Raw genomic sequence first — 81,601 nt, 5'->3', positions numbered from 1 at the left:
AGCCGCAAACCATAAAAAGAAGCCAGCCGAACCCCACGACTGCCGGGCAACAAGCAAAAGCACAAGAAAAGGCGCCACGGAAACCACTCCGTAGCGCTTACTCGGCGTGCCGAAAAGCTAATCCGGTCGGTTGATGAGCATCGCGGCGACGCGCTGCATGTGATCCCAGATCATCGCGCGGTACGCCGGCGGGATGGTCTCCTCATCGATGTCGTCCAGGGAGGCGCCCATCAGGTCCAGCCAACGCTGGGCGGCGGCGGAATCGATGGGGAAGTGCACATGCCGCATCCGGAGGCGCGGGGCGCCGCGGTTGGCGTTGAACTCGGCGGGCCCGCCCCAATACTGCGCGAGGAACCACTGCAGCCGTTGCGCGGCGCCGTCGAAGTCCTCGGCCGGGTACATGGGCGCCAGGATGTCGTCGTTGCGCACGCGGGCGTAGAAACCTGCGACCAGGCGGCGGAAGGTCTCCTCGCCCCCGATGGCATCGTAAACGCTGCTGGTCTGCACTTAGTCCGCCTTCCGCATGATGCCCATGCCGTAGGGATACGGGGTGGAAATGCCGGCCTCCTGCATGGCGTCCAGGATGTGCGCCTGGGCGTGGCGCTGGACGTGCCACTGCTGGCCGGGCATCGTCTTGATGGAAATACGGTAGGAGATGTAGTCCGGCTCCCAGTCGGAGATACCGTTGATGACGGGCTCGTCGATGACCTCGTTGACAATCTCCGGATCCTTGACCGCGTGGTTGACGGCGTCCTCGATGACGCGCCACGCTTCCTTCGCGTTGTTGGACAGGCCCACCGGGATCTGCAGGCGACAGATGGCGTAGTGGTCGGAGAAATTACCAATGCGCAGGATCTCGCCGTTGCGGACTGTCCACAGGGTGCCGTCGATGTCGCGCAGCTTGGTCACGCGCAGGGTGATGTCCTCGACGTCGCCGATGATCTCCTCACCCACGTCGATGGTGTCGCCGATGCCGTACTGGTCCTCCAGCAGCATGAAAATGCCGGACAGGAAGTCCTTGACCAGCGACTGGGCGCCGAAACCAAGGGCAACACCAACCACACCGGCGGAAGCGATAAGCGGGGCGATGTTCACGCCCAGCTGGTCCAGGATGAGCAGGGCGGCCAAGCTCCAGATGATGATGCCCACGGCCGACTTGCTGACCCCGGCCAACGTCTTGATGCGGGACTTGCGCCGGTTTTCCTGGCTGCGGTTCATCGCGGCCTGCTGCCGGCTTTCCTCCTCCCGCTGCGCCTTGGTGGCCTTCGGCCCCAGCGTCAGGCGCGGGATGGTCGCCCCGCTGGGGGTCTTGGAGGCCTTGGCTGCCAACTGGTTGATGATCCGCCGCAGCACCCACTGGGCGATGACGGCGATCAGCAGAATGATGACGATCTTGACGGGCCGTTCCACGACCCACGAGCGGATCTGCTCGTCCTCCCACCAGTTGCTGACCGTGTTGACGGCAGTGGTGCTGGCGGAACTAGCTAACACTGTGAGACTCATGCACTCTCTTTCCTTGTTGACTCGGCTTCGATTGTAGTAACCGCGGCCGAGCGTGGGCGCAGCGATGGCTACGGCGGCACAGGGCAGGTGGTGAATAAAAGGGTGGCGGCGGCGCACCAAAAGTGGACAGCTTGGTCTAGGGTTGGGTGGCATGACGCAGCAGACGAAGCAAGAACTCGCCCAGGGATTTACCTCCCGCGCCATCCACGCCGGCTACCACCCGGACGGACACATGGGGTCCATCAACGTGCCCATCTACGCCTCCACGACGTTTGCGCAGGACGGCCTCGCGCAACTGCGCGGCGGCTTCGAGTACGGCCGCGTGGCCAACCCGACGGTCCGCTCCCTGGAGCAGACCCTGGCGGCCCTGGAAGACGCCAGCTTTGCCCGCGTGTTTTCCTCGGGCATGGCGGCCATCGACACGCTCATCCGCATCCTGGCCCGCCCCGGCGATCACGTCATCCTGGGCAACGACGCCTACGGCGGCACCTATCGTCTGCTGCACCACGACTTTGGGGAGTGGGGCATTCAGTTGAGCGTCGTGGACACGACCAACCCAGACGAGGTCGCGGCCGCCGTGCGCGACAACACCCGGATCATCTGGCTGGAAACGCCCAGCAACCCGGCGCTGTCGGTCACGGATATCGCCGCCGTCGCGGAAGTGAAAAAGCACGCCGCGCTGGTGGTGGACAACACCTTCGCCACGCCCTATTTGCAAAACCCGCTGGCCCTAGGCGCGGACCACGTGGTGCACTCGACCACCAAGTACCTGGGCGGCCACTCCGACGTCCTCGGCGGTGCCGTCATCACTAACGATGCCCACGTCGACGAGCGCCTCCTGTACTTCCAGGGCTGCGTCGGCGCGGTCTCCTCGCCTTTCGATGCCTACCTCACCGCCCGCGGCATCAAGACCCTGGGCGTGCGCATGGAGCGCCACTGCTCCAACGCACAGGCGGTGGCGGAATACCTGGCCTCCCGCCCCGAGGTCAGCCAAGTCTACTACCCGGGGCTGGAAGACCACTCGGGCCACGCGACGGCCGCGGGTCAGATGCGCGGCTTCGGCGGCATGCTCTCAGTGCGTTTCCATAACCCCGAGCACGCGGAGCAGTTCTGCCTGAACACGCGCCTGATTTGTCTGGCGGAGTCGCTGGGCGGGGTCGAGTCCTTGGTCGAGCACCCGCAGAAGATGACGCACGCCTCGGCGGAAGGCTCCGAGCTGGTCCCGCCGGCGGACATGGTGCGCCTGTCGATTGGTATTGAGGACGAGGCCGACCTCATGGCCGACCTCGCCCAGGCGCTGGGCGCCCTAAGCTAGCAGGTCGCCGGCCGTGCGGTCGGTCTCCTGCAGCATCAGGGGATCGGTGCCCGGCATGGGGGAGATGGTGGTGTCCGGCCACTGGGCATAGGTGGGGATGCCGATGATGTGCAGCCGCTCATCCACCGCGCCGTCGGGGTGGATGGTGCGACGCTGCCACGTGGTCTCCGGCGAGCCTGTCGGGTGCCCGTGGTCGTGGAACGGCCGCGTGCGCGCCTGGAGCGACACCGACATCGGGTCGACGGCGTGGCGCACGTCGGGCTGGTGCATCCAGGCGTCGACGAGCCAGTCGGAGCTGGCCGCGCCGAAGCGGGTGCGCAGGGTGAACGCGTCGCCGATTTCCAGCTGCGGGTGATCGCCCAGGAAGGTGATCAGGCCGGCATCGATGAGCGCGAGCAGCTGCTGGGTGCGAAACAGCGGCGGGCCGGAGCCTACCATCTGGCCAAACGCCATGAACTCGCGGTAGGCCCCGGTGCGCGAGGCCCAGCTCATGCGGCCTTCCGAGCCGGCGATGGAGGCGGGTTTGCGCGCCGCCGAAATCGCCCACAGGGCGGCCTTGAGGCGGGAGTCGCGCCCGGCCTGGGACTCGGCGATGTCGCGCTCGAGCCCGGCGGCGATGAAGCCGGTCGGGTCATCGCCGTCGTAGGCGGCCAGCGGGTTCATCCAGTAGTCGAGACGGAACTCGCAGTTCAGCGCCGCGGAGAGCTCGGCCGCCAGGGCGGGCAGGGTGTCGGCGTGCAGCTTGGCGGCATCGATCTCGGCGGCGCGCTCGGGGTAGTAGGCGGCGTAGGCGTCGCGGACCAGGGCGGGCAGGACCTCTGCGCCGAAGTCGAAATCGTCGCCCAAGTCCGCCAGCGCCGCCTTAAAGCGGGACAGGTCGGCCTTCGGCGGCAGGGAGTGGTACTGGGACTTCGGCAGGTAGGGGTAGCCGCGCCCGGAGGTAACGACCAGCTGGGGCTCGCGGCCGGACGGCTGGTAGCGCAGGCCGCCGCGGGCGGAGTCGTCGGCGACGAACTCGCCGCCGCGGTTGATGGTCACCAGTGCCATGACGTCGAAGAAGCCCATACCGAGCCCGCGCACGAGCACCTTCTGGCCGGCCGGGATTTCCTCGACGGGCTGCTCGACGGGGTTGTCGGGGCGCACCCAGTTGAGATCCGCGGCGGCCAGGCGCTGCTCTTCCTCGTTGGCGGCCGGCACCTGCCAGCCGTAGGCCAGCACGGTCTTGTCGGCGGCCACCTGGGAGCCGTCGGCCAAGGTGAGCACGTCGTGATCGCCGGCGTCGGCGATGTCGGTAGCGCGGCTAAAGTGGTGGACCACCTCGACCCCATCGGGGAGCTGCGCCAGCGCGACGGTGAGCACCCAGCGCAGGTAGGCGCCGTAGAGGGCGCGGGAAGGGTGGGACTCGGGCCGGGACTCGTCGAGCTCGGTGGCAAAGGCGCGGTCGACGGTGGGCGGGAACTGGCGGAACAGCTCGACCTTGGCGTCGCTGATGCCGGCGGCGGTCGGGTCGTCGCCGCGCAGGAGCTGGATCCACTCGTAGAGGATGGGGCCTTCCAGCGCCGGGGCGGTGAGGGTGGACTCCGGCTCGGTGAACAGGGTGACCGCGCCGGCCAGGGTGTTCATGCACAGGGTGCGGGTCTGGCTGGTTTCCCAGATGCGGCCGGCGCCGTGCTCGGCGTCGTCGATGAGGTGCAGGGTGATAGGTGGGGTGGAGGGGTGTTCGTGGAGGTGGGCGGCGAGGCGCTCAATGACGGAGATGCCCCGCGGGCCCATCCCCACGATGGCCACGGCTAACGGTGCTGACAATGTCTTCATCCTTCATAAACGAGAGAATAAATTAGACTAGTTGGTCTACAGTAATGATACTAAACGGTCTAAACTGTGTTAAATTCGCAAGCAGTTAATAGTTGAACTAACCCCGAAGAAGTATCATCACCGTGAAACTACTCAGAACCCTCACCAGTCTAGTCGTCGTGGCAGCGCTGGCCGCTGGGTGCGCCACCGCGCCGGAAGGGGAGGAAGGCGGCTCCGACAACGTCCTGACGTACCTGGAGCCGCAGTTCTTCCGCACTCTCTACCCGCCGGCCGCCGGCTTCTACCCGAACGGCGGCGTGGTCAACCAGCTCACCGACCGGCTGCTCTACCAGGACCCGGAGACCCTGGAGCTTTCTCCCTGGATTGCCACGGAGCTGCCCGAAGTCAACGAGGACGCCACCGAATACACCTTTAATATCCGCACGGACGTGACCTACTCCGACGGATCCCCGCTGACGGCGGAGAACGTGGTGGCGAACTTCGATCTCTACGGGCTGGGCGACAGCGACCGCACGCTGACTGCCTCCGAGCAGATCTCCAACTACGAGCGCGGCGAGGTTATCGACGAAGACACCGTGCGTTTCCACTTCTCCGCCCCGTCGCCGGGCTTTTTGCAGGCCACCGCCTCCTACAACGCGGGCCTACTCTCGGACGAGTCGCTCAAGCTGGACAACGAGGGCTTCGGCCCCGGCAACGCGCGCAACGTCATCGGCTCGGGGCCCTTCGTGGTCGAACACGAGGAGATCGGCACCGACCTGGTGTTAAAGACCCGCGAGGACTACGACTGGGCGCCGCCTCAGGCGCGCCACCAGGGCCGGGCCGCCATCGACGGCGTGCACTACATCCTGGCCGCCGAGGAATCCGTGCGCACCGGCGCGGTGCTGTCCGGCCAGGCGGACATCGCCCGCCAGATTTCGGCGCCGCAGGAAGACCTGCTGCAATCCCGCGGGGTCAACATCGTCACCCGCGGCACCAACTCGATGAACAACCAGCTGGCCTTCCGCTTCGACCACCCGCTGCTGCAAGACCAGCGGGTGCGCGAGGCGATTATCCGCGGCATCGACAGGCAGGAAATCCTGCGTGTGCTCTTCTCCGATTCCTACCCGCTGGCCACCTCCACCGTGGCCGAAACCGGGCGGGGCTACAAAGACCAGGGTGATGCTTACGCCTACGACCCGGACGCGGCGCGCGAGCTGCTGGCAGAAGCCGGCTGGGAACCGGGCCCGGACGGGATCCTCACCAAGGACGGCAAGCGCCTGGTGCTGCGCTCGAACACGGCGCTGCCGCAGCCGCGATCCAAGGAGGTCATGACGATGGTTCAGGACCAGCTGGGCGAGCTCGGCATCGGCGTGGAGATTAACGCCGGCGACCAAGCCACGCAGAACGCGGACGCCAAGGACATCGACAAGGTGCAGCTGTACCACTCCATGGTCGCGCGCGCCGACTACGACGCGATTACGTCCTTCTACAGCATCAACAACCGCGACGCCTTCCTCAACCAGGATTCCGCCGGCGAGCCCATCGACGCCCACTTGGAGCAGCTGCTCGACCGCGTCGTCTCCGTCACCGGCACTCAGGAGCGCGAGCAGGCGGTCCAGGAGGCCCAGGATTACATCACGGAGAAGGCCTACGCGCTGCCGCTGTTCGAGGAGCCGCAGGTCTACGCGGTCGCCGAGGGCGTGGAAGGCTTCCGGCCGGAGGCCGTCGCCCGCCCCTGGTTCTACGAGGTGGAGGAGATTAACTAATGACCGGAAAGCAGATTTTGGCCCGTTTCGGGCAGGCACTGCTGGTGCTGCTGATTACCTACACGGTCGCGTTCTTCCTGCTGTCGGCGCTGCCGTCGGATGCCGTGCAGTCCCGCTTCGGCGACCCGGCGCTGGGTCTGTCGCAGGCCGAGATTGACGAGATCCGGGACTCGATGGGCATCGATAAGCCCCTGTGGGTCCAGTTCTTTACCTCGCTGGGCGGGTTTCTGGTCGGCGAGTTCGGCAATTCCACCGAGTCCGGCGCCCCGGTGGCCACGCTGATTGCGGACGCGCTGCCGCACACGCTGGCGCTGGCGACCTCAGCCATCGTGGTCTCTGTCATCGTCGCCCTGCTGGTCGCCTTCGCCGCGACGCTGCCGGGCCTGGGCTGGATCGGCTCCTTCTTCCGCGGGCTTCCCTCCCTGCTGGTCTCCCTGCCAGGCTTCTGGATCGGCATCCTGCTCATCCAGGTATTCTCCTTCCAGCTGGGCTGGGTGCGCGTGATTGAGCCGGGCAGCATCGAGGGGCTCATCCTGCCCACGCTGACGCTGGCGGTGCCTATCTCCGCGCCGCTGACGCAGGTGCTCATCCGCTCCATCGAGCAGACGCAGGGCCAGCCTTTTGTCAACGCGGTGCGCGCCCGCGGCGCCTCGGAGGCCTGGATTTTCTGGCGCAACGTCCTGCGCAACTCCCTGCTCCCGGCGCTGACGATGGCCGGCCTGCTCTTCGGCGAGCTGGTCGGCGGCGCCGTGGTCACCGAGACCGTCTTCGGCCGCACCGGCCTGGGGCAGATGACCGCCCAGGCCGTGGCCAACCGGGACACCCCGGTGCTGATGGCGGTGGTGGTTATCGCCGCGGCCGCCTACGTGATTATCAACCTGGTCGTGGACCTTTTGTACCCGGTCCTGGACGTCCGCCTGCGGGGCCAGAAGGCCCCGTCCCGGGTGGCAGGAAGGAAGACCCATGTCTAAGCCCCGCAATCCCTGGGCACGCCCGACCTCGCTCGTGGCGATCGTCGTGCTGGTCATCGCCGCCCTCGCGGCGCTGTGGCCCGGCCTGCTGGCAAGCGCGGACCCGTACGCGGGCACCGACGTCGCCTTGCTGCCGCCAAGTAGCGAGCACTGGTTCGGCACCGACGCCGTCGGCCGCGACCTGTACGCCCGCGTCGTCTACGCAGCCCGCCAGTCCCTGGTCGGCGCCTTCATCGCCGTGGCTGTGGGCCTGGTGATCGGCACCATTATCGGCATGCTGGCCGGCAGCCTGCGCGGCTGGGTGGACACGGCCCTGATGCGCGTGGTCGACGTGCTGCTGTCCATCCCCGGCATCTTGCTGTCGCTGTCCATCATCATCGTGCTGGGGTTCGGCTCCGTCCAGGCGGCGGTGGCCGTCGGTGTCACCAGCATCGCCGCGTTCGCGCGCCTGGCGCGATCCCAGGTCATCAGCGTGGCCGGGGCGGACTACGTGGAGGCCGCCTACGGCTCGGGCGCGCGCCCACTGCAGGTGATGGTGCGCCACATCCTGCCCAACTCGCTGACCCCGGTGGTGGCCCTGGCGACCCTGCAGTTCGGCTCCGCCATCCTGCAGCTGTCCATCCTGGGCTTTTTGGGCTACGGCGCCCCGCCGCCCACGCCGGAGTGGGGTCTTATCATCGCCGAGGGCCGCGACTTTATGGCCACGGCCTGGTGGCTGATTGTCATCCCGGGCCTGGCGATTGTCGCCGTCGTCATGGCCGCCAACCATCTCTCCCGCAACATCCGGGCGCAGGCCTAAACCACAAGGAGCAGAACTCGTGTCACTGTTAACTGTTACTGACTTGAACGTCTCCTACGACGGCTCCCCGGCGGTCCAGGGCGTGAACCTTGGGGTGGAGCCGGGCCAGATGACCGCCATCGTCGGCGAGTCCGGCTCGGGCAAGTCCACCTCGGCGCTGGCCATCCTGGGCCTGTTGCCGGACAACGCCGCCGTCGATGCCGGCTCCGTGACCTTCCAGGGCCGCGACCTGACCGGGCTTAGTCGCAAGCAATGGCGCGGCATCCGCGGCGCCCACATCGGGCTGGTGCCGCAGGATCCGAACAACTCTCTGAACCCGCTGAAGACCATCGGCGCCGCGGTGGAAGAGGGCATGGAAATCCACGGGCGTGGGGATCGGCGCGCCCGGGCGCTGGAGCTGCTGGAGCGGGTCGGCATCGATGACCCGGAGCGCCGCTACCATCAGTACCCGCACGAGCTGTCCGGCGGCATGAAGCAGCGCGTACTCATCGCCGCGGCGGTGGCGCTGGAGCCAGAGCTTATCATCGCCGACGAGCCCACCAGTGCCCTCGATGTGACGGTGCAGAAGACCATCCTGGACCTGCTGGACGACATGCGCGAAGAGCTCGGCCTGGGCCTGCTGTTTATCACGCACGACCTGGCCGTGGCGGGCGACCGCGCGGACCAGATCGTGGTCATGGAGGCCGGCCAGGTCCGCGAGTCCGGCCTGGCGGCCACGGTGCTCACCGACCCGCAGCACCCGTATTCCAAGCGACTGCTCGCCGATGCCCCCTCCCTGACCGCCGCCGATTTCACCCGGCAGCAGGCCACCCCGGTCGCCGCCGGCACGCAGCCGCTGCTCCGGGTGGACGGCCTGATGCAGCGCTTCGGCGGCTTCACCGCCCTGGACGGGGTGAGCTTCGAGGTTGCTAAGGGCACCACGCACGCGCTGGTGGGCGAGTCCGGCTCCGGCAAGACCACCATCGGCCGGTCCGTGGCGATGTTCAACCAACCGACCGCGGGCAGCATCCGGCTGGGCGGCACGGAGCTGACCGAGCTGGATGCGGCCGGCCGGCGCGAGGCTCGCCGCCAGGTCCAGCTGGTCTACCAGAACCCGTATAGCTCGCTGGACCCGCGCCGCACCATCGCGGATACCATCGCCGAGCCCCTGGTGAATTTCCGCGGGATGAAGCGGGCCCGGGCGCGGGAGGCCGCACGCGAGTTTATGGAGCTGGTCGCCCTGGACCCGGACATGGGCCAGCGCCTGCCGGCGCGCCTGTCCGGCGGGCAGCGCCAGCGCGTGGCGATCGCCCGCGCCATGATCATCGAACCGGAGCTGGTCGTGCTGGATGAGGCGGTCTCCGCCCTGGACGTGACCGTCCAGTCGCAGATCCTGCGCCTGCTCGACGACTTGCAGCAGGAGCTGGGGCTGACCTATATCTTCATCTCCCACGACCTGGCCGTGGTCAACCAGGTCAGCGACACCGTCAGCGTGCTGGGATCCGGCCAGCAGGTCGAATACGGCTCGACCGCCGAAGTTTTTACCAACCCGCAGGCGGATCTCACCCGCCGGCTCATCGAGGCCATCCCCGGCTCCCGCTACCGCGGCGGCGACCTAAACTTGGGCCTGTAAGAGCGAAAAAGAAGCGAAGAAGCAGCAAGCAGAAACAAAGAACCGAGGAGAAATAATGACCGATATCATCGACGAGCTGGCGCAGACCAGCGCCGCAGTTAGCCAGCTGCGCAGCGCCCGCCCGGCGGCCCGCGAGAACGCCCAGCTGAGCTTCGCAGCGCTGCTCGAGCCGGCGGAGGCCGGGGAGTTTAGCCAGGCGGAGCGCTACGCCGTGGCCGCCTTTGTGGCGGGTATTACGCAGGCCGGCCGCCCGGCGGAGTTCTACCTGGACCTTTTAGGCGACGAGGACGAGGAGCTTCTCGCCCCAGTCAAGGAGGCCATCGTGGCTGGACAGCACCGCGGGCCCTACGCGGGCGGGGGACACAGCACCTTCGAAGCTCTGGGCGAGCACCTGGGCGCGGCCTTCGACTTCGCGCATCTTCTGGTCTTCCACCCGAAGGACGCGGAGCCGGCGGCCATCGGCCACCTGGACGCCAGCGGGTGGGGTCCGACCGGCATGGTTAGCCTGGCGCAGCTGATTAGCTTTTTGGCCTTCCAGTTGCGCGTGGTGCGCGGTATCGCGGTGCTGGGCGGCGAGGCCCCGGCTGCGCCGGGGGCCGTGGCGGAGACCCCGCAGGAGCGACCCGGCTGGGAGGTCACGGGCGGGGTGGAGACCCCCGAGGTGGTCCACCCGGGCCGCTTTGTCAACCACGCGCTGGGCTGGAAGCCCTGGGTGCCGGGGCTGAGCAAGGAAGACTTCACCGAGGAGCAGCGCGAGGCGCTGATTAAGCCGGAGCGCATCGAGCAGCCCTACTTCCGCCTGCTGGCCCGCGACCCCGCCGCGCTGAAGGCCCGCACCCTGACGGACCTGGACATCTTCTACAACACCGACGGCGGGCTGGGCCGCGCGGAGCGCGAGCTGGCCGCAACGGTGGTCTCGCGCCTCAACGGCTGCGAGTACTGCGCCTCCGTGCACCAGCAGCGCTACGTTGACGAGGGCGGCGACCGGGAGACCATCGACCGCCTCCTCGACGACGGCGTCGACATCGATTTGGGGCGGGCGGACTGGGCCGCCATCCGGGATGCCGCGGTGGCCATTAGCCGGACCCCGCTGGAACTCGGCGCCGAGCACGTCGACGCGCTGCGGGCGGCGGGCCTCGACAATCAGGCGGTCCTGGACGTTATCTATTCTTCGTCCTTTTTCAACTGGGCAAACCGCCTGATGCTCACCCTGGGCACCCCGGACGTGCCCCGGCGCTTCCGCTAAAGCGCCTAGACTGGCCGACATGTCTAACCAAGAACAGACCAAAACCGCCGTCGTCACCGGCGCCACAGGCGGGATGGGCCGCGAGATCGTCGCGGATTTGTCCCGCGACCACCGCGTCGTGGCCATCGGCCGCAACGCCGAGCGCCTCGCCGAGCTGGAGGGGCCCGGCGTGACCTGCGTGCGCGCGGACCTGACCGAGGACTTCGACCTGCCGGAGCTAGACCACGTCGACGTGCTGGTCCACGCGGCGGCGATTGCGCAGCGGCGCTCGGTGGCATCGGCCAGCCGGGACGACTGGGAAGGCCACCTATCCATCAACGTGGTGGCCCCGGCCATGTTGACCCAGCGCCTCCTGCCAGCGCTCAACCGCGCCGGCGGAACCGTGGTATTCATCAACTCCGGCGCTGGCCGCGGCGGCTTCGGCGACAACGTGGTCTACGCGGCCACCAAGCACGCGCTCTACGCCCTGGCCGACGGGCTGCGCAAGTCCGAGCACGGCATCCGGGTGAGCACCGTGGCGCCCGGGCCCACGGATACCGCGATGTTGCAGGGGCTGACCGACTACAACCGCGACGAGGTTATCGCCCCGGCCGAAATCGCGCGGGCGGTGCGCGCGGTCGTGGACGCCGGCCCGACCACGCAGCTGACCGAGATCCAGGTGCGCCCGCGCGTGGAATAAGTCGCGTGGGTCGAACACCTCGCGCAGATTCATGCGCTAAACTTAATCTGTGACTAAGCAGCCCAGTTCTAAGCCGGCCTACCTGACCATCGCGGACGCCCTGCGGGGGCGCATCCAACGCGCCGAGTTGCGACCGGGCGACCGGTTTCCCACCGAGCGCGCGCTCGTCCACGAGTTCAACGTCGCCCGCATGACGGTGCGGCACGCGCTGGATATCCTCCAGCTGGAGGGGCTTATTGATCGACGCCGCGGCCGCACCGGGGGCACGTTCGTGCGTACAACGGCGCCGGTGGTGGACTTGGGCCGCGTCGAGGACTTGGGGGCGCAGCTGCGCAACGACGAAAACGAGCTCGTCATTGACGAGCTCGAGGAATCTCACGTGCAGGTGCCGCCGACGGTGGCGGAGCAGCTAGCGATTGCGGAGACCTACCGGGTCTGGTCCGTCAAGAGGCTGCACACCGTCGACGGGACCCGGGCGCTGTATTCGCACCACTTCGTGCCGGCGGCGGATTTGCAGGGCCACTGGGAGCAGCGGCGTCCGGCCAAGTACCGGCAGTCTTTGGAGCCGGCGCTGCCGAACGCGATGGAGCAGAAGGCGCTGGGGCTTTCGCGCACCACGCCTATCCTGCGGGTGCAGCGCTGCGCGCTCGACGCCGCCGGCCGCCCTCTGGATTTCACCGAGATGGCGTTGCGCGGCGACGTCGCGAAGCTGCACCTAGATATCTAAGGAGCGGGCGCGGGCCCGCGGGGCTAGAGGAGCACCTGCGCGAGCAGGGAACCGACCACACAGGAGGTCAGCACCGAGATGGTGCCCGGGATGATGAAGGAGTGATTGATGACGAACTTGCCGATGCGGGTCGTGCCCGTGCGGTCGAAACCGATGCAGGCCAGGTCCGACGGGTAGGTCGGCAGGATGAAGTAGCCGTAGGCCGCGCCGTAGAAGCCGACGATGACGGCCGGATCGATACCCAGCTGCAGGCCGATGGGGGCGATGGCCACTAGGGCCGCGCCCTGGGAGTTGACCAGCTTCGAGACGATGATCAGCACGACGGCGTAGGCCCACGGGGCTTGGGCGACGACGTCGCCGAGGCCGGCCTCCAGGGCATCGATGTGCGCCTGGAAGAAGGTGTCCGCCATCCAGGCCACGCCGAAGACGGAGAAGACCGCGGTCATGCCGGCCTTGAAGACCGGGGTGCTGGCGATCTTTTTGTGGTCGACCTTGCAGCTCATCAGGATGACGGCGCCGGCGACCAGCATGACCATCTGGATGACCAGGTTCATCGACACCGGCGAGAGCTCGCCGTCCTCGCCTGGGACGAGCGGGCGCAGGAAGTCGAAGGCGCCGAGGAAGACCACGCAGACGATGGCGACCAGGAAGATGACCACGGAGCGCTTGGCTTCCTTGGGGAATTCCACGCCGATGAGCGAGTGGCTGGGGTTTTTAATGGACTCTGCGAACTCGGGGTCCTGCATGCGCTCCTGGAAGGCTGGGTCCTTGTCCAGGTCCTTGCCGCGGCGCAGGGACCACAGGGCGGCCAGGATGACACCGGACAGGGAGGCCGGGATGGCGACCATGAGGATCTGCGGGATGGAGTAGGCCTGGTCGATGGCGCCGGCGTGCTCGGCCAGGATGGAGGCCAGCGAGACGGTGGCAACCGAGACCGGCGAGGCGGTGATACCCATCTGGGCCGAGGTGGAGGCCACGGCCATGGGGCGCTCGGGGCGGATGCCCTTCTTCAGGGCGATGTCCTCGATGATGGGGAACATCGTGTAGACGACGTGGCCGGTGCCGCAGAGCACGGTCAAAAACCATGTGGTCAGGGGAGCGAGAATGGTGATGCGCTCCGGGTGGGCGCGCAGGATCTTCTCGGCGAATTGCATCATGACTTCGAGGCCGCGCGCCTGTTGGAGGGTCGCGGCGCAGCCGATGACTGCGATGATGGTCAGCATCACCGATACTGGCGGCTCGCCCGGGGCCAGTCCGAAGGCGAAGACCATGAGCAGCAGGCCGATACCGGAAATCAGGCCTAGGCCGAGCCCGCCGTAGCGGGTACCCAGCACCAGGGCAACAAGAATAATGACCACTTGCAGTACGATCGCCAGGACGGAGTCCGGGGCGAGGACAGTGGCTAACATCTAAGTGCCTTTCCACTAGTAACAAACAAGGGGGACAGGAAAAATATTATCGAACCGGGCATAACCGGGCATAACGAAAGCGGCGAGCTAATAATCACAGCTCGCCGCTTAGTAGTTTTGGGTGCAAATCTGCTAAAATTCCAGCGTAACACCCATACTGTTAGCTGGCGTCCACCGCCCGGTTGCGCACCGCGCGGGCGGTGCGGTCACGCTGCTCGGTCACCACGCGGTGCAACCCGGTGGGCAGATCGCGGCGCAGGAATTCCTCGGCGCGATCCACGGTTGCCTGGCTGACGTCCCAGGAGGGGAAGAGGCCGGAGACCGTCGCCAGGGCGATCTCGTGGGACTGGCCGTCCCAGATCTTTTCTGCCACCTCGAAGTAGCCCTCGCTGGGCAGATTGTCTTCCGCGCCGGGGAAGACCAGGCCGGCCAGCTTCGAGCCGGTATCGCGGTTGCCCAGCTGGCCGTCGACGAGCTCGAGCCAGACCGCCTTCTTGTTTTCGGCGGTGTTGATAGCCGCGCGCGCCTTGAGGGAAGCCTGGTAGCCGGTGGCGGAGTTGTCGCGCTCGAGCTCGGCATCGATGAGCTTGTCCGCGTCCTCCACGGCCCCGCCGGCGACCAGGGCGGCCACGGCGCGCCAGCGCATGCCGTTGTCCTCGGAGTCCTCCAGCACCTCGCGAAAGTAGTCGCGGGAGGACTCAGTCAGCGGCAGGGCTCCTAGGGCCTTGGCGAAGACCAGGCGGCGCTGCTCGTCGTCGCTGCGGGCGCCTGCCAACAGGGCATCGGCCAGCAGGGTAGTGTCCTTGGCCCAGGTGGGATCGGCGTAGCGCAGCTGGGCCTGCACGGCCTGGGTGAGGATGCGCTCGAGGACCGACAGTTCGGTCTCTGCGGCCGCGCCGCGGGCGACCAGGGCGATGAAGTCCCGGGCGCGCATGCTGCCCGCGCGGGTCATCTCCCAGGCGGCGGACCAGCACAGGGTGCGCGCCATCGGATCGGCGATCTTGTCGATGTTGTCCACCACGAAATCGCGGGAGGCCGGGTCCAGATCCTGCAGGGCGTAGGTCAGATCGTCGTCGTTGACCAGGACCAGATCCGCGGCCGGGGCGCCGACCAGCTCGGCGACGTCGGTGCGGGCGCCGTCGATGTCCAGCTCGACGCGCTGATAGCGGGTGACCTTCCCGCCGTCCAGGCGGTAGAGCCCCACGGCCACGCGGTGGGTGCGCAGGGTATCCCCGGACTGCTCGACGGCGAAGTCCGTGTAGGCGCCGTTGTCCACGTTAAAGCTGGCCTTGAGCGAGTTCACGCCGGTGGTCTTGAGCCACTGCTTAGCCCAGAAGGACAGGTCGCGGCCGGAGGCCTCGGTCAGGTGGCGCAGCAGGTCGTCGAAGGTGGCATTGCCCCAGGCATGGGCGGCAAAGTGGCGGCGCACCCCGGCGAAGAAGTTCTCCCGGCCGACGTAGGCCTGCAGCTGCTTAAGCACGCTGGCGCCCTTGGCGTAGGTAATCCCGTCGAAGTTCTGCTCGACGGTCTCGATGTCCGAGGCGTCCGTGGAGATGGGGTGAGTGGTGGGCAGCTGGTCCTGCTGGTAAGCCCAGGCCTTCTCCACGTTGGCGAAGGTTACCCAGGCCGTGTCGTACTGGGTCTGCTCCGCCTGGGAGATGGCAGCGGACCAGGTGGCGAAGGACTCGTTGAGCCACAGGTCGTTCCACCACTGCATGGTCACCAGGTCCCCGAACCACATGTGGGCCAGCTCGTGGAGGATGGTGTCCGCGCGGCGCTCGTACATGTAGTGGGTGGCCTGGGAGGCGAAGACGTACTCGTCGCGGATGGTCACGCAGCCGGCGTTTTCCATGGCGCCGGCGTTGAACTCCGGCACGAAGATCTGGTCGTACTTGCCGTAGGGGTAGGCGAAGCCGAAGTTGCGGTGGTAGAAGTCAAAGCCCTGCTTGGTCTCGGTGAACAGGCGCTCGTGGTCTAGGTGCTCGGCCAGGGACTGGCGGCAGTACAGACCCAGCGGGACCTCTAGGTCCTGGGCGGGCTGGCCCTCCGGGTGGGCGGAAAGCTGTCCGCGCCAGGTGTCGGTGAACTCGACGTAAGGGCCGGCGCACACGGCGATCAGGTAGGTCGACAGCGGGTAGTCCAGGTGGCAGCTAAAGGTATTGCCGCGCTGGGTCACCGGCCCGTTGGTGATAACCCGCCAGCCCGCCGGCACGGCGAAGGACAAGTCGTAGGTCGCCTTGAGATCGGGCTGGTCGAAGCAGGCGAAGACCCGCTTGGCGTCGGCGGTCTCGAACTGGGTGTACAGGTAGGGCTGGTCATCGGCCGGGTCGACGAAGCGGTGCAGCCCCTCGCCCGTGCGGGAGTAGGGGATGCGGGCGGTGACCTCGATGGTGTAGTTCGCGACCTGCAGGCCGGACAGCGGGATGCCGAACTCCGGCTCGTAGGCGGCGGTCGGCAGGGGAGCCCCGCTCAGGCGCACGTCCAGGATCTCCTCGGCGCGCAGATCCAGGAAGGTGCTGCCCGGGCGCAGGCACGAAAAGTCCACGCGGGTGGTGGAGATGAAGTGCGTGTCCGACTGCGTTAAGTCCAAGGCGACGTCGTAATGGTTGACCCGCAGCATCTGCGAGCGATGCTGGGCCTCGTCACGAGTCAGGTTTGTCGAGGTCATAGCTGTCTTACCTCCTAGGTGGTGAATTTTAGGCTACGGTCCAGCCTAGCCGTCGCCTAGGCTGGGGTGCGCGGAAATCCTTAAGCAACCAAAGAATTTAGGAGAAAACGTTCATGACTCAGCAGGTGAAGTTCTGGTTCGACGTCTCGTGCCCGTTCGCTTGGGCCACCTCGCGGTGGATCAAGGAGGCCGAGAAGGTCCGCGACATCGAGGTCACCTTCGTGCCGATGTCCCTGTCCGTGCTCAACGAGGGCCGCGATCTGGACCCGGCCTACCTAGAGGCCATGGAGGCAAACTGGGGCCCGGCCCGCGTCTTCGCCCGCGTGGCCACCCAGGAGCCGGCCAAGGTCGACGAGCTCTACACGGCGATGGGCACCCTTGTCCACGTGGACGGCAACGCCGGCAAGAAGGGCTACGGCGCTTACGACGAGGTAATCACCCAGGCCCTCGACCAGGCCGGCCTGGACGCGGCCTACGCCGAGGTAGCAAATACCACCGACGCCGACGAGGAGCTGAAGCGCTTCCACCAGGAGGGCATCGACTCGGTCGGCGAGGACGTCGGCACCCCGGTGGTCAAGCTGGGCGAGACCGCCTTCTTCGGCCCGGTCATCACCCGCATCCCGCGCGGCGAGGAGGCCGGCGAGCTTTTCGATGCCGCCATCAAGCTCGCGGAGTTCCCCTATTTCTTCGAGCTCAAGCGCACCCGCACCGAGATGCCGGCGGCCGAGTAGGCCCGGCGGTAGGATAAGGATTATGCGCGTATACCTAGGAGCAGATCACGCAGGTTTTGAGACCAAAAACCTGATTGCACAGCACTTGTCCGACGCCGGTCACGAGGTCATCGATTGCGGCGCCCACACCCTCGACCCGGAGGATGACTACCCGGCGTTTTGCATCGAGGCGGCCCAGCGCACGGTCAACGACCCGGGTTCTTTGGGGATCGTGCTGGGCGGCTCCGGCAACGGTGAGCAGATCGCGGCCAACAAGGTCGAGGGTGCGCGCTGCGCCCTGGCGTGGTCGGAAGAGACCGCGCGCCTGGCCCGCGAGCACAACAACGCCCAGCTCATCGGCATCGGTGGCCGCATGCACACCCCGGAGCAGGCCCTGGCCATCGCGGACGCCTTCCTGGAACAGGAATGGTCGGGCGCGGAGCGCCACCAGCGCCGGATCGACATCCTGGCCGACTACGAGCGCACCGGGATCGCCCCGGAGGTACCGGAGGCTTAAGCCAGCTAGCCAGCCTGCTAGCTAGGCCCCTCTAGTCAGACGAAAGGCGCCGGGGAGAGCACCACTACAAGTGCTTCTCCCCGGCGCCTTTGTGCGGACGCTTCGGCTTAGAAATCGAAGTCGAAGCCGTCGCCGCCGAGCAGGCCGCCGTCAAAGATGCCGCCGTCGAAGAGGCCGCCGCCGTCGCCCATGTCCCCGGCGTCCCCCATGTCGCCGCCGTCGCCCATATCACCAGCGTCGCCAGCATCCCCCATGTCGCCGCCGTCGCTGAAGTCGCCGGCGGCCGCCTCCTCGCCGGAGTAGCCGACTCCGGCCATGCCGGCGAACATGGCGTTAAACATCATGGAATAGCCCATCATCCACACGCCGGTAGCCATGGCGTCCGCCCACCACGGGCGGGAGTACCAGCCGGCCGGGACCGGGCGGCCGGCCACCGTGCCGCCGGGGTAGTAGTTCGGGGTCTCGTCGGACGCGTACGGGGAGGCGGTGATCTCCTGGCCGCCGGCGTCGACTGTGCGGCGCTCGGTGACCTTGCCGGCCTTGCGCTGGCCCTCCAGCGGGGGCAGCTCCGGGCCCGGATCCATGCCCATGATTTCGCGCGCCGCGTTGACGTAATGCAGGCCCTCGAGCGCGGACTCGCGGGCCAGGTGCGCCTGCTTGGTGGTGTTCGCCCGCGAGATAGCGGAATTCGCCGCGGTGAAACGTTCCGAGGCATCCGCCATTGCCTGTTGGGAGGCTTTGTCGGTGCCGGACAGGCTCATCACCTGACCACCCAGGCGCTCGATCCAGCGCCGCGCCTCAGCCTGCGCGTCTTCCAACTGCTGCTGCCGGCGCTGCGCGGTCTTTTTCTTGTTGTTGTTGCTGGTCCACCAGGCCACGCCGCCGCCGACCACGATAAGAGGGATGAGCAATTCCATGCCTAAAAAGTTCACTTCCCGATAATCGAGTGTTGTCTCCCGCGCCCGGCGGGGCAGGTGGGCCCCGGCGCGGGGTACTTCTCTGGGTACCTATAAGGTTAAACGCCAGCCTATCCCGAAAAGTTCCCTCCCGTTGAGCTTATGGGGCACGTCTGGTGAGGGGGCGCGGCCCCGCCCGGGCGGTTTTGGGCGCGGCCCAAACCATGCGCTATCATTGTTCCCACGCCTTTAAAAGGGGCAGTGGGAATGTCGTATAGTGGCTAATACCTCAGCCTTCCAAGCTGAAGACGCGGGTTCGATTCCCGTCATTCCCTCCAAGCAACGCCGAAGATGCAGCGCACTGGAAAAGTCCAGTAGCCTGGTCTCCGGCGTTTTTTCGCCCGGGCCCGAAAAATTGAGCCCGGGGTGCTGGGAAAGGGGAGTGTGGTGGGAACTATCCTGACCGCGGTCGTGGTGTTTATATCGACTTCGATCGACTACCTTGTCGTGCTGACCATCCTGTTCGCCACCCAGGGCGCGCGCCACGCCCGCGCCATCTACGGCGGCCAATACTTGGGCACCGGGATCCTGGTGGCGGCCAGCCTGGCCGCGGCGTTTTTGCTAAACCTCATCCCGCACGACTGGGTCATCGGCCTGCTGGGGCTTATCCCCATCGCGCTCGGCATCCGGGTGCTGTTGGTGGACGAGGACGTCGACGAGGGCGAGATCGCGGACAAGGTCCGCGGCCGCGGTTCCAAGCTGGCCGCGTTTACCGCGCTGACCCTGGCGCTGGGCGGGGACAACCTGGGCGTCTACGTGCCCTATTTCAGCCGGACCACCGGGCTGCAGATCCTTGTCATCCTCGCCGTCTTCGCGCTGGGGATCTTCCTGCTGTGCCAGCTGTCCCAACGGCTAGCGAAGGTCCCGGCCATCGGGGAGACGGTGGAGAAATACGAGAAAGCCATCGTGCCCGTGGTCTTCATCGGGCTGGGCGTGTACCTGCTGGTAGAAAACGGTACCGTCGGCTTCCTCTGGGGCGCGCTCACGCCTTAAAAAGCGCGGTTTCAGCACAGTTCAGTACAGTGGGGCGCATGAACGTACCAATGATTGAGCTCAACGACGGCAACCGCGTCCCGCAGCTGGGCTACGGCGTCTTCCAGGTGGACCCGGACAAGACCGAAAAGCTGGTCGCCGAAGCCCTGCGCCAGGGAATCCGGCATATCGACACCGCCGCCATCTACGGCAACGAAGAGGGCGTGGGCCGGGCGATTGCCGCCTCCGGCATCCCGCGCCACGAGCTGTTTATCACCACCAAGCTGTGGAACGACAGCCAGCTCAACGCCGCGGAAGCGCTGGATACCTCCCTGGGCAAGCTGGGGCTCGATTACGTCGATCTCTACCTCATCCACTGGCCCGTGCCTGCCGACGGCAACTACGTGGAGGCCTGGAAGCAGCTGATTGAGTTGCGCGAGGCCGGCAAGGCGAAGTCCATCGGCGTGTCCAACTTCCTGCCCGAGCACCTCGACCAGCTGGAGATGAACACGGACGTCACCCCGGCCGTCAACCAGATCGAGCTGCACCCGTACTTCCAGCAGTGGAAGGACATCGACGCCGCCCGGGCCCACGGCATCAAGGTCGAGGCCTGGGGGCCGTTGGGCCAGGGCAAGACCGATATTTTCGAGCAGCCGGAAATCACCGACCCGGCCGAGGCCCACGGCGTCAGCCCGGCGCAGGTGATTATCCGCTGGCACCTGCAGAACGGGACCATCGTATTCCCGAAGACTGCCACCCCGGAGCGCATCCGCGAAAACTTCGACGTCTTCGGCTTCGAGCTGAGCGAGGACGAGATGGCCGGCATCACCTCGCTGGACCGCGGCGAGGAAGGTCGGGGCGGTGCGCACCCGGCGGAGATGGACGCGAAATAGCGGCTAACTGGTCGCGCCGTGCGCCCCGAGCCTGCGGAAACCGGGCCAACCGGGACCCAGAGTTGGGCATAGTGCGGCGGCATCGGTAAGCTTAGGCGAGCAACGCCGGCGCGGGGCCTCCGTGCTGGCCGGGCAAGCTATACGGGGCGTGGCGCAGCTTGGTAGCGCACCTGCTTTGGGAGCAGGGGGTCGCAGGTTCAAATCCTGTCGCCCCGACGTATAGGGGCCTGTCAGCCACCCTCATGCGAGGTGCTGCCGGGCCCCTTGTTTATACTCTGTACCAGAAATCCTTCTACCAATTGAGAGCCAGGAGAGTTACTCGTGAAGACTACCGTCGACAAGCTGAGCGACACCCGCGTTAAGCTCACCGTCAACGTCCCGTTCGCAGAGCTGGATAAAGAGATTGATCAGGCCTACGCCGCAATCGCACAGCAGGTTGCCATCCCGGGCTTCCGCAAGGGCAAGGCGCCGCGCCAGCTTATCGATGCCCGCTTCGGCCGCGGCCCGATCCTCGAGCAGGTCGTCAACGACATGCTGCCGTCCCGCTACGAGCAGGCCGTTACCGAAAACGACCTGAAGGTCATCGGCCAGCCGGACGTGGATATCTCCAAGATCGAAGACAAGGACTTCGTGGAGTTTACCGCCGAGGTCGACGTCCGCCCGGAGATCGAGGTACCGGACTTTGCCGACCTGTCCGTCACCGTCCCGGCCATCACCGTCGAGGACGCCGACGTGGACAAGGAGCTGGAGAACCTGCAGGAGCGCTTCGGTGAGCTCAAGGACACCAAGCGCAAGATGAAGACCGGCGACATCGCCGTCATCGATCTCACCGCTGAGGTCGACGGCAAGAAGATCGACGAGGCTTCCACCGAGGGCCTGAACTACCGCATCGGCGACGACGACCTCATCAAGGGGCTGGACACCGCCCTGCGCGGCCTGAAGACCGACGAGGACGCCGAGTTCACCGCCAAGCTGGAGTCCGGCGAGCACAAGGGCGAAGAGGCCACCATCAAGGTTCACGTCCAGCAGACCAAGGAGCGCAAGCTGCCGGACCTGGACGACGAGTTCGCCCAGCTGGCCAGCGAGTTCGACACCATCGACGAGCTGCGCGATGCCACCAAGACCCAGGTCGAGGAGCAGAAGAAGGCCCAGCAGGCCGGCAATATCCGCGACGAGGTCCTGAAGGCCGCCCTGGACAAGGTCTCCTTCGAGCTGCCGGAGTCCATCGTGGAAGAGCAGACACACGCCCAGCTGCACCAGGTCCTGGGCCAGCTGGCCCAGGACGAGAAGGCGCTGGCGCAGCTGCTCGAGGCGCAGGGCACCACCCGCGAGGAGTTCGACGCCGACGCCCGCAAGTCCGCCGAGGAATCCGTGCGTACCCAGCTGTTCCTGGACACCGTCGCCGAGCAGGAGCAGCCGGAGGTCTCCCAGCAGGAGCTGACCGACCACATCCTGTTCACCGCGCAGTCCTACGGCATGGACCCGAACCAGTTCGTCCAGCAGCTGCAGTCCAACGGCCAGATCGGCAACCTCTTCGCCGACGTCCGCCGCGGCAAGGCCCTGGCCGCCGCTATCTGCCGCGTTGACGTCAAGGACGAGGACGGCAAAAAGATCGACGTCGACCAGTACTTCGGCGAGATCGACGAGGACGAGGACGAGGCAACCGACTCCGAGTAAGGTCGCCTCCCGCCGCGCCTTTATCGGCCGCGGCGGGACCGCCTAGCCCAGCTTCGGCTGGGCTTTTCGTCTGTCTGCGGCGGCTGCACCGCGGCTGCAACGCTGACAGCGAACACGTCCCACGGGAGGCGGGAAAGGCAGTATCGTGGGTCGTATTAAGACAAAGATCCGTCACCAAGGAGATTATGAATTCTATGTCTGACAGTATTCAGATGACCTCGCCGGCACCGGGCATGAACCTAGGCGACAGCGTCTACGAGCGCCTGCTGCGCGAGCGCATCATCTTCCTGGGCACCCAGGTTGATGACGAGATTGCCAATAAGCTCTGCGCCCAGATCCTGCTGTTGTCCGCCGAGGACCCGACGCGTGATATTTCCCTCTACATCAATTCCCCGGGTGGCTCGGTGACCGCCGGCATGGCCATTTACGACACCATGAAGTACTCGCCGTGCGACGTCGCCACCTACGGCATGGGCCTGGCTGCCTCCATGGGCCAGTTCCTGCTCTCCGGCGGCACCAAGGGCAAGCGCTTCGCTCTGCCGCACGCCCGCATCATGATGCACCAGCCCTCCGCCGGCGTGGGCGGCACCGCCGCGGATATCGCCATCCAGGCCGAACAGTTTGCCGCCACCAAGCGCGAGATGGCCGAACTCATCGCTGAGCACACCGGCCAGACCTTCGAGCAGATTACGAAGGACTCGGACCGTGACCGCTGGTTCACCGCCGCGCAGGCGAAGGACTACGGCATCGTCGACCACGTCATCGAGACCGTCAACGGCCCCATCAGCAACTAGAACTAGGTAGCACCTCACCACCTAAAGCTCAGAAGCAAGGAGAATTTTTAATATGACGCAATCGCAGATGCCTTCTTCCCGCTACGTGCTGCCGTCGTTCATCGAGCAGTCCGCGCAGGGGACCAAGGAGACCAACCCGTACTCGAAGCTCTTCGAAGAGCGCATCATCTTCCTGGGCACCCAGGTCGATGACACTTCCGCTAACGATGTCATGGCGCAGCTGCTAGTCCTGGAGGCCCAAGATCCGGACCGCGACATCACCATGTACATCAACTCCCCGGGCGGTTCCTTCACCGCGCTGATGGCTATTTACGACACCATGCGTTACGTGCGCCCCGACGTGCAGACCGTCTGCCTGGGCCAGGCGGCCTCCGCCGCGGCGGTCCTGCTGGCTGCCGGCGCTCCGGGCAAGCGCGCCGCGCTGCCGAACGCCCGCGTGCTCATCCACCAGCCCGCCACCCAGGGTACCCAGGGCCAGGTCTCCGACCTAGAGATCCAGGCCGCCGAGATCGAGCGCATGCGCAAGCTGATGGAGAACACCCTGGCCGAGCACACCGGCCGCACGGCCGAGCAGGTGCGCATCGACACCGACCGCGACAAGATCCTAACCGCCGAAGAGGCCAAGGAATACGGCATCATCGACCAGGTCTTTGAATACCGCAAGCTAAACTCCTAACTCCAGGGGTAATCTTTGTGGGAATTAAGGCCCGCCGCCGGCACAGCGCCCGGCCGCGGGCCTTTCGTATGGGGTGGCACGGGGCCTCCGCCGCGCGCGGGGCGGGGGACTGCACAAGCGAAAACTATCAGTCGCCGGGAACTGCCCTGCTCAGACGGGGTATCGCCGGCCGGCCTGACCTGTCCCACCGGGCGGGAAGGGCGAGGTAGCACACCAGAAAACGGGGGTGGCAGATCCCACATTAATTGCGTTGTGGCGTGGGGGGTGGCTATATATTTCTATGTCACGAATCACAAACGCTCACTCAGTGTCAGACGCGTCGGGCGACGCGCACGGTGCCGGCGGCGCGTCAGCCGTCGGTAAACCACAAGAAACTAAACGCCAGTTCTTCGGCCACCCGTGGGGGCTGGCCAACCTCTTCGGCGTGGAGATGTGGGAGCGTTTCAGCTTCTACGGCATGCAGGCGCTGGTCCTGCTGTACATGTACTACTCCGTGTCCGAGGGCGGCCTGGAGATCCCCAAGGCGGCGGCGACCTCCATCGTCGGCGCCTACGGCGGCCTGGTCTACATGGCCTGCCTGCTGGCCTCCCTGGTGGCCGACCGCGTGCTCGGCGCGGAGCGCACCCTGTACTACTCGGCCATCATGGTCATGCTGGGGCACCTGGCGCTGGCCTTCATCCCCGCGGTCACCGGCCTGGCCATCGGCCTAGTGCTCATCGCCGTGGGTTCTGGCGGCGTGAAGACCACGGCGCAGGTGGTTCTGGGCGCGTTGTACTCGCGCGATGATCCCCGTCGCGATGGCGGGTTCTCCATCTTCTATATGGGCGTTAATATCGGCGCCCTCTTTGGCCCGCTGATTACCACGCTCCTGTGGGGCTGGCAGGGCTTCCACTGGGGCTTCGGCATTGCCGCCGTGGGCATGTTCTTCGGCCTGGTCCAGTACACCCTCATGCGCGGCAGCACCATCAAGGAAGCCGGGCATGAGGTCCCGAACCCGGTCTCGCGCCAGCAGCTGCTGGCGGCCCTGGGCGTCCTCGCCGTGATGATCGTCGTGTGCGTGTGGCTCATCGCCTCCGGCGTGGTCAAGCTGGAGTGGCTGTCCAACATCGTCACCGTCGTGGCTTTCCTCGCCGCGGTGACGCTGTGGCTGCAGATGTACCGCTCCCGCCTGACCACCCCGCAGGAGCGCGGCCGCCTGCTCGGTTTTATCCCGATGTTCGTCTCCGGCGTGCTCTTCTTCGGCATCTTCCAGCAGCAGTTCACCGTGCTGACCATCTACTCTGATATGCGCCTGGACCGCCACATCTTCGGCACCGAGATCCCGCCGTCGATGGTCCAGCTCATTAACCCGATCTTCATCGTCATCTTTTCTAGCGTTTTCGCCTTCATCTGGACCAAGCTGGGCGACCGCCAGTGGTCGACGCCGGCCAAGTTCGGCATTGCCAACGTCATTATCGGCGTCTCGCTGTTCTTCTTCCTGCCGTTCAGTGGCGGCGGACCGAACTCCACCCCGATGTTCGCCATCATCTGGATCCTCTTCCTGTTCACCATGGGCGAGCTGCTGCTGTCGCCGGTGGGCAACTCTCTGGCGACCAAGGTCGCCCCGGAGGCCTTCCCGTCGCGCATGATGGCGGTGTGGATGATGGCCGTGGCCATGGGCACCTCCCTGGCGGGCACGCTGGCCGGCTTCTACAACCCGGATGACGCCGGCGCGGAAAACACATTCTTCATCATTCTGGGCATCGTTTCCATCGCTCTGGGCGTGATCTTGTTGGCGCTCGCCAAGTGGGTAGTTAGCAAGTTCGCTACCTTCCGCTAAGGCGCGCCGGCTGCGTCGGGTGGGCGTGGTACGGTTGCTGGGATAAAGGAAATTGTGCCCTATGTGTTGAGAGGGTTTAATGGCACGTATGCAAGAAAGCGCGGATCTGCTCAAGTGTTCCTTCTGCGGCAAGAGCCAGAAGCAGGTTAAGAAACTCATCGCCGGCGGCGGTGTGTACATCTGCGATGAGTGCATTGAGCTGTGCAACGAAATTATCGAGGAAGAACTGGGCGCGGCCCAGGCCGAGAAGGCCGAAAAGGAAGAAATTCGGCTGCCTCGGCCCTCGGAAATCTCGGCCTTCTTGGATAACTATGTCATCGGCCAGGATCAGGCCAAGCGGGTGCTGTCCGTGGCGGTCTACAACCACTACAAGCGCATCAAGGTGGAGGAAGCTGCCGCCGCCCGCGGCGGCAGGCGCTCCAAGAAGGAACCGGAAGACACGGTCGAAATCGCCAAGTCCAATATCCTGATGCTGGGCCCGACCGGCTCCGGCAAGACCTACCTGGCCCAGACCCTGGCGCGCATGTTGGACGTGCCGTTTGCCATCGCGGACGCGACCTCCCTGACGGAGGCCGGCTACGTGGGTGAAGACGTGGAAAACATCCTGCTGAAGCTGCTCCAGGCCGCGGATTTCGACGTGGAAAAGGCCCAGCGTGGCATCATCTACGTTGACGAGATCGACAAGATTTCCCGCAAGTCGGACAACCCGTCCATCACCCGTGACGTCTCGGGTGAGGGCGTGCAGCAAGCCCTGTTGAAGATCCTGGAGGGCACCGTCGCGGCCATCCCGCCGCAGGGCGGGCGCAAGCACCCCAACCAGGAATTCATCCAGCTGGATACCTCCAATATCCTATTCATCGTGGCTGGCGCCTTCGCCGGGCTGGAGAAGGTCATCTCCGATCGCGTGGGCAAGAAGGGGCTGGGCTTCGGCGCCAAGCTGGAGACCCAGTCGGAGCAGGAGCGCGTCGACCTCTTCGAGGAGGTCCGCCCGGAGGATCTGGTCAAGTTCGGCCTCATCCCGGAGTTCATCGGCCGCCTGCCCGTCGTAGCGACGGTGGACAACCTGGACCAGGAGTCCCTCATCCGGGTGCTCACCGAGCCGCGCAACTCCCTGGTCAAGCAGTACCAGGCCCTGTTCGTCATGGATGGCGCGGAGCTGGAGTTCGACACCGGCGCGCTGGAGGAGATTGCCAACCTCGCGCTGGAGCGCAAGACCGGCGCCCGCGGCCTGCGCGCCATCATGGAGGAGCTGCTGGTGCCCATCATGTACGACATCCCGGACCGCGAGGACATCACTGGGGTGCGCATTACCGCAGAAGTAGTCCGCGGCGAGGGCGGCCCGGAGTTCATCTACGCCGACGCCGAGGAGCAGTCGGCCTAGGCGGATGTCGTAACAGCTAAAGGCATATTTAAAGCCGGCCCGCGTTTTCGAGGAGGAAGCGCGGGCCGGCTTTTTCGCCTCTGGGCGCCGGGGAAGGGGAGGGTCTCCGGCGGGCGGGGCTAGCCGTAGATGTCGCTGTTGTTGTCCGCGGTATCGACGGCCTCGCGGGCGGTGAGGTAGGACGCCTCGCCGCTGTCCGGGATGTTGGCGGTCAGGAACGCGAGCACTGCGTCCACCACCATGCGGTGCAGCCCCGCGGTGTTGGCCTCGGACTGCATGTCTATCCCCAACAGGTTGTCGAACATGTTGTGGTTGGTCACCCGGTACATGGTCAGCGAGGTGATCAGGGTGAAGATGTCGTCGGCCGAGATCCCCGGCCGGAAGGCCCCGGAGTCCTGCCCGTGGAGGAGCAGCTTGTCCAGGTGCAGGGCCACCCCGCTGACGTCGTTGACCGGCTGCCGGCCGACCACGCCGAAGACCTGCTGGGTGGTCTCCATCGCCAGCATGCGCACGGCCTCCGGGTGGGCGATGTGGCAGGCAAAGAGGGCATCGACAAGTTTGCGCACGCCCTCGACCGGGACCTCGGAGTCGACCTCGAGGTCCTCGAGCGGGGGATTGAGGCGTTCTACCGCGGCCTCGAGGGCGCGCTGGTACAGCCCGCGCTTGTCGCCGAAGTGGTAGTGCAGCATGCGCTTGGACAGGCCCGAGAGGTTGGCGATGGTCTCCATTTTGGTTTCGGTGAAACCGAACTGGGAAAACTGCTCGAGCGCGACTTCGACGGCGCGCTGGGCAGACTCGGCTCCCGTGACGGCGGTGGGAGAATCGGAGTTACCCATAGCAACATGCCCCTCTTTTTTAAGAATCGCTTAGACGGATTGGTTCATCCCCTATCGTGCCGCAAATTCGCGACCCCGTCCGGTAATTGCCCCCGGGGGCGGTAAAATGCCAGTACAGCCGAGTTAGAGATGTACTTCTGCTACCTCAATTCGAGGGCAATTGGGCAGAACCTATCGCTCTACCGTTTTTGCGTCTAGACTAGGAATTTCACCAAAAACTCGAGGTGTTCTTCTGGGAAGGATGATGCACACAATGTCTAAGCCAACAGCACAGGGTGCACCGAAGCACAACGTTTCAGAACCCATCAACGTCACGGTCACCGGCGCCGCCGGGGCCATCGCCTACTCGCTGCTGTGGAGGATCGCCGCCGGCGAGGTCTTCGGCGCCGACCAGCCGGTCCGCCTGCGCCTGCTGGAGCTCGAGTCCGCCGTGCGCGCCGCCGAGGGCGTGGCCATGGAGCTGCAGGACTCCGCCTTCCCGCTGCTGGCCGGCGTGGACATCACCGCCGACGAGGACACCGCCTTCGCCGACGCGAAGGCTGCCTTCCTGGTCGGCGCGCAGCCGCGCACCAAGGGCATGCAGCGCGCCGACCTGATTTCTGCCAACGCGGAGATCTTCTCCCGGCAGGGGGAGTCCCTGAACCGCGTGGCCGCCCGCGACGTGCGCGTGCTGGTGGTGGGCAACCCCGCCAACACCAACGCGCTCATCGCCGCCCACCACGCGCCCGACCTGGATGATTCCCAGTTCACTGCGCTCATGCGACTCGACCACAACCGCGCGGTCGGCTTGCTAGCCCAGCAGATAGGCGTGCGCCCGGATGAGATTGAGAAGCTGGCCGTCTGGGGCAACCACTCGGACACCCAGTTCCCGGACATCACCTTCGCCTCGGCGGGCTCCCGCCCGCTGGCGGAGGCGGTCGACCAAGGCTGGTACGAAGACACGTTCATCCCGACCGTGGCCGGGCGCGGCTCCGAAATCATCGAGGTCCGCGGGTCCTCGTCGGCGGCCTCGGCGGCATCGGCTGCCGTGGACCACATGCACGACTGGATTTTCGGCACCCCGCAGGGCGACTGGCGCACCGCGGCTATTGTCTCCGACGGCTCCTACGGCATCGACGCCGGCCTGGTGGCGGGATTCCCGACGGTCAGCCGGGACGGCCGCTGGAAAATCCTGCAGGGCCTGGAGTTAAACGACGCCCAGCGGGCCCGCATCGACGCCTCGGTGGCGCAGCTGCGCGAGGAAAAAGAAGCCGTCGCCCACCTGCTGTGCTAGCCCCGGGAGAAAAACCCGCGGTCTTGCCTGGGTGGGGCCTAAAGGGGTTTGACCGACAGGGTAGAATTGGTCGGCGTGACTGAGCGTAAAAATGAGGAACTAGTAGGTACCAACCGCGCGGACGCGCTGCCCAAGTCCTGGGAGCCGCAAGAACAGGAGACCGCCCTGTACGAGGGCTGGGTCGACGCGGGGTATTTCACCCCGGACGCCCACTCCGACAAGCCCGCCTATTCCATCGTGCTGCCGCCGCCGAACGTGACCGGCCAGCTGCACATGGGCCACGCGCTGGACCACACGCTCATCGACTCCATCATCCGCCGCAAGCGCATGCAGGGCTATGCCACGCTGTGGCTGCCGGGCGCGGACCACGCCGGTATCGCCACGCAGACCAAGGTCGAGGCCGCCCTCAAGGAATCCGAGGGCAAGACCCGCTGGGATTACGACCGCGACGAGTTCATCGGCAAAGTCTGGGAGTGGAAGGAAAAATACGGCGGCACCATCCAGTCCCAGATGCGCGCCATTGGCGACTCCGTGGACTGGTCCCGTGAGCGCTTTACCTTGGACGACGGCCTGTCCAAGGCCGTGCAGACCATCTTCAAGATGCTCTACGACGCCGGCCTGATCTACCAGGACTACCGCCTGGTCAACTGGTCGCCGGTGCTGGAGACCGCCGTGTCCGACATGGAGGTCGTCTACGACGACGTCGAGGGCGAGCTGGTCTCCATCCGCTACGGCTCGCTGGATGACAACGAGCCGCACCTGGTCGTGGCCACAACCCGTGTCGAGACCATGCTGGGCGACGTCGCCATCGCCGTCCACCCGGACGACGAGCGCTACGCCGACCTGGTGGGCAAGGAGTTCCCGCACCCGTTCCGCGAGGATCTGAGCCTGAAGATTATCGCCGACGACTACGTCGACATGGAATTCGGCACCGGCGCCGTCAAGATCACCCCGGCGCACGACCCGAACGACTACGCCATGGGCCAGCGCCACGGCCTGGACATGCCCATCATCATGGACACCACCGGCCACATCGCTGATACTGGCACCCAGTTCGACGGCATGACCCGCGAGGACGCCCGCGTCGCCATCCGCGAGGCGCTGGCCGAGCAGGGGCGAATTGTTAAGGAAATCCGCCCCTACGTCCACTCGGTCGGCCACTCGGAGCGCTCCGGCGAGGCCATCGAACCGCGCCTGTCCAAGCAGTGGTTCGTCAACGTCAAGGAGATGGCCAAGTACTCCAGCGAAGCGGTCCGTAAGGGCGATACCACCATCCACCCGGCCTCGCTCGAGCCGCGCTACTTCGACTGGGTCGATGACATGCACGACTGGTGCATCTCGCGCCAGCTGTGGTGGGGCCACCGGATCCCGATCTGGTACGGGCCGGAGAATGCCGACGGCAACCGCGACGTGGTCTGCGTGGGCCCGGACGAGCAGGCCCCGGCCGGCTACGAGCAGGACCCGGACGTCCTGGACACCTGGTTTAGCTCCGCGCTGTGGCCGTTTTCCACGCTGGGCTGGCCCGAAAAGACCCCGGACCTGGAGAAGTTCTACCCGACCAACGTGCTGGTCACCGCCTACGACATCCTGTTCTTCTGGGTCGCCCGCATGATGATGTTCGGCACCTTCGCCGCCACAAAGACCCCGGAGCTTCTGGGTAAGGGCATCGACGGGCGCCCGCAGGTGCCGTTTGCGGATCTCTACCTGCACGGCCTAGTGCGCGACGAGCAGGGCCGCAAGATGTCCAAGTCCCTGGGCAACGGCATTGACCCGATGGACTGGGTCCGCGACTACGGCGCGGACGCGCTGCGCTTCGCCCTGGGCCGCGGCGCCAACCCGGGCGTCGACCTGCCGCTGGGCCCAGACGCGGCCGCCTCGGCGCGTAACTTCGCCACCAAGCTCTTCAACGCCAACAAGTTTGCCCTGCTCAACGGCGCCGGCGTGGCGGAGCTGCCGGAGCGCGACGCGCTGACCGATGCCGACCGCTGGATCCTGGACCGCGCCGAGCAGGTCCGCGCCCGCGTCGACGCCTACCTGGACGATTTCCAGTTCGCCAAGGCTAACGAGCTGCTCTACCACTTTGCCTGGGACGAGCTGTGCGACTGGTACGTCGAGATCGCCAAGACCCAGATAGCGCGCGAGCCGGCCGACGAGGCCGAAAAGCAGCGCGCCCGCACCACCCAGATCGTGCTCGGCCGCGTCCTCGACGTCGTGCTGCGCCTGCTGCACCCGACCATGCCGTTTGTCACCGAGGTCCTCTGGAAGGCCCTGACCGGCGGCGAGTCCCTGGTCGTGGCCGACTGGCCGACCGCCGAGGACACCAACGGCGGCGCCGAGACCGACGAGGTCGCCGCCCGCCGCATCCAGGACGCCGAGAAGCTCATCACCGAGCTGCGCCGCTTCCGCTCCGACCAGGGGGTTAAGCCCTCCCAGAAGGTGCCGGGCCGTCTGGACTTCACCGCCGCGGACCTGTCCGGCCAGGAGGCCCTGGTACGCAACCTGGCCAAGACCACCGAGCCGGGCGAGGACTTTACCGAGTCCGCCTCCATCGAGGTCCGCCTGTCGCAGGCCACCGTCGAAGTCACCCTGGACACCTCTGGGGCCGTTGACGTCGCGGCCGAGCGCAAGCGCCTGGAAAAGGACCTGGCCAAGGCCAACAAGGAGCTGGAACAGACCACCAAGAAACTCGGCAACGACAACTTTCTGTCCAAGGCCCCGGAAGAGGTCGTGGAAAAGATCCGCACCCGCCAGACCGTGGCGCAGGAGGAAGTCGACCGCATCAGCGCGCGTTTGGAGGCGCTCAAGTAGTGACTGACCGTACCGGAAACGGCGGCAACGGCCGCGAGCAGGACCGCGATAAAGGCAGCGATAAGGGCCAAGAGACCGAATACGAGATCGTCGACGCCCTCAAGGAGGGCACCGAGGGCTCGCCGGTCGAAATCACTGAGTCGGGGCTCACGCTCAACCTGGGCGGGGCGGAGGACTATTCCGCGCCCGCGCCGGAGACCGTCAGCGCCGAGGAGCTGCGCGAGCTTGCCGAGGTCGAAGAGGAACTCAACACCCGGTGGCCGGAGACGAAGATCGAGCCCTCGCTGGAGCGCATCGAGAAGCTCATGGACCTGCTCGGCCACCCGGAGCGGGCCTTCCAGACCATCCACGTGGCCGGCACCAACGGCAAGTCCTCAACGTCGCGCATGATCGACTCGCTGCTGCGGGCCTTCCACCGCCGGGTCGGCCTGTTCACCAGCCCGCACCTGCAGCGGGTGACCGAGCGCATCGGCATCGACGGCAAGCCCATCCACCCGCGCGACTACGTGCGCATCTGGCGCGAAATCCGGCCCTACGTGGAGATGGTGGACGCCGAGTCTTTGGCGGCCGGCGGCCCGGCCATGTCCAAGTTCGAGGCCCTGGTGGCCATCGCTTATGCCGCCTTTGCCGATGCCCCGGTCGACGTCGCCGTCGTCGAGGTCGGCATGGGCGGGCGCTGGGACGCGACCAACGTGGTCAACTCCGAGGTCGCGGTCGTCTGCCCGGTGGGTATGGACCACACCGATTACCTGGGCGATACCCTCGCCGAAATCGCGGGGGAGAAGGCGGGCATCATCAAAGCCCGCCCGGACGCCGACGACCCCATCTCCCCGGCCGAGAACATCGCCATCCTGGCGGAGCAGGAGCCGGAGGCCATGGAGGTCCTGCTGCGGCAGGCCGTGGCCGTGGACGCGGGCGTGGCGCGCGCCGGCAGCGAGTTCGCCGCGCTGGAATCCACCATCGCTGTGGGCGGCCAGCAGCTGCGCATCCAGGGGCTGGGCGGCCTGTACGAGGACGTCTTCTTGCCCCTAGCCGGGGAGCACCAGGCCCGCAACGCCGCGGTCGCCTTGGCCGCCGTGGAGGCTTTCTTCGGGGCCTCGGCCGGGCACCCGCTGGACGCGGCGAGGGTGCGCAACGGCTTCGCCCAGGCCATTTCCCCGGGCCGTCTGGAGCGCATGCGGCAGTCTCCGACCACGTTCATCGACGCCGCGCACAACCCGCACGGCGCCCGCGCCCTAGCTCAGGCCCTGGGCCGGGACTTCGACTTCGCCCGCCTGGTCGGTGTGGTCGCCATCCTGGGCGATAAGGACGCTACCGGGATCCTTACCGCGCTGGAGGACGTGCTGACCGAGATCGTCATCAGCCAGAACAGCTCGCCGCGAGCGCTGGACGCCTACGAGCTGGCCGAGCTAGCCCGCGACATCTTCGGCGAGGAACGCGTCTACGTTGAGCCCGACCTGCAGTCGGCCTACGCCCAGGCTGTCGAGCTGGCGGAGGATGCGGAAATCCAGTCCGGTTCCGGTATTGTCATCACCGGATCGGTGGTCACCGCCGGTGAGGCACGCGCGATGTTTGGAAAGGAGCCGGCATGACGGACAAACCGAAGGACGTCGGGCCCCTGGGCATGGGGCACAAGCCCGTCAAGGACCCGATCAAGGGCTTTAACGGGATGGTCATCTCCAGCACCCTGATCCTGGAGGCTCTCACCCTGGTGCTGGCGCTGCCGATGCTGCGCATGCTCTACAGCGGCGAGCTGTGGACCGGGGTCAACATCGCCATCGTCGTGGCACTGATGGTCTTCCACCTAGTCATGCTGGCCTTCGCCAGCCGCCGGTGGTCGCTGAATGTCATCCTGGCCGTGCAGGTGCTGGGTATTGTCGCTGGCCTGTTCATCCACTGGTCGATCGTGGCCATCATGGTGGTCTTCGGACTGGTCTGGCTGCTGGCGGCCTATCTGCGCTCCAACCTCATCGCGCGCATGGAGCGCGGCCTGCTGACCACCCAACACCTGGATGAGAAGGGCTAGGGAGGCCGCCGTGCGCTACGTGTATTCGCTGCTGGCCGCGCTGGCCTGCGTGGTGGTCATCCTCGCGCGCGCTTTCCACTGGCCAGGCGTGGTCATCGTGGTGGGGCTTATCGTGGCGGCAGCCTTCTTGGCGCTGGCCTTGTTCCATGGGGGCCAGGATCGTCCGGGCAAGCATCGCCCACTGCGCCAGGCGGATTTCTCCTCGGAGCGCGAGGAAGAAATCCGCGAGCTCGTTTCCGCCGGCAAGTACGGCACCGCGGTCAAGCAGGTCCGGCTGTGGTACCGCCACGTCGGCCACGACGAGGCCGAAGCCATGGTCAGCCAGCTGACCACCGGCTGCTAGCTCCACCGCCTACCGCGGTCGCGGCCCCCACTTTGCCGGCTCCAGTGCGAAGGATCGCTCGGTATTCGGTACGATGGCCGGTATGACTGAACGTACTCTAATTCTCATCAAGCCGGACGGCGTCAAGAATGGCCACGTAGGCGAAATCATCTCCCGTATTGAGCGCAAGGGCCTCAAGCTGGTGGAGATGGATCTGCGCACCGCAGACCGCGAAACCGCAGAAAAGCACTACGCTGAGCACAAGGACAAGCCGTTCTTCGGCGAGCTCGTGGACTTCATCACCTCCGCTCCGCTGGTCGCAGGCATCGTCGAGGGCGAAAGCGCCATCGCTGCCTGGCGTCAGCTGGCCGGCGGCACCCACCCGGTTGAGAAGGCCACCCCGGGCACCATCCGCGGTGATTTCGCCCTGACCGTCGGTGAGAACGTCGTTCACGGCTCCGACTCCCCGGAGTCTGCTGAGCGCGAGATCTCCATCTGGTTCCCGAACCTCTAAGACGCACCCTCTTTACTACCCCCGCCCGCGGCGCCTGGGTATTCCGGCCCCGCGCGGGGGTTTCGTGCATTCACAGCACCACTAGGCGACCGCGGCTCCGAGCCTGTTTCTAGCGCCGCTGTGACTCGGCCAGCGCGTGCACGCCTAGGGGAGTAATGCTCATATCCCAGCGGGCGGATTCTCCCTGCCAGATGGGCACGCGGAGCTTAACCAGCTTGGCGCTGTCTAGATCCTGCAGGCGCTCGCGCAGCGCCTTTTCGTCCGCGGCCAGCGCGGGGTCCAGAATCCTTTGGAGGCCCTTCGAGCTCACCTCGTTGCCGTCGACGGCGCCGATGGCGATAAGCGCGGCGAGGATATCGGTATTCTCCTCGGCCAGGCGTTGCGTGGTGGCGGTCAGCTCGGTCAGCTCGAAGTCCATCCGCTGGATGCGCCGGCGGCCAATGCTGTAGGAGCGCCGGAAGTGCACGGTGCCGGAAAGAAACAGTCCCACGCTGTAAAACGCCGCCGTGGACAGCGTGGCCACCGCCGGCGGGACCGAAAAATCCCAGCCGAGCGCCTGTGCCGGCAGGGCCAGCAGGGGCGCGACGATGGGAATGAGCGGGGCGAAGTAGGCGGCGGCGGGGTAGTCGCCGTCCCGGAATTCCGTTTGCGAGACGGCCACGGCCTTCTGGTAGTGGCGGGCGATCTTGACCCCGCTGGCCACCGCCGCCACCAGGCACAGCGCGCTAAGGACGTAGAAGGCCGTATGGTCTAGGAAGAAAAAGCCCACGCCGAAGCTCGCCGTGGTGGTGAAGGCAAGCAGCTCGCGCGGGTTGAACTCGTTGCGCCGCCGGTAGTGCCGGATTGCTGCTGCCGGTGAGGTGGGCACGAGTTCGCCGTCGGACATGGTCTTAAGCTAACATAGCGCGAATTTCCGCGCGCTCGGGCAGGTGTGGGAAGAAGCGGGTGCCCAAGTGTGCCACAATAGGAGCTAGAGCCTGTGTGCCGGGCTTGCAGTTGTGCATAACTAAATACTCAATCTTTAACACTTAAACTTTCGGCGCTTTCAGGGTAGAAAGCCCTGCGGTGTGCTTGCCTGCAGCTTGGATGACTTGCGCGGCCCCGCGGCGAGCTTGCCCTCGCGCCACTAGACGTCAGGAGTAGCCCGTGGCTGCAAAGACTAAAAACGAACAAAATACGGATTTATCAGCGGCCGCCGCGTTGGCCGAGCGGATCGATAGGAGCCAGCTGAAGGACAAGACGCGGCTCTACGCCCTCGCCAAGATGCTGGGGATTTCCTCCAAGGCCCTGGTGGAACAGTTCGCCCAGCAGGGCATCAAGAAGGCCCCGCAGTCCGGCCTGAGTAAGGCGGAGGCCGAACAGATGCTCGACCGCATCCAAGCCGCCGGCTCCCAGGCCCCGGCTGGCGATGCCCCCTCCGAGGCCGCAACCGATCCGGAGTCCGAGGCCCAGGAGGCACCCCAGGCCAAGAAGAAGACCACCAAGTCCACTAAGTCCACCAAGAACAAGCGGAAGGCCGCGCCCAAGGGCAAGCGGGCCGTCACTAAGCTCGCGAAGGCTAAGGCCGAGAAGGTCAAGCCCGAGGAAGCCAAGTCCGAAAAGGATGCCCCGGCTGAGGAGCAGGCCGAGGATAGCGCCGCGGACAAGAGCGCGGACAAGCCCAAAAAGACCCGCAAGCGCGCGACCCGCAAGTCCACCAAGAAGCGGGCCGTGCGCGCCGCCGCCCCGGCCAAGCCGCAGCAGCAGGACGAGGAGCCGCGCGAGCAGGCCCCGGATGCCGAGGCCCCGGCAGGTGACGAGCCCAAGCACGAGGACTCGGCCGACGCCGTGGCCACGGCCGCCGAGGAAAAGCTGCGCGACCGCGTGCGCAAGAACGTGGAAAACGAGTTCAACCAGATCGCGGACAAGGTCGAATCTGAGCTGCAGAACCTCGCCACGACCGAGGCGCCCGACGACGCCGACGCAGCAGCCGGCCACGGTGGCCAGGACGGCATCGGCAGCACGCAGGCTGACCAGGCTGACACTGCACAGGCCGAGGACGAGCACGCGGACCTCGAGCGCGACGAGGACCTAGAGGAGCTGGTCGCGGCCCTGACGCCGCCGTACCAGGCAGCGGCCAAGGATAATGCTGCGGACTACGCGCCGGTCTTCATCGCCCCGCAGGCGAATGCTACCAAGCCGGCCCGCCAGGCCGAACCGGATGATCAGGCCGAACCGGATGATGTAGACGGCGATGACGACGAGCCGGAGCGGATCGAGGCTCCGCGCGGCATCAAGGGCTCGACCCGTATCGAGGCGCAGAAGCGCCGCCGGGCGGAGATGCGCGAGAAGGGCCGCGAGCGCAAGCACATCGTCTCCCAGGCGGAGTTCCTGGCGCGCCGGGAATCCGTTGAGCGCACGATGGTGGTGCGCGAGCGCCAGCGCGTCGACCACGCCGGTTCCGTCACCCAAGTGGGCGTCTTGGAAGACGACCTGCTGGTCGAGCACTTCGTGACCTCGGACTCGCAGGCCTCGCTCATCGGCAATATCTACCTGGGTCGCGTCCAGAACGTGCTGCCGTCGATGGAAGCCGCCTTCGTCGACTTCGGCGAGGGCCGCAACGGCGTGCTCTACGCCGGCGAGCTGAACTGGCGCGCCATGGGGCTCAAAGGCCGCTCCCGCAAGATCGAGCAGGCCTTAAAGTCCGGCGACCAGATCCTGGTCCAGGTATCCAAGGACCCGATAGGGCACAAGGGCGCGCGCCTGACTACGCAGATCTCCCTTGCTGGCCGCTTCCTGGTCTACGTGCCGAACGGCCGCAGCGCCGGTATCTCCCGCAAGCTGCCCGCCCCGGAGCGCAAGCGCCTCAAGGAGATCCTGCAGCGCGTCGTGCCGGGCGAGGGCGGCACCATCATCCGCACCGCCGCGGAGAACGTCTCCGAGGCGGCCATCGCCACGGACGTTGGCCGCCTGCATGGGGTCTGGGAGGACATCCAGGAGCGCGCGGAGAAGGAAAAGAAGTCCAAGGGCGCGAAGCCGGTGACCCTCTACGAGGAGCCCGACATGTTGGTCAAGGTCGTCCGTGACCTGTTCAACGGCGACTTCAAGCACCTGGTCGTGGACGGCAAGAAGGCCTTCAACACGGTCAACGCCTATATCCAGTCGGTCGCCCCGGACCTGGCGGACCGGGTGGAGCGCTTCGACCGGAAAAAACACGGCGGCCAGGACGCCTTCGAGGTCTACCGGATCGACGAGCAGCTGCAGAAGGCCCTGGCCCGCAAGGTGTGGCTGCCTTCGGGCGGCACGCTGGTCATCGACCGCACGGAGGCCATGACCGTCATCGACGTCAACACCGGCAAGTTCACCGGCTCCGGCGGTGACCTAGAGGAGACCGTGACCCGCAACAATCTCGAGGCCGCAGAAGAGATCGTGCGGCAGATGCGCCTGCGCGATCTGGGCGGCATGATCGTCGTCGACTTCATCGACATGGTGCTGCCCGAAAACCAGGAACTGGTCCTGCGCCGGCTCAAGGAGGCCTTGGGCCGCGACCGCACCCGCCACCAGGTCTCCGAGGTCACCTCGTTGGGCCTGGTGCAGATGACCCGCAAGCGCCTGGGAGCAGGTCTCCTGGAGACTTTCTCCACCGAGTGCGAGCACTGCCAGGGCCGCGGCATCATCATCCACGACGACCCGGTCGAGCACACCGACGATCACTCCGGCCACGGGCACCACGACCGCCGCAACAACAAGCACGCGGATACGGGCCACGGCCGCAACCAGCGCTCCGACGAGGAGCAGGGCTCCAAGTCGGAGTCCCGCGGTGGTACCAAGCAGCTCGACGAGCTGGTAGCCAGCGTGGTCAAGGACGAGATCGCCACCAACGACGGCGAAAACCGCGACGAGCGCCACGACAGCGATTCCGAGGACCGCAAGGGCTCTTCCTCGCGTCGCCGCCGTCGCCGCGGCAGCCGGGGCGGTCGCTCGAACCGCTCCCGTGCCGAGCACTCGCGCGACGACCAGTCCCGTGACGATCAGTCCCAGGACTCGGTCAGCGATATTGAGAAGATCGCCTTCGCCGCAGCCGATAATGCCGCCGATAGCGACGATGTCGCCGAGTTCAAGGACTACGTGCCGGACGAGGACGCGCAGCAGGAGCAGGGAAGTGGCGCCATCTCCTACGACGAAGCAGTCGAGGAATTCGAGGCTTCCCCGCGCCGCAAGCGTAAGACCCGCGGGAACTCGCGTTCCGACCACCGCCCGCGCCGGGAGGATTTCCCGAGCCAGGGCAGTGGTTCCGCGCAGCCTGGGGCCGGCCCGCAGGCCCAGGCGGAGGACGCTGCTGACGATGCCGGCGATTCCTCTGCGGACCAGCCGGCGCGCGCCAAGCGAGGTCGCCGTCGGGCTACTCGCCGCAGCGGCGGACAGCGCGGTGGGCGCGGCAACCGTCGCGGTGGGCAGTCCGCCTCGGCGCAGGAGCAGGCCCCGGCCCAGGCCTCGCGGGCTGATGCCCCGGCGCAGACCGAGGACAACACCAAGACCGTGGTCCGCGGACGCCGCCGGCGGGCAGTGCGACGCTCGACGAAGGCCGCCCAGCCGGAGCAGGCGGAGTCCGGTCGCGCCCGTGCGAACCAGCCGCGACGTGGCACCGATGAACACAAGGCCGACGGTGGTGCAGAAACCCGGAAGCAGCCCAGCCGGGGCCGCCGCCGGGCGACGCGCCGAAGCAGGAAATAGGCAGAAATTGGTGTGACCGGCGGGTGCAGGAAAGACGCGGTTTGTCTTTTCTGGTTCCGTCGGGGTAGGATTTCCAAGTCGCCGTTTAAGTCCAGTTGAGCCGCGCCAGAAGTCTCATGACTTACGTGTCGCGCCGGCACTGGGCTCAAGCGCAAAATGTAATTGTCCATTCAGGGGTGGGCCTCGCCTGCCCCTGAGCCGAGTTTAGATAAGGGGTAACCCTCTATGTACGCGATCGTCAAGACCGGCGGAAAGCAGTACAAGGTTGCCGAAGGTGACCTCGTCAAGGTCGAGAAGATCGAGGGTGAGCCAGGCTCTGCCGTGGCTCTCACCCCGGTTCTGCTCGTCGATGGCGCAAACGTTAAGTCGAAGGCCGATGACCTGGCTAAAGTCAAGGTCGATGCTGAGATCGTTGATCAGGCCAAGGGTCCGAAGGTCAACATCATGAAGTACAAGAACAAGACTGGTTACAAGAAGCGCATGGGCCACCGCCAGCCGCTTACTGTTCTGAAGATTACCGGTATCAAGTAAGCTGCGAGGCTTGCACTAAAGACCCCTTGAAGGAGGGAAACCACAATGGCACACAAGAAGGGTGCATCCAGCACTTCTAACGGTCGTGACTCCAACCCGAAGTACCTCGGCGTTAAGCGCTTCGGCGGTCAGCAGGTCAAGGCCGGCGAGATCATCGTTCGCCAGCGCGGCACCAAGTTCCACCCGGGTGAGAACGTTGGCCGTGGCGGCGACGACACCCTGTTCGCTCTCGAGGCCGGCTCCGTCGAGTTCGGTGTCAAGCGCGGGCGTCGCATCGTCAGCATTGCTCCGGCCGAGGTAGCTGCCTCGACTGTAGAAGCTTCCGCCTAGTACCTACTAGGTTTCACACCCGTCATTCCACGCGGCTAGCGTGGGTGGCGGGTTTTTCTATACCCAGAGTGTGTACCAGCTTCAGTCAGGCGAAGGGGCTGTGTTGAGGCAAGGAGGCATGAATATAAAACGTGCTGTGTGGGGCTGGCTGTATCGAAAAGCTGAAGGAATGCTCGGAGTTTCTATAGCGTAGCGTGAAGATTGCGACATTTGTGTGACCATGTCGCATGAGTCGAGTGGCTCCGCAACCGCTATTGTGTATATTTGAGGTGCGGTGGATTATATTGACTGATAATTCTATCTGTGCAGCGTATGGAAATTTGTGGAATCGAGATTACTCGACCGATTAAGTGAAATTAAGGGGACTTCTGGGGCCGTAGGACTTGTGTTTAATTGGTATGTGGCTTAAAATCACCTGTGTTGTGCATACTCCCCAGGCCTGCCGCTAACCACTCGTGGCGAAGGGTCTAAGGGGACATATTTTTTAGCTGAGAGGCCTGTAAAACATGACCGCTTCCAAGAAGATTGCCGCCGCACTGGCTGCGACTACCCTGACCCTGACCACTGGTTTTATTGGTGCAGGCGCGAACTTCGCCCTGGCTCAGGAGACTGGCGCTGAAGCCACTCTGGCCCCGAACGACGCTGCAAACGCCGCCGCCCGCGTCATTGACGCTAACCAGGACGTGGCGCTGAACATTGAGAAGTTCCTGGGCGATCCGGGCGACACCTCCACCCCGCTCCCGGGGGCAAAGTTCCGCGTTGAGCGCGTTAACGGCATCGATCTGACGGACCCGGCCGGCTGGGCACAGGTTGGCAACCTCAACCCTGACGATGAGAGCCTGGACGTGACCGCGGTTACCGGCGGCGAAGACGGCGTCTTCACCACCAACGATCAGGGTGTTATTAACCTGACCACGGCCGCCAACGGCCTGTCCGTGGGCGTTTACCGGGTCACCGAGGTCCAGTTCGAGAACTACACCGTGGCGGCCCCGTTCTTCGTCACCCTTCCTTATGACAACAACGGCAACTGGGAATACTCTCGCACCGTTCAGCCGAAGAACCAGGACGTGACCCCGAACAAGCAGGTCAAGGATGACGGCGTCACCGTCGGCAAGGCCCTGGAATACACCATCAACGCTCCGGTTCCGGCAGGGAATCTAAACCGCTTCAACATCGTGGATAACCTGGTTGAGAGCCTGGCCGCACCGACGGTCGGTGACGTGACGGTCAGTACCAACGGCGATGTCGATCTGGCCGACGGCACCGACTACGAAATCTTGGTGAACGGACAGGAAGTCCGCGTCAACTTCACCGCCGAGGGCCGCGCAAAGCTGCAGGAGGCCCGCCAGTCCAACTCGGGTTTGCAGGTCAGTGTCAACTTCCCAGCGGTTGTTAACTCCATTCCAGAAAACGGGGTCATCAACAACTCCGCGACCGTGGAGCTTCCGAACGGCCAGGACAGCACCACCGACGGTGATACCCCGGCCAACACCGTCTTCGGCAACCTGACCATCACGAAGACCTCGCCGGCTTCGGAAGGTTCGCTGAACGGCGCAACCTTCGAGCTCTACCAGTGCTCTGTGCAGGATGACGGAAGCTACCAGCTGCTCGGAGACGCCGTCGAGGTCTCTTCCGCGGAAACCGGTGGTAATGCCGTTGCCGAGCTGACTACCGCCGGCGGTGGGGCCGATGACGCCTCTGACGCAACGGCGAACGGCTACGCGATCCCGCTGCAGTCCACCTCCACCGGTGCGACCGGCACTGTGAGCAACACCTACTGCGTGCTGGAGACCCAGGCCCCAGAGGGCTTCGTCCGTAACCCGCAGCCGCAGCCGGTCAACGTGGATATCGAAAACCGTGCGCTGTCCGTCTCCGTGGAGAACCAGCGTGACTCCATCATCGGCCAGCTGCCGGCAACTGGTGCCTGGGGTATCTTGATCGCCTTCCTGGTTGGCGTGGCCTTCCTGGCCCGCGGCCTGTACACCAGCTACAAGGATTCCCGTGCAACGGCATAAGGCGAAGGGATCAATCTGACAGGCGAGGTCTTATCTGTCAAGGGTGCCTTCGCGAATGTGAGGAGTCGAAATGCGAGCAGGCGATGACCGTGTGCAGCCTGTGATGGCTGCGCGGGCGCCTCGTCGTGGGTGGTGGAAACGCTACCGCTCCGTCGTCTACCTCGTCATCGCCGCCCTCATCTTTCTCACTCCGGTCGTACTGACGCACTACAAAAACGTCGAGCAAAACCGGATTGCGGAAGAATATTCGCGCAACGTGGCGCAGCTCGACCCTGCTGAGCGGGATGCTGCGCTGGCTGCAGCTCGGGACTATAACTCCCGGCTGCCGGAGTTCGGAGCCCCGGACCCGTGGACTACGGGACCGGACAAGAACTCGGAGAGGTACCGCGAGTACCTTGGGCACCTCGACGCCTTCGGCAACATGGCGCGCCTGCGGGCGCCGTCGGTCGGGATCGATTTGCCCGTCTACCACGGCACTGACTCGAGCGTCCTATCTCACGGCGTCGGGCACCTGTACGGCACGGCGCTACCCGTCGGTGGCGCCGGTACGCACTCGGTTCTGACAGGACACACCGGCTTGGCGACGCTGACCATGTTCGACAACCTCACCCACATTCGCGAAGGCGAAGTCTTCACCGTTGAGGTGATGGGGGAGACATTGGCGTACAAGGTGACCTCAATTGAGACCGTCCTACCGGAAGACATCGAAACTATCCGGCCAGTCGTCGACAAGGACCTTTTGACCCTGGTGACCTGTACTCCCTACGGGATCAATTCGCACCGCCTCCTCGTCCATGGGGAACGCACCGAACTGTCCGGCAACATCGAGCAGGAATATCATAGCCCCTGGCAGCCGTGGATGATTGCGGCAGTCATCATCGGGTTGTTCGTGCTTCTTTATTTGTTGTGGTGGATTCGTTCACAACGTCGCAAGCGCCACGCCGCCGAGGACGTTGACGCTACGAGCGGACAGTAAGACAGTAAAAACAGACAATAGCTAGGAGTAGGGATGTCGATTGCATCGGTGCGAGGGCATATGGCCCTCCCTGGTTGTGTTCTGTTGGTATTTCTGTGTGCGGTGTTCGGTCTCGTAGGGACCCAGACTGATGCGCGGGCACAGGAGCTCCCGAGCCTGGTAGTGGCTAAGACTGATGGGGTGGGAAAGGAGGGGGAACCTCCCGTTCCTGGCGCAACCTTTCAATTGACAAGCCTGCCTGATATCACCGCAAACGATGAAGACGAGTTGAGTACCTTGGCGCGAAGCAATCCTCGGTTGTTGACTGAGCCACCCGGTACGTCGCGCGGTGCTGTCTACACAGCGACGACTGGTAACGATGGCCTCGCCGTATTCTTGGGCATCCAACCGGGTGTTTATCAACTGGTTGAACTACCGTCCTTTGTTGGGGAAGACCGGCCTTCTACCACGAGCCCCGCGCTGGTCCTTGTCAGGTCCGGTGAACGGAAGCTGGTCCGCGGCAAGACCCAACCCCTCTTTGTTAACAAGGAATCTCAGGTGGCGGCTGCCCGTCCCGGTCAAAGAGTGACATACCGAGTGGAATCGAACGTCCCGGACGTGGACGCCCACGGAAAGCTGTACCGCTATGAGTTCTCTGACCAGCTGGACGACGCTTTCGCTTCGGGTGAGGTGGATGCAGTCACTGTCCGTTCGTTGGGTAAGGCAATGAGATTAGAGCCCGGAAGGCACTACGTGGATTCCAGCTCCGGGCGGGTCTTAAGCTTTGAACTCACCGATGCTGGTTTAGACACAGTAGCGCAGGCGCGTGCAGGGCACCCCGAGACGCGTATGGAAGTGCAGCTCCACGGCATCCTGCGCTCCGATCTTGACGACGGCGCACGAGTCCTGAACCGCGCGGTGGTGGCGTTCGACGGAAAGACCGCACATGATCGCGTCCTGTCTCCATTGGTGACAGTAGTCATTGATTCCGCATCCACTACTGAGCCGGTGCCACCGCGTGAGGAGGACGACTTCAACACCACGTCCACCGCAGGGCAAAAGCCAGGTGAGGAACCGAGCCCGAGCGATCGTGACCAGGCCGACAACAACGTGGATGGCGCGGAACCTGGTCAACAGAGGAGCACGCCCCGCGGTATCTTAGCCTCGACCGGTGCTAGCATCCTTGGGCTAGTTCTAGCGGGGTTATGCCTTACCTTAGCCGGGATAATTCTCCTGCGTCGCCGGAGAGCTGATGAGGATTCTCGGAAAGATTTTCTCCAATCTAGTAGCAACAGTAGTGAGCAATAATGAAGAAATCGCCTAGTTACTTGCAACGTATTTCCGCGGCAGTCATGTCTGTCGTGGTCTTGGCAGCGCTCATGGCCGTTCCTGGAACGCCATGGGAAGAACAGACGGTACCTTCTGCCCAAGCGCAAACTGACCGAAACTGGACAACAGATGGCACCCAATTTGGTCAGTGCGGCCTTAGGCAGCCGGGCTTAGCTGCGGCTAAACCCTACGCGGGACAATTGTGCTGGATTGATCTGCAGGGTTTTGAAAATCTCACCAGCACTCCAAAGGCTTTTACCCGCGACCTCGGCCGCTATACGTTGACGTTTAATGCGTCCCTCGTCAACGGGCGTGAAGGGCAGGCTGCCATTTTCCGCGACGGGCTAGCCGAGAGCGTCTTCGGCAACTATGCCTTCACTCCTTATGCGAATGATTCGACCAAACCAATTTTGCGGCACACAATGGGCGGTGGTGCGCCAAGAAACCAGTTTAGGTACCGTCTCACCGACATTACAGTGCGAGACAAAGCTACAGGTGCGGTTGTTCCTAATTACCGCATTGTGTATGCGGAGGGTGAGTCGACAACACCCCAGATTTACGCTGAGTCCCTGTGGGTGGATGCGCCCCTAAAGGGTAAAACCGTGGAACCCTACACTCGGCTTACGCCGAGTAACTCCTCGTCAGATGGGATAAACTTCATCCCAGCCTGTGCTAAGGACACGGAGCGGAGTAACATTTTCGGGCCGGGAGCCACGGAATACTACTGGGCGCAAGGCGATCGGAAAGAAAAAGATTTTGCTTGCATTGAAAATGGAGGCATCACGACGCCTGGCCGTGGCGGAGGCTATCTGGCAGGTAGCGACAGCCCAGGAACGCTGGAGATCTCCAGTTTTTCTGAGCGCCGCTACCAAGGCTTTGCCCTTGCCCTGAGCTTTGCACAGATGGGGGGTGGTGTCTCCTCTAACACCACCGATGAAAAACAGATCACCGGTGAGTCTACGAAATTCGACTTTTCGATGGCCACCCGTTACAACGGGCAAGACACTACAGTACCGTGGCAGGGCGCTGGTGTGCGCACGCAGGTTATCCGGAATATGGCCCCGGCTGATCCCCAACCAACGGATCGCAATGGTTCGCGGGCGGCTGACCGGATGGTCTTTAAATCGACCGCCAGCGGCGCGGGTGCCCAACGTGCGCTAGCTCGCTACATACCAACGTGGACGTGTCAGACCACTAGCAATCGGTTCACCATTACCGAAGGAAAGGTACCTAGCGGTTTTACTTTGAACAATGACTCGGCGGGCGGATACAGCGAGCTGCTGATGGACAACCCGTATTCTGAGCCAGTCAGCTGTGCGGTGGACTGGCAGCCCCGCTTCGCAACGACTCCGCTGACCATCGACAAGAAAGTGGAGGGGACCGCAGCGGAGTTCTCCGAGCAGTTGAATGCGCGTTTTACCTTATCCCACAACTGCACCGCACCGGCTGGCTACGCTGACGCATACCCGAGTGTTCAATTAGCTGGAAAGAACACTGTTGCGAACGGTCAGTCCTACACCGTGGAAGGACTGCCGCAGGGAGCCACCTGCACGGTAAAGGAAGAATTCCCCGACGGTACCAGTCCAACTGCCCCCGGCACGGAACTCACCTTGTCATGGAACAATGGTAAATCCACTGGTGGCGCTCTGCCAGAAACAGTCGTGACGTTGGGTGCAGGCGGTAATTCTGTGACTGCCACCAACAATTTCACGTACCGCGAGGGAACGCTGAAAATCAATAAACACATAGCGGGCGAGCCCGTGGATTTATTTGGAGGAAACCGTAACTACCGGTTCCAGCTACGTTGCGAGGGCACGCCCTATTCACAAATCGTTGACCTTCCTGCCACCGGAACCGGAGACGGACTCGATGGAAGCGCCACGTTCGCAGGGGTGCCTGTCGAGCGCGAGTGCTTGCTGACTCCCTTGAGCGGACTGAGCTCTGAAGAAAGCAAACAAATCAAGTTCGACGGGCGCACGGTTGACGTGGATGGCACCGAGGTCGAAGCCCGTGGCGACGGAAGCTATCCGATTAAGCTGCCGGATTATTCTGACGGAGAAACACCCACGACGGCTACTGCGCAGATCGAAGCCCGGTATTCCTTCCAGACCCGCGATGTCGCCGTTATTAAGCAGGTCACGGGACCAGCAGCTGGTTTGGTAACCAACGAGAGCTTCCCGGTGGAATACCGGTGCACGTGGCGCGATGATCCGACCGCGACCAACACGGGCTCGTTGAACATCCGCACTAGTGATCAAGAAACTGCCAAGATTTCTGGGGTGCGAGTAGGATCGGAGTGCCGAGTCTGGGAGGCAAATACCCCAAGCGACGCTAAAGTCGACCTGGATAAGACTGTGGTTCGGTCTGGAGATCCCAACGACGAGGTGACCGAGTTATCTAACGAAGCCGCTAAAACAACACCGGTACTGACAGTCTCCTCGTCGAAGGACGATCGGCAAAACCGTGTGGTTGTGGTGAACCATTACGTCAACAAATTGGGGCAGGTAAACCTCACGAAACTGGTGGAGGACAACGGAATTCGCTCTGGGCTACCGGATACCTATGAGCTGGCTTTTAAGTGCGGTTCGCGCTCAGTGGAGATGCCGGATGGCACTATTCGTGACGTGCAGCTCACTGGCTCCGCAAACCTAGGAGCAGGGCAATCCTCCCTGCTTAAGGCCAGCACCGGCGATGATACCTTGGATTCCTTGGTCAATGATCAGGATGGTTACCTCGGTGTGCCCTATGGGAACACCTGTACCTTTAGCGAACACCAGCCGGAGTTGTCCGCCTCGGGAGTTTTGTGGAGCACGGATGCTGCCACCATCTCCCACGACATCGACGCAGATCAAGAGGACATTGAAGTTACTAACACCTTCGACGCTGCCGGAGAGGGCGTTACCGTGTCGCAGACCACGGTAGGGATCGCGGAGCTTTCTCAACCGGTTGATTATGAGCTTCAGTGCACAAATGATGGCCTAGAGTTGCCGCTATCCGCTGAGGAATCCCGGTTCACGCTCAGCGAGGAGAGCCCTACTCACATAATCCCAGCGTCGTCGGTACCTGAGGGAAGTACATGCGTGCTGCGAGAGACCAGCCGAGACGACTTGACCCGGCAGAATCAGGATTCTGAAGACTATAGGATCGATCGTGACAGCCGAGTGCGGTCTATTGATCCTGGCACCGGGCTAGCAACGCTGGATTCATTCGACGACGGAGCCCAGATCGATGACTCTTCTTTCACAGTGGGGGCTAACTCCGTGGTGACCGTCGAGCATGGCTACAGTTTTGTGAATACGGAGATGAACGTTACCAAGACAGTGGCCTTTGACCCTGCCACCGCGCACCTCATCTCGGAGGCACGCAAGGACGTCAAGCGCAACCGTCAATTCGACGTGCAGGTGCTGTGTACCTTGCCGACTGGTACGGCGGGGCAGACCTTCTCAGGCAAGGTAAGTTCCGTAGGTGAGCCATGGGTCTTTGGTGGGGTTCCCCTCGGGTCGAAATGTACGGCGACAGAGGGGGAGACAACGACAGCCGAAGGCATCGACGTGGACCAAGAAGCATCTGCCGGTGGAATCACGAAAGAACGGGCTGTCGCTTTCACGGTGAACGAGGAGAGGACACCTGTCGAATTCACCAATACCTATACCCGTCGGGTAGCAGACGTCCAGTTGAACAAGATCGCCAACGCACCTTTCGATATCATCGGCGCGGCAGGTGGCCGAGACGCTTTCCATACTCACGAATTCGTCATGGAATGCCGTGATCCGGAAACGGGTGATGACGCGGACGGCGAATTGCTGGACACGTTTATCTCGGAGATCCAAGGCCCAGGAACGACGACGTTCCGTGGCGTGCCAGTGGGGGCGGACTGCCAGATCACCGGCGACCGGTTCGGGAAGCTGTATTTGACGGGGACCGATGAGACCGACGCCCCGTTGGAGACCCATCTGCAGCCCCACAAGGTGGATTGGTTGGTGGATCGCAACGACGGCAGCACCTTCACGGATACCGATTTGGAGGACGGCGAGACTACCTCGCAATACTTCGACGTGGAGGATAATTCTGGTGAGACCCCGGGAACCATCATCAACCTGACCAACTACTATTCCTTCGTTGATTCGCCGCTTAAGATGACCAAGAAAATTACGGCAACGAAGGCAGGCTTCGACCTGTTGGAGCAGAACCAGCCCACTTTTGGTTTCCAGTACCAGTGCAAGGGTGTGGGCTACGCGTACTCCAGCATTGGGCAGGGTGATGATCGCCTGAAGGATACGCTTTCGCTGGCCGACTTCTCTGACAGTCAGGACAACGGCGACGGCACGCACACCCGCACCTATGAGTCGGAAGTGACGAACGTGCCGGCGGGTGCGTGGTGTACCTTCCGCGAGGCACGCGTTGAGGGCACTCCGGCGGAGCTCGAGCACACCGCGGAGCCCGAGGTCGTCCGACAGCGTGTTGAAGGCAACGCCGATAACCCGGTTGAGTTCTCCTTCGTGAATAAATACGAGCGGCGTATGGTTCCGGTAGACGTCGTGGCCATTCACACGGGCTACCTCGAGGGGCTGGGGGATAAAGAATATACTTACCAGCTAACCTGTGATGATCCGGCGCAAACCACCCGGACAGTAGATTTCAGTAAGCAGGAAACGAACGCGGTGGACTCGGTTTCGGCAAGCGCGGTCCCGAACTCAGGGCGCAAACGCATCGATCTGCCGGCGGGTAGCACGTGTGAGATTAGTGCTGCCAATTCGGCAGCCTTGCAGGCGCGGCCTGAGCTGGAGGTCACGCAGGGGCAGCGTACTCCGTTCATGCAGTTTGGCCGTTGGATCGGTGCGCGCGCCGATGAGAGTAACCCCTCCAGCAGGCTCAGCGGTTTGTCCCCTGATGAGGTCACTGCGGAGATGAAGAACTATGCGTATGAGTTCTCGGTGGCCGAAGATGCCAGATCGGCCAGCGGCGAAGCTGTCATGACGGTGGCTGGTGAAGCAATGCACCCGCGCGCCCGCGTTGACGTCGAGTTTACGAAGGAAGCTAACGGCGCGGCCGGAGAGGACGCAGTGTTTAGTTTCCGAGATACCTGTAATTCCCAAGAGTTCAGTCTGCGGGCAGGAGAGTCGTACACGATCCAGGATCTGGAAATCGACCGCACCTGCGCAATTTCGGAGACTGACAACGGAGTGGATGGCGTGAACTCGGTTATTCGCCTCGGGGACACGGGAGATCGGATTGCCAACGCGGTCACCGTCAGCACTGACAACGAACTCCCTGACGGGCAAGGAATGAGCTATGTCCGGGAGTGGGAGTTCGATATTTTGCCGGTTGCCCAGGCTAGTGACTTACGCAGCGCGGGTCAGTCGTGGAGCCTGACCGGTATTAATGATGTCCCAGGTGTGGCGGTGACTAAGCGTATCGATGGAACTCCACTCAGCACGGTGACGGGCGCGGTAGCTGATTTGGCGCTCTTGCGGCATGAAGCTGATGTAATGCGCTTTAATTACGACATCGCTAACACAGGTGTTTTGCCGCTGGATTCGTTCAGTATCAAGGAGCCTGGTTTGGCAGGTAAGACCGTGAGGGCTGACGATGGGACACAGTTCACCCTCGATGAGGACGGCACTGTCCCGCCCGAATTGTGTGCGGTTGACGTACTTCAGGCTGAGGAAGAAACGACCTGCGCCTTTGATGTAGTCATTGATAGCCCGCGGGATGAGAACTATTCTTACCCGAAGGATCCTGATGGAACGGTACTGGTCACCGCGAAGGCGGGTGGTTCTCAGGTGTCGGATTCTGACTCTTACGGAGCGTTGCGCTTGAAGGAGTCCGTGGCGTGGCTCCTTCCCGAGACAGGTCGTCAGACCTTGGTCTTGTTCCTTCTGCTGGGCTTGCTCATCTTGGCAACCGGTTTGATTCGCTATCTGCGCAACCGGGAAGATGACGATATTGAGGTTGATGCTAACCGAGGAGTGGAGGAGACATCGCGGACCTAACGAATCCTGACACGGGTGCCGGCGCCACCGCGGCAAGCCCGGACCGGTCCGCGCGGCACGGCCGTTGTGGTCGCAGTGGTTACGGCGGCCGCGCCGGCCGGCCTAGCCGCGTCCGCCGTTGGCGCTCCCTGGCCTGGATCCTCGTTGGTATCCTCATCTTGTCCTATCCGGTGGTAGCGACCCTTTATAACGACTACCGGATCCAGAAGCAGGCCCAGGACTACAGCGGCTCAGTGGAAAAGATCGATCCGCCGAACAAGGCGCAGCAGTACCTGGCGGAAGCGCGTGACTACAATGCCCGGCTGGCGCAGCAGGGCCACCACGCGCTGCCGTCGGGGGACGAATCCCCCGGTTGGCAGGAGTACCTGTCGACGCTGAATGCCCCGGAGACCAACGGTATGATGGGGCGCATCACCATCGCGGCCATCGACGTGGACCTGCCGGTCTACCACGGCACCCAGTCGGACGTGCTTTACGAGGGTGCGGGCCACATGTTCGGCAGCGACCTGCCCGTGGGCGGGGCCGGCACCAACGCGGTCATCACCGCCCACACCGGCATGGTGGACGCCTCCATGTTCGACCGACTGCCCACGCTCAAGGACGGCGAGATCGCCACCGTCGAGGTGATGGGGGAGAAGCTTCATTACCGGGTGACCGGCCGCAAGGTGGTCAAGCCGGACTACTGGCAGGCGGTGACCTACGAGGAGGGCAAGGACAAGCTCACCCTGGTCACCTGCACCCCGTACGGGATTAACTCGGACCGCCTGCTGGTCGAGGCCGAGCGCGTGGATCTCGGAACCGACGGGGACTATTCGTGGAAGCCGTCGTTTAGCTGGTGGATGCTCGCCGCTCTGGCCATCATCGCGATCGTCTTAATCATCGTGGCCGTCAAGGAGTGGCGCCGCCGGCGTCGCCGTCGGCAGCAGGCCGACCAAACGGAGACGAGGACCGGCGATGGTGCCTACGGCGTAGCAGGTGAGCATTCCGGGCCCTAGGCACCGGGCTGGTAGACTCCCTGTTTAAGTGAAAATCTGTTCTTAACGTGGGGAATTGTAGGTGAGGCACCATGGCCCGATTTGTTGACCGCGTCGTTTTGCACTTGCAGGCAGGCGACGGCGGGCACGGCTGCGTGTCCGTCCACCGCGAAAAATTCAAGCCCCTCGGCGGCCCGGACGGCGGCAACGGCGGACACGGCGGGGACATCGTCCTGGAGGTTTCCAACCAGATCCACACGCTGATGGACTTCCACTATCGCCCGCACATCAAGGCCGAGCGCGGCGGCAACGGAGCGGGCGACAACCGCAACGGTGCCCGCGGCAAGGACCTGGTGCTGGAGGTGCCCGCCGGCACGGTCGTCCAGGACACCAAGGGCCGCGTGCTGGCCGACCTGACGGTCCCGGGTACGCGTTTCATCGCGGCCGAAGGCGGCTACGGCGGCCTGGGCAACGCAGCGCTGGCTACGGCCCAGCGCAAGGCCCCGGGCTTTGCCCTGCAGGGCGAGCCGGGGCAGGCGCACGACCTGGTTCTGGAGCTTAAGTCGATGGCCGATGTCGGGCTGGTCGGCTTCCCCTCGGCCGGGAAGTCCTCGCTGATTTCGGTGCTTTCGGCGGCCAAGCCGAAGATCGGTGACTACCCGTTTACTACCCTGCAGCCCAACCTCGGCGTGGTGGACATGGGGGATTCCTCCTTCACCATCGCGGACGTGCCGGGGCTCATCCCGGGGGCGTCTCAGGGCAAGGGCTTGGGCCTGGACTTTTTGCGTCACATCGAGCGCACCGCAGTGCTGGTCCACATCGTGGATACCGCCAGTATCGAGCCGGGCCGCGATCCGGTCTCTGACATCGAGGCGCTGGAAAACGAGCTGTCCCAATACAAATCCGTGCTGGACGAGGACACCGGCCTGGGCGATTTGCGCGACCGCCCTCGGCTTATCGTCCTCAACAAGGCCGACGTCCCGGAGGCAGCCGAGCTGGCGGAATTCGTCAAGGAGGATCTGGAAAAGCAGTTCGGCTGGCCGGTCTTTATTATCTCCGCGGTGGCCCGCAAGGGCCTGGAGCCGCTGAAATACGCCCTGATGGAAGCGGTGGATAAGGCCCGCCGCGAGCGGCCGAAGCAGAAGGCGGATCCGAATCACACGGTCATCCGCCCGAAGGCGGTCGGCCCCCGCACCGGCGGTTCCTTCGCCCAGTTCACGGTCGAAAAAGACCCGGAGGTCGAGGGTGGCTTCATCGTCGAGGGCGACAAGATCGAGCGCTGGATCACCCAGACCGACTTCGAGAACGAGGAGGCCGTGGGCTACCTGGCCGACCGCCTGGCCAAGGCCGGCGTGGAAGACCAGCTGCGCAAGGCCGGCGCCGTGGAGGGCGCGCCGGTGACCATCGGCGGCATCACCTTCGAATGGGAGCCGATGACCGCCGGGGATCCGACCCTGGCTGGCCGCGGCCACGACGCCCGCCTGCAGGGCACCTCGCGCGTTTCTGCCGCCGAGCGCAAGCGCGCCTCCCAGGCCCGCCGCGGGCTCATCGACGAATACGACTACGGCCAGGACGAAGAAGTCACCCGCGAGGGCGCCAACCGCGACCGCTGGCAGGGCTAGACAACCCCCTTGCCGGCGCCGGCCGCGCGGGGAGAGGTGGGCCAAAAGTAGGTAAGGCCTGCACACCGGCGCGGTAGGTTTGTATGATCGGTGGGCATGACTGCGCAATCGGACAATCACAGTACTTCTTCCGACCAGCCTTCCCGGCCCCTGCCGCTGGAGCCGTATGCGGATCAAGCTCCGGAGACCCCCTTCCCGGACCCGGCCCCGCAAGCCGACGAGTCCCTGGCGATGGGGCACGAGTCCCAGCTGCGCGAGGAGATCACCAAAGCCAAGCGCGTGGTGGTGAAAATCGGTTCCTCCTCGCTGACGGGCGATGATTTCTCCGTCGCCCCGGAAAAGATCGACCGGATCGTGGACGCCATCCAGGCCCGCATGGAGTTCTCCGACGTCATCGTGGTCTCCTCCGGCGCCGTAGCCGCGGGTATGAAGCCGCTGGGGCTGACCCAGCGGCCCACGGACCTGGCCACCAAGCAGGCCGCCGCCGCGGTAGGCCAGGTGCACCTGGCCTACGAGTGGTCGCGGTCTTTTGCCCGCTACGGCCGCACCGTCGGCCAGGTCCTACTGACGGCTTCCGATGCCGGCAAGCGCGACCGCGCCCGTAACGCCCAGCGCACCATCGAGCGCCTGCGCCACCTGCGTGCCGTACCGATCGTCAACGAAAACGACACCGTGGCCACCTCCGAGATGCGGTTCGGCGACAACGACCGGCTCTCCGCCCTGGTTGCGCACCTGACCTCGGCGGACGCGCTCTTCTTGCTCTCTGACGTGGACGGGCTCTACGACCGCAACCCGGCGGAGCCGGGCGCCCAGTTCGTCGACGAAGTCCGCACCGGCAAGGATCTAAAGGGCGTGGCCGCCGGCGACGGCGGCAAAGTGGGCACCGGCGGCATGGCCTCCAAGGTTTCGGCCGCGCGCCTGGCCGCCCGCGGCGGGGTACCGGTGCTGCTGACCTCGGCGGATAACATCGGCCCGGCCCTGGAGGATTCTCGCGTCGGTACGGTCTTCCACACCCGCGAGGAGCGCCGCCTGTCCGCCTGGAAGTTCTGGGCGCTGTACTCGGCGGACTCCGGCGGAACCCTGCGCCTGGACGCCGGCGCGGAGGAGGCCGTCACCCGCGGCGGCAACTCCCTGCTCGCGGTCGGCATCACCGACGTGGATGGCGAGTTCCGCGCCGGGGAGATCGTCGACATCGTCGGCCCGGAGTCCAAGGTCATCGGCCGCGGCGAGGTCAACTTCGACTCCAGCACCCTGCGCGAGATCATGGGCCGCCACACCGACGAGCTCCCGGTGGAGATGCACCGCGCCGTCGTCCACGCGGACTATCTGTCCAACTACGCCTCCCGCCTTTAAAACGGAGGGTAAAAAGAACGCGCAAGGCGGCGCGGCCGGCGGCTCGGTCGCGTAGCGTGGGGCCCATGAAGTATTTTATGGGCCCCTACGTTTGGGAAGAGACGGTCGCCGATATCGACGCCGCTGGCCACGAGCGCGTCGACCGGCTGGAGGACGCGGAAGCGTATATCAACACCACGCCGAACCCTGCCAAGATTCCGGATATGCCGGGCAACATCGGCTTCATCCAGCACTGCTTCACAGGGGTGGAGGGCCTCATCGAGGCCGGGCTGATTAGCGAAGGCGGGCTGCGCTGGGCGAATTCGGCCGGCGCCTTCGCCACTCCGGTCGCCGAGTCCGCGCTGGGCCTTTTGCTCTCCCAGGCCCACCAGCACAAGGCCTTTGCGCTGGCCGCGGACTGGAGTGTGGCCGGCCAGCTCGACAAGCAGCAGGCGTGGCTCTACAGCCCGGCCGGCCGCGAGCCAAAGACGGTGGTGGTGCTGGGCGCGGGCGGCATCGGCAAGCGCCTGATTGAGCTGCTCGCCCCGTTCGGCCTGCATGTTATCGCCGTGAATAATTCCGGCCGCGAGGTCGCCGGTGCTAACGAGACCTTTGCGCTTAAAGAGGCCGGTGAGGTCTGGGGCCGCGCCGACTTCGTGGTGAACATCCTGCCGCTAACGCAGGAGACGAACGGGCTTATCGATGCCTCTTTCTTCGCCCGCCTGAAGCCTAGCGCCATCTTTGTCAACGTCGGCCGCGGGGCCACGGTGGTGACCGACGACCTGGTGCAGGCGCTGCAAGACGGTACCATCGCCGGCGCCGGCCTGGAGGTCGTGGACCCAGAGCCGCTGCCGGACGGGCACCCGCTCTACGCGCTGCCGAATTGCACGATGACCCCGCACATCGCGGCCTCCCAGCGGGTGGCGCGCTTCCACATGGGCCCGGTCTTTGACGCCAACGCCCGGGCCTTCGCCGCCGGTGAGCGCATGCCCACCGAAGTCAACCCGGAAGCAGGTTATTAAGCCATGAAATACGTGATGTACCCGCAGCGCTGGGAAGCCGCCCAAGCCGCCTTCGACGAGGCCGGTTTCACCCAGCTGGGCATGGAGCAGCTGGGGCAGGCCGACTTCCTGTTCTTCACCGGCGGCGCCGACGATCTGCCGGAGAGCCTGCCGGAGTCCCTCGGCTTCGTGCAGCTGCCTTTTGCCGGCGTGGACGCGCTGCTGCCGCAGATGCGCGAGCTGACCCGCACCTGCGGCACGCGCTGGTCGAACGCGGCCGGGCTCTACGATGAGACCGTGGCCGAATCCGCCATCGCCCTGCTGCTCGCGCAGCTGCACGCCCACCGCCGCGTGGGTTCGACCTGGGACAACCGCGACGAGGTGGAGGCGCACACCTCCTTCCTCTTTGAGGACAAGACGGTCGCCATCGTCGGCGCCGGCGGCATCGGCGCGCGGCTGATCGAGATGCTGCGCGGGTTTGGCCCGGAGATCATCGCGGTCAACCGCAGCGGCAAGCACGTGCCGGGCGCGGACCGCACCATCCCGACCGGGCAAATGGATAAGGTCTGGCCGGCGGCGGACTACTTCGTGCTGCTGCTGCCGCTGACGGACGAGACCCACCACGTGGTGGACAGCCGCGCCCTGGAGCAGATGCCGGAGCACGCCGTGGTCATCAACGTTGGCCGCGGTCCCCTCGTGGACACGGATGCGTTGGTTAAGGCCCTGCGTGAGGGCAGCATCGCCGGCGCCGGCCTAGACGTGACCGACCCGGAACCGCTGCCGGACGGGCACCCGCTGTGGGAGATGCCGCAGGTGGTCATCACCCCACACGTGGCCAACCCGCCCTATTCGGTCAAAAAACGCAGCGGCGCCCACACCGTTACCGTGGCCCGGGCCTTCGCCCAGGACGGCAGCCTGCCCACCGAGGTCGACGTCGACGCCGGCTATTAACGCTGCGGATAACCGCCCGCAGGCGAGCGCGCACGTGTGACCCAGTGCATCAATCCGGGGGATGAGCGGCGGGGGTTTACGTACACTGGGACGCATGACTCAATCTACGGATGAACTGAGCCCAGAACGCCAAGCCGAGCGAGACGAGGTGCTGACCAAGGCCCGCGCGGCCAAGGACATCGCCGCGCAGATCGCGCAGCTGACCACCCCGCAGAAGAACGAGATCCTGCGGCAGGCGGCGAAGGACTTAAGCGCGGCCACCGAGGAGATCCTCGCGGCCAACCAGAAGGACATCGACGCCGGCCGTAGGGCGGGCATGTCGGATTCGCTCATCGACCGCCTGAGCCTGGACGCTGACCGCGTCGCCGGCATCGCGGACGGCCTCAACCAGGTGGCCGGTCTGCAGGATCCGGTGGGGGAGATCGTGCAGGGCCGCACCATGGACAACGGCATTCAGATGCGCCAGGTCCGCGTGCCGCTAGGGGTTATGGGCATGGTCTACGAAGCCCGCCCGAACGTCACCGTGGATGCCTTCGGCCTGGCCTTAAAGTCCGGCAACGTGCCGCTGCTGCGCGGCTCGAAGTCGGCCCGCAACTCCAACGAGAAGCTGGTGGAGATCCTGCAGTCCACCCTGGAGGCGGCCGGCCTGCCGCGCGCCGGGGTCCAGCTGTTGCCGTGTGAGACCCGCGGCTCGGTCCAGGACCTGATTACCGCCCGTGGCCTGGTCGATCTGGTCATCCCGCGTGGGGGTGCCGGACTGATTAACGCCGTGGTCACGGGCGCTACCGTGCCGACCATCGAGACCGGCACCGGCAACTGCCACTTCTACGTCGACGCCTCCGCGGACCTGGACAAGGCCGTCGCCATGGTCATCAACGGCAAGACCCGGCGGACCTCGGTGTGCAACTCCACTGAATGCGTGCTGGTGGATGCCGCCCTGCCCGCCGCGGATCAGCTCCGCGTCATCCAGGCCCTCCAGGACGCCGGGGTGACCATCCACGGCGACACCGAGGAGCTGGCCGCACTCGGCGTCGAGGGCGCGGTGCAGGCCAGCGAGGAGGACTGGGCGGACGAATCCCTGTCGATGGACATCTGCGCCAGGGTCGTCGACGGTATCGACGGGGCCATCGAGCACATCCGCCGCTATTCCACCGGCCACACCGAGGCCATCGCCGCTCAGGACGCAGACGTCCTGCTGCGCTTTGCCAACGAGGTCGACGCTGCCGCGGTCATGCTCAATGCCTCGACCGCCTTTACCGACGGCGAGGTTTACGGCATGGGGGCGGAGATCGGAATCTCCACGCAGAAGCTGCACGCGCGCGGCCCCATGGCCCTGCCGGAGTTGACCTCTACCAAGTGGGTGCTGCAGGGCAACGGCCACACCCGCCCCTAGCCGGGACGTATACTAGCCATCCATGAGCAACCGAATAGGGATTATGGGAGGGACCTTCGATCCCATCCACCACGGCCACTTGGTGGCCGCGAGCGAGGTAGCGCACCGCTTCCAGCTGGACCAGGTGGTCTTCGTGCCCACCGGGCATCCCTGGCAGAAGGAGGACCGGCAGGTAACCCCTGCCGAGCACCGCTACCTGATGACGGTGGTGGCTACCGCCTCCAACCCGCGGTTTACCGTCTCCCGCGTGGACATCGACCGCGAGGGGCTGACCTATACCATCGACACGCTCCAGGACCTGCGGGAGTTCTATCCGGAGTCCGAGCTGTTCTTCATCACCGGCGCGGACGCGCTCAGCTCGATCATGAGCTGGCGGGACTGGGAGAAGATGCTGCAGATGGCCCGGTTCGTCGGCGTGACGCGCCCGGGCTACGAGCTGACCGACAAAATGCTGCCCCGCGAGTCGCGGCAGGGGATAGAGTTGGTGGAGATCCCCGCGATGGCGATTTCCTCGACCGATTGCCGTGAGCGCGCTGCCGCCAGCCGGCCGGTGTGGTATTTGGTTCCGGATGGGGTAGTGCAATATATTGCCAAGAACAATCTCTACCGCATCAACCCCGATCAGCCGCTCTAGCAGCGCGCCGCGAGTAGGAAAATGGCCGAAAACGTGGGACACTAGTATCGATTATTGGTAGAAGTTAACGCCTGCAGAATTTGTTGAAGGATTTCCCGCATTGTCTATTACTGACGTAGCCCGGAGCATGGCCGAGGTAGCCGCGCGCGCTGCCCAGGAGAAGTTGGGCGGCAACATCGCCGCTATCGACGTCTCCGACGTGCTGGCGGTCACCGAGGTCTTCGTGATCGCCTCCGCCGATAACGAGCGCCAGGTGCGCTCCATCGTCGACGAGATCGAAGACGAGATGACCGCGGCCGGCTGTGAGCCGAAGCGCCGCGAAGGCAACCGGGAAAACCGCTGGGTGCTGCTGGACTACGGCAATGTGGTCGTCCACGTCCAGCGCGAGGGCGAGCGGGACCACTACGGCCTCGACCGCCTCTACCACGACTGCCCGCTGGTGGAGATCCCCGGCGTCGAGGCTCCGCAGTGCCCCGGCCAGTGGGCCGACGAGGTCAACCCGCGCGAGGCGGAATCCGTCGCCGACCTCCCGCTGGCCGACAAGGCCCCGGGCGAAGACGAAGAGATTTAGGTAGCCGCACCATCATGAGCCGCCGCCTGATCCTCATACGCCACGGACAGACCACCTATAACGCCACGGGCCGCATGCAGGGGCACCTGGATACGGACCTGTCCGAAATCGGCTATGCCCAAGCCCGGGCGGCCGGCGAGTTGCTGCGCGGTGAGGGAGTGGCCAAGATCGTCGCCTCGGACCTGCGCCGCGCGGCGGAGACCGCCCGCGTGGTCGGCGAGGCCTTGGGGCTGGACTACCAGACCGATTCGCGCCTGCGGGAGACCAACCTGGGCAACTGGCAGGGGATGAGCTCCGCCGAGGTGGACGAGCAGTTCCCCGGCGCCCGCGCCCTCTGGCGCCACGACGCCACCTGGGCCCCGCCGGAGGGTGAATCCCGCGTGCAGGTGGCCGAGCGCGCCCGCCCGGTCATCGACGAGCTCATGGAGTCGTTCCAGGACTGGAACGGTCAGGCGCTGCTGGTGGTGGCCCACGGCGGGGCCATCGCGGCGCTGACCTGCCACCTGCTCGGCCTGGAGCACCGCCAGTACGGCACGCTGTCCGGGCTGCAGAACACTCACTGGGCGCAGTTGACCGCCCGCCCGGTCTTCGACGCCGCACGTCCGCTCGCCCCCGTGCACTTTGATCCCGCCCAGCCGGCCAAGGCCACGTGGTACTTCGACGGCTGGAACATGGGAGGGCGCGTCGCCGGCGACGGCGGGGCTGATATCTAGTGGCGGTACGCGTAGTTACGGATTCCTCGGCCGGGCTGCCGGAGGAGATCGTGGCGGAGCTGGGCATTGGTGTTATCGAGCTCCACGTCATGGACGGCGAGGGCAAGGACGGCACCGAGCAGTCCACCTCCGGGGTCAGTGCGATTGAGCTCGCGGCTTTCTACGGCCGCCAGATGGAGCGCGCGGCCGCCGCCGGCGGGGAGGAAGCCGTGTTGGCTATCCACCTGTCGAAGGAACTGTCCTCGACGTATTCTTCCGCCGTGACGGCCTCCGGTGCCTTTGCTGCCGATGCCCTGGCGGTCATTGACTCCGGCTCCACCGGCATGAGCATGGGCGCGGCGGTCATGGCGGCCGCGCGGCTGGCCCAAGACGGCGCGGACCTGGCGGAGTGCCGGGCCGCGGCCGAGGACACGCTGGCGCGCTCCAATACCTGGGTCTACCTGTCCAGCACAGACGATCTGCGCCGCTCCGGGCGCATGTCCACCGCCACCGCCATGCTCTCGACCGCGCTGCTGGCCACCAAGCCCATCATGGAGCTCGTCCACGGCAAGGTGGACCTAGTGGGCAAGACCCGCACGCAGACCAAGGCCTTTACCAAGCTGGTGGAGCTGGCCGTCGAGCGCGCCGGGGGCGAGCCCGCCTTCGTGGCCATTCAGCACAACGGCGACGAGGAGGCCGCTGAGCGCCTCCAGGATCTGCTGGATGGGGCCTTACCGGAGGGCTCGTCCTTCATGCTGCTCCCGCTGGGCGGGGTGCTATCCGTGCACGTCGGTTCCGGCGCCATCGGGGTCTCTGCGGTCTTTGCCACCGAAACCCCGGTCTCGGCCCCGAAGCCGAAGAACCCTTTGGGCACCTTCGCCGCCCGCCATCAGCGCGAGCAATAGCCGCTAGACAGCAATGTAGCCAACGAGGACGAAATTTTTCGTGCCTCGATGGGACCATTGCGAGTAACCAATAAAAACTCCATTATGGGTTAGGGTTAAATTCCGGTTTGTGGCCGGTGTGCAGGGAAAATCCCTTCCCTTTCCGTCGGTGGCACTTTAGTCTCGGCGGCATGAGCGCACCGCATTTGAGCGATAGACTAAAGGAACTGACCCGGCCCACCGGGACCGAGGAGCTGATGGACGTGTCCTTCCCGGCTCCCCGGTTCCGCATTCCCGTCGCCCCCGCCGCCGTTTTGGGCGTCTTGCTCATCCTTGGCCTGGTGGTGTGGGTGGGCTGCACCGCCTTGCGGGACGACCCGGCCGAGGAGGCGCACCTGGCCTGGCAGGAGGGAGGACCCGAGATAGAAGAATCCAACCTGGCGCTAAGTGGCCATCCGGCTGAGGCCGGCGGGGCGGGTGCTGCCGCAACTGAGCACGCCGCGCCGACTACGGGCCCGGTGGTGGTCTCCGTGGTCGGCAAGGTCGCCCGGCCCGGGTTGGTCACGCTGGAGCCGGGCGCGCGGGTAGCGGATGCGCTCGCCGCCGCCGGCCCGCTCCCGGAGGCAGACCTGGCGCAGGTCAATCACGCGCAGGTACTCCAGGACGCCCAGCAGATCCACGTGGTCGGCCCCGGCGAGACCCCCGTGGAGCCCGGCGGCCTCCAGAGCGGGGATGGCACCGGCGACGGTGGCGGCGGCTCCTCGGGGGCCGCCGGCGGGGCGGTGAATATCAACACCGCCAGCGCCAGCGAGCTGCAGTCCCTCAGCGGGGTGGGGGAGGTCACCGCCGCGGCCATCGTGGACTACCGCGACAGCATCGGCGGGTTCAGCGCGGTGGACCAGCTGCTGGAGGTCAGCGGGATCGGGCCGGCGAAGTTCGCGCAGCTGGAAGGGCAGGTGACCGTGTGAGGGAGCTGCGCCTGGTGCCCGCGGCCGCCAGCGTCTGGGCAGCCACCCTGGCCGTAGTGCTGGGCTGGCCGCTGGTAGGCCTGGGTGTGGTGGGAGCGGTGGTCGTGGCTGCGGCGCTGCGCCGGCACATCGGTCAGGCGCTGGTGGTGGCGGCGACCGGCGGTGTGGCGATGGTGGTCGCGCTGGTGCGGCAGGCCCGCGCCGCGGCGTTCGCGCCCACCGGGCGGCTAGAAGGCGAGCTGCAATCGGCCCCGGTGGCCCTGGACAGCGGCGGGTGGCTGCTGCGCCTGGACGTCGAGGGCGTGCCGGGGGCGGTGCCGGTCTTTAGTGAGTCGCTTCCCGAGGGTGCCGGCTTTGCCACGCCGCCGGCGGGCACGCGGGTGGCCGTAGACGGCACGGTGAGTGAGTCGAACCGCCCCGGGGTGGTCGACGTCGTGGTCACCGGGGAGGTTACTACCGTCGCCGCCCCGCAGGGCTGGGCGGGTTGGGCCGCCGGGGTGACCGAGAAATTCCAGGCCGTGGTGCTGGATACCGTGGGGCCGGCCAGCCAGGGCCTGCTACCCGGGATGGTCCTGGGGGACGTGGGGCTGCAGGACGCGGCCGAGCGCACCCTGTATATTGAGACCGGCCTGAGCCACCTCTCGGCGGTCTCCGGGGCAAACGTCGTGGTGGTCACTGCCGCGGCCGCGCTCGTGGCGCGCTGGGCGCGGGCGTCGCCGTTAGGACAGGTGCTGAGCGCGGTCGGGGCGCTGGCAGTCTTCGTGACCTTGGTGGGTGCGGAGCCTTCCGTGCTGCGTGCGGCCGTGACCGGCATGGTGGGGCTGTTGGCGGTGGTGAACTCGTCGCGCATGGAACCTGTCCACGGCCTGTGCCTAGCGATCATCGGGCTGCTGTGGTGGGACACGGAGTTGGCGGTCAACTACGGCTTCGCCCTATCCGTGGCGGCGACGGCGGGGATTGTGGCGCTGCAGCCGGTCTTCTACCGCTGGCTGGCCCCGCTCGGCCTGCCGGACCTGCTGACCCGGGCCTTCGCGGTGGCGGTGGCGGCCGACATCGTGACCATCCCGATCGTGGCGCTGATGGCCGGGGAGGTCTCGGTGGTCTCCATCGTGGCGAACGTGGCCGTCGCCCCGGCCACCGCGCCGGTGACTGTGGTGGGGCTGCTGGCCGCCATCGCGGTCAACATCCCGGGGATCGGGGCGCCGCTGGCGGGTGTGCTGCTCAAGGTGGTGGAGCCGTGCACGTGGTGGATCAACTCCGTGGCACACGCGGTGCGGGACCTGCCCCTGGCGGTGGTGGCTGTGGGCCCGGTGGCGGTCACGCTGGTTTACGGGTGGGTCGTGGCCGGTTTCCTCTTCCACCGGCCGCGGCTGACGGTCACGCTGGTGCTGAGCCTCGCAGGGGTGCTGGGGCTTGCGGGTTCTCTGGGGTATGCGCCCGCCTGGATTCAGGCCCGGGGCGGAGCGCGCTTGCACACCAGCGCCCCGGAGGTCGACCTGACCGGCCTGCGCGCGCACGTGGTGGACACGGACGACGACATCGATCCGGTCCCGCCCGGCACGCAGGTGATCGTGGTCTTGTCCGGCGAGGGCGCCGCGGCGGACCGGTCCACCCGAACGCAGGACCATATCCCGGTGCTCTACCCGGCCCGTGACGGGCCCGTGCGGGTCTATGCGGACGGCACCCAGCACGCGGTGGACGGGAGGTTCTAAGATGAAGGGCATGCCAGCTTCACCGGTCCACCTCATCGTCGGCGACGACGAATTCCTCACTGAACGCGCCCGCCGCACCATCACCAAGCAGATCGCGGCGGATACCGGCCAGACCCCGGAGATGACCACCCTGCGGGCCAGTGAGGTCACCGAAAGCGAACTGGCCGAGGCCACCAGCCCGTCCCTCTTCGGCGACAACCGGTTCATCGTGGTCACCGACGCCGAGAAAGTCGGCAAGGAGCTAACCGGCCTGCTGATTAACTGCGCCAAGCAGCTGGCCCCGGGTATGACCCTGGTGGCGATCTACAGCGTCACGGCCAAGACACTGAAAAACAAGAAGAAGCAGCCCGAGCTGGTCACGGCGTTTGCAAAGCTGGGGGAGCGCCACGACGCCTTTTCCCTCTACCCGAACGAGTTGGGCCGCTGGGTGACTAAGGAATTCTCCCGCCACAACGTGCAGCCGACCCCGGACGTGGTCAACGCGGTGCTCCAGGGAGTGGGCTCGGATCTGCGCGAGCTAGCCTCGGCGGTCAGCCAGCTGGTCGCGGACACCGGCGGCAACGTCACCATGCAGGCGGTCCAGGAATACTATTCCGGCGTGGCCGAGGTGGCCAACTGGGATATCGCGGACGCCGCGGTCGCGGGCAAGACCAACACCGCGGTGGCCACCTGCCGCCGCGCGCTGCAGCTGGGCGCAAGCCCGGTGGCCATCGCCAGCGCCCTGGCCAACAAGGTCAGCGCCATCGCGCGGCTGTACTCCGCCCGCGGCGACCAGTATTCCCTAGCCAAGCAGACCGGCCTGAACCCGTACGTGGTCAAGCTGACCCAACCGGTAGCCCGCCGCTGGTCCGGCCGGGCGGTCACGGAAGCCGTGATCCTCATCGACGAGCTCGACTACGATGTCAAGGGCCAGTCCGGCAAAGACCCGGACTTCGCCGTGGAGTCGGCGGTGCGCCGGATCGCGGAGCTGGCCGGATAAAACGCCGGACCTAAGGCCGGTCGGCCGGGGTCAAAGATTAGGCTTGAGTGCATGACTGCACCTGGACCGGAACTGCAAGACCTTGTTAACCGCCTCTTCGATATGGCTCGCCAGGGCGATAAGACGCTGCTGGACTACATCCACCAGGGCGTGAATATCGACCTGGTCAACCACGAGGGGCAATCCTTCGTCATGCTCGCCGCCTACCACGGCCACGCCGAGCTGGTCGCCGCCCTGGCGGAGGAGGGCGCAAACGTGGACCTCCTCAACGATCGGGGCCAGTCGCCGTTGGCCGGCGCCATTTTTAAGAAGGAAGACGCAGTTATCGACGCCCTCCTGGCCGCCGGCGCCGATCCGCAGGCCGGCACCCCCAGCGCCCTGGATACCGCGCGCATGTTTGAGCGCAACGACCTGGTCGAGCGCCTATCGTGAGCTGGTCATCGTTTCTCGCGATCATCGTGATGAACCTGGTCGGGGCCGCCAGCCCCGGCCCGGACGTCATCCTGGTGACCCGGTACGCCACGAAGTCCCGCCGCCACGCCATCGCCGCGGCCGCGGGCACCCAGGTCGGCGTGCTGATGTGGTGCACGCTGACCGTCTTCGGCGCGGCCGCGCTGCTGAGCACCTTCCCGTTCGTTTTGGGCTTCGTCCAAGCCATCGGCGGCGCCTTCCTGGTGTGGATGGGCTGGAAGACCATGCGCGCTGGGCTCCAGGAGCGCCGCAACCCGGCGCAGAGCCTGGATGACGCCGTGCAGCGGCTCGGCCGCATGCGCCAGGCCTTCCGGCTGGGGCTGGCGACCAACCTGTCCAACCCGAAGATCGTGCTCTTTTTGGCCGCGATGATCGCCCCGCTGCTGCCAGCGCACCCGCCGCTGGGGCTCTCAGCCGCGCTGGTGCTGTCGCTGTCGCTGTCCAGCTTCCTCCTCTTCGTCGCGCTCAGCTGTGTGATTTCCACCAACGCGGTCCGGCGGAAGCTACTGGCGGCCGGCCCCTGGATCGACATCGCCGCCGGCGCCTTCTTCCTGGTGGCCGGCGTCCTGCTGGTGGTCAGCGGCCTGCGGGAGATCCTCTTCCCATAGCCCCGGCTGCCCGGCCGGGGGCTCGGCCTGGGCGGCGTGGGCCAGGTCCCGGACCCACTCGGTCCAGGCAGCGACGGTGGCCGCGCGCCGCTTGAGGGTGGACTCGCCCAGGCCCAAGTCTGCGCCGCGCATGATCTCCTCGGCCTCGTCGCGGCCTATCTTTTCCCCGGCCAGCGCGCGCTGGGCTGCCGTGCGGAAGACCTCGCGGACGGCCAGGCGCTCCACGATGGCGAAGTTGCGCGCGTCCAGGTCATCGAGCGCCATGACCTGCTCGCCCAGCTCGGTCAGGGTCACTCCTCGCTGGCTGATGCGGACCAGGCCGAGGTAGGCCGCCGCATTCGCGTAGTAGTCCGCCTGCCGGGCGGTAAAGCCGTAGGCGGTGTGGATATAGTCCTTGGTCAGCGGCTCCTCGCTGGCGGCGAGAAGCTCGCATAGGTTGACCACGCGCGCAAACGAATCCGCCTGCGGAAAGGGCGCTGCGGCTGGCTCCGGTTCCACGCGGGTGCGCTCGATGGTGTCGAGGAGCGAAGCGGCCGTCAGCTGGGTGCTGCCCAGGCAGTAGCGGGCCGAGCGCATCTGCCGGATGCTGTGCGGGTCGTTCTCGTCGCCGAAGGCGTAGAGGAACAGGTGGAAAACGCCGTTCGAATACAACAGGTAGACCGGCAGCACCGGCTTGGAGACCACCTGCCGGAAGCGCCGGTAGGGGAAATACAGCTGGCGGATGTTAAAGTCCTCGGGCAGGTGGTTCTTCGCCTCGATAAGCACCAGGCAGTCCGCGGACTCGTAGCCGCCGTCGATCTCCATCTGCGCGCGGTCCACGGTGAAGTCCCGACCGTCCAGCCGCATCGGGATCTGGTGGGTGGACATGCGCCCGGAGACCGTCGAGCGCAGGGGAGCGCTGCCGATGAAGTCTTCCAGGATGCCGCTAAGATCCGCCGCGGCCAGGGCCAGCGACTCGGAGGTGATCTGGGAAAAGTCCAGGGACTCGATGTCGGCCGGCACCGGCAGGCGCCGGGTGGGCTGCGGCCCGCGCTCGAATTGCTGGTAGAGGCCGAACTCGCCGACCAGGTAGGTATCGCGCGACAATGGCACCACGGACAGGCCGTATTCGCGGAGTGGCCACGGCCGCGAGCTGGAGTAGTCGTGCTTGGCCATCAGCCGGGGCTCGCGCCGGCTGATCTCCTTCAGGCGGGAGGCAGTAATGCGGGCGAAGCCGTCGCGCGCAAGCGGCCCGGCGAATTCCTCGGTGGCGAAGACACGCAGCCAGCCGATGTCGTTGACGCCGAGTTTCGTGTCCTTGCCGATGTCGAAACGGTCGCGCAGCTCAGCTATTTCGGCGGCCTCGGCGTCGGTGGCCCGGCTCATGCGGTGGCTCCTCCTGCGGTGTCGGTGTAGTTGCGGACTAGGACCTCATCGACCTTCCCGCGCCGGGAGGCCACGGAGTTGATGGCCCGGGTGGCGCCGACGATCTCGGTGGGGTAGTCCGCATACAGGTCCCGGATGAAATCCGTGGCGGAGTTCGACAGAAGGAAATTGACCCCGCGCGCGTTCAGCTCGTCGCAGGCCTGCTTGAGACGTTCCTGCTGGCTGCGGTCGAAGCCGCCGGCGGCGTAGCCGGTAAAGGAGCTGGTGACGTTAACCGGATCGTAGGGCGGATCAAGGTAGACGAAGTCGCCGGCCTGGGCGGCCTCCAACAACACCGCGTAGTCGCCGTTGAGCAATTCGACGTCGTTGTCGCGCAGGTAGGCGCCCACCGCCCGCAGGGTGGGCTCGTCGCAGATGGTCGGGTTCTTGTAGCGGCCGAAGGGCGCGTTGAACTGGCCGGCGGAGTTGACCCGGTACAGGCCGTTGTAGCAGGTGCGGTTCAGGTAGACCGTGCGGGCGGCGCGCTCGACGGCGCTAAGCGCAGCGAAGCCCTCCGGGTCGCGGTCTAGGGCGCGCAGCTCGTAGAAGAACTCCGGGGTGTTCGGGTAGCCCGCCAGCAGGCCGATGAGCTCGTCCACGTGGTCGCGGGCGACCCGGTAGACGTTGATGAGCTCGGTATTTAAGTCGTTGACCGTGGCCTTTCCCGGGGCGAGCGCGAGCAGTACCGCGCCGCCGCCCAGGAAAGGCTCGTAGTAGCGCTGAAACCCGGCCGCGGGGAGGGCGGACCGAATGGCTGGTAGGAGCTGGCGTTTGCCGCCTACCCATTTCATCAAAGGCTTCAGGTTGTTCATCGTGGCAATATTTTAGCGCCCCGGCCGACCCGCCGACCGCGCGGCCCGCCTTGCGGGGAACAGGCGTTCGCCTGGCGGGGCAAAAATAAAGGCCGCCGGCCCGCGGGGAGGAATCCTCCTTAGTGTGCGGGCCGGCGGTCAGTATTTATGAAGCCGGGGTGGGCTTAGGCCATCTTGTTGAAGGCGTTAGCCATGCCGGACTTCTTGTTAGCAGCGGTGTTGCGGTGGAACACGCCCTTGGACACGGACTTGTCCAGGGAGCGGGAAGCAACGCGCAGCTGCTTCTCAGCGGCAGCCTTGTCACCGGAGGCGACAGCCTCGCGGAACTTGCGGATCTCGGTGCGGACCGCGGAGCGGATGCCCTTGTTGCGACGGCGAGCCTTCTCGTTGGTGATGACGCGCTTCTGCTTGGACTTGATGTTAGCCATAGCTGAAAATACCTCTTAAGTAATCGATCTGATTGACAACGAAACTTGGGGCACTCTCCGGACATGGCTCCAAGCCACCGCTGGTGGCCGCGGCGCCGGCGTACAAGGCGAACCCAAGGTCCTGCCCGCCCGGCCGACGCGCCCGGAGTCCAAGTAACCCGGCTATCTTAGCAGCCGGGCGCCTGCCCGGCCAAAACGCGACTTCTTGCTAGGCCCAGTGATAGACGGCGCGCAGACGGTTGGCGATCCGCTCGAAGCGGCGCTGCGGGAACAGGATGCCTTGGCGGCGGACTTGCTCCTCGCTGATTTCCAGCAGGCGGTCCAGGCGGATCCAGCACTGCCGGCCGGACTCGTCCCATTCGCCGGAGCCTATCTCCAGCCAGCAGTCGTCCTCGGCGTGCTCCGGGTTGGGGGAGATGAGCAGGCCCAGCACCGTGGTGCGGGTGCGGCCGACCACGAGGACCGCGCGCTCGGTGGGCGGGGACTGCGGGCCGCCGGTGGGGGCCCAGACCCAGACGACCTCTCCGGAGTCGGCCTGGCCGTCCATGTCCGGGGCGAAGAAGATGGACCGTGCTCGGTCCTGGGTGGCCTCCACCCGGATGCTGGCGGGTTTGCGCGGCTCCCAGCTCGTGCGGTGTCCGTGCAGGCCCAGGCTCTGGTTGATGTGGCTTAAGCCCTTGTCGATGGGTTCCTTGTCGCCCACGCCCAGCGCGTGCAGGACTTTCCGGCCCCAGGAGGGCGAAGAGGTGCGAGCAGACTCGGGGTTAACCATGTGTCTATCCTACTTGCCGGTAGCGCCCGTGTCTTGGGTAAGCTGGGACGGACTATCTATTTACTCGAGGAGATTAAGGGACATCGTTGTCTGAGAATTTTGCGGCCACTACGTTCACGGATCCGTCCAAGATCCGGAACTTTTGCATCATTGCTCATATCGACCACGGGAAGTCGACCCTGGCCGACCGCATTCTCCAGCTGTCCAAGGTGGTAGAGGAGCGCGACATGCGCGACCAGTACCTCGACAACATGGACATCGAGCGCGAGCGCGGCATCACCATCAAGGCCCAGAACGTGCGCCTGCCGTGGGTCCCGCAGTCGGGCGAGCTGGCCGGCACCCAGATGGTCCTGCAGATGATCGACACCCCGGGCCACGTCGACTTTTCCTACGAGGTCTCCCGCGCGCTCGAGGCCTGTGAGGGCGCTATTCTGCTTGTCGATGCCGCCCAGGGCATCGAGGCCCAGACCCTGGCCAACCTCTACCTGGCCATGGAAAACGACCTGGAAATCATCCCGGTGCTCAATAAGATCGACCTGCCGGCGGCCGATCCGGACAAGTATGCGCTCGAGCTGGCCAACATCATCGGCTGCGAGCCGGAGGAGGTTCTGCGCGTGTCCGGCAAGACCGGCGAGGGCGTCGTGGAGCTGCTCGACCGCCTGGTCGACCTGGTGCCAGCCCCGACCTCGGAGGGCGGCTCGGACGCCCCGGCCCGCGCGCTGATTTTCGACTCCGTCTACGACACCTACCGCGGCGTGGTCACCTATATCCGCATGATGGACGGGGCCCTGAAGCCGCGCCAGAAGGTGCTCATGATGAACACGGGCGTGGAGCACGAGATCCTGGATATCGGCATCGTCTCGCCCACGCCCACCTCCTGCAAGGGGCTGGGCCCCGGCGAGGTTGGCTACCTGATCACCGGCGTGAAGGACGTGCGCGAGACCAAGGTGGGCGACACCGTCACCTGGGCCAAGAACGGCGCGGACAACCCGCTGCGCGGCTACGAGGACCCGAAGCCGATGGTCTATTCCGGTCTGTTCCCCATCTCCCAGGCGGACTTTCCCGACCTGCGCGACGCGCTGGACAAGCTGCAGCTCAACGATGCCTCCCTCACCTTCGAGCCCGAGACCTCCGTGGCGCTGGGTTTTGGCTTCCGCTGCGGTTTCTTGGGCCTGCTCCACATGGAGATTACCCGCGACCGCCTGCAGCGCGAATTCGATCTGGATCTCATCTCCACCGCGCCGTCGGTGACCTACCGGGTGGTCAAGGAGGACGGGGAAGAACAGATCGTGCATAACCCCTCCGACTGGCCGGGCGGCAAGGTCGGCGAGGTCTACGAGCCCATCGTGAAGATGACGGTCATCGTGCCGGAGGAATTCGTCGGCCCCACCATGGAGTTGTGCCAGTCCAAACGCGGCCAGATGGGCGGGATGGATTACCTGTCCGAGGACCGCGTCGAGCTGCGCTACACCATGCCGCTGGGCGAAATCATCTTCGACTTCTTCGACATGCTCAAGTCCCGCACCAAGGGCTATGCCTCCCTCAACTACGAGGAGGCCGGCGAGCAGCTGGCTGACCTAGTCAAGGTGGACATCCTGCTGCAGGGCGATCCCGTGGACGCGTTCTCGGCCATCGTGCACCGCGACCACGCCCAGCACTACGGCAACAAGATGACCAAGAAGCTCAAAGAGCTCATCCCGCGCCAGCAGTTCGAGGTGCCCGTGCAGGCTGCCATCGGATCGAAGATTATCAGTCGTGAAAATATCCGCGCCATGCGCAAGGACGTGCTCGCCAAGTGCTACGGCGGCGACATCTCGCGTAAGCGCAAGCTGTTGGAGAAGCAGAAGGCCGGTAAGAAGCGCATGAAGTCCATCGGCTCGGTCTCCGTGCCGCAGGAAGCCTTCGTCGCCGCGCTGTCGACGGACTCCGACTAGTACAGCACCACGCGCGCGTTGTTCCCGCCGGTGCACTCCATGGACTTATCACCTAGCACGCTGCACTGCATGTTGTAGGTCTGGCCCGTCGTCGGGCTGGTCACGGAGATTTCCGGCTGGTAGAAGTCCCGGATGTTCTCGCCGGTGGGGTTGTGTCCGGCGGTCTGGGCGTCGAGGACGGCGCTACCGAACCCGCAGCTGGTGTTCTCGCCGGCCAGGACAGTGTGCAATCCGAAGCCGTCGCCCAGCACGCAGACCTCGTAATAGGTGCCGGCCACGGTGGCGGTCTGGCCGGGGGCGGGGTTGTGCATGACCAGATCGAGGTAGTCGGAGGCGACGTAGTCGACGGCGCGGTTGCTCGCGCCAGCACCAGCGCCGGCTCCCTGGTTGCTATCGGCGACGGGTTCCTGGGAGCCGCCGGCAGAAGCGGCGGTGTTCTCGGTGGAGGAGTCGGCATCGCCAGCCGTCGAGCGCTTCGAGTCTTTGGCCTTCGAGCTGGACTTGGGGGTAGTTTGGTCGGACTCGTTCGCCGCGCTGGATTCCTGCGTGACGGTGCTTCCGGCTTCGGGGGTGGGGGTGTCTTGGGTGGATTCGCCTGTGGAGCAGGCAGCGATGAAGAAGAGCGGGGCGATGGTAAAAAGTGAAGTGCGTCTCATAAAAGATAGATTAGTGTGTATACAAGTGAGATAAAAGGGGTGGGTAGGAAAAACTTGGTACGCTCGGTTGCTAAACGCCAGTAACAAGGAGTGAGAAGTCACGATGACGGTGCCTCAGTCCCCGCACCAAAAGGACCCGCGAACCGCCTACCGCACCGGCCCCTACCGGCAGCCCTCCCCGGAGCAGTCCGTGCCCCGGCAGGGCCAGCAGCTGCCCCCACTTCCCGTCACGCAGGCGACCCTGGATTCGCGCCCGGCGGGAGAGGTCCTGTGCGAGGACGGAGCGCAGCTGCTCGAGCACCTGCAGGTGCTACGCCGCGACCTGCACCAGAACCCGGAGATCGGCAACCACACGCCCTATACCCAGGCTAAGGTGCTCGAGGAGTTATCTGGCCTGCCGCTGGAAATCACCACGGGGGTTTCGGTGACCTCCGTGGTGGCAGTCCTGCGCGGTGGCAAGCGTGGCGAACATCCGGTCTCCGTCCTGCTGCGTGCGGACATGGACGCCCTCGAGGTTGCCGAGCGCACCGGCTCGCCGTTCGCGGCCACCAACGGCTACATGCACGCCTGCGGCCATGACCTGCACACCTCCGCGCTCGTCGGCGCGGCGAAGCTGCTGAGCCAGCACCGCGAGGAGATCCCCGGCGACGTCATCTTCATGTTCCAGCCCGGCGAGGAGGGCCCGGGTGGGGCCCGTCCCATGATCGAGGAGGGCGTGCTGGATTCCGCCGGCCGCCGCCCGGTGGCCGCCTACGGCATCCACGTCGGCCCGCAGGACTACGGCAACTTCTACCACGTGCCGGGCCCGCTGATGGCCTCTTCGTCTAACCTGCGACTGACCGTCCACGGCAAGGGTGGGCACGGATCCCGTCCGCATGATGCCATAGACCCGGTCGCCGCCATGGCCGAAATCCAAGTCGCCCTGCAGACCGCCGTCACCCGCCGCTTCGACGCCATGAACCCAGTGGTCATCACTGTGACCAACCTGTGGGCCGGCGACGGTGCCATCAATGCCATCCCGGACAAGTGTGGGTTTTCCGCCACGGTCCGTGTGCTTGATGATGCCGCCATCGATCGCGTCCGCCAAGTCATCACCGAGGTGGCCTCGAACGTGGCGGCGGCGCACCGCTGCGCGGTGGACATCGACTTCGAAATCCTCTATCCGACCACCAAGACCAACCCGCGCGAGAATGCTTTCGCCGCGGGCGTGTGGTCCCGCCAGTTCGGATCGGACCGGGTGGTGCCGATGCGTTCGCCCATGATGGCCAGCGAGGACTTCGGCTTTGTCCTCCAACAGGTGCCCGGCACGTTCGTCTGGCTGGGCACCGCGAACCCGGAGACCCCGCAGGCCAAGCGCGAGTGGAACCACTCGCCGCTGGCCCGCTTCGACGACTCTATTCTGGGTGACCAGGCCGCCGCACTGGCCGGGGTGGCCTTTGAGCGGCTGGTGGCTGAGGAGTTACTACCGTCGCCGACCATTCATGCGGCCCGCCAGGCAGCCCAGCAGGGTTAGCGGACACCAGCTGCGGGCGGCGGCGCACCAGGTAGAGAATCCAGGCGGTCGCGCCCACGGAGAAGACGACCTCTGCAGCAACGGATGCCCAGCTCACCTCCACGGCGTTGGGGTCCGTAAGGCCCACGGCCGCGGAGCCAAAAGCGAACACATTGCCCACGGCGTGGACCACGGTGGCGGCCTCGATGCCACCGGTGTACCACGTCAGCACAGTCGCGGCCGCGGCGAAGATCGCGATGGCGACCAGCCCCTTGGCATCGTAGGTATGCCCGGCGATAAACAGCCCGAAGCCGGGCAGGTATGCGAGCCACGGCGAGCGGAACCAGCGCCCCAGCCACTGGGGGAGGAGTGCGCGGAAGACGAGTTCCTCGCTGAGTGCTTGCAGGGGAACTAGAGTCACCGTGAGTGCCAGCAACATGGCCGCGGTGGAGTCCCACCGCGGGGGATTGCACTCTGCGGCCGTGACCGGGAGGTAGGCTACCACCCAGGCGACCGCGGCCGGCAGCACGGCTCGAGCGGCCAGCCCCCAACGAACCCGGCCGTAAACCGACCACAGCCCGCGGGCCCCGCGCCGGGCCGCGGGCACGCTACGGCTGCGCCGGCAGATGCTTGCCGCGACCCAGGCGGCGGCGCCAAGCACGATGATAAGCCCCAAGCCGACGGCGAAGGGGCCGGGGCGGGACATGTCGTCGATGGTGTCGATGACCTCGTCGCCCAAGCTGAACCCTGCGACCAGGGCGAAGCCAAAGAAGAAGACCACGGCGAAAAAGATAAAGACCACGGCTTCTAGTAGCGGGCGCCACCAGGAGCCCGGCAGCACACGGTGAAATGAAATCTCCGTTAATTCGTCCATGCCTTCCAGGATGGCAGGTTTCGGCCCGGGTGGTTTCCTTCCCAGGGAGGATTTCGTGGCCTCGGTAGCCGCCTATACTGAGCCTATGACTGTGGGACCGAAGACCGTGCGCCGGATTGGCATCGTCGTGCTGTGCGCTGTGTGCGACGTGGCCGAAGGGCTGGTGCTGGTGGGCATCGACCTGGAGGATTCGCCCGCCGCCGATACTCCGGAGTTTGGCGCCTACGTTGCTTTCATGGTGCTTGTCGGCGCAGTGGGGTGGCCGCTGCTGTTTATCGGCCTGCGCCACGAGCCGGAGGAAGACTCCGCCTACCCTGGCCCCCGGTCAGCACTGGTCTGCAGCGTGCTGGTGATCCTGTGCAGCTTTTCCTATTTTGGCGCCGTCTCCTCTGTGGTGGCGTTTATCTCCTTGGTCGGGCGTGGTTCCACGCGGTGGTCCGTGGTCGGGGTGATCGCGATGGTAGCCGGCTTCCTGGTGGACTGGGCCTTTAACCCCAGCGGCGCCCCGCCCCTGGACGACTGGTATTACCTGGCCACGTTCGCGCTAGTCCTTGTCCCCATGCTGCTCGTCGGCATGGGACGGGCGGCCAGCAAGAGGGACCAACGCGCCCGGGTGGCAGCCGCCGCCACCGCCGAGCGCGAAAGCCTGGCCCGCGACCTCCACGACAGCCTTTCGCACCGGATCAGCCTGATTTCCCTCTACGCCGGAGCCTTGGCCGAGCGCGAGGACTTGAGCCCCGACCAGCAGCGCCGCTCCGCCGAAACCATCCGCGCCGAGGCCGCCCACGCCGTCGATGACCTGCGGGAGGTGCTGCGGTCCATCACCTCGCGGCAAGCCCCCGGACCCGGCGTGCGCGAGATCATAAGCAACGCCCAAGCGGCCGGCGACGCCATCACCTTCACCAGTGACGGCGCCACCCCGCACTTGTCCACCGCCAGCGCCCAGGCCTTGTCCCGCGCGTTGCAAGAATGCCTGACCAACGCTCGCAAGCACGCGCCCGGCCAGCCGGTCACCGTGGTAGAGGCCATCGATGCCACTGCCGGCACCTACACCTGCCACGTCAGTAACCCGCTCCTGGCGGGGGTGACGGGGAGAGGCACCGGCAGCGGGCTGGAAGGTATGCGCCAGCGGCTCAAGCTGGTGGGCGGTAACCTGGCCATCGACCAAGGCCACGAGTTTTGCGTGCGCATCACTCTGCCGCTAAAGGAGGCGCAATGATTAGGGTCGTCATCGTCGACGACGAGGAGCTGGTGCGCGACGGCGTCCAGCTGGTGGTGGAATCCGATCCGAAGATCCGGGTGGTCGGTGAGGCCAGCAACGGCCGCGACGGGGTGGCAGTCGTTGCCAACCTGCAGCCCGATGTGGTGCTCATGGATATCCGCATGCCGGTGCTCGACGGCATCGCCGCGGTGGAAAAAATCGACCCGGCCGTGCCGGTCATCATGCTCACCGCCTTCGACACCGACGAGTTCATCGCCGCCGCCCTGCGCGCCGGGGCCGTGGGCTTCCTGCTCAAAAACACCCCGCCGAAGGCCCTGACCGCCGCGGTGCGCGCCGCCCACGAGGGTCAGCAGATCCTCTCGCCTACGGTGGTGGGATCGCTGCTCGATGTCGAGCCGAAGGCCACCCCCAAGCAGGCCGCCGCGCGTGCGAAGCTAGCCAACCTCTCCGAGCGCGAGCTAGAAATCGCCCGCCTAGTGGCCGAGGGGCTCAGCAACGCTGAGATCGCCGCGGCCGAGTTCGTCTCCATCACCACGGTCAAAACCCACGTCCAGCACATCCTGCGCAAGCTGCCGGCGCGCAGCCGCATCCACATCGTCATCACGGTGCTGGATGCGGGCCTGTAGGGAGGCTTAAGCAGGGCGGCTGCGGCGCCCGCCCCGTGGGCCCACGACCAAGACAATGAGGGCGGCGACGATGCCGATGGCTGCCACCACCACCGGCGCCCACCCGGCCGCGCCCCAGTAGGTGGGGTAGTAGCGCAGGGCGTAGCCGAAGACCTGGCCGTCGTCGAACTGCTGGACCAGAGAGGCCGCCAGCCACCACAGCTTCGCCGTGGCCAGCACCGCCCCGGCAACCAGGGTGGCGGCGAGGCCGGCGCGGCTGCCGCGGCGGAAGACCCAGCACAAAAGGCCGACGGCCACCAAGACGATGCCGGCCATCGTGGCGGCGAACCATAGCGGGGTCTGGATGGAAAACGGCGAACCGTTCAGCAAGAACTCGTGGTCGACGCGGTGCTGGTCAATGAGTGTGAATCCGTCGAGGACGACGTCTGCAGGAAGGCCCATACGCCAACAGTCTAGCGGTGCCGTCCCCGGAACGAGGGAGATATGGCTGTAAGCTTGGCCACTGGGGTGCTAGTCCTTCTATTTCTTCGGACCCTTTTGGTCCTGCTGGCTTTCCGGGGCCTCTGCGCGGGTTTGTTCCGCCTGTTCGGCCTTCTCGCCGATGTAGTCCGGGTGCGTGGAATCGTGCTTCGGGTCGTAGCCGTCGGACCAGGTGTCGGTGGAAAAGTCGTAATCGACGGCGTCGCCGGCTTCGTCGGTGCGCTGGTACCAGCGGGTGTAGCGGCCGGCCGCGGAGTCGAAGTCGGAGCCGGCGCCGCGACCGTCGGCGGCGTGCTCGACGGAGAGCTCGAAGTCGTCGCCGTGCTCCTCGATGCCGCGGATCACCGCGTTTTCCACCGCCGTGCGCGCGTACTGGCGGCGGATGAACATCGGGTCGCTGCGCAGATCCACGATGAAGGCGACCATCATCACCAGCAGCACCACGCAGAAGGGCAGCGCCGACAGGATGGTCAGGTTCTGCAGGCCGGACAGGACCTCCTCGCCGCCGGTCAGAAGCATGACCACGGCGATGCCCATCATGCACAGGCCCCAGAAGACCACCAGGGCCTTGTTCGGGGAGGGGTTGCCCTTTGAGGCCATGGTGCCCATGATGACCGAGGCCGAGTCCGCCGAGGTGATAAAGAAGATGGCCAGCACGCCTAACAGGACCAACGGGGTGATGGTGCCCAGCGGCAGGTTGCTGAACATGTTGAACAGGACGGCCTCGCCGGAGGCGTCGGCGTCGAAGCCCGGGATGCCGGCGTCGTGGAAGGTGATGGACGTCCCGCCGAAGATGGTAAAGGCCAGGATGAGGATGATGGTCGGGGCTAGGATGGTCACCGCCGCGTACTGGCGCAGGGTGCGTCCGCGGGAGATGCGCGCGACGAACATACCGACGAACGGCGCCCAGGCGATCCACCAGGCCCAGTAGAAGGCGGTCCAGTAGGACTGGAACTCGACCGTCTCGTCACCCCAGGACAGCGACTTCGACATCATTGGCAGCAGCTCGTCCAGGTAGGTGACCATGCCGGACGGCAGCAGGTTGAGCAGTAGCAACGTCGGGCCGGTGATGAAGACGAAGGCCACCAGCGCCAGCGTCAGCGTGATGTTCAGGTTGGACAGGTAGCGGATGCCGCGGGAGACCCCGGAGACCGCCGAAACAACAAAACCCACGCCGAGTACGGCGATGATGATAAGCAAGATGCGGTTGGGCAGCGGCCCGGCGCCGGAGATGATCTCCACGCCCTGGCCGATCTGCACGGCGGAAACGCCCAGGGTGGCGGCGGTGCCGAACAGCGTGGCGATGAGCGCCATGATGTCGATGACCTTGCCCAGCGGGCCGTCGGTGTCCTTGGAACCAAACAGCGGCTTGAAGATGGAGGAAATCAGCGGCACGCGCCCGCGGCGGTAGGACGAATAGGCGATCGCCGCGCCGACCAGCGAGTACATCGCCCACGGGGAAATGCCCCAGTGGAAGTGGGACTGCGCGACCGCCTGGTGGAGGGCCTCGACCGTGCCGCCTTCGTCCACGGTGTGCGGCGGCGGGGTCAGATAGTAGCTCAGCGGCTCAGAGGGGCCGTAGAAGAACAAACCGACGCCAATGCCTGCGCCGAACATCATCGCCACCCACGAGAAGAAACCGAACTCCGGCTGCTCGTCGTCGGTGCCCAGCTTGATGCGGCCCAGCTTCGATAGCCCCACGTACGCCATCACCACGATGGCCAGAATCATGGTGATGTTCAGCAGCCAGCCCGCGTTGGTAATGGCCCAGCCAAAGGCCGCCGATGCCGTCTGCGCCACCTGGTCCGGCAACATCACGCCCCAGGCAATGAAGCCGACTACGAGTACCGCCGTCACACCGAAAATGACCTTGTCCAGACCGAAGGTGTTGCGCTGGTCTTCCACGCCGATACCCGGGACCAGGCCCGGGTGCATGTTGTGAGGGTAGAGGCCCACCGCGGGCCCAGTGCTGCCGGTCGGCCCGGTGCTGCGCGGCTGCGGCTCGCTGGAGGAAGCGGAAGAGCTAGACAGGGTAGCAGGGGTGGACGAGGAGGACGAGGATTCAGGTTCAGGTTTCGACACGAGGATCAATCATTCAGGATATTGGCATAAGCCACAACTCGGGAAGCCCGCTGCAACTACTTAGTCTATGCACACTAGACAATCCCGTCTATTGACGGATAGGGTAGGCGCCATGTTGATTTCCGGACTTCTGGTGGGCGGCGTGTTCGGCGCCGTGCTGCAGCGCGGACGCTTCTGCGTGACCGGCATGCTGCGCGATATTTTCATGAACAAGACCTGGCGCGGGTTTACCGCGCTGATGATACTTATCTCCGTGCACGCCTTCGGTCTGACCCTGCTGACCAGGCTGGGCGTCATCCAGCCTGAGGTTGCCAACTTCACCCCGGTGGCCATCATTGTGGGCGGCTTCATCTTCGGCCTGGGTATCATCCTGTCCGGCGGCTGTGCCTCCGGCACGTGGTACCGCTCCGCCGAGGGCCTGGTCGGCTCTTGGATCGCGCTGCTGCTCTACGGCCTGTCCGCCGCGGCGATGAAATCCGGCCCGCTGGCCGAGGTCGACGGCTGGTTCAAGCAGTGGGAGATGCCGCTGACCACCATCCACGGCGCGCTGGGGATCACGCCCTGGCTGCTGGTTGCTGCGGTCTGGGCCGTGACCTTCGGGCTGTGGCGCCACTACCGCCGCAAGGACGCCGGCTGCCCGTCCTACGACCTGGGGCAGGCCTGGTGGGCCCGCCCGCTGTCGCTGAACACCGCCGCCATCCTGGTAGGTCTCATCGCCACCGTGGCCTTCCCCCTGTCCGCGGCCACCGGGCGCAACAGCGGCCTGGGCATTACCACCCCGACCGCCGACGTCATGCGGTATACCACCACCGGCGACGGGCAGTACCTCAACTGGGGCACGCTGCTGGTGGTCGGCCTGTTCATCGGCGCCTTCCTCGCGGCCAAGGCCACCGGCGAGTTCCGCGTGCGCGTCCCAGACGCGCAGACCGCCTACCGCGCCGTGGCCGGCGGCATCATGATGGGCGTGGGCGCGTCCTTGGCCGGCGGCTGCACGGTCGGCAACGGCATGGTGGAGACCTCCTTGTTCAGCTTCAAGGGCTGGGTCGCTCTGCTGTTCATGGCCCTGGGCGTGGCCGTCGGCGCCAAGTTGTGGCTCAAGCCCCACCGCGTTAACCAGTCCCCGGCCTCGGCCGAAGACGCCGTGCTTCGCGACGCCCCAGCCACCACCCACCAGCCCTTTCCTGATGCCACCGGCGCCGTCGCGCTCAAGCCCCAGGTGAGTACGTCCACCCAGAAGGCCCGCCCGCTGGGGCAGGGCCGCTACGCGCTGGATACCCTGGGCGCCGTCTGCCCCTTCCCGCTGATGGAGGCCAAGCAGGTCATGGACGAGCTGGAGACCGGCGAGGCCCTGGTCATCGACTTCGACTGCACCCAGGCCACCGACTCTATCCCGGCCTGGGTGGCCGATGCCGGCCACCGCATCACCGACTTCCACCGCGCCGGCGATGCCGGCTGGCAGGTCACCGTCGTTAAGGGAGGCTAATCACACGGGTGTGAGTTAGGATGAAGGGGCATCGCAGGTCTAAGCGATCCCCTTTAACTTTGTGTCAGCGAGGTATCAACCCACCATGCAGTTCCCAGAATCCGTTGTGGCCGAACTGGAAGAGCTTTTCGCCCCGGTGGTCCAGGAGCATCTCCTCGATGCTTCGCTGCTGCTGCAGCCGCGCTAGCGGGCCTGCGGACTGGCCATTCTCACCTTGTCCGCCAACTGGCGGATATCCGCGGCGCTGGGCTGGCTATCTGGCGCCAAGTTACAAAAGTCCAGTAGTTGGTAGCCGGCGTGCTGGATCGCCTCGTGTTGGGCGCTGAACTCGCCGAGGCGATCCGGCTGGTTGGCGCCCACCGACTGGATGGATCGGCGCTCGGACAGCAGCTCGTACTGCAGGTCGCGGCGCTGGCTCAGGGATTGCTGCGGCGTTTCGGTCAGCAGGGCACCCAGTAGCGCGCCCATCGACTCGTAGCAGCGGATCTGCAGCCGGTAGTGGTTCAGCGCCGCCGATGCCGGCCGGTACAGCCACAGCGCCAACAGCGCGAACAGGATGGACAGGGAAATCTCCGCCAGGCGCGCGCCGACGACGGGCGCCAGCTCCGGCGCCTGCGAGTTGCCCATCAAAAGCGCCAGCGGCGTCGAGAAGATCACGCAGAAGGCGTAGTTTTTCACCACGAAAATCTCCGCGAAGAACTGGCAGGCCGCCAGCGCAAGCAGCAGCGACCAGCCCCACACGCCGAAGTAGTGGAAGGTGGCGAACAGGCACACGCCCAGCACCGAGCCGGCCGCGCGGTGGATGGCGCGCACCGTGCCCGGCACCCGGTCCGGGCCCCATTGCAGAATCAGCAGGACCGAGATAGCGCCCCAGTCCGGGCGGCCCAGGCCCAGCGCCACGCCCAGCAGCGCGGTAATCAGGCCGGCGAAGAAGACGCGCTCGGCGGTGATGAAGGCGTGGCCGTTGCGCACTGCGGAGCGGTACAGGCGGTAGTTCACCGTCGGGCGGCTGTGCGGGATGACGGTGCGGCTCGGGTCGATGTCGTTCGGGGTGTCGGTGAGCAGGGCCTCGGCGGCGCCGAAGTCGTCGCGCAGGTTATGCCTGACGATGCTGCGCTGCGCCGCCAGCGTGCGCCGCACCAGCTCGGACTGCGACTGGTTGATAATGCGACCACCGCTTACGATGCCCGCATCCGCCAACGACTGCCACGCATTCGACAGCGCCGTTTGCGCCTGGTGGTGGCGGGCTAGGTGGTCCTTGTTGGCGTTGGCGTAGTCCTCGGCGGCGCGCTCCAGGGTGTCGACCACGCGCCGCTCCGGCCCGTGCTTATCCAGCAGCGACGGGGCCATGCCGAGGATCCACGCGGTACCCGCGCCGACGCAGGCCCACAGGATGACCTCGCCGACGTGGGTGCCGCTACGGGCGAGCATGGTGGAGCCACCCGAGACCATCACGATGAAGAAGCCGCCCGGCGGCGGCAGGCGCAGAGCGTTTTGGACGAACGCGGCCGTGGTGGCCAGCAGCACCGTAAACAGCGCCGAGAGAATGAGCCACCAGTGGCTGTGGCCGGGGGCGAAGACCAGCGTGCCCACCAGGGTGCCGGTGGCAGATCCGATGACCAGCAGTGTGCCGGCCACCGCGATGACGCGGGCGCGCGTGCGGTAGGGGTGGCCCTCGCCGTAGATGACGGCGAAGGCGCCGGTGGCGATGAGCAGGATAGCGTTGGTATAGCCCAGCAGCAGGGCCACGCAGCCTGGCAGGAGGATGGCCAAGGCGGCGCGCAGCGCGCCGGGCCACCGCGGGGCGGAGGAGTGGAAGGTGGTCAGCAGCTGGAGGGTACCTGGTCTTTGGGGAGTAGGGTTGTCCGTCACGGTGCTGCTACACGTTCCTTTCTCGTATCAAATTTATTCGGCCAATACAGCGTACTCTTCTGCGGCAGTTTCGCGAACTTTTGCATTCCTTAGGCATCTGTTTTCCACAGGCCGCGGTTCCCGAGTGTTAACCATTGCACTCG

General features: G+C 65.5%; 67 protein-coding genes and 2 tRNA genes. 52 read left to right on the top strand and 17 right to left on the bottom strand.

Annotated features, from left to right (window positions below):
- Positions 1–117 precede the first annotated feature (117 nt).
- Positions 118–507, bottom strand: a complete 390-nt coding sequence (locus tag HMPREF3067_RS07410; protein WP_070769088.1) for a globin domain-containing protein — start codon at positions 505–507, stop codon at positions 118–120.
- The gene (locus HMPREF3067_RS07405) at positions 508–1,503 is read right to left on the bottom strand and encodes a mechanosensitive ion channel family protein (RefSeq protein WP_070769087.1); all 996 of its coding nucleotides are present in this window, start codon (positions 1,501–1,503) and stop codon (positions 508–510) included. It abuts the gene before it with no gap.
- Between the two features lie 151 nt (positions 1,504–1,654).
- Between HMPREF3067_RS07405 and HMPREF3067_RS07400 the strand changes: the two genes are divergently transcribed.
- Positions 1,655–2,818 carry a cystathionine gamma-synthase gene (locus tag HMPREF3067_RS07400; protein ID WP_070769086.1) on the top strand — a complete coding sequence of 388 codons (1,164 nt, stop codon included), beginning with the start codon at positions 1,655–1,657 and terminating at the stop codon, positions 2,816–2,818.
- On the opposite strand, the gene HMPREF3067_RS07395 is transcribed toward HMPREF3067_RS07400, so the two are convergent.
- Positions 2,810–4,633 carry an FAD/NAD(P)-binding protein gene (locus HMPREF3067_RS07395; protein ID WP_070769085.1) on the bottom strand — a complete coding sequence of 608 codons (1,824 nt, stop codon included), beginning with the start codon at positions 4,631–4,633 and terminating at the stop codon, positions 2,810–2,812. The genes HMPREF3067_RS07400 and HMPREF3067_RS07395 overlap by 9 nt on opposite strands.
- A 122-nt stretch (positions 4,634–4,755) precedes the next feature.
- On the opposite strand from HMPREF3067_RS07395, the gene HMPREF3067_RS07390 reads away from it, so the two are divergent.
- Genes HMPREF3067_RS07390 through HMPREF3067_RS07360 form a run of 7 tightly spaced genes read left to right on the top strand, consistent with a single transcriptional unit; the run spans position 4,756 to position 12,412 of the window.
- Entirely contained in the window at positions 4,756–6,378 is a 1,623-nt protein-coding gene (locus HMPREF3067_RS07390) for a TIGR04028 family ABC transporter substrate-binding protein (RefSeq protein WP_083319200.1), read from the top strand.
- On the top strand, positions 6,378–7,349 hold the full coding sequence (locus tag HMPREF3067_RS07385; protein WP_070769083.1) for an ABC transporter permease: 972 nt from the start codon (positions 6,378–6,380) through the stop codon (positions 7,347–7,349). Before HMPREF3067_RS07390 ends, HMPREF3067_RS07385 begins: the two co-directional genes overlap by 1 nt.
- Complete coding sequence (locus HMPREF3067_RS07380) at positions 7,342–8,148, top strand: ABC transporter permease (RefSeq protein ID WP_070769082.1); 807 nt, start codon at positions 7,342–7,344, stop codon at positions 8,146–8,148. Before HMPREF3067_RS07385 ends, HMPREF3067_RS07380 begins: the two co-directional genes overlap by 8 nt.
- 19 nt (positions 8,149–8,167) lie before the next feature.
- On the top strand, positions 8,168–9,760 hold the full coding sequence (locus tag HMPREF3067_RS07375) for a dipeptide ABC transporter ATP-binding protein (RefSeq protein WP_070769081.1): 1,593 nt from the start codon (positions 8,168–8,170) through the stop codon (positions 9,758–9,760).
- 55 nt (positions 9,761–9,815) lie between these two features.
- Complete coding sequence (locus tag HMPREF3067_RS07370) at positions 9,816–11,006, top strand: alkylhydroperoxidase domain protein (protein ID WP_070769080.1); 1,191 nt, start codon at positions 9,816–9,818, stop codon at positions 11,004–11,006.
- A gap of 19 nt (positions 11,007–11,025) precedes the next feature.
- Positions 11,026–11,685 carry an SDR family oxidoreductase gene (locus tag HMPREF3067_RS07365; RefSeq protein ID WP_070769079.1) on the top strand — a complete coding sequence of 220 codons (660 nt, stop codon included), beginning with the start codon at positions 11,026–11,028 and terminating at the stop codon, positions 11,683–11,685.
- 49 nt (positions 11,686–11,734) lie between these two features.
- Positions 11,735–12,412: a GntR family transcriptional regulator gene (locus tag HMPREF3067_RS07360; protein ID WP_070769078.1), complete on the top strand. Its 678-nt coding sequence runs from the start codon at positions 11,735–11,737 to the stop codon at positions 12,410–12,412.
- Positions 12,413–12,435: 23 nt separating this feature from the next.
- Here the strand turns inward: HMPREF3067_RS07360 and HMPREF3067_RS07355 are convergent, their stop codons facing one another.
- Together HMPREF3067_RS07355 and pepN are read right to left on the bottom strand one after the other, a co-directional pair.
- On the bottom strand, positions 12,436–13,821 hold the full coding sequence (locus tag HMPREF3067_RS07355; RefSeq protein ID WP_070769077.1) for an anaerobic C4-dicarboxylate transporter: 1,386 nt from the start codon (positions 13,819–13,821) through the stop codon (positions 12,436–12,438).
- A gap of 160 nt (positions 13,822–13,981) precedes the next feature.
- Complete coding sequence (gene pepN, locus HMPREF3067_RS07350; protein ID WP_070769076.1) at positions 13,982–16,489, bottom strand: aminopeptidase N; 2,508 nt, start codon at positions 16,487–16,489, stop codon at positions 13,982–13,984.
- A gap of 113 nt (positions 16,490–16,602) precedes the next feature.
- On the opposite strand from pepN, the gene HMPREF3067_RS07345 reads away from it, so the two are divergent.
- Together HMPREF3067_RS07345 and HMPREF3067_RS07340 are read left to right on the top strand one after the other, a co-directional pair.
- The gene (locus tag HMPREF3067_RS07345; protein ID WP_070769075.1) at positions 16,603–17,220 is read left to right on the top strand and encodes a mycothiol-dependent nitroreductase Rv2466c family protein; all 618 of its coding nucleotides are present in this window, start codon (positions 16,603–16,605) and stop codon (positions 17,218–17,220) included.
- Between the two features lie 22 nt (positions 17,221–17,242).
- A complete protein-coding gene (locus HMPREF3067_RS07340; RefSeq protein ID WP_070769074.1) occupies positions 17,243–17,716 on the top strand; it encodes a ribose-5-phosphate isomerase in 474 nt (157 codons plus the stop codon).
- Between the two features lie 107 nt (positions 17,717–17,823).
- Here the strand turns inward: HMPREF3067_RS07340 and HMPREF3067_RS07335 are convergent, their stop codons facing one another.
- Positions 17,824–18,633 carry a hypothetical protein gene (locus tag HMPREF3067_RS07335; RefSeq protein WP_070769073.1) on the bottom strand — a complete coding sequence of 270 codons (810 nt, stop codon included), beginning with the start codon at positions 18,631–18,633 and terminating at the stop codon, positions 17,824–17,826.
- A 242-nt stretch (positions 18,634–18,875) separates the two neighbouring features.
- On the opposite strand from HMPREF3067_RS07335, the gene HMPREF3067_RS07330 reads away from it, so the two are divergent.
- The 9 genes from HMPREF3067_RS07330 (at position 18,876) to clpX (ending at position 26,884) form a co-directional block, all read left to right on the top strand.
- Positions 18,876–18,950, top strand: a tRNA-Gly gene (locus HMPREF3067_RS07330).
- Between the two features lie 106 nt (positions 18,951–19,056).
- On the top strand, positions 19,057–19,665 hold the full coding sequence (locus tag HMPREF3067_RS07325) for a CadD family cadmium resistance transporter (protein ID WP_246819265.1): 609 nt from the start codon (positions 19,057–19,059) through the stop codon (positions 19,663–19,665).
- 38 nt (positions 19,666–19,703) lie between these two features.
- Positions 19,704–20,537 (top strand): aldo/keto reductase, encoded by an 834-nt coding sequence (locus tag HMPREF3067_RS07320; RefSeq protein ID WP_070769072.1) that lies wholly within the window; start codon positions 19,704–19,706, stop codon positions 20,535–20,537.
- A gap of 142 nt (positions 20,538–20,679) precedes the next feature.
- Positions 20,680–20,753: transfer RNA gene (locus HMPREF3067_RS07315), tRNA-Pro, on the top strand.
- 105 nt (positions 20,754–20,858) lie between these two features.
- Positions 20,859–22,214, top strand: coding sequence for a trigger factor (tig, locus tag HMPREF3067_RS07310; protein WP_070769071.1), 1,356 nt, complete (start codon positions 20,859–20,861; stop codon positions 22,212–22,214).
- Between the two features lie 194 nt (positions 22,215–22,408).
- A complete protein-coding gene (locus tag HMPREF3067_RS07305; RefSeq protein ID WP_070769070.1) occupies positions 22,409–23,008 on the top strand; it encodes an ATP-dependent Clp protease proteolytic subunit in 600 nt (199 codons plus the stop codon).
- Between the two features lie 52 nt (positions 23,009–23,060).
- Positions 23,061–23,684, top strand: a complete 624-nt coding sequence (locus tag HMPREF3067_RS07300) for an ATP-dependent Clp protease proteolytic subunit (RefSeq protein WP_070769069.1) — start codon at positions 23,061–23,063, stop codon at positions 23,682–23,684.
- 280 nt (positions 23,685–23,964) lie between these two features.
- On the top strand, positions 23,965–25,503 hold the full coding sequence (locus tag HMPREF3067_RS07295) for a peptide MFS transporter (protein ID WP_083319199.1): 1,539 nt from the start codon (positions 23,965–23,967) through the stop codon (positions 25,501–25,503).
- A 79-nt stretch (positions 25,504–25,582) separates the two neighbouring features.
- Entirely contained in the window at positions 25,583–26,884 is a 1,302-nt protein-coding gene (gene clpX / locus HMPREF3067_RS07290) for an ATP-dependent Clp protease ATP-binding subunit ClpX (RefSeq protein WP_070769067.1), read from the top strand.
- A 119-nt stretch (positions 26,885–27,003) separates the two neighbouring features.
- Here clpX and HMPREF3067_RS07285 read toward each other — a convergent pair whose 3' ends face one another.
- Positions 27,004–27,720 carry a TetR/AcrR family transcriptional regulator gene (locus HMPREF3067_RS07285; RefSeq protein ID WP_070769066.1) on the bottom strand — a complete coding sequence of 239 codons (717 nt, stop codon included), beginning with the start codon at positions 27,718–27,720 and terminating at the stop codon, positions 27,004–27,006.
- 253 nt (positions 27,721–27,973) lie between these two features.
- Here HMPREF3067_RS07285 and HMPREF3067_RS07280 point away from each other — a divergent pair, with 253 nt between their 5' ends.
- From HMPREF3067_RS07280 to ndk, 6 genes are all read left to right on the top strand, one after another.
- Entirely contained in the window at positions 27,974–28,993 is a 1,020-nt protein-coding gene (locus HMPREF3067_RS07280; RefSeq protein ID WP_070769065.1) for a malate dehydrogenase, read from the top strand.
- 75 nt (positions 28,994–29,068) lie between these two features.
- Complete coding sequence (locus HMPREF3067_RS07275) at positions 29,069–31,801, top strand: valine--tRNA ligase (RefSeq protein WP_070769093.1); 2,733 nt, start codon at positions 29,069–29,071, stop codon at positions 31,799–31,801.
- An 86-nt stretch (positions 31,802–31,887) separates the two neighbouring features.
- Complete coding sequence (locus HMPREF3067_RS07270) at positions 31,888–33,393, top strand: bifunctional tetrahydrofolate synthase/dihydrofolate synthase (protein ID WP_070769092.1); 1,506 nt, start codon at positions 31,888–31,890, stop codon at positions 33,391–33,393.
- A complete protein-coding gene (locus tag HMPREF3067_RS07265) occupies positions 33,390–33,827 on the top strand; it encodes a DUF4233 domain-containing protein (protein ID WP_070769064.1) in 438 nt (145 codons plus the stop codon). The genes HMPREF3067_RS07270 and HMPREF3067_RS07265 overlap by 4 nt, the downstream gene beginning before the upstream one ends.
- Positions 33,828–33,837: 10 nt before the next feature.
- Positions 33,838–34,170, top strand: coding sequence for a hypothetical protein (locus HMPREF3067_RS07260; RefSeq protein WP_070769063.1), 333 nt, complete (start codon positions 33,838–33,840; stop codon positions 34,168–34,170).
- Positions 34,171–34,252: 82 nt separating this feature from the next.
- The gene (ndk, locus tag HMPREF3067_RS07255; protein WP_070769091.1) at positions 34,253–34,663 is read left to right on the top strand and encodes a nucleoside-diphosphate kinase; all 411 of its coding nucleotides are present in this window, start codon (positions 34,253–34,255) and stop codon (positions 34,661–34,663) included.
- Between the two features lie 109 nt (positions 34,664–34,772).
- Here ndk and HMPREF3067_RS07250 read toward each other — a convergent pair whose 3' ends face one another.
- Positions 34,773–35,549, bottom strand: a complete 777-nt coding sequence (locus HMPREF3067_RS07250) for a hypothetical protein (protein ID WP_070769062.1) — start codon at positions 35,547–35,549, stop codon at positions 34,773–34,775.
- Between the two features lie 260 nt (positions 35,550–35,809).
- On the opposite strand from HMPREF3067_RS07250, the gene HMPREF3067_RS07245 reads away from it, so the two are divergent.
- The 22 genes from HMPREF3067_RS07245 (at position 35,810) to HMPREF3067_RS07140 (ending at position 65,321) form a co-directional block, all read left to right on the top strand.
- A complete protein-coding gene (locus HMPREF3067_RS07245) occupies positions 35,810–39,376 on the top strand; it encodes a translation initiation factor IF-2 N-terminal domain-containing protein (RefSeq protein WP_246819264.1) in 3,567 nt (1,188 codons plus the stop codon).
- Positions 39,377–39,601: 225 nt separating this feature from the next.
- Positions 39,602–39,907 (top strand): 50S ribosomal protein L21, encoded by a 306-nt coding sequence (gene rplU, locus HMPREF3067_RS07240; RefSeq protein ID WP_070769060.1) that lies wholly within the window; start codon positions 39,602–39,604, stop codon positions 39,905–39,907.
- A gap of 45 nt (positions 39,908–39,952) precedes the next feature.
- Positions 39,953–40,237, top strand: a complete 285-nt coding sequence (gene rpmA / locus HMPREF3067_RS07235) for a 50S ribosomal protein L27 (RefSeq protein WP_070769059.1) — start codon at positions 39,953–39,955, stop codon at positions 40,235–40,237.
- A 506-nt stretch (positions 40,238–40,743) separates the two neighbouring features.
- Complete coding sequence (locus HMPREF3067_RS07230; protein ID WP_070769058.1) at positions 40,744–42,252, top strand: SpaH/EbpB family LPXTG-anchored major pilin; 1,509 nt, start codon at positions 40,744–40,746, stop codon at positions 42,250–42,252.
- 70 nt (positions 42,253–42,322) lie between these two features.
- A complete protein-coding gene (locus tag HMPREF3067_RS07225) occupies positions 42,323–43,228 on the top strand; it encodes a class C sortase (protein ID WP_070769057.1) in 906 nt (301 codons plus the stop codon).
- Between the two features lie 33 nt (positions 43,229–43,261).
- Positions 43,262–44,515 carry an isopeptide-forming domain-containing fimbrial protein gene (locus HMPREF3067_RS11650; RefSeq protein ID WP_141759358.1) on the top strand — a complete coding sequence of 418 codons (1,254 nt, stop codon included), beginning with the start codon at positions 43,262–43,264 and terminating at the stop codon, positions 44,513–44,515.
- The gene (locus tag HMPREF3067_RS07215; RefSeq protein WP_141759357.1) at positions 44,515–50,529 is read left to right on the top strand and encodes a DUF5979 domain-containing protein; all 6,015 of its coding nucleotides are present in this window, start codon (positions 44,515–44,517) and stop codon (positions 50,527–50,529) included. The genes HMPREF3067_RS11650 and HMPREF3067_RS07215 overlap by 1 nt, the downstream gene beginning before the upstream one ends.
- Positions 50,517–51,524 carry a class C sortase gene (locus HMPREF3067_RS07210; protein WP_083319197.1) on the top strand — a complete coding sequence of 336 codons (1,008 nt, stop codon included), beginning with the start codon at positions 50,517–50,519 and terminating at the stop codon, positions 51,522–51,524. The genes HMPREF3067_RS07215 and HMPREF3067_RS07210 overlap by 13 nt, the downstream gene beginning before the upstream one ends.
- 71 nt (positions 51,525–51,595) lie before the next feature.
- On the top strand, positions 51,596–53,125 hold the full coding sequence (gene obgE, locus HMPREF3067_RS07205; RefSeq protein ID WP_070769053.1) for a GTPase ObgE: 1,530 nt from the start codon (positions 51,596–51,598) through the stop codon (positions 53,123–53,125).
- A 96-nt stretch (positions 53,126–53,221) separates the two neighbouring features.
- Positions 53,222–54,478 carry a glutamate 5-kinase gene (gene proB / locus HMPREF3067_RS07200; protein WP_070769052.1) on the top strand — a complete coding sequence of 419 codons (1,257 nt, stop codon included), beginning with the start codon at positions 53,222–53,224 and terminating at the stop codon, positions 54,476–54,478.
- Positions 54,479–54,543: 65 nt separating this feature from the next.
- Positions 54,544–55,479 (top strand): D-isomer specific 2-hydroxyacid dehydrogenase family protein, encoded by a 936-nt coding sequence (locus tag HMPREF3067_RS07195; RefSeq protein WP_070769051.1) that lies wholly within the window; start codon positions 54,544–54,546, stop codon positions 55,477–55,479.
- 3 nt (positions 55,480–55,482) lie between these two features.
- Positions 55,483–56,409: a D-isomer specific 2-hydroxyacid dehydrogenase family protein gene (locus tag HMPREF3067_RS07190; RefSeq protein WP_070769050.1), complete on the top strand. Its 927-nt coding sequence runs from the start codon at positions 55,483–55,485 to the stop codon at positions 56,407–56,409.
- A gap of 94 nt (positions 56,410–56,503) precedes the next feature.
- A complete protein-coding gene (locus HMPREF3067_RS07185) occupies positions 56,504–57,802 on the top strand; it encodes a glutamate-5-semialdehyde dehydrogenase (protein WP_070769049.1) in 1,299 nt (432 codons plus the stop codon).
- Between the two features lie 22 nt (positions 57,803–57,824).
- On the top strand, positions 57,825–58,436 hold the full coding sequence (gene nadD, locus HMPREF3067_RS07180; protein WP_083319196.1) for a nicotinate-nucleotide adenylyltransferase: 612 nt from the start codon (positions 57,825–57,827) through the stop codon (positions 58,434–58,436).
- A gap of 100 nt (positions 58,437–58,536) precedes the next feature.
- Positions 58,537–59,007, top strand: a complete 471-nt coding sequence (gene rsfS, locus HMPREF3067_RS07175) for a ribosome silencing factor (protein ID WP_070769047.1) — start codon at positions 58,537–58,539, stop codon at positions 59,005–59,007.
- Positions 59,008–59,021: 14 nt separating this feature from the next.
- Positions 59,022–59,720, top strand: a complete 699-nt coding sequence (locus tag HMPREF3067_RS07170) for a histidine phosphatase family protein (RefSeq protein ID WP_070769046.1) — start codon at positions 59,022–59,024, stop codon at positions 59,718–59,720.
- The gene (locus HMPREF3067_RS07165) at positions 59,720–60,604 is read left to right on the top strand and encodes a DegV family protein (RefSeq protein ID WP_070769045.1); all 885 of its coding nucleotides are present in this window, start codon (positions 59,720–59,722) and stop codon (positions 60,602–60,604) included. The genes HMPREF3067_RS07170 and HMPREF3067_RS07165 overlap by 1 nt, the downstream gene beginning before the upstream one ends.
- Before the next feature lie 170 nt (positions 60,605–60,774).
- Entirely contained in the window at positions 60,775–61,551 is a 777-nt protein-coding gene (locus HMPREF3067_RS07160; RefSeq protein ID WP_070769044.1) for a ComEA family DNA-binding protein, read from the top strand.
- The gene (locus HMPREF3067_RS07155) at positions 61,548–63,263 is read left to right on the top strand and encodes a ComEC/Rec2 family competence protein (protein WP_070769043.1); all 1,716 of its coding nucleotides are present in this window, start codon (positions 61,548–61,550) and stop codon (positions 63,261–63,263) included. Before HMPREF3067_RS07160 ends, HMPREF3067_RS07155 begins: the two co-directional genes overlap by 4 nt.
- Position 63,264: 1 nt before the next feature.
- Entirely contained in the window at positions 63,265–64,242 is a 978-nt protein-coding gene (gene holA / locus HMPREF3067_RS07150; protein WP_070769042.1) for a DNA polymerase III subunit delta, read from the top strand.
- Between the two features lie 51 nt (positions 64,243–64,293).
- The gene (locus HMPREF3067_RS07145) at positions 64,294–64,674 is read left to right on the top strand and encodes an ankyrin repeat domain-containing protein (RefSeq protein WP_070769041.1); all 381 of its coding nucleotides are present in this window, start codon (positions 64,294–64,296) and stop codon (positions 64,672–64,674) included.
- On the top strand, positions 64,671–65,321 hold the full coding sequence (locus HMPREF3067_RS07140) for a LysE family translocator (RefSeq protein ID WP_070769040.1): 651 nt from the start codon (positions 64,671–64,673) through the stop codon (positions 65,319–65,321). Before HMPREF3067_RS07145 ends, HMPREF3067_RS07140 begins: the two co-directional genes overlap by 4 nt.
- Here HMPREF3067_RS07140 and HMPREF3067_RS07135 read toward each other — a convergent pair.
- The 4 genes from HMPREF3067_RS07135 to HMPREF3067_RS07120 form a co-directional block, all read right to left on the bottom strand.
- Positions 65,217–66,686: a type II restriction enzyme gene (locus HMPREF3067_RS07135; RefSeq protein ID WP_070769039.1), complete on the bottom strand. Its 1,470-nt coding sequence runs from the start codon at positions 66,684–66,686 to the stop codon at positions 65,217–65,219. The genes HMPREF3067_RS07140 and HMPREF3067_RS07135 overlap by 105 nt on opposite strands.
- Positions 66,683–67,537: a DNA adenine methylase gene (locus tag HMPREF3067_RS07130; RefSeq protein WP_210400095.1), complete on the bottom strand. Its 855-nt coding sequence runs from the start codon at positions 67,535–67,537 to the stop codon at positions 66,683–66,685. The genes HMPREF3067_RS07135 and HMPREF3067_RS07130 overlap by 4 nt, the downstream gene beginning before the upstream one ends.
- A gap of 164 nt (positions 67,538–67,701) precedes the next feature.
- Complete coding sequence (gene rpsT, locus HMPREF3067_RS07125; protein ID WP_070769038.1) at positions 67,702–67,965, bottom strand: 30S ribosomal protein S20; 264 nt, start codon at positions 67,963–67,965, stop codon at positions 67,702–67,704.
- A 208-nt stretch (positions 67,966–68,173) separates the two neighbouring features.
- A complete protein-coding gene (locus tag HMPREF3067_RS07120) occupies positions 68,174–68,737 on the bottom strand; it encodes a type II toxin-antitoxin system PemK/MazF family toxin (RefSeq protein WP_070769037.1) in 564 nt (187 codons plus the stop codon).
- A gap of 86 nt (positions 68,738–68,823) precedes the next feature.
- Between HMPREF3067_RS07120 and lepA the strand changes: the two genes are divergently transcribed.
- On the top strand, positions 68,824–70,671 hold the full coding sequence (lepA, locus tag HMPREF3067_RS07115) for a translation elongation factor 4 (protein ID WP_070769036.1): 1,848 nt from the start codon (positions 68,824–68,826) through the stop codon (positions 70,669–70,671).
- Here lepA and HMPREF3067_RS07110 read toward each other — a convergent pair.
- Positions 70,668–71,327: a hypothetical protein gene (locus HMPREF3067_RS07110; RefSeq protein WP_070769035.1), complete on the bottom strand. Its 660-nt coding sequence runs from the start codon at positions 71,325–71,327 to the stop codon at positions 70,668–70,670. The genes lepA and HMPREF3067_RS07110 overlap by 4 nt on opposite strands.
- Before the next feature lie 103 nt (positions 71,328–71,430).
- Between HMPREF3067_RS07110 and HMPREF3067_RS07105 the strand changes: the two genes are divergently transcribed.
- On the top strand, positions 71,431–72,840 hold the full coding sequence (locus tag HMPREF3067_RS07105) for a M20 metallopeptidase family protein (protein WP_083319195.1): 1,410 nt from the start codon (positions 71,431–71,433) through the stop codon (positions 72,838–72,840).
- Here the strand turns inward: HMPREF3067_RS07105 and HMPREF3067_RS11050 are convergent.
- Positions 72,722–73,693: a CPBP family intramembrane glutamic endopeptidase gene (locus HMPREF3067_RS11050; RefSeq protein ID WP_083319194.1), complete on the bottom strand. Its 972-nt coding sequence runs from the start codon at positions 73,691–73,693 to the stop codon at positions 72,722–72,724. The two genes, HMPREF3067_RS07105 and HMPREF3067_RS11050, sit on opposite strands and share 119 nt — an antisense overlap.
- Before the next feature lie 85 nt (positions 73,694–73,778).
- Between HMPREF3067_RS11050 and HMPREF3067_RS07100 the strand changes: the two genes are divergently transcribed.
- Positions 73,779–74,912 carry a sensor histidine kinase gene (locus HMPREF3067_RS07100; RefSeq protein ID WP_070769034.1) on the top strand — a complete coding sequence of 378 codons (1,134 nt, stop codon included), beginning with the start codon at positions 73,779–73,781 and terminating at the stop codon, positions 74,910–74,912.
- Positions 74,909–75,541: a response regulator gene (locus HMPREF3067_RS07095; protein WP_070769033.1), complete on the top strand. Its 633-nt coding sequence runs from the start codon at positions 74,909–74,911 to the stop codon at positions 75,539–75,541. The genes HMPREF3067_RS07100 and HMPREF3067_RS07095 overlap by 4 nt, the downstream gene beginning before the upstream one ends.
- 6 nt (positions 75,542–75,547) lie before the next feature.
- Here HMPREF3067_RS07095 and HMPREF3067_RS07090 read toward each other — a convergent pair whose 3' ends face one another.
- Both HMPREF3067_RS07090 and HMPREF3067_RS07085 read right to left on the bottom strand, forming a co-directional pair.
- The gene (locus HMPREF3067_RS07090) at positions 75,548–75,982 is read right to left on the bottom strand and encodes a hypothetical protein (RefSeq protein ID WP_070769032.1); all 435 of its coding nucleotides are present in this window, start codon (positions 75,980–75,982) and stop codon (positions 75,548–75,550) included.
- A 78-nt stretch (positions 75,983–76,060) separates the two neighbouring features.
- Positions 76,061–77,956 (bottom strand): BCCT family transporter, encoded by a 1,896-nt coding sequence (locus HMPREF3067_RS07085; protein WP_083319201.1) that lies wholly within the window; start codon positions 77,954–77,956, stop codon positions 76,061–76,063.
- 259 nt (positions 77,957–78,215) lie between these two features.
- Here HMPREF3067_RS07085 and HMPREF3067_RS07080 point away from each other — a divergent pair, with 259 nt between their 5' ends.
- Complete coding sequence (locus HMPREF3067_RS07080; protein WP_070769031.1) at positions 78,216–79,586, top strand: YeeE/YedE thiosulfate transporter family protein; 1,371 nt, start codon at positions 78,216–78,218, stop codon at positions 79,584–79,586.
- Between the two features lie 183 nt (positions 79,587–79,769).
- Here HMPREF3067_RS07080 and HMPREF3067_RS07075 read toward each other — a convergent pair whose 3' ends face one another.
- Entirely contained in the window at positions 79,770–81,458 is a 1,689-nt protein-coding gene (locus HMPREF3067_RS07075) for an FUSC family protein (RefSeq protein ID WP_070769030.1), read from the bottom strand.
- Positions 81,459–81,601 lie beyond the last annotated feature (143 nt).

Origin of the sequence: Corynebacterium sp. HMSC04H06 (assembly GCF_001815935.1) — a bacterium.
GTDB lineage: Bacteria > Actinomycetota > Actinomycetes > Mycobacteriales > Mycobacteriaceae > Corynebacterium.
The sequence above is the reverse complement of the archived record's forward strand: the minus strand, read 5'-3'. Positions and strand labels throughout refer to the sequence as shown.

Excerpts from the sequence above, each read along its gene's own strand:
- HMPREF3067_RS07405 (WP_070769087.1), bottom strand. The coding sequence starts at position 1,503 with ATGAGTCTCACAGTGTTAGCTAGTTCCGCCAGCACCACTGCCGTCAAC.
- HMPREF3067_RS07400 (WP_070769086.1), top strand. The coding sequence starts at position 1,655 with ATGACGCAGCAGACGAAGCAAGAACTCGCCCAGGGATTTACCTCCCGC.
- HMPREF3067_RS07395 (WP_070769085.1), bottom strand. The coding sequence starts at position 4,633 with ATGAAGACATTGTCAGCACCGTTAGCCGTGGCCATCGTGGGGATGGGC.
- HMPREF3067_RS07385 (WP_070769083.1), top strand. The coding sequence starts at position 6,378 with ATGACCGGAAAGCAGATTTTGGCCCGTTTCGGGCAGGCACTGCTGGTG.
- HMPREF3067_RS07380 (WP_070769082.1), top strand. The coding sequence starts at position 7,342 with ATGTCTAAGCCCCGCAATCCCTGGGCACGCCCGACCTCGCTCGTGGCG.
- HMPREF3067_RS07370 (WP_070769080.1), top strand. The coding sequence starts at position 9,816 with ATGACCGATATCATCGACGAGCTGGCGCAGACCAGCGCCGCAGTTAGC.
- HMPREF3067_RS07365 (WP_070769079.1), top strand. The coding sequence starts at position 11,026 with ATGTCTAACCAAGAACAGACCAAAACCGCCGTCGTCACCGGCGCCACA.
- HMPREF3067_RS07355 (WP_070769077.1), bottom strand. The coding sequence starts at position 13,821 with ATGTTAGCCACTGTCCTCGCCCCGGACTCCGTCCTGGCGATCGTACTG.
- pepN (WP_070769076.1), bottom strand. The coding sequence starts at position 16,489 with ATGACCTCGACAAACCTGACTCGTGACGAGGCCCAGCATCGCTCGCAG.
- HMPREF3067_RS07345 (WP_070769075.1), top strand. The coding sequence starts at position 16,603 with ATGACTCAGCAGGTGAAGTTCTGGTTCGACGTCTCGTGCCCGTTCGCT.
- HMPREF3067_RS07340 (WP_070769074.1), top strand. The coding sequence starts at position 17,243 with ATGCGCGTATACCTAGGAGCAGATCACGCAGGTTTTGAGACCAAAAAC.
- HMPREF3067_RS07335 (WP_070769073.1), bottom strand. The coding sequence starts at position 18,633 with ATGGAATTGCTCATCCCTCTTATCGTGGTCGGCGGCGGCGTGGCCTGG.
- HMPREF3067_RS07320 (WP_070769072.1), top strand. The coding sequence starts at position 19,704 with ATGAACGTACCAATGATTGAGCTCAACGACGGCAACCGCGTCCCGCAG.
- HMPREF3067_RS07305 (WP_070769070.1), top strand. The coding sequence starts at position 22,409 with ATGTCTGACAGTATTCAGATGACCTCGCCGGCACCGGGCATGAACCTA.
- HMPREF3067_RS07300 (WP_070769069.1), top strand. The coding sequence starts at position 23,061 with ATGACGCAATCGCAGATGCCTTCTTCCCGCTACGTGCTGCCGTCGTTC.
- HMPREF3067_RS07295 (WP_083319199.1), top strand. The coding sequence starts at position 23,965 with ATGTCACGAATCACAAACGCTCACTCAGTGTCAGACGCGTCGGGCGAC.
- clpX (WP_070769067.1), top strand. The coding sequence starts at position 25,583 with ATGGCACGTATGCAAGAAAGCGCGGATCTGCTCAAGTGTTCCTTCTGC.
- HMPREF3067_RS07285 (WP_070769066.1), bottom strand. The coding sequence starts at position 27,720 with ATGGGTAACTCCGATTCTCCCACCGCCGTCACGGGAGCCGAGTCTGCC.
- HMPREF3067_RS07280 (WP_070769065.1), top strand. The coding sequence starts at position 27,974 with ATGTCTAAGCCAACAGCACAGGGTGCACCGAAGCACAACGTTTCAGAA.
- HMPREF3067_RS07265 (WP_070769064.1), top strand. The coding sequence starts at position 33,390 with ATGACGGACAAACCGAAGGACGTCGGGCCCCTGGGCATGGGGCACAAG.
- ndk (WP_070769091.1), top strand. The coding sequence starts at position 34,253 with ATGACTGAACGTACTCTAATTCTCATCAAGCCGGACGGCGTCAAGAAT.
- HMPREF3067_RS07250 (WP_070769062.1), bottom strand. The coding sequence starts at position 35,549 with ATGTCCGACGGCGAACTCGTGCCCACCTCACCGGCAGCAGCAATCCGG.
- rplU (WP_070769060.1), top strand. The coding sequence starts at position 39,602 with ATGTACGCGATCGTCAAGACCGGCGGAAAGCAGTACAAGGTTGCCGAA.
- rpmA (WP_070769059.1), top strand. The coding sequence starts at position 39,953 with ATGGCACACAAGAAGGGTGCATCCAGCACTTCTAACGGTCGTGACTCC.
- HMPREF3067_RS07230 (WP_070769058.1), top strand. The coding sequence starts at position 40,744 with ATGACCGCTTCCAAGAAGATTGCCGCCGCACTGGCTGCGACTACCCTG.
- HMPREF3067_RS07225 (WP_070769057.1), top strand. The coding sequence starts at position 42,323 with ATGCGAGCAGGCGATGACCGTGTGCAGCCTGTGATGGCTGCGCGGGCG.
- HMPREF3067_RS11650 (WP_141759358.1), top strand. The coding sequence starts at position 43,262 with ATGTCGATTGCATCGGTGCGAGGGCATATGGCCCTCCCTGGTTGTGTT.
- HMPREF3067_RS07215 (WP_141759357.1), top strand. The coding sequence starts at position 44,515 with ATGAAGAAATCGCCTAGTTACTTGCAACGTATTTCCGCGGCAGTCATG.
- obgE (WP_070769053.1), top strand. The coding sequence starts at position 51,596 with ATGGCCCGATTTGTTGACCGCGTCGTTTTGCACTTGCAGGCAGGCGAC.
- proB (WP_070769052.1), top strand. The coding sequence starts at position 53,222 with ATGACTGCGCAATCGGACAATCACAGTACTTCTTCCGACCAGCCTTCC.
- HMPREF3067_RS07195 (WP_070769051.1), top strand. The coding sequence starts at position 54,544 with ATGAAGTATTTTATGGGCCCCTACGTTTGGGAAGAGACGGTCGCCGAT.
- HMPREF3067_RS07190 (WP_070769050.1), top strand. The coding sequence starts at position 55,483 with ATGAAATACGTGATGTACCCGCAGCGCTGGGAAGCCGCCCAAGCCGCC.
- HMPREF3067_RS07185 (WP_070769049.1), top strand. The coding sequence starts at position 56,504 with ATGACTCAATCTACGGATGAACTGAGCCCAGAACGCCAAGCCGAGCGA.
- nadD (WP_083319196.1), top strand. The coding sequence starts at position 57,825 with ATGAGCAACCGAATAGGGATTATGGGAGGGACCTTCGATCCCATCCAC.
- HMPREF3067_RS07170 (WP_070769046.1), top strand. The coding sequence starts at position 59,022 with ATGAGCCGCCGCCTGATCCTCATACGCCACGGACAGACCACCTATAAC.
- HMPREF3067_RS07160 (WP_070769044.1), top strand. The coding sequence starts at position 60,775 with ATGAGCGCACCGCATTTGAGCGATAGACTAAAGGAACTGACCCGGCCC.
- holA (WP_070769042.1), top strand. The coding sequence starts at position 63,265 with ATGAAGGGCATGCCAGCTTCACCGGTCCACCTCATCGTCGGCGACGAC.
- HMPREF3067_RS07145 (WP_070769041.1), top strand. The coding sequence starts at position 64,294 with ATGACTGCACCTGGACCGGAACTGCAAGACCTTGTTAACCGCCTCTTC.
- HMPREF3067_RS07135 (WP_070769039.1), bottom strand. The coding sequence starts at position 66,686 with ATGAGCCGGGCCACCGACGCCGAGGCCGCCGAAATAGCTGAGCTGCGC.
- HMPREF3067_RS07130 (WP_210400095.1), bottom strand. The coding sequence starts at position 67,537 with ATGAACAACCTGAAGCCTTTGATGAAATGGGTAGGCGGCAAACGCCAG.
- rpsT (WP_070769038.1), bottom strand. The coding sequence starts at position 67,965 with ATGGCTAACATCAAGTCCAAGCAGAAGCGCGTCATCACCAACGAGAAG.
- HMPREF3067_RS07120 (WP_070769037.1), bottom strand. The coding sequence starts at position 68,737 with ATGGTTAACCCCGAGTCTGCTCGCACCTCTTCGCCCTCCTGGGGCCGG.
- HMPREF3067_RS07110 (WP_070769035.1), bottom strand. The coding sequence starts at position 71,327 with ATGAGACGCACTTCACTTTTTACCATCGCCCCGCTCTTCTTCATCGCT.
- HMPREF3067_RS07105 (WP_083319195.1), top strand. The coding sequence starts at position 71,431 with ATGACGGTGCCTCAGTCCCCGCACCAAAAGGACCCGCGAACCGCCTAC.
- HMPREF3067_RS11050 (WP_083319194.1), bottom strand. The coding sequence starts at position 73,693 with ATGGACGAATTAACGGAGATTTCATTTCACCGTGTGCTGCCGGGCTCC.
- HMPREF3067_RS07100 (WP_070769034.1), top strand. The coding sequence starts at position 73,779 with ATGACTGTGGGACCGAAGACCGTGCGCCGGATTGGCATCGTCGTGCTG.
- HMPREF3067_RS07095 (WP_070769033.1), top strand. The coding sequence starts at position 74,909 with ATGATTAGGGTCGTCATCGTCGACGACGAGGAGCTGGTGCGCGACGGC.
- HMPREF3067_RS07090 (WP_070769032.1), bottom strand. The coding sequence starts at position 75,982 with ATGGGCCTTCCTGCAGACGTCGTCCTCGACGGATTCACACTCATTGAC.
- HMPREF3067_RS07085 (WP_083319201.1), bottom strand. The coding sequence starts at position 77,956 with ATGCACCCGGGCCTGGTCCCGGGTATCGGCGTGGAAGACCAGCGCAAC.
- HMPREF3067_RS07080 (WP_070769031.1), top strand. The coding sequence starts at position 78,216 with ATGTTGATTTCCGGACTTCTGGTGGGCGGCGTGTTCGGCGCCGTGCTG.